Origin of the sequence: Enterobacter sp. JMULE2, assembly GCF_013337145.1 — a bacterium.
Lineage (GTDB): Bacteria > Pseudomonadota > Gammaproteobacteria > Enterobacterales > Enterobacteriaceae > Enterobacter > Enterobacter mori.
In genome coordinates, this window is the sequence record NZ_SGWD01000012.1 from 1 (window position 1) to 115,343 (window position 115,343).

The window sequence follows — 115,343 nt, forward strand, 5'->3', positions numbered from 1 at the left end:
CGTGCTTCAGTTCAGCGATGCACTGCCTGTCGAAGTCAATAAATCCTCCAGAATGCTTTCAACAGAAGAGTTAAAGACTATTCAGACAGCTGGCTTTAAGAGCAACGGTGTCAGATATGTCAAAGATGTGTATATCACAGGTGTGATTATCCCAAAAGCGAGCGTTAATTATACTTTTGACAAGACTGAGTCTTTGGGGAGAGCATATAACGTTCAGTTTTATTCACTGGAGGCAGGAACCGATTTTCATCCCGTAAATCTGGCGACCAATATTGTTATTACTCCTTTGGCACTCTCCGCTGATATTGTTTTCTTCCCAATCTCTCTTCAGTTTCTGCGTTTAATGATGGGACCTCACTGAAGCCGGTTTCTACGGAAATACACATGAAAGATCTAACCCTGAGTTATTACGACGCGGAAATGCGCTACCTCCGTGAAGCCGCGAAAGAATTCGCCCAGACCCATCCGGATCGGGCCGCGATGCTGGATCTGGATAAGGCCGGTACTCCCGATCCGTATGTTGAACGGCTGTTCGAAGGCTTTGCTTTCTCAATGGGACGGCTACGGGAGAAGATCGACGACGACCTGCCTGAACTGACCGAAGGGCTGGTCAGCATGCTCTGGCCACACTACCTGCGTACCATTCCTTCACTCTCGGTGGTGGCCTTCACGCCCGCACTTCAGGCCGTGAAGATGGCAGAAGTGATGCCCGCGGGTCTGGAAGTGTATTCCCGCCCGGTGGGGCCGAAAAACACGGTTTGTCGCTACCGCACCACCCGTGATGTGATGCTCAACCCGCTGAACATCTCAGGGGTGACCATGAGCACCGAGCCTGACGGACGCTCGTTGCTGCGGATGCGCTTTGCCTGCAGCACCCAGGCGGACTGGTCTCATGCTGACCTCAGTCACCTGAGTCTGTACCTCGGTGCAGATGCGCCTGTCAGCAGCCAGCTGCACCTGATGCTGACCAGACGGCAGGCTGCGCTTTATATGCGTCTGCCCGGGCAGACCGACCGTATTCGCCTGGACGGGTACTTCTCGCCGGGAGGATTTGCAGAGGAAGACGGGCTGTGGCCGAAGGGGGATACTGCCTTCAGCGGCTACCAGCTGCTGCTGGAGTACTTCACCTTCCGCGACAAGTTTATGTTCGTCCACCTCAACGGTCTGGACGGGATTACGCCGCCTGCGGGAGCAGAGTACTTCGACATCGAAGTCGTGTTCAGTACGCTGTGGCCATCAGACCTACCGGTCACCAATGACGCGGTTCGTCTGCACTGTGTGCCGGTGATTAACCTGTTCACACTGGAGGCTGACCCGCTCACCATTACCGGGCTTGAGAGTGAGTACCTGCTGCGCCCCAAACGGCTGCAGGACGGACACACCGAGATTTATTCGGTGGATTCGGTGACAGGCTCAAACCGGACCAGTGATGCCGAATACGTCCCGTTCAGCAGCTTCCGCCATAAGGGCGGAATGATGCGCCGTCACGCACCGCCACGGTATTACCACACCCGCGTTAAGCGGGGCGTCACCGGACTGTATGACACCTGGCTTATCCTCGGTGGTCACCAGTGGGAGGATGACAGGCTGTTTGAGCGCGAAGCCGTATCGCTGCAAATCACCGGCACCAACGGTCAGTTACCGCGCCGGGCGCTGCAGAGCACGCTGCTTGACCGCTGTGAGCAGGTGGTGCAGACGCCATTGACGGTGAAAAACCTCTGCAAACCCACGCTGCCGGTTTACCCGCCAGCAGAAGACCGTTTTCACTGGCGGGTACTGAGCCACCTCGGCTCCGGGTTCCTGAACATGATGAGCACCGCCGAAGTGCTGCGCGGCACGCTGGCACTCTATAACTGGCAGGAAGATGAACTGAACACCCGCCGTCTGGAGGCGATTCAGCATGTGGAGCACCACCGCCTGCAGCGTTTTGAGCAGGGCTACCTGCTGCGGGGGCTGGATATCGAAGTGACCCTCGACAGCAACGGCTTCACCGGTGAGGGCGATATTCACCTCTTTGGTGAAATGCTTAACCGGTTCTTTGCGCTGTATGCCGATATGAACCAGTTCAACCAGCTCACACTTATCGTTCAGCCAGAAGGAAAATGCATCCGGTGGAAAGAGAACCACAGTCCGCGTCTGCCCGGCTGATAGCGCAGCTGGAAGACCGGCTGCCGTATATGAATTTTTACCGCTTCTGCCAGCTGCTGGAGCAGAGCCAGCCGGACAACACGGTCACCGGCAGCACCTGGCAGGTACGACATGAACCGGTACGTTTTCGACCGCACCCGGGGATGGGCTTTCCGGCCTCTGAAATCAAAGGAATTGAGCAGCCTGAGCATTCGCATCTGCCGCCAACGGTACGCATCACCTTTATGGGGCTCTACGGTGTGGAGTCCCCGCTGCCGACGCACTATACCGATGACATTACCCGGCGGCGGGAAGGCTATGAGGCCACGGCGGATTTCCTCGATATCTTCAACCACCGGCTGATTGCCCAGTACTACCGTATCTGGCGTAAATACTCATACCCGGCGACCTTTGAAGAGGGGGGGAAGGACAACACCTCGCAGTACCTGCTGGGGCTTGCGGGACTCGGCATTGACGGCTGTGCACAAAACATTGCCACCCCGGCTTCGCGCTTTCTGGCACTGCTGCCGGTCATGTTACTGCCGGGGCGTACCGCAGAAGGCATGGCCTCGCTGGTGCGCCTGCTGGCATCCAACACGCAGGCGAAAATCTGGCACCATGACAAACGCCGTGTGCCGCTGAAGAAGCCACTGACCATGCGCGTCAGCCAGCCCGCCACCCTGACAAACCGACCGGTGATGGGCAGCTATGCCACCGACGTAAACAGCCAGGTGCTGATGCGTCTGACCACCACTGACCCGGCAGAAGTGCAGGGCTGGTTACCGGGCGGGGAGCTTCACACCGACCTGATGGCGCTGCTGCACGTGTATCTCGGGTCTCGCCTGGATTTACGGCTACAGCTGTGTGTCGACCGCAGCCTGCTGCCGGACGCGACCATGAGCACGAAACCCAAAGCAGGCGCGGTGCAGCTGGGCCGCACTGCCGTAATGCGACCGTTGAATGCGGTTACCGCATCACACCCAAAAACAATCACCATTAATCTGGGCCGCTATGAGCGGGTACAGGAAAATATTCACCGCAGGGAGACCGATGAAGATGGCGATTACCGCTGGTAAATTTCCTCTGGCTGCGCTGGCCGCCGGTATCACCCTGATGCTGGCGGGGTGCGGGTTGACTCAAAAAGTGACAGACGGCACCGTTGCTGTGACCAAATCGATATTTTATAAGCAGATAAAGACCCTGCATCTGGATATTCGGGCCCGTGAGGCAGTGAACAGCAATGCAGGCGGCGTGGCACTGTCGACGGTGGTGCGCATCTACCAGCTTAAGGATCGCAAAACGTTTGACAGTACTGACTATCCGTCACTGTTTAAAGATGACAGTCAGGCCATCAGGGCAGACCTGCTGGCGGAGAAAGATGTCCGTCTGCAGCCCGGCGGGGCGGTGATGGTGGATATGCCGATGGAGGAGGGGGCCCGGTATGTGGCGGTGGCCGGGATGTTTATGTCGCCGGACCAGGAGAACAACACCTGGCGGGTGGTGCTGAGCCGTGATGATCTCGATCCGGATAAGGCTCGCGTCATCGATGCGGGCAATAACCGCCTGACCCTGCAGGCGCTGAAAGATGAGTGATTCACCTCGCCCACCACTTTATGAAACGCTCTACGGCAACTTCACCGGCGGCCTCGATCTCCATCAGGTCAGCGAGCAGAACCAGGTCGTTTTGTCCGTGCTCGACAACATGCAGCGCGTTCTCAACTGCCGTGCAGGTACGCTGGCGCATCTGCCGGACTATGGGTTGCCCGATATGACGAAAATCCTGCAGGGCATGCCGGGTACGGCCCATGAGCTGATGGGCACTTTGTCTGCCGTGCTGCTCAGATATGAGCCGCGTCTGAAAAAAATCGCCGTTGTCCTGCTGGAGCAGAACGCCCCCGGTGAACTGCGCTACGCGATTGATGCTGAACTTAAAGGTGTCGGTCTGGTGCGCTACGGCACTGAATTTATGCCCGAAGGTCGCGTCCTGCTGCGACACCTGAAGAGTCAGCAGTATCTGGACTCAGCAACCCGTCTCTGAGGTCAGATAACACATGTCACTAAAATTACAGTTTCTCGATAAATTGCAGACCAGACAGTCTGCACCGGCTTCATCTGTCAGTAAGAGTCAGGCCGATATCGCAGAGTTTCACCTGAGAATGACGCTGCTTCAGGAGCAGATGGACGCGTGGCTCGACGGTACCGGCCTGAAGGTGGGGACCTTCAGCGTCTGCGTTACGGACCTGCTGGCGGAGGTCGGAGCATTTGATATAGACGGCATCGTACTGCGCGTGGACGACCGGGCGGTAAAGTTTACGCCGGTATTTTTGTACGGCCAGAGCGTGGTCGGATGTGTGGACGTGACCCTTCACGCAGAAGGGTGCATCACTTCAGTGGGGCGTTTATTCATGCAGGCAGGTCAGCTTAACGACTGGCGACTGACTCAGCCAGGGGCTCCGGCCCTCCCCGGAGAGCATTTTGACGAAGGCGCATTTTTTGGCCTGATTTTATCGCGGCTGCCATAGCGGACCTGCAGAACCCGCAAACCCGCGCGAAGCCGCTTAACCAGAAAACAACGTCCGTCATTCTGATATGGATATTCAGCCGTGAATAACATGACTCCCCGTAAAATCAAAACCGGTGGCGACCCCAGGGCGCTGCCGGATTATGCCGCCCTGCGCGATGAGCTGAGCAAACTGACGCATCCGGCGCGTCCGGATGTGAACTGGCGATATGCCGAAAAACTCTGCCTCTCACTGTTTGAGCAGAACGGCGTGGAGCTGCAGACGGCAGCCTGGTATACGCTTGCCCGTATGCAACTGGCCGGCCTGTCCGGCCTCAATGAGGGGCTGGCAATACTGGAAGCACTGATAAGCCATCAGTGGGGGACGCTCTGGCCGCAGCCGGTGCATGCCCGCATGGAAATCCTCAGCAGCCTGAGCCTGCGCCTGCAGCAGCGGATGCGCACGCTGGCGCTGAATTACAGCGACCTCAGCCAGCTGTACCGGGCGGAACAGCTGCTTGGCCGTCTGGGTACGGTACTGCAGCGCCTGGAGCTTAAGCATCTGAGCCAGCTGGATGTGCTGCGCACGCTGATGCACAACAGCGCCGTCCGGCTGGAAAACAGCGATGGCACCGGCGCGAACATTCAGCCCGGCATCGTGTTGCCTTCCACTATGATGAATGGTTCGACCGCATCCACGAGGGACCTTGCTGGTGGTCCGGATGACGATTTCAGGGTACCAGACAGTGCAGTGAAGTGGGTATATGTCGCGCAGCCTGAACAGCAGCCGAACGTGGACGTTCTGGCGACAATGCCCGCGCCGGTAAAAAAATGGAAATCCTTCGCGGGCGGGATGTGTACCATGCTGCTGATAAGCTCAGCTGCAGCATTCGTCTGGCAGTCTCTTCACCGTTCCGACCCGCTACAGATTCAGTTTGCCGCCTCCCTGGCACCGTTACCGGCCGTGCTCACGCCTGAGCAACTGGCCATTCTGCAACAGCGGTCATCGTTACCAGCACAGGTAATCGCTCAGACACAGCAGCAGCTGGCCAGGCTGGAAAAATTACCTCCCGACTGGAATATCGCCTATGGCAGAAAACTCGCTGAACAGGCACGGACGCTGTGGCCGGAGCAGGCTAAGCCTCTGGTACAACAGTGGGAACAGCAGCTCAGTAGCGCCTTGCTGCCAGCGGAACAGCTGAACGGCTGGCATCAGGGAATGACAATCCTGCAAAAACTGAGCGACAGGCTGAACGGGCTGGATGAGCAGAAAGGGAAATACATGACGGTCAGCGAGCTCAAATCACAGGTTTTTGCTGCTACGCAGGCATTCGGTAAAACGGTACCGGTTGAAGAACAGCTGCGGCAAATGAGCATTCCGGGTCTTTCACAGACAATCCCGGCCGCGCAAAAGATGCAGACAGAACTGCATCTTAAGCAGTTAATCACGCGGTATTCCGCCGTAACAGAACGCCAGTAACCGTCCTTACGCGTATTTTCGGAGTTTCAATGGATGAGAACGAGCTTCACAGAAATCACTGGTGCGAATGGTCAGCTGCAGACCTCACTTTTCTGGAGGTCAACTACCGTACCATGCCCCTGCCTGAGCTTGCCCGCATTCTGGGGCGAACGCCCGGCTCCGTTCGCCTGATGGCTCATAAACTGGCCTGTCAGGAAAAGGCATCGCCACGATGGACCGCAGAAGAAGACGATATCATTCGTCAGCACTATGCTTCAGGCGCAGGCGCTGCATTCATTGCGACGCTTCTTAAAGACAGAACGTCTTCGGCTGTCTTTACCCGGGCCGATACGCTGGGAGTGACCAGCGGCAGGTACTGGCGTGAGGAGGAGCGTCGAATTCTGAAGGAACACTATCCTGCTATCGGTTCCGGGGTGCTTAATCTGCTGCCAGGCAGAACCCCTGAGGCTATCAAAATAATTGCGGGAAGAATGGGGCTTCGTAAATCAAGCAGCAGCCGCGAGGGGTTTCGTCCGTGGAGCGACGCAGAGTGGAGGCTGCTGGAGGAAAACATTCATCTCAGCATTGCTGAGCAGCAGGCAACACTGTTTCCGGACAGAACAAAACGAGCAGTGGAGAAGGCCCGCGAGCGATTACTCAAAAAAAAACGGGCTCTTTGCCGCGAGCTTAAGGCGTGATGCGTTAGCCAGTTGTCTTTAGTGCCGGATAACGCCAGGCGAACCGTGCTGTCCGCCACAGGCAACGCCTCAACTTTGTGGTGAGCATTTTCCCGTAACGTCGATGCCAGACCATGCCCGCCCGGAGCGGAATACGCAATAACGGCCTGCTGACAGGCATCGTTAATTTAAATCCCACTTTAAGCAATAGCGATATTTCCATTATATCCACCCCGCATCATAAACTCCTGGCGCGGTTCGTAATATTCGAAATTCGTAAGTGAGAAATTAAATAAAAATCGCATAGAAACGCTGCAGGCATATTTATATTTTAATTATGGAGGATCTGGTGCGTCAAGAAATCGTAAGACCATGCCGACATTGTGGGGCGCTTATTTCAACTGATGCCACACGATGTACGCCCTGTAATGTCAGGAAACCCTTTTCCGGACGGCGGGCAGAGCATTTACTGCCGTGGATACTGAGTGCCTTATTACTTGCCGGCTTTGTCGTATTTACCATTTTTTACGGGTGATATATGCGACCTGTATATACAGGATGACGGAACGTCATTGCCTGAGCTTATTTTCAACCAGCACCCGTTTGGGTGAAATTTTAAAATGGAGTAGTAAATGAAAGAACTGAACATTACAGATGAAGTTGATAGGGCCGGTGAGTGGCTTGTAAAAAATCAGGGGTTATTAACCGAATACGCGGTCAATATTATTTCGGCCACCGTCCTGTTAATTACCGGACTGATACTTGCCCGCCTTGTCAGTGCGGCGCTTGACCGTGTGCTATCACGTCGCGGGATTGACGTGACGGTGTCGGGCTTCCTTTCGGTCATGGTTCGCTATGCCATCGTGGTCTTCACGGTTATTGCCGTACTCGGCCGCCTGGGTGTCCAGACCGCGTCTGTCATTGCCGTGATGGGGGCCGCCGGTCTGGCTGTGGGGCTTGCCCTTCAGGGTTCGCTGTCGAACTTCGCCGCCGGCGTGCTGCTGGTGACGCTGCGCCCCCTGCGTACCGGTGAGTTTGTGGATGTGGGCGGCGTGGCCGGCACGGTTGACCGGGTGAATATCTTTTCCACCACCCTGCGTACGCCTGACAACAAAATCATTATCGTGCCGAACGGCAAAATCATCGCCGGGGACATTATCAACTTCTCGCGCGAGCCGCGTCGCAGGGTGGATATCACCGTGTCCGTGGCCTGGTCTGCCGATATTGGAAAGGTGAAGCGCGTGGTGAGTGATGTCGTTACGGCCGATACCCGGATTATCCATGAAAATGGCATCACGGTACGACTGAACGAGATGGCGCCGCCGGCGCTGAACTTTGTGGTGCGCTGCTGGACGGATACCGCCCTTTACTGGGATGTCTGGTTTGACCTGACGGAAGCCATCAAGCGCGGGCTCGACGACAACGGTATTCCTGCACCGCGCCCGCAGATGGATGTCAGCATCAGGAACGCCGGGCAGGAGCCTGCACGATGAGCACGCAAACGCATAACCGCGACCTGCCTCAGTCCGTTCTTGGGGTTCTGCTGCTGCTCACGCTGCTGGTCTGCAGCGTCTGGATTATCCGCCCCTTTATACTGAGTGCCGTCTGGGCGGGGGTGATTGTCACCGCAACCTGGCCTCTCTTTCTCTGGCTGCGTCACAGAATGGGGGGGCGACGTCTGCCTGCCATTCTGGTGATGATGCTGTGCCTCTGTGGTCTGGTGTTACTGCCCATGGTGTATGGGATGACGGCATTATCCGCCGCGGTGAAAGGACTTGTTGCCTGGCTGACTCACCCTGAACCCTCAGCCCTGCCGGCTCCTGATGTTCTTTTGCGTATTCCGGTGGCCGGTCATTACCTGTATGAAAAATGGATGATGCTCGTGCAAAGTGACATCTCCGTTATTGCAGGCGCGCTGAAGCCCTGGCTGATAACCGGTGCAAGGCTTGTTACAGGCCAGCTCGCGGGGATGGGGATGCTGCTGGTAAACAGCATCATGATGCTGGCCGTCTGTCTGCTGCTTTATTTCTTCGGGGAACGTGTTGCACAGGGATTTCGTCGTTTTGCCTTCCGTCTGGCCCGCTCGCGTGGTGAGCACGCCGTTGAACTTGCAGGAAAAACCATCCAGGCGGTGGCGACCGGCGTGGTGCTGACGGCTGTGCTTCAGTCCGTGTTTGCGGGTATCGGCCTGTTTGTCTGCGGCGTGCCGGCGGCCGCCATGCTGGCGATGCTGATTTTTGTCCTGTGCCTGGTCCAGCTCGGGCCGGTGATTGTCATGCTGCCGGCCGTAGCCTGGCTCTTCTGGAGCGGCGAGAACGGTGCAGGCAGTCTGTTGCTGGCCTGGACAGTGGTGGCCGGCGGGATGGATAACATCATCAAACCGCTGCTGATGAACCGGGGCAGCGACACATCGCTGCTCCTGATTATGGCCGGAGTGACCGGCGGCCTGCTGGCGTGGGGGGTTATTGGTCTGTTTATCGGCCCTGTTTTGCTGGCCGTATCCTGGCGTCTGATTGCCGGCTGGGTGAATGAAGAATCGGTTTCACACCATGAATCAAAGGAAATGAAGCAATGAACAAAAAAATAGCGTGTGCGTTTGTGTTACTGGGGGCGCTGTTACATGCCGTATCCGCCGTGGCAATGGATAAAACAGCAACCGGTGCTGTTGTCGGCGCAACCGTCGGCGCTGCTGCCGGGAAGGATGTGAAATCAGCCGTCGGGGGCGCGGTTGTCGGTGCAGGCACCGGAGCAATGACCAAAAGCGGTGACACAGGCAAGGCAGCCCGACAGGGCGGTGCGGCAGGCGCAGCTACCGGTGCAGTCGTGGCGGCCGCAACGGGTAAAAGCGTGGTGAAAGGTGCGGTCACGGGGGCGGGCGCAGGTGGACTGGCCGGCGAGGCCCTGCACTGATAAATGACACAGGGCAGCGAACATACTGCCCTTTCTGCAGATCGCGTGGACTGGCGGCACGACATCTGGCTGCTTAGTAAAAGGGCACGTTAAGGTCGTACAGAAAACGCTCCGGGCTTATGCGCCAACACATCAACCCGTACAGGTAAATTTATGCCCCCTTCACTCGCGGAGGTTATCCATCTGATCCGCAGTCGCGGCGACAGTGCCCCGGGTTTTATTACGACAGAAACCCGGCTTGTTTCAGGGCTGGGATTCTGCAGTGATGACATGGAGGAGCTGCTTCACGAAGCGGAATGGCGTTTTGGCGTCAGATTTCCATCTGATGAAAATGCCCTTAGGAAGCTCTTTTCCCTCCTGCCACATGAATACCTTTTGACTCTGCAGGATAGCCTGCCGCTCTCACCCGCATGGGTGTTGTGCCGGTTGCGGGGCGCGCCTTTGCCTGTGCAGGCAGATATCAGCGTGGGGGATTTTTTCCGGGGACTCACCGCGCTGTGTCTGAAGGGCGGCGAAATGTAGTCTTGTCTGTGGCAAAGCATGGCAACTGACACGGAGCCACAGCAACGAGTTACCGGCGGTGCAAATGCATCCTGAAGAGCGGTACCAAATCGCGAATACCGACGAGGGGAAGATCGTGCCCGACCAGAATGCCATTTTGCAGGTGCACTGATGCGCTGTCGGTTACACCAGTTTCAATCCTGTATTAACCGGTCTGCATTTGCGCACGGCGATCGTTCTCATATATGGCGATTGTGTGCCCCGGTATCAGACGTCAACTAGTTTTGCCGACTGGCGCCAACTACTCTGGCCGCATCCATTGAGCGGGGTTTTACGCCACGTTGGTTACTGCCTTCGCTGTCTTTTTCCTGTAACTTTCTCCCTTCAGTTCGAACATATATCCGTGATGGATCAGCCGGTCGGCTGCTGCCACCGCCATCGTTTCATCCACGAAGATGCTGCCCCACGTGCTGAACGGATGATTGCTGGTGATGACCAGACTGCCACGCTCATAACGATGTGCGATCAGCTCGAACAGCACACCCGTTTCCGCGTTGTCGCGTTTGACATACCCGAGGTCGTCTATCACTATCACCCGGTAGCGATCCAGTTTCAGCAGAAGCTCGTTCAGTTTCAGTTGTGTCCGCGCTTTACGCAGCTCCTGCAGCAGCTCTCCGGCACTGTAGAACCGGGCCCGGTAGCCCAGCCCTATAACGCCATCCACGATCGCCGCTGCCAGATGGCTTTTTCCCAGACCACTGGCACCGAACAGCAGGACGTTTTCTCCGGCATCAACCCAGTCTGTCGTTTCGCAGAGCTGCCGGAACTGAGCGTTATTCAGTTCCGGCACCTGGCTGAAGTCATACTCACCCAGCGTTTTCGCCACCGGCAACCGGGCTTCCTTTTTATAGCGGCGTAGCTTTTCGCTCTCGCGCCACAGGAGTTCTTCATTGCACAGCGTCAGCAGATAGCGTGACGGGGTCCAGCCCTCCGCCAGCGCACGTTTCTCCAGCGCATGCCATTCCGCACTGACGCGGGTCAGACGCAGTTTGCGCAGACTACGCTCAAGGAGGTGGATATTGCTCACTGCAGACCTCCTTTTCCGCGCAGCAACTGCTCATAACTGCTCAGGTTGTGCTGAACCACACTGACCGCCGGTAGTTCCTTTTCCTTTATCCCCAGGAACCGCATCAGGCGGTGCAGATCCAGCTCACCCGGAGTATTCAGCATCTGCTCCATCCCCCGCGCCACGATAGAGATATCGTCATAGCCCGCAGCCAGTTTCAGGGCGTGCACCATCAGACGACCTGCTATCTCAGGCTTCAGATGATTACACAGACGACGCCACAGTCTTCGCCATTCATCGTCCGGCAGGATGTCATTTCTCAGCGTAGCATGGCAGAAGGCTCCGGGCTTTTTCGCCAGGCTGTCGATCACATGCCGGAAGTCGATCCGTCTGGCTCGTCTTTTCCCCTTTTCTGGTCTGACGCGAGGGCAGCTCATAACCTCGTTACTACCGATGTAACAACTCAGACGATCATCCCACACCCGAACCCGTAACAGCTGGCCAACAAGCCGGGAAGGCACGCTGTAGACGACAAGTTTGACGTTAATGGTACTGCTACTACTGACCCTTACCGTCAACTCGTCGTAGTCGGCGCTACGACGCAGCGGCAGTGGCTTCAGGTGGAGGCGCTCCTCCTTTACCAGATCCTGATTGTTACGGTTGTGACGCATAACCTGCTGGGTGATGAAGGCCTGGTATTCTTCCACGGTGCTGAAGTCATTACTGCCCCGCAGCATCAGCGCCTGGTGGATGCGTCTTTTCAGATGTCCGTGGGCGCTTTCAACCGAACCATTTTCGTGGCCACGACCGGCATTATTGTGCACGCCCTGCATACCATAGTGCTGGCAGAGGGCAGCATAGCGCTCAGTCAGCTCGCGGCGCCCGTCTTCACCCTGATGTTTCCATGCTGCCCGCAGACTGTCCGTTTTATGCTCTGTTGGTACACCTCCCAGTTGCCCGAGGGCTTCCTGCAGGCCTTCAGCAAGGGCAGAGAAGCTCTCACCACCCAGCACGACCCGCATCCAGCTCCAGTGGCTCCACTCAAGGCGGAAGTGGTACAGCTTATACGTCAATAACTTGCCATTGATGGTGACAACTATACCTTTGAGCTCGGTAAAGTCCGACAGGCCGCGCAGGCCGGGCTGATGAAGTTGCCGGAACATCACTTCCTGCTCAGCACCATACTGCAGCTTCCACTCGCGGACCCGCCGCTGCATTGTCCTGCGGAGGCTGTTGGGGTACTGACCGGGATATTTATCCTGCAGCATTTCAAGCAGGGTCGTGGGCATCAGGGCGGGCCTTTCCTTCAACAGGGGAACAAGCTCGTTGTCCCAGACGGCCTCAAGCGGATCTTTACGTGTCCGCCAGTGACGATTACCGGTTTTAGACCACTGATCTTTTTCGATCCTGCGACCTGAGCGAACAGAGATACCGGCCTTCATGGCCGAGATATGCTGGGTTACACCTTTTTTACGTTGAGTCATGTAATAACTGACCTGATGAGTATTGAGCGTCACGCCATTTCCTGTGGGATCGTGTACATGATGCTCAGATTACAAAATCGGCCAGAATAATCAGCGCCAACCGGACTGAGTTATTGTCGTCTCATAATCCGACAACGCCACAGCGCCTGTCGGTACTGGCGGCTGGTATAATGGCTGCCCTGGTCGCTGTGGAACATCACATCTGTCGGGCGGCCTCGTAGCTCCCAGGCCATTTGCAACGCTTTGACCGTCAGCGTTGAGTCCGGCGACGTCGACATCGCCCAGCCCACAGGCTTGCGGGAGAACAAGTCCAGCACCACAGCCAGGTAAGCCCAGCATTTACCTGTCCAGATGTAGGTCACGTCGCCACACCAGGTCTGGTTTGGTGCCGTAGCCGCGAACTGACGGTCGAGAAGGTTTGGTATTTCAACGTGCTCGTTACCTCCGCGCTTGTATTTGTGGGCTGGCACCTGACAGCTGGCGATATCCAGCTCTTTCATCAGTTTACCGGCCAGCCAACGGCCCATTTTGACGCCAGAGTCCCTGGTGACGATGGTCGCGATGCTTCTGGCTCCGGCAGAGCCACCGCTGGCGTTCCAGGCCTCCATGACCTGGCTGCGCTTAACCACGCGTTCCCCATCGGGTTCATTCGTGGAGCTCAGCCAGTGCCTGTAGCTGCTGCGGTGTACCTCGAAAATGTGGCACAACGCGCTGACCGGGTATCGCGCCCTCAGCCTGTGGACTACCGTGAACCGTTGAGTGAGTCCGACATTAAGAGCGCCGTAGCCTTTTTTAGGATTTCGTTTTCCATTTCAAGGCGTTGAACTTTCTTCTTCATCTCGCGCAGCTCAATCTGCTCAGGCGTAAGCGGCAACCCGGCGGGAGTTTTACCCTGCCGCTCGAGCCGCAGTTTAGTGACCCAGCGGGTAATGGCCGAATGGCTGACATTAACCGCCTCAGCGGCTTTTAAGTACGTATACCCATGGTCGAGAACCAGCTTTGCCGCTTCGAGCTTAAATTCTGCCGTGAAATGTTTACTCATTAGGTCACCTGTCGTGTTGGTGAGGTGAGCATATCACCTCCGATCAGGTGGCCAGTATCAGTGTGCCACTACATACCCCGGTATTGTGTTATGGAGTTTTCATGTTTTTGCAGCTGATATGGCTTGCGGCGCTGATGTCACTCATGGTGGTTATTCATACGCTCTGGAGTCTGCATATTCTGAGGCTTGTGCCCGGGAAAGTCACCGACACGGTCAGGCTGGTGATGATACTGGTTCGCATCTGTGTTTCGATGCTGATGATCCATTTTACCGAGGCGGCGTGCTTTGCTCTCTTTTATTACTGGCGCTCAGGCTTCAGCGATGTGGCAACCGCCGTGTATTTTTCGCTGGCAAGTTACGCGACGGTGGGCTACGGCGACGTATTGCTGCCTGCACATCTTCGCATAACTGGTGCGGCAGAAGGTCTGGTCGGGGTCTTGCTGGCAGGCTGGACGGTCGCACTCCTTTCCCGGGTACTGGCTACGCTACGGCCCGGGTCAAAATAGTTTTTCCATGAATATTTTCTTATCTGAGTGAGTAACCCATGCGTCTGATTTTACCCGCAGCAGAGACTCTGCTGCTTCCCTTCACCTCAGGACAGATAGCGACCTGCCTGCTGTGTGGCTTTGCCGTGGGGCTTGAACGCCAGCTGCGCGGCAAGCCGATTGGCATCAGAACCTCCACGTTAATTGTCCTCGGGAGCTACTGCTTCCTCGCCATGCCGGGTGCTGTTACTGCGGATGCCGCCGACCGGGCTCGTGTGCTGGGACAGCTGATTACCGGTGTGGGATTTTTAGGGGTCGGCGTCATGATGACGCGCGATGGTATCGTGACGGGTGCAACATCCGCCGCTACGGTCTGGATGATGGCGGCAACGGGCGCAATGACAGGCCTGGGGCTCGATCGGCAGGCGCTCATCATGACCGGACTGGTGGTGGGAATACTGGCGGGCGTCGATTACCTTGAGCGCAAAGTCCTGAGTCTTCAGAAGGGCGTGCACAGGCGACATGAGAAAACGACGCTTCCCCGTCAGGGCAGCTAAATTATCCTTTCACCTGTTCTGGAAAATAGTCTGAATATGCTCTCAACACGCAACACCTTCTGGACTTTCTGCGCCTTACTGCCGTTCTGCTGGTGATAACCTCGCATTATGCCTATATGTTTGATGCCAGCACTCTGATTACCTTTCCGCGCGAATATCTTACGGGCGGGATTGGCAGACTCGGCGTGTCGATTTTTTTTATGATATCCGGTGCGCTGGCATATGTTTCCCTGACGCGCTACAGCCTTTGCGAATACTACGTCAGGCGGACCTGTTCGGTCCTGATACCCTACAACATGGTTTATTTTACAGCAGCCCTCATACTGCTGGTCCTGGGGCTTTACTTCCGCTATCCGGGGAACCCGCTGGAGCAGCTGATGAATGGTGAGAGAAACGTTTTCGCGTTTCTTCCTACCATCCTCGGTATTGACCACTACCTTCATGGTATCTGGGGAGTGGAAACAGCATATCTTACCGGTGAATGGTTTATTGGCTGTATCATTCTGCATTATGCGATTGCACCGCTGGTTTTGCGGATAATACAGCTGGCGCCGTTCCTGACGATGTCTGCAGCGCTGACAGTCAGCGTTATTTGCTACGACAGTACACTTGCTAATCCGTACTGGTCAGCTCAGGTGCGGATATGTGACTTTGCGTTCGGTATGCTGTTTATGCATTTTCTGCCCTGGTTCTTTAAGTGGCGGATCCTGCTTGCTGTGACGGGCATGGTCGTTATTCTTGGCGGATGTGCGGTGTCTGACCTTTCACAGAAAAGTATCCGGGAAATCCTTTTCCCACTTGCGCCACGCAGCCTGTTTTTTTCCGTGGCGTTTCTGTTTATTTTACATGCCTGCTATCCGGTTATTAACCGGGGCTTTATACGTTTCAGGCTTAATAATAACGTATCCGGTCTGGCTTCCAGAGCATACATTATTATGCTTATTCAGCATGTCGTCATTATCTTTATCAGTGCTAACATCAATATGGCTGAACTGAATGCGACCCAGGCGACGTTGTTCTGGTTGCTCGCATTGATAACGACGGAAAGAATTTCGGCTGCACTTAAAACTTATGCAGCAAAGACTGAGAAGTTTATCGTTAAGCATATTCTTAAGAAATATTAAAATGAAAGTTTCAATGCACTCACATTTTTACACGCTGGCTGACAGATACTGATAATGAAGGGAAAACATGACATCAGAAATTAATGGCCTGCATTCCGGCACGATGAACAATATCAGCATGGCCATTCACGAACTGCTTGACTGGATAGATAAGAACATCCATCAGCCGCTGTCGGTAAAGGATATTGTCAGGAGGTCTGGCTACTCAACATTTTATCTGCAGCATATGTTCACATCTGTCACCGGTGAGCCGATTGCCTGTTATATTCGTCGAAGAAAGCTGGGCGCGGCGTCCCGCTTACTGCGTGAAAATGATGCTGGCATATCAGATATCGCCTTCGGACTGGGCTTTGAAGATATCTCAACTTTTTATCGTTGCTTCAGAAGAGAGTTCGGCCTTTCACCCGGTGAATACCGCAAACGCTGGATAAAGCCTTCTGACCTTATCATTTCCCGGGGGAAAGAATTGAGTAACTTATGAGTCGGACGCTGGCCGAAAGAAACATCCTGAATAACCTGTAGTTATTTATCAGTGGCGAACACATTAAAATTCAATTTATTATATTCTTGATACAGCTAAGGAACACGTTTGGGGATTAAAATATGAATGAACGTATATATTTCGATTGTCTTGTTTTAGGTGGCGAGCATGATGGACGGTGTTACAATGGTCCTTTAACTAATTGTCTTGAAGTTAACTCAATATACGTACCCATGGCGAAGTATTGCTCCCCTCATATTCCATCTGAAGTTCTTGTACAAAAAAAGATAAGTTACAAGGTACGCCATTATCATCGTTATGATGGTAAATGTTTTCTGATAGCAACGAATGAAAATCCGGAAGATGATGAAATCGAACAGGCTATAACAAAAATGCAGCCCCGACCCGTTAACTGAGCTATTTGAGATGCTTTATTTTATCCTCGATGCCAGGTGCTAGTATTTTATTGAGCGGCGAGCCTGTGCGGATTGCAAAGATTAGTAGGAGTTAAAGTTGGAAATTAATTAAGAACCTATCCCAGAAAGGATTGTCAGAATGTCGTAACTGATAATTTCTGAAGGTGAAAAGATGACAGGCAGCAAATGGCGGATCAGCGATGAACTTTGGGAAAAAATGGCACCGCTTATCCCTGAGCACAAAACCTGCCATCCACTCGGTACGCACCGGAAACGCGTTGATAACCGCGCTGCCATGGACGCCATATTCTTCGTCCTCAGGACCGGTTGCCAGTGGAACGCCCTGAACGCCACCGGGATATGTTCATCGAGTTCTGCACACCGGCGCTTTCAGGAATGGCGCGATGCCGGAGTCTTCGAGCGCTTCTGGCAGAACGGTTTGCTTGCCTGCGGGCATCTGGACAGCATTGACTGGTCCTGGCTGTCAATGGACGGCTGTATGACCAAATCGTCGCTGTCAGGAACAAAAAACAGGCCGTAACCCCACTGACAGAGGGAAACAAGGCGTAAAGCGCAGCCTTTTGACGGACGCCAGCGGGCTTCCTCTGTCGCTGGTTGTCTCAGCAGCGAACACGCACGACATCAAACTGGTTGCGGATACGCTCGATGCCCTTCAGACGGGTCGTCCGGGGCAAAAACTCAGACTCTGCCTGGACAAAGGTTACGATGCAGGCTGGCTGAAAACATATCTGCAGAGCCGCCGCTACGAGCCGCATGCGTATTACCACTCACAGAGACCGCCCAATAACATTACCGAAGTACGGTTGATAACATTTGGCTGGATCGCTGAATAACATCAATGGAGATCACTTTTGGCTCATTTTGTTATTCGGTGATCTCCATCAATGTTATTGGAGCATCACAGGTGTGTTTATCTGTATCCTTTACCCTCCAGGCGAAGGATACCTATGCCAGCAGTTCCAATCTCTATGAGAAAACTAAAGGAAATACTTAGACTTAAATATGGTGCCGGACTCAGCCATCGTCAGATTGGCCGTAGTCTCGCGATCTCCCCCTCTGTCGTATCCCGGTATGCCAACCGGGCGGCTCAGCTTGGTATAAAGCAGTGGCCGTTGCCTGCAGAATGGGATGATGCAGCTCTAAAGCATGCGTTCCTTCAGACGCAGGTGAAGATGAAGAAGCATTCCTTGCCAGACTGGGCTACGGTGCACAAAGAGCTGCGTAATAAATGCGTGACGCTGCAACTGCTCTGGGAAGAGTATAGTGAGCGCAACCCTGGCGGTTTTTACAGTTATAACCATTACTGCCGGATGTACCGCGAATGGCTGAAAACCACTTCGCCATCGATGCGCCAGGTCCATAAAGCTGGCGAAAAGCTCTTCGTTGACTACTGTGGGCCAACCGTTGACATTACCAACCCTGATACCGGGGAAATAAGAACCGCGCAGATCATCGTGACCGTTCTCGGGGCGTCAAGTTACACATGGGCAGAGGCCACCTGGTCCCAGCAGCTTGAGGACTGGGTTATGAGCCATGTTCGCTGCTTCCAGTGGCTTGGCGGTGTTCCTGAGCTTGTTGTTCCGGATAATCTGAAAAGCGCCACGTCACGGGCGTGTAAGTATGATCCTGACGTCAACCCAACCTACCAGCAGATGCTTGAGCACTACAATGTTGCCGTCATACCCGCGCGGCCGCGTAAACCGAAAGATAAAGCCAAAGCTGAAGTAGGTGTCCAGGTTGTTGAACGCTGGATCATGGCCCGTATCAGGCATGAGACCTTCTACAGTCTGGCATCACTGAATCAGCGGATCCGGGAACTGCTGGAAAGGCTGAATAACAAGGTCATGCAGAAACTGGGATGTTCGCGGGCCGATCTCTTCATCCAGCTTGATAAACCGGAGCTGAAGCCACTTCCTGAGGCCAGTTACAGCTACACCCTGGTGAAAAAAGTCAGAGTCCATGCAGATTACCACGTAGAGATCGACAAACATTATTACTCGGTGCCCTGTTCGTTGCTGGGCTTACAGCTGGAAGCATGGGTCTCGGGTGAGCTGGTCAGGCTGTTCAATCAGGGGCAGGAAGTTGCAGTACATCCCCGCAATCGCAACTACGGCTACAGCACCCGTGAAGAGCATATGCCGGAGGCTCATCGCCAGCACGCCACCTGGACACCGGAGCGACTTCTGGAGTGGGCTGCACGGGTTGGCAGTGAAACCCATGACTACGTCCTTCATATCCTGAACTCACGACCCCATCCGGAACAAAGCTATCGGTTCTGTCTGGGGCTTCTGAACCTGCACAAGAAATACAGCAAAGCCAGACTTAACGCAGCATGTGCCCGTGCGCTAAAAACTCAGGTATGGCGACTTGCGGGAATAAAATCGATCCTGGAAAAAGGCCTTGATAAACAGCCTGTTCCTGAAAACAAACCAGACCTGCTATCAACGCTGGAACATGAAAACGTTCGCGGCAGCAAATATTACCACTGATACGGAAGCCAATAATGAACCATCTTTACGAGCAACTGACGGAACTGAAACTCACCGGCTTCCGCGATGCGCTAAAAAACCAGATCGCTCAACCTGGTGCATACCAGGAACTGGGGTTCGAAGAACGTCTGTCGTTACTGGCATCAGAAGAACTGACCTGTCGCGAAAACAGAAAAGCAGAGCGTCTGGTGAAACAGGCGCGGTTCAGACTCAGCGCCGAGTTATCAAAACTGGATTATCGCAGCAGCAGGGGCCTGGATAAGGCCCTCATCCGTTCACTCGGTCAGGGAAACTGGCTGAGTCTTAAACAAAACCTGTTGCTGACTGGCGCAACAGGCAGTGGCAAAACGTATCTGGCCTGTGCGCTAGGTCATAATGCCTGCCGACAGGGATACAAGGTCTACTACTACCGTCTGAAAGCACTGATGGAGCTGTGCTACCAGGGACATGCAGACGGACGATATAGCAAACTGCTGACAAAACTAAATCACAGCGATCTGCTGCTTCTGGATGACTGGGGGCTGGAGCCTCTGTCGTCAGAACAACGCAGTGATCTACTGGAAATAGTGGATCTGATGTACCAGCGAGGCTCAATCATCGTCGTGAGCCAGTTGCCGGTGGAAAGCTGGTACAAAATGATCGGGGACTCAACGCATGCGGATGCCATCCTGGATCGACTGGTACATGGGAGCATCAAGATAGAACTTAAAGGAGAATCAATGCGAAAAATGCAAACCTCGTTGACCGAAGGAGATCAGTGAAGTTAATTTAAAAATGGTTCTGTGAAAGTGGCTCGAACCGATCTCCATCGATGTTACTCACCGATCTCCTTCACGGTAATATGCAACAGTTTCATAGGGTAAGGTATCGGCAGACTCAACTTCCTACTCATAAACTTGACACCCCATTTGAGCTTCGCTCCTCTTTTAAGGAGGAGCGTGAAAGTTGAAGGACGTACAACCTTAACTGGATTGATAATTAGTTCAATTCATGCACAATTTCCTGCGACCAACTGTTTTCCATGAGCATGCGGAATGAAATACCACCAGATGCCGCTTCCAAAGTAAGTTCTCCCGTATCCACCGCCGTTTTGACGTGTTCGGTCAACAATTCAAATAAGCGACGTTTGTATTCAGTGTCATCATTCCCTTTCAAATGCTCGCCCTTAGTCTCCAGTACTGAGAAACGGTAATTGCCTGAACTAGGCTCTTCGACACACACCAATAAGTCAGGGTAAACTTTCTGCTTCTGCCAGCCCTGAAGACTGTATTCGCGTTGATTGACCGCGATACGATGCCACCAATACACTGATTCTTGTTTATCCAAATACCAAGCAGTTTCTCTCTCCAGGCTGTTAAGCCCATTTTGGTACACTTTTTCAAACAAGCTTCTCTCTAGCTCGGACCCGTCTTTGCGACGAAGCACTTGCTCATGCTCCGTGACGTTTACTTCTAACGTTTGCGCCAGTTCCCAATTAAGTTTGTCATTGTCGGATGCAAGTAATCGAAGAGAAATATCTCCCTTGTCCAACTTGGTCCTGAAGATTTGTTCCGACAATTGAACAACCTGTTGTTTAATATCACGCTTCATTTCCTTGAGCAATTCAAGGCGATTGGTGAACAACGACTCCTCACTGACGCCATTATCACGCAAGATGTCTAAAGTGTGGGTTAATACCCGCATTGCTTGCCACGGATTGGGGATAACATCAGTAAGCTGGCGAACCATATAGGGGATATCCAATCCCACACTGGCATCAAACACTATATTTTCTTGCACTGGGTCAGCTAAATCCAATTCACCTTGGTTATCTTTTGACATTTTGTAGTCGATGCGAGCAATGGTACGTTGTAACTTGTCATTTACTAACTGAAAATTATCGGCATTAAGGTATGATAAAGACTCCCAATCTATACCACCTAAAATGTCTCTCTCGTAGTCGAATAATCGGTAGCCGTCTTCACAACGGTTATCTCGATGTAAAACTCTCGGTAAAAATACTTTAGGTAAAGAGCGGAAACGCTCTCTAAGCAATAAAATTTCTTTATTTACAGCTGTGGCAGGTTTATTAGCTTCAGAGGCTTTGACCTGATTTGCCACATCTCCCATACCTTCTTCTTCTAAACCTTCCTTAACACCCGCAACGGCATTCATTACGTCTTGATCAAAGGTGTAGACATAACATTCATCTAAGCTTGGTTTTTGCGTTAAACGCGCATGCGGCTGGCGCAGTACCCGACCAATCATTTGCGTAATCGCAGTTCTCGCTGTCATTTTAGATAATACTGTCAACACATAAGCGAAGGGGCAATCCCAGCCTTCACGCAATGCATCTTTTGTAATGATGTACTTCACAGGGCACATATCACTGAGCAAATCATCATCACCTAACTCGTCCTTGTCTGACGTTTTCAGGCGGATTTCATTTTCATTTACGCCCAACTTATCCATCAGATACTCACGCGCATCTTCAGCATGAACAAAAGCCGAATCACGCTGATCTTTACCTGTGCGCTCTACACGGATCAGCATGATAGGGCGAATATAACGACCTGTTTCGTTCTGAAACTGCTGAGCATCGCGATCAAGTTCACTCAGCTTAGAGTGTGCGAGCAATAAAGTGTGCTTCCACTCACTTTTATCTTCATTAATTAAGTTGATTGGCAACTTAATCATTTGCTCATCTTTCAGGGCTTGCCCCGATACGTTGACCAATACATTCGAATGGTGTTTGCCGTTTGCGTTAGGGGTAGCAGATAGTTCAAGAATAAACTTCGGATTAAAGCCGCAAAGTGTATCTCTAGCCGTGTCGCTGTATGCCTTATGACCTTCGTCAATGATAATTACTGGACGGACTAACCGTAATACATTGCCTAAACTCTGCTTCACTGATACAGATCCTGGCGCGATGCCTTCCTGCCAGCCATAATCAGAGAGGTCGTTACAGTCTAAATTGCGAATTTGAGTCAGTAATGCTTCATTAGCCGACGTATCATCCTCAATAGGGAAAAAGGTGGTGAATCGACCGCTATCACGAAACATACGGAGTGTTTCTTTAGATTGGCGTGCACTGGATTGCAGCATTAACAGCATTACACAAAGATTTTCGTCAATGTCTCGCTTTGTAAACGCATCGTTCTTTTCGAGCATTTTGACTCGTCCACCAGAAGCACGTTCTAGCATTTGCCGATAAGGATGCTCACGATTGGCTAATTGCTTCCATGTTTGCTTGTATATGGCGTCCGACGGCACCACCCAAAGCACCATGCCCGTTTGCTGCGTAAATAAGTCAGTTTGCAGTCGTTCAATCGCCGCCACACCTAATAAAGTTTTACCACCACCAGTCGGTACTTTAAGGCATACATTAGGGATAGGCTGTTCTAAACCATCGAACCTTGATACATATGGCGCAGGCACAAAATGACCACTTTTATCTTTAAGTAAATCAATTCGGCGTTCCTGTACTAGCTGTTCCCAGGCGTCTTTGGCGTAGTCGTTTATGCGTGCGTCTTTACCCTTCATTTTTTGAAAGGCAACAAAATCTTCCGCTTCTTCTTTACTTTCTGACAGAGTTTTCAGGTAGTAATCAAGCTTGTCCAGAACACCATTTTGATAGTCTTTTAACTCCATGTTATGCCCCCATAATCCGATGGATGGCGTATGGTAACTGACAAAACTCTATACGTTTTTCAGTTAAGTCTTTTTGGCTCATAAACTTAGCGACAGCAAAAACGATAGTGCGTTTTTTCGTCGTGTTATTTTTTTCGATAATCTCAACCTTGTCAGCGTTAAGTGCAGCTTCATTAGAGCGCAGCCATTCACTTTCAGGACGGTAGAATAAGTGAATACGGAAGAGATCTGTTTCACCGATAAAACCATCAGCAGAGGCTTTCGCAACAGTTTCTAAGGATTGTCCTGTGGCAGTATAAAATACATAACGTGCCAATGCGTCAAATGATGGCATTTTTTCGCCAGTCAATAGAGTTTCAATTTGAATGGGCTCGCCCAAGGTACAATAGGTAAAGCTTCCACCAATACCTGGGGCAAATTCATCGATTTTTCGCTCACCGGTAACAGTTAGAACGCCATCTTTCAGATCTTTTTTTATCTTATCGAATTCTTTATTATGCTTCGCTTCAACTTTAGCGATTTTTTCAAGTAACTCGGTATGTTTTTTCTCAAATATTGACCAAGTGATTTTTTCAGTAAGCAGTTCTTTTTTTTGCTTACCTTTAAAAGAATAACCTTTTATGACTCCGCGAACACGAGCTGCTGTAGTGCGATCACAATAATCCTCACACTCGATTAGAATAAACTTGCGATTTCCGCCATCAATTCTATTCATCTCTAGAACCGCATGAGCTGTAGTCCCTGAACCCGCAAAAGAATCTAAAATTACAGCGTCTTTATCTGTTGCTATTTCCAATACCCTCTGAATCAACTGATATGGCTTTGGTGTAAGAAAATCTGTTTCAACATCACCAAATATATCGAGCAAAGTTTTCTTCGCGTCTTGATTACCCTTCACATCTTTATATGTCCACCAGCTGCGAGCTATTACTCCCTTATCTTCATTTGGGTCGTAATAAGCCTTCTTCGTCGGCATTGCATCACCTTTTTTACCGAAATAAATTTCGCCAGCGTCCATCTGCCGTATAAATTCATGTTCAGGCAAAGCCCAATGCCTACCTTTAGCTGGTTTAACTACTCTCCCTGATGGTAATGTAACTTCATAGCGATATTTTTCTCGACGTTCGCTATCTTCCGTACGTACATCCAACGGATATGTTCTCCAGGGCCCATTAGGGTCATTATCTGGATTCTTATAGCGACCGATCTGCTCTTCATTTTTAGCAAGATAATTCCAACCATGATCGACAAACTGCGATGTTTTTGAATAAACTAAAACATAATCATGATCCGTACTGATAACCCTACCATTACTTTTAGGTGTATAGGTTTTTTCCCATGCACAACAAGCAACGAAGTTGTCTTCACCAAATATCTCATCAAAAAGCAAGCGGGCTCTGTGGATCTCATTATCATCCAGAGTCATCCAAATACTGCCTTCATCAGCCAACAACTCTTTCAAAAGAGCCAACCTAGGCCACATCATGCATAACCACTTGTCATGACGCTCTAGATCCTCTTTATCAACAGGATTTGCTGATTTTTTAAGCCACTCTTGCATGAGCGGTGAGCGTACATTGTCGTTATAGCACCAGCCTTCATTACCCGTGTTGTAAGGCGGATCGATAAAGATACAGTCCACCTTACCTGCATGGGTTGGCAGCAAAGCTTTAAGGGCTTCTAGATTGTCACCGTGGATGATCAGGTTGTCATCGAGTGAAGGTGAGTTGCCTTCTAGTGGTAAAGATTTATCCGTTTCTACTTTTAACTCGCGAAAAGGTACGCTCAGATGATGGGAATAAACAAACTGCTTACCTTTAAAATCCAAAGTTGGCATACATATTCCTTAACTTACTAATTCTAATGATTAAATTCTGTTAGTTAGCTTGGTTGGTTTTGTTAGGTTACATCCTATCATAAAGGGATAGTCTTATCGGTAACTCTCCGACCAACTAACCTTATGGCTACAAAAGGAGGCGGATACCTTCAGTGGATCACACCTTTGGTGGTTCAAGAGAAATGAGCCACTGTGTTAAATCCGTTAAAGACTCATCGCCATTGTGTTTCAGGCCGAACAGCAAGTCTTCCTGGCGCGGCTGGCCGAAGACAATCCGGTAGAGTGCCAGTTCTCGCTTGAGCCGCTTAAACTTAATGCTCTCTTTGCTGTACGGCAGCATGGGAACACGGCGCTCGACGCGAGAGGTTCCTTCTTCAAAAATCCAGTAGGGAATCAAATCCGACTGTCCCGCTTTGCGCTGACTTGTCGCAAGTGCGAAGAGCTGTGTCCATGGATCTGCACGTTCTGCCAGCGAATGAAGTGCACTCAAACCATAATGCTCGGCAATATTCTTCCTTACCGCATGGCCCTTATAACGATGTACTCGTCCTTCACGCTGCTCCATATCGACTGGGTTTGATGGAAGATTCCAGTGCATCACTGCATGGCACCAGGTGTGAAAATCGAGTCCCTCTTGCCCGATTGAAGTGGAAGCCAATACAAAGGGGTGAAAAGGGGAGTTAAACGCATCTTTTACCGACTCTGCATGAGCGACGGCCTGATCCGTGTCGTCCCGCAGTTGGCCGTAGCGTAAGGCAAAGCGGCACCGCGTATACAAATCGCTCCAAGTATAATTACCGCCTTTCGTCTTGAGCTCATCAACGTTCAATTGTGTGGTTCGCAGTGAAACCACTGCCTGAATACGGGATGCAATAGCCGCCAGTTGCGCTTCGGCGGGTTCATATTGTAACCCCATTGACTCCAGAAGCGTATGAACATACTCATCCAGCATGGCCTGAATGTTGCCATCGATGCCATAACGCAGCGTCAGCCGCCAGTAAGTGTCATCCCCTGTGCCGCGTAGAAGCGAAATGCTCTCTGCCAGGTTGTAGAGCGAACGAAATCCAGAAGCGATCTGTGCTGCGGCGGACAACATCTCTGCCGAATCGGTTGCCAGGCCAGTGTCGATACGGCTTAGCGCCCGTAGGGCACACGTACCGGGGCTGGCAAGAGCTAAGTCACAGATAACTTCGGCCAAATCGTTAGGGCGTGGGCCGAGGGGGATCTCGCCATTTGCCATCCGGGCAAACAGGTTGATATGTTCCTGGAAGTTTTCGGCGGGCTCATTTTTCGTTGGCCCGTTGTACCAGTAATGTTCGCCATGCCACCAATTTGGCGTTTCGGTTTGGGCATCCAGTAACGCCGGGGCTGCCCAGTACCAGCGTTCGTCCGCACGCGCACCCGGCTCACCGTTACCCAGTGTCTCAAGCAGCGCTTCACATTTCGCCGTTGCAATCGCCCTTACTGCCTTTACACTCAACGGCTCGCCAGCATGCTGGCGAGCAATGTCAAGTGGATCGATATGGCAGGCGAGAGTCGGTGACGGCAACATCCAGGCGATAACGGGCATCCCGTTGAGGCGGCCATCTTTTGATGATTTCGCAAAATTGAGCAGCGGTTTTACTTTTTTCTTGAACTGGCTGTGCAGAATCTTGGGAGCAGCGCCAATCATTCGTCGTTCGGCTTCATAAGAGCAGACAGTGGCAATCGCATTGGGTACTGCACTCCAGGCGGAAAAAACCAACGTTTTGGTTAGGTTGCCTTTGTTGGCATATACCCCGTCTGGTGTCATATAAGGCAGAGAAGGAGGCATCCACAAAAGCTGCCACATGCCTTTATCCAGCGTGTCTTCAAACAGCATCCTCATACGTGGGTTGGCGGCATCAAGCGGCTCGTAGCGCTCCAGTTTTGCCTTCGTCAGCAACTGTGGTTTTGTTGATTTGACGAGTTTACGCAATGCATCTGAAGGCGATTCCAGTGCCTTATCCATACGGGTACGTAATTCGTAATGTTTCAGGAAATTGAAAAGATAAGGCATCGATTTCCAGTATTCTAGGACATCGCGAGCTTGTACTTCCATGGCGACGCTATCAACCGCCGCCGCGTGATAAAGATCGGCGGGCGTAATCATGGCTGGTTGTGAGACTTCCTTCGTCATCGCATCTAACTTTTTTGTCATCGTTACCCGTTCGGTACGGCACATAACCTGTAATAAAGCGTTTTCCAGAGCTTTTTTCGTCTCCTCTGCGTTTACTGAGGCGTGCAAAGCGGTACGGTGATTGAGCAAATGCTGCTGAATATTCTTGATTTGACTGTCATCGTTGTACAAAAACTGCAATGTGCGGATAAAGTCGGCGTAGTGGTTATCCTCTTCGCTTTCTTGATCGAGGGTGAACATTTTATACGGAGTTGCAGAGAGTAAGAGCACGCGTACTCCGGGGTGTTCAAAGAGTGCTTTTGCCAGCAATGCGGCTTCATCATCACCATCGAGTAAGGCTTTAAACCTCTGAAATTCATCAAGGATAACCAGATCAGGCTGCAGCGCGGATAAGCACACTGCGGCCAGTTTGCTTCTGAGTTTGCCGATCAGGGTGTAGCGTAGTTCAGAATCGTGCGTCTCGCTGTCCTCGTCGTCGTCGGCGAAATACTCGCACCCCTCCTTGAGCAGAGCGTACAGTTTGGCATCGTCTAACACCTTGCTACGAAAATCTTTTGCCAGTTCCCTGTCAATGTCGTCGACAGAAAGCTGGTCAACTGTGGAATGCCAGCCAGACCGGCTTGCTGCTGCCTGTAGCAGGTTAAGCATACCCAAGCGTAAACGTTCACGACGCTCGCCTTTTGCCAACGGCAAATCGTACAAAATACGATACAGGATCGCGCGCTCTTCTTTATGACCGCCACGGCTGCGGGTGTGATCGAGGGCGGTGTTTGGCGTCAGGCTGATAAAATTGATTCTGTTTTTGCGCAGAGACCGTACCTGTTTTGGCAGGAATGTCAGGCGCGTTGAGTGCGAAAATTGTTCCTCATTGCTGACATTCAGGCGCTTAATATTCTGCGCCGCAACAGCCGAATTTGAGCAGATATAAATGATGTCGATACTGCCGACTTTATCCTGTAAATGCTCGATGGTTTTGGCGATGATGCCGCGCGCAACCATCGTTTTTCCCAGACCCACTTCATCGGCTACCAGAAAGCGATTTTGCTGTTTATCACCATAAAATTGCTGAAAAACATAATTCACGGTGCGTTGCTGAAAATCTTTCAATCCCGTGAGCGGGGCAATAATACTGGGGTGCTTATCGGCCATTTCGGCCTCCCATGGCTGATTCAAATACGGCCCACAAAGCAAGAAAATCTTGCGGAATCATGTCGCTTTGTCCTTTGCGCATATTGCCAATCAGCGCGGCGATATCTTTTAAGCGTTCAGGCTCACGACTATAGATACGCGTCAGCTCTTCCAGTACAGCAAATTCTTCGCCACTGGCAAGCCCTGTAAAGAAATGGCCATCGCCAAAGGCGTTTTCGGCAAAGAAGGATTGCTGTCCCGCCTCGCCTATCAACATCAACAAATAACGCAGAAAATCCTGTTTCTGCATGCTGCTTTGTAAAATCATTGCGTGGCGATCGGGGGGCAAGGCATCAATCGGCAGATTGAGGACGAATCTGATCGATACATCCGGGTGCGATGTTTTGAGGGAAAACGCTGTAAGCCCGGTAATGGCCGGGACTGAAAACTCACCGAGTGCTCTTTTATTCCCATCGGCCTGGTCCAGCAGGCTACAGACAAGTCCGTCAGCTACCGTCACGGGCCACGCAGTTGCCTGCACGATACCCGGTAGCTCAGGAATTTCACCAACAAGCCACAATGCCCAACTTTGGTTGTTTTCACCGGGGTGACAGTGAAGAGTCAATGCGGCGTCGGCGAGCAACGCACGTGCCTGTTCAGCATGGGACTCGGCTTCTACACGCAGGATATCGGGTTCAAACGGCTGGGCAGGGTCGAAATCTTGCAGATAGCTTTCCATTCCATCGCTGCTCAGAAGGTCATCAATGGTACCCGTGTGCTTTTTCTTACCTTTGAGCGAGACTAAAATTTCGCAGTTCGTTTTCCCCAGTAGCGCTGCGCTGGTGGCATTTGCTGAACCCAGAACCAGCTCACTGTCCCGGCCATTTTCAAACAGATACGCTTTGGCATGCAGGCCGGAAGCGATGATGTCGTCAGGGGTACTCTCATCGGATGCTTGCTCTTCTGCGGCATCGTCAAGGTGAAGCTGACGCGTGAAAAGGCTGCGCGTCTCTTCACTCAAGGTAAGCAGAGTGTCCGGGCGTGAAATCAGCGCATCGGCTTGCTGGCAATGCTTTACGATGTGTTGCAGTGCCTCGTCGGTGCAAAACGGTGAGATAACCACCGCACGATCCGCTTCGGGTGGCTGCCAGTCGTATCCTTCGCCAGGCAGGAAAAAAGCAACCTCATCAAAGCCTGCGGGACATTCCCATTCCACATACAACAGTTCATCTGCAAAGCGCTGCGCCTGCTCCCGGCGATGTTTCGCCATTTTTCCCGTCGCCCGTTTGGGCAGTACGGAGAATAAATGCACCAGCGTTTTATTGGCACTTTGCTTACGTTTTACGGGGTAGCCGTCCAGCTGCAAAGAGAGGTCCCAAGATGAATCGGTGGTTAAATTTCGACTCAGTACGACCAGCCGGTACATCACTTCGTCTGTTTCAGGATTGATAAAACGAATCGCCCAGATTTTTGGGTGAAAGACTCCGCGGCCTTTGGCTTTTGATTCAACAATCATCTCTTCAAGCAGGCCGAATAAGGGGTTGGGCTTGAGCTTTGCTGGGACTTGAATACGCCCTTTTTGGACATACACCGTGATACGTTCGGAATAACGACGAATGGCTTCAAAAATGGATAGCGGATCCTGAGCACGATTGCTGTCAGTCGCTGTGAACGCCAAATAGACCGGCGCCTGCAGTAAAAATACCGGGTCGAGTGAGAAGCTGGTGGCGATGGCTTCGTCAAACACCATGCCGGGCGGAGAGGTTAGTGCCGAAGTATATAAGCTGCGATTATTGGGGTTTAGCATTCTTCTCTCCTGAGACCGTGCGCCAGATCCTTAAGTATTATCTGGACGTTATGCCAGCGGTAGACCAGCCGCAGGGTTCCGGCATATCCACTCCATTGCTCCAGAGCGCGTCTGTTTTTGAAGCGCGAACGTGGGCCTTTGAGGGTCATTTCGCGGGCACGGATTAGAGCACAGGCTTCTTTACTGGTGAGTAATGTCTCAGGGGACTGTCGGATAAGAGCAATCCACTGTTCCACAAAGCGGCGGGTTTTTAGGCTAATGCTATAGCCCGGTTCGGCGGCGAGTTCCCACATACGGCCGAGCGACCAGGTACCGATTTCTTTGCGTGGGAGTGCAGTAAACCAGTTGAGGAAGTTGTCATTGTGTTGAGACAGAAGGTCGTTATCTGAACGCTCTTTGGCGAGCAAATAGTTATAAAGCAGGGCTGCGCCGTGCATCGTATAAGAAAAAAGCCGCGCGTGAGTCAGCAGTTCCTTGAGTTCATCTGGGAACCTCGCGTAATCCGGATGTTCCCATGGTGAACTCACATCTGCTGGTTCGCTATGCAGCGTCAGCCAAGCCAACAGACTGCCTTTGCAGGACAATTGAATACGGTCGCGAAGAAAGCTGGCTTCCTGGCGTGTTAGTGCAAACGTTGCATCATCAGGAAAATTGGGCGGTGGCGCAGGCAGGCTGGAGTGCCAGCTCTGGGCTGGTTTGTACAAGCTGGTGTCGCCCATATCACCACGATTTTCTTCTTTATATTTCTGCTCACTGATTTCCGTGCGTGAGCGATAAAGTTCATCAACACGTCGATGATATTCTTCCTGTGACCACAGGATCTCGCGAATACCCCAGCGACGTAGCCCGGACCAGTAAACGGAACTGGGCAGACGTTTAAGCTTTTCGCGTGAGTTTTTACCAAATGTACCGGCCGAATCTTCTTCGAGCTTGGAGAGGGGGATAATTAAGGCTCTTTCGTCACGGGCGGCCTGGGTACCAAAGTTTGCAGCGGATATGCGTTTATTTTCGAGACGCTGATAGATCCATGGAACAAAAAGCATGTAACGTAAACGGGTTTGAATGGTGCTGGTTCCTGGAAATAGTTGTTCAGCAAAACTATCTCTGATAGTGCCGATACCCAGCTCATCTCGGCTCTCTTTTTGTTGAAAGAGCGCAAGAATATTTAACGTTTTGGCCTGTGCGTTTGCATCATGATCAAGCCAACCTAACGCGGATGCCATACCTATTTCCTTGGTTTAATTTATTATCTGCTGCTTGCTTTTGCATACATTCCAACCGCTCGTTAATCGTCTGTTTTAGGCCGACACAAATATCTCATAGATAATCAATATTCACTCAATGCGTTTTTCCTCGCAAGTGAGATGTCTGGGTTGCATCCCTCGACCAAAGCCCTGATTCAATCAATGAGCTACAAGCCATGGTACGGAAGCCGTGGCCGCAAACCTCAACCTTAGTATCATACCCCACAACCCGTAGCGCACTGTTTACGGTGTTCTCGCTCATGGGTTTGAAGGGTAAATGATCGCCAGTAAATATCAGTTTATGCCCTCCGTTGATCACCTGTATTTCTTTGAGAAGTTCGACAGGCTATCGGTAAGAGGGATAATATACGGTGTGTGAATTTTTGAGCTCTTCAGTGAAATGTTTCCCCCTGGATCGCTTCACGCTAAAGTCCATGCAGCGCGGTAAATATGCCAGAAGGCAATAGAACAAACAAAAAATTAAAGAATGGCGTTCTCCACACCTTCAGGTGCGGAGAACAACCACTAACTGTTTGTCGATGAACTGAGGAGCTTGTCAATATAATCAGCGTACCACTGCATCATTTCCCGTCTGCCATCAAGGTACTGCGCATGGTTATAGGTTCCGCGAATACTGTTTTTGTCCACATGGGCAAGCTGCATCTCAATCCATGCGGTATTAAAGCCCTTCTCATGAAGAATGGTGCTCATGGTGTGGCGAAAACCGTGGCCTGTTGCTCTGCCGTCGTAACCAATGCGTTTGAGCACCATATTGATGCTTGCTTCGCTCATGGGTTTGTTGATGTCGCAACGCCCCGGGAATACCAGACGATACTGGCCTGTAAGTGCGCGAAGTTCCTGCAGAATTTGCGTGACCTGTCTTGACAGAGGCACCAGATGGGGGCGTCCACACTTCATTCTCGATTCCGGTACCGCCCAGATGGCATTGTCTAAATCAAATTCAGACCACTCAGCAGCCCTTAACTCAATGGTTCTTACGCCTGTTAACATCAACAGGCTGGTTGCCATACGGGTAACAGGGCTGCCGTGGTAATCGGCCAGCTTTACGAGCAATTCTGGAAGTTCATGTGCCAGAAGGTGAGGGAAGTGCTTTGTTTTTGGCGCGGTCAGTGTACTGGTTAATTCAGAGGCGGGATTGATGGTGGCGCGGCCTGTTGCAATTGCATAACGGAAGATCTGATTGCAGAACTGTCGGACCTTACGAAGTTTTTCGAGCGAACCGCGTTTTTCAATCAGGCGAAGAACCTGCAGCATTTCCAGAGGAAGAATTTCAGCCACCGGGCGTTTACCCACGTGAGGGAAAATGTCTTTCTCGAGCGCCTCAAGCACGCTCTCTGCATAGCTTTCGGACCATGAAGCCTGCTTGTGTGTATGCCACTCCATAGCAAGCGCCCTGAACGTATTTACGACGGAGATTTTCCGTGAGAGCTTTTCGAGCTGTTTTTTCTCACTGGGATCTCCGCCTTCAGCGATAACCCTGCGTGCGTCGTCACGTTTGAGTCTGGCTTCAGCGAGAGTGATTTCAGGATAGACACCAATCGACAGTTTTTTCTCTTTGCCTGCGATACGGTATTTCATACGCCAGTAGCGTGCACCACTGGTTTTGACCAGCAAGAACAATCCTCGCTCATCACTGAGTTTATAGTCTTTCTCTTTCGGCTTGGCAGTCTCTACCTGCCTGGCTGTGAGTGCCATAAGGGGGCCCCTAAAACTGATTGAACACAGTGAGCCCCCAGGTAAGCCCCCGGCTGATCCTTGATTAAGGGAGAGTCAGGTTGACTTTGGTGGAGTTCAAAGCGTTCTTTAAGGTTGTATATGTTTGATTGTACTTGAGTTTCGAGGAGTTTGGGAGAGTACTGCAGAAGTGAAAGTGGTGCCCGGACTCGGAATCGAACCAAGGACACGGGGATTTTCAATCCCCTGCTCTACCGACTGAGCTATCCGGGCAACGGGGCGCATTAAACCCGATCTGCCCCTTGCCGTCAACGAAAAATGTTGTTTTCGTTACAGACTGCGCAATCTCTCACCATTTCGCCGTACTCTTAAGCGAAAAAGTGCGTCCAGAGCGCGGAGAGCGGCATGGCGAGCAGCAACGCGGGCAGCATGTTCACCACGGCAAACATCTTGATTCCGCAGATACGCAGCCCTGTCGCCAGCAGCAGCAGGCCGCCAACCGCGGTGAAGTCCGCCATCATCGCAGGCGTAGTCAGGGGCAGGATCAGCGTGGCGCAGGTGGCAAGCGCAAGCTGGATCAGCAGCATCGGCACGCAAATCGCGGCAACGGCAATGCCGAGCGTGGTGGCAAAAATAGTGGCCGTAAAGAAATCAAGAAACGCCTTCGCAATCAATATGCTTGGGTCACCCGTCATCCCTTCCTGCATGGAACCGAAAATCCCGGTGCCGCTGGCGCAAAACAGAATAATTATCGCGACATAGTTTTGAATAAACGACTCGTGGGTGCCGTGTTTCGCCTTGCCCGGGCGGGCAATCAGGTTTTTGGCTTTGCCTACCGCATTATTGATGCCTTTTTCCAGGTAGCAAAATTCACCAATGAGCGCGCCGAGCAGGGTCGCGAGCACCATGACGGGCAGGTTGGCGCATTTGATCACCAAAAGGATACCGATGCCTAACGAGGCCAGGCCAAATATGGAGGGCATCGAGGTGCGAATACGTTCCGGCAACCGCTGGCTTAACACTGCGCCGAGTACGCCGCCTAACAATACGGCACCGGCGTTGATAAAGGGTCCAATTACCACCGTTAACTCCTGTTACTTAATCATTGGTATTGCATGATTATGACACGACAACGCTGCATGACGCTTAGCTTTGCAAGGCTAAGTGCATACTGATTCCTTCTTGCGCCTAAAAATAAAAGGTGACATTATTGCGCGAATTTTCTCCTCCCTGTCTCACCGCCCGGTGAGGGTAACTGCGCCTATGAAAACCATGAAAATTGCCGTCAGCCGCGAGCTGGTCTCTACTGTGTCTACTCACCGGGAAATGGTGACGCTGGATAACACTGATTTTACCGATGTGGCGGCAGTGGTCATTACGGTCGCTGAAAGCTGTAGCGGCATCCTTGCGCTGCTGAAACGTACGGGTTTTCAGCTTCCGGTATTTATGTTCTCACAGGAGCCGACGAATGTTCCTGAAGGTGTCACTGCTGTAATAGCAGGAAAAGCGCAGGAGTTCCTGGAACTGGAGTCTGCCGCCTGCCGTTACGAAGAGGATCTGCTGCCACCTTTTTTCGACACCCTGAGCCAGTATGTTGCGATGGGCAACAGCACTTTTGCTTGCCCCGGGCATCAGCACGGCGCGTTTTTCAAAAAGCATCCCGCCGGGCGGCAGTTTTATGACTTCTTCGGTGAGAACGTGTTTCGCGCCGATATGTGCAACGCCGACGTAAAGCTGGGTGATTTGCTGATCCACGAAGGTTCCGCCAAGCACGCGCAAAAGTTCGCGGCAAAAGTCTTCAATGCCGATAAAACCTACTTCGTGCTGAACGGCACCTCAGCCGCGAATAAGGTTGTTACCAACGCGCTGCTGACCCGCGGCGATCTGGTGCTGTTCGACCGTAACAACCATAAATCGAATCATCACGGCGCGCTGATTCAGGCAGGGGCCACGCCGGTCTACCTTGAAGCGGCACGTAACCCATTTGGTTTTATCGGCGGGATTGACGAGCACTGCTTCGACGATGCGTATCTGCGAAATCAGATCCGTGACGTTGCCCCGGACAAGGCCGATGCGCCTCGCCCGTTCCGTCTGGCCATCATTCAACTGGGCACCTACGACGGGACGATCTACAACGCCCGTCAGGTGATCGACAAGATCGGCCACCTTTGCGACTACATCCTCTTTGACTCTGCCTGGGTAGGTTACGAACAATTTATCCCGATGATGGCGGAAACGTCCCCGCTATTGCTGGAACTGAACGAGAACGATCCGGGGATTTTCGTGACCCAGTCGGTGCATAAGCAGCAGGCCGGGTTCTCACAAACGTCGCAGATCCATAAAAAGGATAACCACATTCGCGGTCAGGCACGTTTCTGCCCGCACAAGCGGCTGAACAATGCCTTTATGCTGCATGCCTCAACCAGCCCGTTTTATCCGCTGTTCGCTGCGCTGGACGTGAACGCCAAGATCCACGAAGGTGAAAGCGGACGCAGGCTGTGGGCGGAGTGCGTCGAACTGGGCATTGAAGCGCGCAAGGCGATCGTCGCCAACTGCCATATGATTAAACCCTTTATCCCACCGGTGGTGGCGGGGCGTCCGTGGCAGGATCATGCGACACACACCATCGCCAGCGAGCGTCGCTTCTTCAGCTTTGAGCCAGGCGCGAACTGGCACGGTTTTGACGGCTACGCCCGTGACCAGTATTTTGTTGACCCGTGCAAGCTGCTGCTGACCACGCCGGGTATCGATGCGGAAACCGGTAACTACACCGCGTTTGGTATCCCGGCGACGATTCTGGCGCACTACCTGCGTGAGAACGGCATCGTGCCGGAGAAGTGCGATCTCAACTCGATCCTGTTCCTGCTGACTCCTGCCGAAAGCAGCGAGAAGCTGGCGCAGCTGGTGGCGATGCTGGGACAGTTTGAACAGCACATTGAAGACGATACGCCGCTGGCCGACGTTCTGCCGACCATCTACCAGAAATATCCCGTTCGCTACCGTGATTACACGATCCGCCAGCTGTGCCAGGAGATGCACGATCTCTACGTCAGCTTTAACGTGAAAGATCTGCAAAAGGCGATGTTCCGCCGGGAAAGCTTCCCCGACGTCGTGGTGAACCCTCAGGATGCCAACCAGGAGTACATTCGCGGGAACGTGGAGCTGGTGCGTATTCGTGATGCCGGAGGACGCATTGCCGCTGAGGGCGCGCTGCCGTATCCGCCAGGGGTGCTGTGCGTGGTGCCGGGTGAAGTCTGGGGCGGGGCGGTACAGCGCTATTTTCTGGCGCTGGAGGAGGGCATCAATATGCTGCCGGGCTTCTCGCCGGAGCTGCAGGGTGTGTACAGCGAGAAGGATGCCGACGGGATTAAGCGGTTGTATGGGTATGTTTTAAAGTAGACCCTCTCTCGAACGTAGGCCGGGTAAGCGTTAGCGCCACCCGGCGATGTGCCCGGTGGCGCAAGCTTACCGGGCCTACAATACTGCATCAGGCTTCTGCGCGGCGGTACATCCTCCTCGGATGCCCAATCTTCCCGTACAGCATCTCTACGCTGAGAAACCCCGCCTCCACGCAGTGTTCCAGATAGCGCCGGGTGGTGGTCTTACTCAAACCCGTTTCGCTCACCACTTCATCCACGGAAAAGCAGTGCGTTGCTTTGGCGTTAAAAAGTGTTTGTACCAGCGCCAGCGTATTCTCTTCAATTCCTTTGCTGCCGTTGTCCTGACGGTAATTTTTTGCCTGCAATTGATAGAGGGAATCCACGTTCTGCTGGTCGACAATCTTCCAGACCCGCTGCTGTTCGGCAAACTGCACAAAGCGCTCCAGCGACTGGCTGAGCCGCTTCCAGGACACCGGTTTGAGGATGTAGTCAAACGCGCCGTTGCGGATGGCCTGGCTGCAGGTGTCCATGTCACTGGCGGCAGTGATGAAAATCACTGAGCAGTTGGCGCGGGCCAGCATGGGGTTGCTGATAAGCGTGATGCCCTTGCCGTCCGGCAGGTAGTTATCCAGCAACATCAGCTGAGGCTGCTTGCTCTCAAGCTGCGTCTGCGCGTCAGCCAGTGAAGAGGCAATCCCGACCAGCCTCAAACGCGGATGTTTACCGATCAGCTCCGCATGCAATTGCGCCAGTTCGTTCTCGTCTTCAACAATCAGTACGTCGATAAGTTCATGTTGCATAATCATTATCTTCCAGTTCTTGTGCGGGACGCCGGGCAGCTCCCGTGGCGGGAATAAACAGTGAGAAAATGGCACCGCGCGGCGTGTTATCAGCAACTTCGATGGCGCCGCCCGCCTGCGTGACGTAGCTTTCAATCAGATACAGGCCAATACCGTGATCGCCGCGCGTTTTGGTGGTAATGCCGCGTTCAAATATTTGTTCACGGATCTCCGGTTTGATGCCAATACCCTGGTCGGCGACTTCGATGATGAGTTCCTGCTCGCTCAGTTTTATCAGCACTTCAACCGGCGCATGCGGAAGCGGTGCGCGCTGCGTCGCTTCAATCGCGTTATCCAGCAAGTTCCCGATAATCGAGATGAGTTCCGATTCAAGCAGCGGCAGGAAAGGTTTATCCATCCGGCAGGCGGGGTCGAAACTCAGCTCCACGCCTTTCTCCCGCGCACGCGCGGCCTTGCCTAACAGCAGGCCGCAGAGCGTCGGGGAGCTAAAGCGCGACGAGATAAAGTCCAGCAGCTCCTGTGCGTGCTCTGACTGCGCCTGAATATAGCCAATCGCCTCTTCATAGCGGCCCATGTGCAGCAGGCCGGAAAGGGTGGTCATCCGGTTGAGCTGCTCGTGGCGCATGATGCGCAGGTTATCAACGTAGCGTTTAACCTGGCTGAGCTGGGCGCTGAGCGTGTCGATCTCATTGCGATCGCGGAAGGTGATCACCCAGCCCTGCAGCGAGTTTTCCAGCATGATCCTTACCCGGCTGGCAATGACCGTAAGATCGTTAAAGCGGCAGATTTCATCATGGGTGTCTTTCGCCAGCATCGTATGCGTATTGAAGAACGGAACAGGATCGATCACCTGGCTAATCAGTTGTCCGCGCAGCTCGCGGGCGGGCTGGCTTAAGCCTAATAACGTGCGTGCCGCCTGGTTGATCACTTCGATGCGCAGATCGTCATCGATAGCGATGACCCCTTCATAGATGGATTCCATCATCGCCTTCTGCTGGCGTACCAGCAGGCCAATTTCGCGTGGCTCCAGCGAGAAGATCTGCTTCTTTATACTGCGGGTGAAAAACCAGGAGAAGATAAACAGGGCGATCAGCAGCAGCACGGCGGCAATCAGAATGTTAACCACTTTATTGACGGTGATGGTATCCAGATAGCTGGTGAGATAGCCCACCGAGACAATCCCCACGACGTGCCCCGCATCGTTAAAAATCGGCGCTTTACTGCGAAGTGAAATACCTAAGCCGCCCTTGCGGATAGTGGTCGTGCTTTTACCCTGCAGAACCTCGTCGTTATCGCCGCCGACCAGCGTTTTTCCCACCCGGTCAGCAAACACCGAGTGAAACAGATGCAGCCCTTTATTATCGCCAATCACAATAAAACTGGCGTCGCTGTGGGCCGCTATTTTCTGCATAAAGTCGCTGATGCCGTTGATATCTTTCTGTTCGACTTTTTTTCGCAAAGTAGGAATAAGCGCAATTTCTTCGGCCTGTATTTTTGCACGTGCGCTCATTTCCTGATAAAGCTGCCTTCCAACGTCGACGTAATAATATCCACCCAGTAGCGCAAACAGTACCGAGAAAAAAGCGACCAGCGAAATAAACAGCTTGATCTGAAATGACACTTTCATAACTATCACGCCGGGTATCAACAAGGCAGGCTAATATATCATCTTTTCTCGTGGTGACGCCTGCTTTGCAGAAAACTTGTGATCCCTTGCACAGCAGCGCCTGTAAAAGAGTTATCCGATACGCCAGGCGTCTTAAGGCTAAATTAATAAATGTTATTTATTTGTTCATTTAAGAAAAGAAACCATAAAAACCACGGAAATAAATAAGGTGTAAATCACATTAAATAAAAGAAACCATTAAAACCATAGCTGCCATTAAAACTTCGCTTTTAATATGCCATTCCTCACATAAAGTAAGCCTTTGTGACTCTAAGCTGAATGCACAAAATAACCAAGGGGCTTATTATGAGCACAACTGACGATTCTTTCTCTGTTACCCACGACCCGATTGAAATTCAGCGACCTTCGCTCAAAGAGCGCTGGTGGCATATTATGGATACCTGGAAAATCGGGATTATTCCTCTGCCGCTGTTCGTTCTGGCGGGCGCGCTGATTGCCATTGATTGCCTGGGCGGAAAACTGCCGAGCGATATCGTGGTGATGGTTGCCACGCTGGCCTTCTTCGGCTTTGCCTGCGGCGAGTTTGGCAAACGTCTGCCGATTGTCGGCAAGCTCGGCGCGGCGGCGATCTGCGCTACCTTTATCCCTTCCGCGCTGGTCTATTACGGCCTGCTGCCGGACGTGGTGGTCGAGTCCACCACCAAGTTCTACAAATCCACCAACATTCTCTATCTCTATATCTGCTGCATTATCGTCGGCAGCATCATGAGCATGAACCGCACGGTGCTGATTCAGGGCTTCCTGCGCATCTTCTTCCCGATGCTGTGCGGCGAAATCGTCGGCATGCTGGTGGGGATGGGCGTTGGCCTGGCGCTGGGTCTTGAGCCGTTCCAGATCTTCTTCTTTATCATTCTGCCGATTATGGCGGGCGGCGTCGGGGAAGGGGCAATTCCGCTTTCCATCGGCTATGCCACCCTGCTGCACATGGACCAGGGCGTGGCGCTCGGCCGCGTGCTGCCGATGGTGATGCTCGGCGGTCTGACGGCAATCATTATCTCCGGCTGCCTGAACCAGCTCGGTAAACGCTACCCGCACCTGACCGGTGAAGGCCAACTGATGCCGAACCGCGCGAATGCCGATGCTACCGTCTCTCAGCCTGCGTTTTCCGGCAAAGCGGACGTCACCACTATCGCCTCCGGCGCGCTGCTGGCGGTGCTGCTCTATATGCTGGGCATGCTCGGACACAAGCTGATTGGCCTGCCTGCCCCAGTCGGCATGCTGTTTATGGCGGTGCTGGTGAAGCTCTGCAACGGCGCTTCTCCGCGCCTGCTGGAAGGCTCGCAGGTGGTGTACAAATTCTTCCAGACCTCCGTGACCTACCCAATCCTCTTCGCCGTCGGCGTGGCCATCACTCCGTGGCATGAACTGGTGGCGGCGTTCACCGTCAGCAACCTGCTGGTGATCGTCAGCACCGTTTCCGCACTGGTGGCGACCGGCTTCTTCGTCGGCAAAAAGATTGGCATGCACCCGATTGATGTCGCCATCGTCTCCTGCTGCCAGAGCGGCCAGGGCGGTACCGGCGACGTGGCGATCCTGACCGCAGGCAACCGCATGAGCCTGATGCCGTTCGCCCAGATTGCTACCCGTATTGGCGGGGCGATTAACGTCTCTATCTCACTGCTGATTCTGGGCAACTTCCTCGTTTAAGTTTTCAGGAAAGAACAATGAAACTCGCAAGCTTTTTATACCAGGGAAAACGCAGCTACGGCATCGTCCAGGCCGACGGCGTGATTGATTTAGGCCGCCGTCTCGGCGACCGTTACGGCGACCTCAAGGCGCTGCTGCAGGGCAACGGGCTGGCGCAGGCCACCCGCTATATTAACGACGCGGTGGACGTGCCGCTGAGCGCCATCACCTTCTTACCGGTGATCGTGCAGCCGGAAAAAATCCTCTGCGTCGGCATGAACTACGCCGACAAGCGCAAGGAGTTTGACCAGCATAACCCGGCCCCGACGCTGTTTGTCCGCTTCCCGGATTCACAGACCGGCCACAACGAGCCGGTGCTGAAGCCGCGCCACTCCAGCGAATTCGACTATGAAGGCGAGCTGGCGGTGATCATCGGCAAAGGCGGGGAAAACATCAGCCGCGACGACGCCCTGCGCCACGTGGCGGGCTACAGCTGCTACATGGACGGCTCCGCCCGTGACTGGCAGCACACCTGGTTTACCGCCGGTAAAAACTGGCGTCAGACCGGCGCGTTTGGCCCGTGGATGGCGACGGCGGACGAAATCCCGGATCCGCATCAGCTGGCAATCCGCACCTGGCTGAACGGCCGCATGGTGCAGGAAGACAACACCAGCAGCATGATCCACAAGGTTGCGGAGCTGATCGAGTACATCAGTACCTTTACCCGCTTAAGCCCGGGCGACGTGATCATCACCGGCTCGCCTGGCGGGGTGGGTAAAAAGCGTAACCCGCCGCTGTTTATGAAAGAGGGCGATCGCATTGAGGTGGAGATCGAGCATATCGGTCACCTGAGCAACGTGATTATGGAAGCGCCGGCCGTTGGGCTTGCGGCGGCACACTGAGTAAGGCGGCATGAACAGTCAACCCATCGATTTTCGCCACACCCTCGTGGCGAAGCATCCGGAACGCTTAAGCCAGATCCGTTACCTGCTGGCAGACAGCGGCCTTGGCCTGGACAACGACATCACGCTGTTTGTCGAAGCCTGGTCCGGCTCGCAGCTGGTGGGTTGCGCAGGGCTTGCTGCCAACGTCATCAAATGCGTGGCGGTCAACGAGCAGCTTCGCGGCGAGAACCTCAGCGCGCGGCTGCTGGCAGAGGTGGAAAATGCGGCGCTGGAGCGCGGCCATTTTCACCTCTTCCTCTGCACCCGTCCGTGCAACCGGGAGCGCTTTGCCCGCAGCGGCTTCTGGCCGATTGCCCAAAGCGGGAACAACGCGGTGCTAATGGAGAACACCCCGCAGGGGATTGAACGCTACTGCCGTTCCCTGCGCGCGAAGCGCAAGTGCGGGGAGAACATTGGCGCGATAGTGATGAACGCCAATCCGTTCACCCTCGGCCACCGCCATCTGGTGGAGCAGGCGGCGACGCGGTGCGATGCCCTGCATCTGTTCGTGGTGCGTGAAGACGCCTCGTTCTTCCCGTTCAGCGCGCGCCTCGAGATGGTGCGCGCGGGCGTGGCGCATCTGCCGAACGTGGTGGTGCATGAAGGCTCGCAGTACATCATCTCTCGCGCCACCTTCCCGGCCTACTTCCTGAAGGAGACCGGCAGGGTGCAGCAGGCGTGGAGCGAGATCGACGTGCTGATCTTCCGGGACTTTATTGCTCCGGCGCTGGGCATCACGCACCGCTTTATCGGCTCGGAGCCGTTTTGCGATATCACCCGCCAGTACAACCAGACGCTGCACGACCTGCTGGCCTCGCATATCGACGTGGTGGAAATGCCGCGTATCAAGGCCACCGGCAACGCCATTTCGGCCTCGGAAGTGCGCCGCTTACTGAAGACACAGCAGTTTTCCCGGATCCGGGAGATTGTCCCGGACTCCACCTTCGCGCACCTCGAAGCACATTACCGTGCGAGTGCGGAAGTCGCTTAATTACCAGGAATTTATCATGAATATTGTAAGGGAGGCGCTGGCCGGAACGCAGGAGTCCAGCGACCTGATGGTGAAAATCGCTCCCGCTCACGGCGAGCTGGAGATTGTCATCCACAGTGAAGTGATTAAGCAGTTTGGCGAGCAGATCCGCCAGGTGGTCAACGACACATTGCGCGCCATGAACGTGCACCAGGGATTAATCATTATTGAAGACAAAGGGGCGCTGGACTGTGTGATCCGCGCCCGCCTGCAGAGCGCACTGATGCGTGCCGCCGATGAACAGGCCATCAACTGGGGGGCGCTGAAATGAGCAAACTCCGCCGCAGCATGCTGTTCCTGCCGGGTGCCAACGCCGCCATGCTCTCCACCGCCTTTATCTACCGTCCTGACTCCATCATGTTTGACCTTGAGGACGCCGTCGCCCTGCGCGAGAAAGACACCGCGCGCATGCTGGTGTTCCACGCGCTTCAGCACCCGATGTATCAGGATATCGAAACCGTGGTGCGCATTAACCCGCTCAGTACGCCGTTTGGCCTGCTGGATCTGGAAGCCGCCGTGCGGGCAGGCGTGGATGTGATCCGCCTGCCAAAAACCGACACCCCGGACGATATCTACGAGCTGGAAGGCCACCTCGAGCGTATCGAGCAGGCGTGCGGCCGCAAGGTCGGCTCCACCCGCGTGATGGCGGCGATTGAATCGGCCATTGGCGTCATCAACGCCGTGGCGATTGCCCGCAGCTCTGTGCGCCTAATCGGGATTGCGCTGGCCGCCTTTGACTACGTGATGGACATGCAGACCGAGCGCGGCGACGGCACCGAGCTGTTCTACGCCCGCTGCGCCGTGCTGCACGCCGCCCGCGCGGCGGGCATCGACGCCTTCGACGTGGTGTGGTCAGACGTTAACGACGAGGCCGGATTCCTGCGCGAGGTCGATCTGATCCGCAAGATGGGCTTCAACGGCAAATCGCTGATTAACCCGCGCCAGATTGACCTGCTGCACAACGCCTACGCCCCGACCCAGGAAGAGGTGGATCACGCCAAAAGGGTGATTGAGGCGGCAGAAGAGGGCGAGCGTAACGGCCTGGGCGTGGTGTCGCTCAACGGCAAAATGGTGGATGCACCGATTATTAACCACGCGCAGGTGGTGCTGGAGCGCGCGGCGGCCTCCGGCGTGCGTCGGTAAGGATGAGATGATGAATCAGACAGAACTTCTTCACGTGAATTTTCCCCATCTGCGGGACCTGAAGCCCTTTGATACCGCCCACAGCGCCACGCCGTGGCTGGCGGACAGCGACGCGAAACACAGCCGCAAGCTCTGCGCCTCTGTTGAAGAGGCGGTTAAGCGCTGCGGCCTGCAGGACGGGATGACCATCTCCTTCCACCATGCGTTTCGCGAAGGCGACCGGGTGATCAACACCGTCGTGGCGCTGCTGGCGCGGATGGGCTTCAAAAACCTGACGCTGGCCTCCAGCTCGCTGATGACCTGCAACGACGCGCTGATCGAGCATATTGAAAGCGGCGTTATCACCCGGATTTACACCTCGGGCATGCGCGGCAGGCTGGCGGATGCCATCTCCCACGGGCTGATGGACGAGCCGGTGCAAATTCACTCCCATGGCGGGCGCGTGAAGCTGCTTCAGGACGGCGAGCTGAATATCGACGTGGCGTTTCTCGGCGTGCCGTGCAGCGATGAGTTTGGCAACGCCAACGGGACGCACGGCAAATCCTGCTGCGGCTCGCTGGGCTACGCCATGGTGGACTCGCACTTTGCCCGCAAGGTGGTGCTGCTGACGGAAGAACTGGTGCCGTTCCCCAATATGCCCGCCAGCCTGGTGCAGGACCAGGTGGACTACATCGTGCAGGTGGAGAGCGTGGGCGATCCGGCGAAAATCAGCGTCGGCGCGGCGCGCGTCACCAGCAACCCGCGCGAGCTGATGATCGCCCGCTATGCGGCGGACGTGATTGAGCACTCCGGCTATTTCAAACCGGGCTTCTCGATGCAGACCGGCTCCGGCGCGGCGGCGACCGCCTGTACGCGCTTTATGGAAGAGAAGATGGAGCGCGGCGGCGTGAAGGCGCGCTTTGCGCTCGGCGGCATCACCGGCAGCCTGGTGGATTTGCACGAGAAGGGGCTGATCGAAAAGCTGCTCGACACCCAGTGCTTTGACGGCCAGGCCGCGGCTTCGCTGGCGAGCAACCCGAACCACGTGGAGATCTCCACTAATGTCTACGCCAACCCCGGCAGCAAGGCGGCAAGCTGCGACCAGCTCGACGTGGTGATCCTCAGCGCGCTGGAAATCGACGTCGATTTCAACGTCAACGTGATCACCGGCTCCGATGGGGTGATGCGCGGCGCCTCCGGCGGGCACTGCGACGTGGCCGCCGCGGCGAACCTGACCATTGTGGTCGCGCCGCTACTGCGCAGCCGTATTCCGACGGTCGTGAAGCGGGTTACCACGCGCCTCACGCCGGGCGAAAGCATCGACGTGCTGGTCACCGACCACGGCATTGCGGTCAATCCGGCGCGCCCGGAGATCCGCGAGCGGCTGCTGGAAGCCGGGCTCAACGTTGTGGATATCAGCGCGCTTTACGCGCGGGCGATTTCCCTGACCGGCGTACCGAAACCGATTGAATTTACCGACAAAATCGTCGGGGTGATCCGCTACCGCGACGGCAGCGTGATCGACACCGTACGACAGGTGAAGGAGTAAGTATGACTTCAGCGACACCCGTGCGGGCGGGTGTCAGCCTGGACGAACTGCTGGCGGCGAAAGATCGCCGCGCAGCGCGCCAGGCTGACATGCTTGAGCACTATCAACAACCGGTGATTTCCCTCACGCTGGTCACGCCGGGGGAAATCAAAGACAGCCTGCGCTATCGCAATACCATGGGCGTGGCGCTGCAAATGTGCGACCAGCTGCTGTGGGAGAACCGCTGGCAGGTGCTGGACCGCCAGGTGCTGTGGCTACCGACCGGGCCGGAAGCCCTGTGGTGCGTGGCCCATCCGGCGGCGGAAATCAAAGCGCACTGTGCGGATCTGGAGCAGACGCACCCTCTCGGCAGGCTGTGGGATCTGGACGTGATCTGCCCTCAGCACGGCCACGTCGGGCGTCAGTCGCTGGGGGCGAATCTCAGACGCTGCCTGATCTGCGACGAGCCCGCTCACGCCTGTTCCCGCTCGCGAAAGCATCCTGTTGAGGCGGTGGTTTCCCGCGTGGAGAAGACGATCGATGACTGGTTTGCTCGCGACTAAACAGCGCCCGGTTGACGTGCCCGCGCTTGCCGAAGCGGCGCTGTGGCAGGAGCTGGAGCTGACGCCCAAGCCGGGGCTGGTGGACAAGCTCAATAACGGCTCCCATCGCGATATGGACCACGCGCTGTTCGTCCGCAGCATTGCGGCGATTACGCCTTGGTTTTCGCGCTTTGCTGAGCTGGGTTGCACGCATGCAGATAAACCTGCTGCCGAACAATTAAGGATTATCCGCCCGATGGGGATGGCCTGCGAGCAGGCGATGTACGCCGCGACGAACGGAGTGAACACTCACAAGGGCGGGATTTTTGCCCTGGGTTTACTGTGCTTCGCTGCCGGGCGTGTGAAAAACATCTCCGCAGACAGCCTCTGTTGTGAGGTGAGTAACATCTGCAGCGGGCTGGTATCGCGTGAGCTGGCCGCACGCAGCGGGCAGGCGACGGCGGGCGAGCGGCAGTTTCAGCAGTACGGTTTAACTGGCGCGCGCGGCGAGGCGGAGAGCGGCTTCGCGACAGTGCGTAAGGCTTTGGATTCGTGGAACGGACAGTCGCTTCACGGCCTGCTGTTGCGCCTGATGGCGGTTAATCAGGACAGCAATCTCGTATCGCGCGGCGGCATGGAAGGGTTGCGCTACGTTCAGGGCTACGCGCGGGAATTACTGGCTAACGGCTGGGATCGCGAGGCGTTGCTTAGAATGGATAAGGCATTGATTGAACACAATCTGAGCCCGGGCGGCAGTGCGGATTTGCTGTCGGTGGGGTGGGTGCTCTCTGCAATAAAATAGCCGGGTGGCTAACGCTTACCCGGCCTACTCTCCGTGCTTTTGTAGGCCCGGTAAGGCGAAGCCGCCACCGGGCAAAAGACATCAAGGATCAATGCGCGATCGGCTGCGCACCGTGTGGTTCACGTACGTGCTTGTACTTGAACAGCGCGATAAACGCGAAGAACAGCACCAGCGAGTACGCGGCGAAGATCAGCCACACTGGCTGCCAGTCGGTGATGCCGTTGGTGGTGTACATCTCAACCACTTTACCGCTCACCACGCCGCCCAGAATACAGCCGAAGCCGTTGGTCATCATCAGGAACATGCCCTGCGCGCTGGCGCGGATTTCAGGCTTCACCTCTTTTTCCACAAACACCGAACCGGAGATGTTGAAGAAGTCGAAGGCGCAGCCGTAAACGATCATCGACAGCACCAGCAGCACGGTACCGAACGCGCTTGGGTCACCGTAGGCGAACAGGCCGAAGCGCAGCATCCATGCAGCGATACTGATCAGCATGACGTTTTTGATGCCGTAGCGGCTCAGGAAGAACGGGATGGTCAGGATGAACAGCGTCTCAGAGATCTGAGAGATGGACATCATCACCGACGCGTGCTCGACGATAAAGCTTCCGGCAAACAGCGGGTTGTTATCGAAGCTGTGCAGGAAGGTGTTGCCGAACATGTTGGTGATCTGCAGCTCTGCGCCCAGCAGCATGGAGAAGATAAAGAAGATCGCCATGCGTCTGTTTTTAAACAGCGCGAACGCGTCCAGGCCGAGCATGGCGCTCCAGCTCTGGTTTTTCTGCTGGTTAGAAACTGGAATGTGCGGCAGCGTCAGGGTGAATAGCGCCAGTACCACGGAGAGCGCGGCACCGATATAGAGCTGCATATGGCTCAGCTCAAAGCCCGCGAAGCTCACGCCCCACATCGCCATGATAAAGCCGATGGTGCCCCAGATACGGATTGGCGGGAAGTCGGTCACGATATCCATTCCCGCAGACTTGATGCGGTGGTAGGAGATGGTGTTGATCAGGCCAAGCGTTGGCATATAGGCCAGCGAGTTAAGCAGGATCACCATGAACATCGCCCCCGGCGTGGTCACTTCGGCCGCTATAAACAGCGTCCCCGCACCCACCAGGTGGCAAAGCATGTATAGCCATTTCGCACTTAACCATTTATCCGCCACGATACCGAGCAGTGTTGGCATGAAGACAGCCGCGATACCCAGCGAACTGTATACGGCACCGATAGACGCACCGTCGAACTTGAGCGTCACAAACATATAGGAGCCGAGTGTGGTCAGCCAGCTACCCCACAGGCAGAACTGCAGAAACGACAAAATTTTAAGCTGCAGCTTAAGGTTCATGTTACTTTCCTCACAAGTGAGCGGGAGATATGTTGTTTTGGGAACATTCAGGGTTGTTATTTGATGCAATTCTATCAGTTGGCAACGATATGTTTTGTTACCTCCCGCAAAAAAATGCAATCCACATTAATTTGCAGTTTGGATTGTGATGCAAATAACATTTTCGTATGGGTGTTCACGTTCCCTCTCCCTTTTGGGGAGAGGGTTAGGGTGAGGGGGCGTTTTTTAGCGACGACGATAATTCTTCTGCGCCGTATTCACCTTATACAGATAGCGGCGGGATTCCGCAGACGGGTGGCGGGTGGTGAGGGTTGAGTAGACATCCCCCGGCGCCATGCTGTTGATGATGTTCGCGGCCTGCACCTTATCGCTGGAGAAGACGCGCAGCACGCTGCCCGCACCGCCGTTATAGGCGGTGATCACCGCATAGCGGCGCGACGTTGGGTTATCAATTCCGCCCAGGTACACATTATTCAGCATCGCCAGATAGGCGGTGCCGGTATCGATGTTGCTCTGCGGGTCGAACAGATAGCTGCGGCTCGGCGTGCCGGATTTACCCTGCGAGCGGAAGACGTCTTTACCGGCGCTGTGCTGCACAACCTGCATCAGCCCCAGCGCGTCGGAGCGGCTTACCGCGTACGGGTTGAATGAAGATTCGGTCTGCATAATCGCCAGGATCAGCGACTCATCCACGCCGTACTTACGTGACGCCTGACGCACCATCCCAATGTACTTATGCGCACGCTTGTCGAGGTGGTTCGGCACCAGGTTGATGGTGATGCTGTAGATGATCTTCAGGCCGTTGGAGCGGCTTTTCAGGCGCGTTTGCAGCAGATAATCCGCGAAGTTCGTGGCGCGGCCTTCCCAGCGGATCGGCTGACCGGTTTGATCGACGACCTGGCCGTACAGGAACGGCTCTTTGGAAATGGTAATGTCGTCTGCGTCGGAGTAGAGATCGATAGAGCCCGGATCGTCACCCATCAGCAGGGTTTTGATAATCGCCTGACGCAGACGCGCAGCAGGGTCAGTGCCTGCGATGGTTTCAACCGTGATCGTACCGTCATCAAAGTTGATGTGGCTTCGGGTCTGATAGGCGTCGGTGTACTTAACGTAGTCCTTAGGTCCGGCGATAAGAACTTCGTTAAATCCCCATATGTTTTCGATGTTGTGGGCAAACTGCCCCATCAAAATGTCAAAACCGTTGGTGTCCTTAACCCAGGCTTCGTTGTAATCATCGCCTTTTTTGGAAGAACAAGAGACAAGCAACGGCGCAACAAGAGCTAGCGCTAAAAGTTTTTTCATCATTCCGGGAGTGCGTGTTGTGTTTGCTTAGTCGTTGCTATTGCCCGGCGGCGCTACGCTTGCACGGGCCTACGGTTTTGTAGGCCGGGTAAGCGCAGCGCCACCCGGCAACAGCCGCTCAATATTATTTTTCCGGTGGCGTATAGCCTTCGATGTGCACGTCTTTACCTTCGAACAGGAAGCTCACCATCTCCTGCTCCAGCAGCTTGCGATGTTCCGGGTTCATCATGCTGAGTTTTTTCTCGTTGATCAGCATGGTCTGCTTTTTCTGCCACTGTCCCCAGGCTTCTTTGGAGATTTCATTGTAGATGCGTTTACCCAGGTCGCCCGGATAAAGCTGGAAGTCCTGGCCTTCAGCGTCACGCTGCAGGAAAGTACAAAAAATCGTTCTGGCCATACTCGTTCCTCTTTTTCTTGCCGATGCTAAACCATTGCACCGGCACGTAATTGTTGTAACAGGCGCTCCACGGGAGCCGCCAGCCCGACTGAAGGCGGTTGCGCTAAGTTATACCAGAGAGCGGTGCCTTCATCCATGCACGAGGTGAATGAGGACACGGGAAGCCACATGGGCACAATATCCAGATGGAAATGGCTGAAGGTGTGGCGAAACGCGGTCAGCTGCGTCAGGTTATCGGCGGCTATTCCGCGCTGTTTAAGCCATTCACGCAGCAAATCTTCATTTTCAAACTGTGGGAAGCAGTATAGACCGCCCCACAGACCGCTCGGCGGACGCTGGGCAAGGAACACCTCATCGCCGTGTTGCATCAGCAGCATATAGCCGGTGCGCTCCGGCAGCGTCTGTTTGGGTTTCTTACCGGGATACTGCGCCCACGAATGGTTGGCATACGCCACGCAGAGATTATTCACCGGGCAGAGTTCGCATTTTGGTTTTGAGCGCGTGCAGACCATCGCGCCCAGATCCATCATCGCCTGGTTAAAACGCTCCACCCCTTTCGCCGGGGTGACCGCTTCGCTGATCTCCCAAAGGCGTTTTTCTACGTCTTTCTTACCCGGCCAGCCGTCGACGGCATAGCAGCGTGCCAGCACGCGCTTCACGTTGCCGTCGAGGATCGGGAAATGCTTGCCTAATGAAAGGGAAAGAATCGCGCCTGCGGTGGAGCGCCCGACGCCGGGGAGATCGGCCACCTCGTCAAAGGTTTCCGGGAATTTACCGTTATGGCGCGTCGCGACCTGCTGCGCGGCCTTGTGAAGATTACGCGCGCGGGCGTAATAGCCCAGGCCTGTCCACAGGTGCAGCACTTCGTCTAATGGCGCGTTTGCCAGATCGGTGACCGTCGGGAAGCGCGCCATAAAACGCTCGAAGTAAGGAATGACCGTGGCGACCTGCGTTTGTTGCAACATCACCTCGGAGAGCCATACTTTGTAAGGCGTTTTTTCAATTTGCCAGGGCAGGGTTTTACGCCCGTATTTGTCGTACCAGTCCAGCACCTGGGCTGAAAATTGAGAGGCTTGCATGGTCATCGATTCACATAATCAGGGACGCAGATTGCAGCACAGCGTCAATCTGCTGTAAACCGGATCTTTCCCATGCTTGCATAGAAGCCTTAACTTTGGATAATGCCCGTTTCCCGAACACTCTCACAAGCAGACAACTCTTTTATGAAAAACGACGTCATTTCACCGGAATTTGATGAAAACGGTCGCCCGCTGCGCCGTATTCGCAGCTTTGTCCGCCGTCAGGGCCGCCTGACAAAAGGGCAGCAACACGCGCTGGACAACTACTGGCCGGTGATGGGCGTTGAGTTCACTGAACAGCCTGTCGACTTCGCCGACCTGTTTGGCCGAGAGGCGCCTGTGACCCTGGAGATCGGTTTTGGTATGGGCACCTCGCTGGTGACCATGGCGAAAGCGCGACCAGAGCAGAACTTCCTCGGTATCGAGGTGCACTCGCCGGGCGTCGGTGCATGCCTGGCAACGGCCCACGAAGAGGGCGTTGAGAACCTGCGCGTCATGTGTCACGACGCGGTGGAAGTGCTGCACAAAATGATTCCTGACAATTCTTTGAACATGGTTCAGCTCTTTTTCCCTGACCCGTGGCACAAAGCACGTCATAATAAACGCCGTATCGTTCAGGCACCGTTTGCCGAGCTGCTGAAAAGTAAGTTAAAACTGGGCGGCGTCTTCCACATGGCGACCGACTGGGAACCTTATGCGGAACATATGCTGGAAGTGATGTCCTCGCTGGACGGCTATAAAAACCAGTCTGAAAGCAACGACTATGTACCGCGCCCGGATTCACGTCCGGTGACAAAATTTGAACAGCGTGGCCATCGTCTTGGTCACGGTGTATGGGACTTAATGTTCGAGAGGGTGAAATAATGGCAAAGAATCGTAGCCGTCGTCTGCGTAAAAAGATGCACATCGAAGAATTCCAGGAAGTGGGCTTCTCTGTTGCCTGGCGTTTCCCGGAAGGCACCAGCGTTGAGCAGATCGATCAGGACGTTGACGCGTTCATCAATGACGTGATCGAGCCAAACAAGCTGGCCTTCGACGGTAGCGGCTATCTGGCGTGGGAAGGTCTGATCTGCACCCAGGAAGTCGGTAAATGCACCGAAGAACATCAGGCGCTGGTACGCAAATGGCTTGAAGACCACAAACTGGAAGATGTCCGCATCAGCGAACTTTTCGACGTTTGGTGGGACTAATAAAGCAAGTACAGGGCCAGCATTAGCTGGCCCATTTTGTCTGAGGGAGTGTTAATGATGCGCAAAACGTTGCTGGCGGTTGCTTTACTGGCAATCGGATCCACCGCCCATGCGGAGTATAAATGTAGCGTCACCCCGCGTGACGACGTGGTATTAAGCCCGCAAACCGTGCAGGTCAAAGGCGAGAACGGCAATCTGGTGATTACGCCGGATGGCAACGTGACGTTTAACGGCAAGCCGCAGAACCTGACTGCCGCCCAGCGCGAGCAGGCGAAGGATTACCAGGCCGAGCTGCGTACCGCACTGCCGTGGATTAACGACGGCGCGCTGACGCGCGTTGAGAAAAGCCGCGTGGCGCTGGATAAGATCATCACCAAAGAGGTGGGTGAGAGCAGCAATATGCGCACCCGTCTGACCAAGCTGGACAAGCAGCTGAAAGAACAGATGAACAGGATTATCGAGAACCGTACCGATGGTCTGACGTTCCACTACAAGGCGATTGATCAGGTCCGTGCTGACGGGCAGCAGCTGGTGAATCAGGCGATGGGCGGCATCCTGCAGGACAGCATCAACGAGATGGGGGCGAAAGCCGTGCTGAAAGGCGGCGGTAACCCGCTGCAGGGCGTGCTGGGTAGCCTTGGCGGCTTGCAGACCTCGATTCAGAACGAGTGGAAAAACCAGGAAGATGATTTCCAGCAGTTTGGCAAAGACGTGTGTAAACGCGTGGTGTCGCTGGAAGATAGCCGGAAGGCGCTGGTGGGGACGCTGAAGTAAGATTTGTGCGCACTGGGCCCTCTCCCCATGGGAGAGGGGGTTAGAGTTCCCTCTCCCTGTGGGAGAGGGTTAGGGTGAGGGCATCAGGCATTGCAGTCGTTGAAGAATGATATTTAACACTTCATCTTCGTTAACGCGATATTCATTATTCCAGAACCGTACGACTTCCCACCCGTGCGTATTCAAAAACGCGGTACGACGTGAATCATAGTCCTCTTCACCCTGATGTTGCCCCCCGTCCAGCTCAACGATCAGTTTCGCCTTAAAGCAGGCAAAATCGACGATATACGTACCAATCGGCATCTGGCGGCGAAACTTATACCCATAGAAGCGACGGCCTCTGAGCAAATACCAGAGGCGTAATTCTTCGGGCGTCATTTGTTTGCGGAGTTGTTTTGATTTGTCCATCCCCACACTCTGCCAGCCTTTCCCTCAGCCGGCAGAACGGGGTGCAAAATCCTGAATCAGCCTTCAGGAATCTTCGGCGAGGAACAGCTCAAGAAGGGAGTTTAAGAACAGTTTGCCGTGCTCGGTGATCTGCCAGTATTCCTCACATTCCGTGAGATACCCCTGGGCCAGCGCCTCGTCGATCTGCGGGCGAATCACCGACTCCGGCAGCCCGGTATAACGCGTAAATTCCGCGCGCGGCGCGGCTTCCAGCAGACGGAAGCGGTTCATGAAGAACTCAAACGGCTTATCCGCCGCCTCGACGTCGTGCTGACGCTCCAGGTAGCGGCCTTCCATATATCCACGCGGGTGTCGGGTCTTAGCGGTGCGCAGTATGCGCCCGTCCGGGAAGGTCACCTTGCCGTGCGCGCCGCAGCCAATCCCCAGATAGTCGCCAAAGCGCCAGTAGTTCAGGTTGTGCTGACACTGATAGCCCGGCTTCGCGTAGGCGGAGGTTTCATACTGCTGATAGCCTGCAGCGGTCAGAAGCCTATGGCCCTGCTCGAAGATATCCCACAGCGCGTCGTCATCCGGCAGCACCGGCGGGCGCGAGCCAAACAGTGTGTTTGGCTCGATGGTGAGTTGATACCACGACAGGTGCGGCGGGTTCAGTTCGATCGCCTGGCGCAGGTCGTCCAGCGCCTCTTCCAGCGACTGATCCGGCAGGCCGTGCATCAAATCCAGGTTAAAGCTGCGAAGATTAAGCCCGGTCGCCAGGTGTGCCGCGCGCTTCGCCTCTTCCGGGCCGTGAATGCGGCCCAGACGTTTCAATTTCGGCTCGCTAAAGCTCTGCACGCCGATGGAGATGCGGTTCACCCCCGCACGCTGATAGTCGACAAAACGGTCGGCCTCAACGGTGCCGGGGTTGGCTTCCATCGTAATTTCAGCATCCGCTGCCAGGTTCAGACGCGCGCGCACGCCGTCCAGCAGCGTTTGCATTGCCGGGCCTGAAAGCAGGCTCGGCGTACCGCCACCAATGAAAATGGTCTTAACTTCACGTCCCTGTGCGTAAGCGACATCCGCGTCCAGGTCGGCCAGCAGATGCGCAACGTAGTCATCATGAGGCACTTCACCCTTCAGCGCGTGCGAGTTGAAATCGCAGTACGGGCATTTCTGCACGCACCACGGGATGTGAATATAAAGACTCAGAGGCGGCAAATTAGCCATTACGTAACGCTTCCAGTAACAGTTTCAGTGCGCGTCCTCGGTGGGAAATCGCGCTTTTCTCTTCGCGGGTCAGTTCCGCAGCGGTTTTGCCCTCGGAGGGGACATAGAAAATTGGGTCGTAGCCAAAGCCGCCGTTGCCAGCCGCTTCACGGGTAATCACGCCCGGCCAGCTGCCGTGGCAGACGATCGGCGTCGGGTCTTCCGCGTGACGCATATAGACCAGCACGCAGTGGAACTGCGCGGTGCGCTGTTCGTCCGGTACGTCTTTCAGGGCGACAAGCAGCTTTTCCAGATTCTGCTGGTCGGTGGCGTCCACCCCGGAATAGCGTGCAGAGTAAATTCCCGGCGCACCGCCGAGAAAATCCACGGCCAGGCCGGAGTCATCGGCAATCGCGGGCAGGCCGGTGACCTGTGCGGCGTGGCGCGCTTTCAGGATCGCGTTTTCGATAAACGTCAGGCCCGTCTCTTCGGCGGACTCGACGCCAAGCTCGGTCTGGGCGACCACGTCCAGCCCAAAATCATTTAATAGCGAGGCCAGCTCGCGCACTTTACCGGCGTTACCGGTCGCGAGAACAACTTTCTGCATGGTTTAGTCCTGTTCTGTCAGAGCCGCGACTTCCGTCGGGATTACTTGCGGATTAAGGATTTTTACCTGTTTATGCCGCCCAAGTTCACCTTTTTCAATGATGACCTGGCTTTTGGCGACGCGAAACTGTTTTGCCAGATATTTGGTCAGATGCGCGTTCGCCTGGCCGTCGACCGGCGGGGCGGTGATGGCGACTTTCAACTCGTCGCCATGCAGCCCAACAATACTGTCACGGCTGGCTTTCGGCTGAATATACAACCGCAAAACCAGCCCGTCAGCGCAGGTGCTTACGGCACTCATAGCGCCATCCACAGCCCCGGCAGCAGCATGTTGCCCGTGGACTGTAACAGCTCAGCGATACCCATGTTGACCACATACAGCAGCAGTACCAGGATCATCGGCGAGAAATCAATACCGCCCATCGAAGGCAGCAGGTTGCGAATAGGGCGCAGCAGCGGTTCGGCCAGTTGGATCAGCGCATATTCAACCGGACTACGGCCCTGGCTTACCCAGCTCATTATCGCCATCACCAGCAGCACCCAGAAGATCAGCAACCCGACGGTTTTGACCAGAATCAGGACCGCAGCAATCCAGATAATCGGCTGGAAGGTGATGACCATAAACAGCACGATCGCTTTGATAACGCTCAAAATAAACGCCACCAGCAGAGACGAACTGTCGATAGGACCCATCGCCGGAATAATACGGCGCAGCGGCCCGACAACAGGTTGCGTGATTTTCACAACAAACTGGGAAAACGGATTGTAAAAATCACAGCGGGCCCCACTGCATCCAGACGCGCAGTAAAAGCGCCATCGTATACAGCTCAAGCACCGTTGAGAGCAGGAAAGTCAACGTCTTCATGGCGTTCCTCAGGTTTCCTTATTATTTTAGTAGTCGCGCGCACCGAAAATTGCCGTGCCGATGCGCACCATAGTGCTGCCTGCCGCGATGGCGGCTTCCATATCATCCGACATGCCCAGTGAAAGCGTGTCTACCGTTTCATAGCGCGCTTTAAGCGCCTCAAATGCTACAGCCATTTGCTGTGCCACGGCAAACTGCCTTTCATAACTTGACTCAGGCGCCGGAATTGCCATCAGCCCGCGCAGGGTTAAACGCCGCAGGGCGGCGACTTCCTCTGCCAGTGCATCCAGCTCGCTCAGCGCAATGCCGGACTTGCTGTTTTCATCACTGATGTTGATTTGAATCAGCACGTTAAGCGCGGGCATCTCTGCGGGCCGCTGGTCGTTCAGACGGGTAGCAATGCGCAGTCGGTCAACGGTATGGCACCAGTCGAAATGTTCTGCCACCAGACGGCTTTTGTTCGACTGCAGCGGGCCGATAAAGTGCCACTGCAGATCCGAATTCCCCTGCTCCTGGAAGTAGCGAATTTTATCCACGCCTTCCTGCACGTAGTTTTCGCCAAACGCCCGGTGGCCTGCCGCTATCGCTTCTGCGATGGCGCTCGCAGGCTTAGTTTTGCTGACTGCAAGCAGGGTAATTTCTTCTGAAGCACGGCCGCAACGCGTTGCAGCGGCTGAGATTTTGTCCCGGACCTGTGCCAGGTTATGCGCAATGTCGTTCATTTTCCGAGGAGTAGTCTATGGATGTGGAAGAAATTGTGGCCCTTAGTGTAAAGCATAACGTCTCCGATCTACACCTGTGCAGTGATTCACCGCCGCGCTGGCGCAGATTAGGCCGACTTGAACCGGCCCCGTTTCCAGCCCCCGACGTTGAGGCGCTATTAAAAACCTGGCTCAACGATGAACAGCAGGGCGCGTGGTGGGCAAACGGACAGGTAGACTTTGCCGTCACGCTCACAGGCAATCAGCGTCTTCGCGGCAGTGCGTTTACGCATATGAAGGGGGTGTCGATCGCTTTGCGAATGTTGCCGCTCGCGTGCCCGCAGCTTTCTGCACTGGGTGTGCCCAGGGCTATCCCGGAACTGCTCTCCAGTGACAGCGGGTTGATTCTGGTGACGGGTGCGACCGGTAGCGGAAAATCCACGACGCTCGCGGCGATGGTGGATTTTCTCAACCATCACACTGACGGCCATATTCTGACGCTCGAAGATCCGGTGGAGTTTATGTACCAGAGTGAACGCTGCCTGATACAGCAGCGGGAGATGGGTCAGCACAGTCTCTCCTTTGCCGAGGCGCTGCGCAGTGCGCTGCGCGAAGATCCGGACATTATTCTATTGGGAGAGCTGCGCGACAGCGAAACCATCCGCCTTGCGCTGACGGCGGCCGAAACCGGGCACCTGGTGCTGGCGACGCTGCATACGCGCGGCGCTTCGCAGGCGATTGAACGGCTGGTGGATACCTTCCCGGCGCAGGAGAAAGATCCGGTGCGTAACCAGCTGGCAGGCAGCCTTCGCGCTGTACTGGCGCAAAAACTGCTCCAGGACGTGCAGGGCGGGCGCGTGGCGCTTTATGAACTGCTGGTGAACACCTCGGCGGCGGCGAATCTCATCCGCGAAGGGAAAACGTGGCAATTACCCGGCATCATACAAACGGGTCAGCAGGCGGGAATGCAAAACTTTGAGCAGAGTCTGGCGGAAAGGCGGGCGCAGGGGCGGCTGTAGGCCCCGGCGCTCAGTAACCTTGTTCGAAATAGCTTTCGAGAATGATGACGGCTGAGGCGGAGTCGACGCTGCCTTTGTTCAGCGCCCGGAAACCACCGTGCTCAAACAGGCCTGCGCGCGCTTCGACGGTACTCAGACGTTCATCGTGGAGCTTTACCGACACGCCAAAGCGGCCATGAATTTTGTTGGCGAACTTACGCGCGCGGGCGGTGAGCGGCTGTTCGGTGCCGTCCATGTTCAGCGGCAAGCCCACAATCACGTCGTCCGGCTGCCACTCTTTGAGCAGGCGCTCGATGAGGTTCCAGTCCGGCGTGCCGTCGTTGGCCTTGAGTGCCGTCAACGGGCGCGCCGTGCCTGTGATGCGCTGACCCACGGCGACGCCGATGCTTTTGGTACCAAAATCGAAGGCCAGAAGCGTTCCGCTCATTACGCGTGCCCCGCTACGCCTGGCATGGTCAGAATATCGATGCCAATCAGTTTCGCCGCGTCACGCCAGCGATCGGCGATAGGCGTTTTAAACAGGATGTTCATATCGGCAGGTGCGGTCAGCCACGCGTTATCCAGTATCTCTTGTTCAAGCTGGCCTTTCTCCCACGAGGAGTAGCCCAGCGCGACAAGCACTTCGGAAGGTTGCTCGGCAGTGCCCAGCGTTTCAAGCACGTCGCGAGAGGTCGTGACAACGGTGTTGTCGGAGATACGAATACTGGAAGAGAAGACCGGCGGCGTATGCAGGATAAAACCACGATCTTCCGCGAGCGGGCCACCCAGCATCACCGGTTTATCGAGACGGATCTCCGGGAGACGCGCTTCAGCGGTGATTTTCAGCTTGTCCAGAATTCCTTCAACCTGCAGGTTTTCCAGCGGCTTGTTGATGATAATCCCCATCGCACCGTCTTCGTTGTATTCGCAAATATAAACCACGGCGCGGCGGAAAATCGGATCCTGGAGAGCAGGCATGGCAATAAGAAAGTGATGCTGTAAATTCATTGTCAGAGGTACTGTTTCCTGGTTTAAAAAGCGACAGCGCCCAGTATGGGGATAAACCTGGGCGCTGTCACAGATTATTTCTGTAAACGTTTTTCGATAGCGTCCATCAGCATTCCGGTGATCGAGATCGGGAACTCCGCTTCGATTTCACGGATGCAGGTCGGGCTGGTGACGTTCACTTCGGTCAGGCGATCGCCGATGATATCCAGCCCAACGAAGATCAGGCCTTTGGCCTTCAGCGTCGGGCCGACGCGGCGGGCAATTTCCCAGTCGCTTTCGGTCAGCGGACGGGGTTCACCACGGCCACCAGCGGCCAGATTACCGCGGGTTTCGCCACCCTGAGGAATACGCGCCAGGCAGTAAGGTACCGGTTCGCCATCCACGACCAGCACGCGCTTATCGCCGTCTTTGATAGCCGGAATGTAGTTCTGCGCCATGCAGTAACGCGTGCCCAGCTCGGTGAGGGTTTCGGCAATCACGCCGATGTTTGGGTCGCCCTCTTTCACGCGGAAAATCGACGCGCCGCCCATGCCGTCCAGCGGTTTCATGATGATATCGCCGTGCTTCTGCCAGAACGCTTTCAGCTGCGCCTTGCTGCGGGTCACCAACGTTTCCGGCGTCAGGTCAGAGAACCACGCGGTGTAGAGCTTCTCGTTGCAGTCGCGCAGGCTTTGCGGCTTGTTGACGATCAGCGTGCCTTTCTCTTCAGCACGCTCAAGGATATATGTGCTGTAGATGTATTCGGTGTCGAACGGCGGATCTTTACGCATCAGGATCACGTTGAGGTCGGCCAGGGCAATGTCCTGCTCGGTGCCGAACTCATACCATTTGTCGTAGTTCTGCTCGACGTTAACGATGCGGGTACGTGCGCGTGCTTCACCGTTGATCAGGTAAAGATCGTTCATCTCCATATAGTGGAGTTCATAGCCGCGACGCTGCGCTTCCAGCAGCATGGCGAAGCTGGAATCTTTCTTGATGTTAATGTTTGCGATGGGGTCCATCACGATGCCGAGCTTGATCATGTTCTTCTCCGTTAATGCTTCAACCCAGATCGCCAAACCGTACCTGTAGCGCGGTAATGGCCGTGAGTGCCGTTGTCTCAGTGCGCAGAACGCGAGGTCCCAACAGAATATCAGTAAACTGGTAACGTGCCGTCATCGCAATTTCGTCCGCCGACAGGCCGCCTTCGGGGCCAATCAGCAGGCGTACGCGCTCGACGGGCAATGGCAGCGTATTGATGCTGGCGCTGGCGCGTGGATGAAGATTGAGCTTGAGCCCGCTGTCCTCTTCTGCACACCAGTCTTCCAGGTCCATCGCCGGGCGGATCTCCGGAATACGGTTGCGGCCACTCTGTTCACACGCCGCAATGGCAATTTTCTGCCACTGCTGGATCTTTTTGTTCAGACGTTCCGCATCCAGTTTAACGCCACAGCGCTCAGAAAAAAGTGGCGTAATGAGGCTTACACCCAGTTCAATGGATTTCTGAATGGTGAATTCCATTTTCTCACCGCGCGACATTACCTGGCCCAGATGGATGTGCAGCGGCGATTCCCGGTCATCCACGTCGCCACGCAGCACGTTAACGTGCACGCTTTTTTTATCAGACCGCGTGATTTCCGCGTCGAAAACCTGGTTCGAGCCGTCGAACAGCTGTATTGCCTGACCTGCACCCATGCGCAGCACGCGGCCCACGTGGTTGGCGGCGTCATCAGACAGGGCGATTTCGCGGCCTGCGGTAATCAGTTCAGGATGGTAAATGCGGGGAATGCGCATAGTCAGAAATTCCATGTGTCATGCGATATAAGCGAATTGCCGTAGTGTAGGTTAGCTCTTTTGCGCCTGGCAAGCCCGCTGGACGTAAGGGTTGTGATTCCCCTGGACGTTGGCGATGCGCTCGTCGCGCTGGCATTCCCACTCCGTCACCGGGAACTGCTTGTCCCAGGCGTTGAACAGCTGCGTCTGCTGGCGGGAGAGGTTGAGGTCGTAACGGTCACGCATATAGAAGTAGGTGCGGGCGATGCTGCCGCGCGCGCGGGCAGGGGGCTCGGCGACTTTCTCTTTGAAATCCACCTTCATGCCGCACTGACCGTACTGGCCTTCGCCACCGTTCCACTGGCTGTACATAAAGTTGCCGCGGTCACCGTTCACTTCGCCAACCGCAGGCTGCAGGTTGTGCATATCGCTTTCCATCTGGCGATAAACCGGATCTTTGGAACAGTTTTTACGCCCGCCATCCTGCCAGCACTGCCGCTGGTGGCCAAACTGCCAGGCCGGGACGACATGTTCCCATTCAATGCGGCTGGCGCGGTTTTCATTTTTACGCACCTTATAGCCGCAGGATTCGAGGTCAACGACCCCTTTTTTACCCTGCCAGTTAATTTTACAGCCGCAGTAGAAATCACCCGGAACATCAGCGTTCACCTTCACGCCAGCGGCTTTGGCCTGAGAGAAACTGTTGATACCGTCGGCCAGAGCATGGCCGGAGAGCGCCGTCGCCAGAAGGGCAACCGCGAGAGAAACATTACGGGACATCTTACACTCCGTGTCAAAACGAGCCCGCAACGTAACGAATGTTGTTCCCGTATGCAATCAGTCAGATCAGGAAAGTTCCTGAAAGTTCAGATAATTATTCGGCGACCAGCGGTTCGCCGCATTTTACGCAGCGGTAGGTTGCCTCGCCGCGCACCACGCGGTTATGACGGCGGACGGTGAGCTGGTGCTGCTGGCATCGGCAGCGGTAGGAAAATGTATTGCGGCGCACGGATTCCAGTTCGAACTGATGCGTGCGGCGAGCCGGAACGCCGAGCACGGCTTCCATCATCCACTTCCACTCTTTCCCGTGCGGCGCTACGCGGCCAAAGTGCTTCCACACCAGAAGATGCGCCAGCTCGTGCGGCACCACTTCCTCAATAAACGCCTGCTGGTTTTCCATCATCAGCACCGGGTTCAGGCGGATCTCATACGATTCCAGCCAGGCGGTGCCTGCTGCGGTTCCACGCTGCTGATAAACCAGCTTCGGTTCAGGATAGTTGCGGCCGAGCTTCAGGTTGGCCTGGGCGAGTTTTTCCCGCAGGCTGCGCATAACGGCTTGCTGAATGGCGATGGGGAGACGGGGAGCTTTCATAGGGGCAGAGCATAAAGCGCGAAGCGGGGAGGTGCAAGGGGCACCTCCCGCCAGAGAATTAGTCGTGTGCGCCGATTTCGCGCAGCGGACGACCTTTCATCAGGTTACGTTCAATGTGTTCCAGTGAAACGTGTTTGGTTTCTGGAACCAGCCAGATAGTCAGAACAATAAAGAACAGGTTCAGACCGGCGTAGACCCAGAAGGTGTTGGCATTGCCCAGGGTATTGAGCATGGTCAGGAACGTTGCGCCGACGATCATGTTGGCAATCCAGTTTGTCGCGGTGGAGCAGGTGATACCAAAATCACGCCCTTTCAGCGGCTGGATCTCAGAGCACAGCACCCAAATCAGCGGACCGGCGCTCATTGCAAACCCGACGATAAACATCAGCAGCATTGCCACCGCGAAGTACTGGGCGGTTGGAGAGTGAATGCCCACATGCATCATGGTGCCCAGCACGCCCATGCCGACGGCCATCACCAGGAAGCCCAGCGTCAGGGTAGGCTTACGCCCCCAGCGGTCCACCAGTCCGATGGCGATAAAGGTCGCCAGCACGTTGGTCAGGCCGACAATAACGGTGCCCCACATCTGCTCGGTCGTGTTGGTATAACCCGCCAGCTCAAAGATTTTTGGCGCGTAGTACATGATGACGTTCATCCCGGTGAACTGCTGCATCACCTGCAGAAGCACGCCGAGGAACACCGCGCGGCGGAAGTTGCTGTTCTCTTTAAACAGCGCCCAGCCGGACTGTTTCACCTTCAGGCTTTCGCGGATCTCTTCCAGCTCGTTTTTCGCCTCTGCGCTGGTATCGCGCAGGCGGAGCAGCACGCGTTCAGCATCAACGAAGCGGCGTTTTGCGGCAAACCAGCGCGGGCTGTCCGGCAGGAAGAAGACGCCAATCAGCAGCAGGATGGCCGGTATGATGATTACGCCGAGCATCCAGCGCCATGCGCCGCTGTAGCTAAACGCGGTATCGGAAAGGTAAGCACCCAGAATACCGATGGTGATCATCAGCTGGTACATGGAAATCATGCTGCCGCGGATTTTCTCCGGCGCGATTTCGGAAAGATACAGCGGTGCGGTATAGGAAGCGACGCCGACAGCCAGGCCCAGCAAGACGCGGGAAAGAATGAGCACTTCAACGTTAGGGGCAGCAGCAGAGAAGAGTGAACCGGCAACGAACAGGATCGCGCCGATCATCAGGCTCTTTTTGCGCCCGAGCTTGAAGGAGAGCCAGCCGCTGCCAACGGCACCGACTGCCGCACCGAACATCATGGAGCTGACCACCCATTCCTGGGTATGCGCGGTAATCTGGAACTCGTCTGCGATGAAGGGAAGTGCGCCGGCAATCACGCCGATATCCAGGCCAAAAAGTAATCCTGCCAGGGCGGCGAGGAAGCAGACGAAGAATGTCATCGCCTTGTTGGACGTACGCCCTTGTTTATTATTGTCAGGCATTATGCCCTCCATTTGATTTATCAGTTTTGTCGATGTTAAGGGTAGGTGAGTGACCCGTAAAAATATGTGAGACAAATCACATTGGTGTAATCGGTTACACTAACGTGCAACCGTAAAAATAATTAAAGCTTTGAAAATATAGAGGTAAATGAGGTGATGCGCATCGCGTTTGTTTGAATTTCAGACTTAACTGAAATGAAATGTAACAGCAGAAGAAAGGCGATCATGCAAAGAGATTATTCTGAAAGCGGGATATATTCGGCAGGGTGTAAGCGGTTTCAAATGGTGTGGCTTTGAGCCGCCACCCGACATAAAAAAGGCCAGCACAAAGGCTGGCCTGTTAAACACTGTCAGTCGATTACTTCAGACCGGCAGCCTCACGCAGCAGGGCGGCTTTGTCGGTTTTTTCCCATGGGAAATGTTCGCGACCAAAGTGACCGTATGCCGCGGTTTCTTTGTAGATTGGGTGCAGCAGATCCAGCATCTGAATCAGGCCGTATGGACGCAGGTCGAAGAACTCGCGCACCAGCAGGGTCAGCTGTTCTGAAGGCACTTTCTCAGTACCGAAAGTTTCCACCATGATGGAGGTCGGTTCAGCCACGCCGATTGCGTAGGAAACCTGAATCTCACAGCGGTCAGCCAGGCCAGCAGCAACGATGTTTTTCGCAACATAACGTGCAGCGTACGCGGCAGAACGGTCAACTTTAGACGGGTCTTTACCGGAGAATGCACCGCCGCCGTGACGCGCCATGCCGCCGTAGGTATCCACGATGATTTTACGGCCGGTCAGGCCGCAGTCGCCCATTGGGCCGCCGATAACAAAGCGTCCGGTTGGGTTGATGAAGAATTTGGTTGCAGAGCTCAGCCATTCGGTTGGCAGAACTGGCTTGATGATCTCTTCCATCACGGCTTCCTGCAGCGATTTCTGATCGATATCTTCAGAATGCTGAGTGGAGAGAACTACCGCATCAATGCCAACGATTTTACCGTCGTCATACTGGAAGGTAACCTGGCTTTTCGCATCCGGACGCAGCCATGGCAGGGTGCCGTTTTTACGCACTTCAGCCTGACGCTGCACCAGACGATGTGCGTAGGTAACCGGTGCTGGCATCAGCACGTCGGTTTCGTTAGTTGCGTAGCCGAACATCAGGCCCTGGTCGCCTGCGCCCTGCTCCAGTGGATCGGCACGGTCAACGCCCTGGTTGATGTCCGGGGACTGTTTGCCGATGGCGCTCAGTACCGCGCAAGAGTTGGCATCAAAGCCCATATCAGAATGTACATAGCCGATCTCACGCACCGTGTTACGGGTGATCTCTTCGATATCAACCCATGCGCTGGTGGTGATCTCACCGCCGACCAGAACCATGCCGGTTTTGACATAGGTTTCACACGCTACGCGCGCTTTAGGATCCTGGGCAAGGATCGCATCCAGCACCGCATCGGAGATTTGGTCAGCAATTTTATCAGGATGTCCTTCTGATACGGACTCGGACGTAAACAGGTGTTTTGCCATGTTTTATTTCACCTAAGAGGAATTTGGTTAGCTCGAACTGCTGTGTGGAATAGCCAAAGGAGAGTATTCTACCAAGGCCTGCAGGTTTTTGACACTGGCAGTCTGAGTGTTAATCAGTATAGATGGATTAACATCTGGACGTCCATTTTAGGTCACTTCTTCACCCGATTTCCAGTTTTTTTTGACTTACCTCTCACTGTGTTGAAAACAAAGCTGGAAATATTTCCTGACGGCACTGGCAACCCACGCATTTTTGTTTTGCATTTTCCCCACCTTCTCGGTATAAAACGCGGCACGCGGCTCATACAAAAAAGCGCTCGATGACCTCATCGTGTCGCCACTTCCAGCCGGGTTAAGCAGTGAACATTTAGCTTTGGCTTGTGGTCCGTTTCAGCAGAGGCGGCCGTGGAGGTGATACGAGATAATGAACCATCGTTTTCCGCTAATTCAGCGCAGCCGTTCTGGCGCGCAGTTGATTCCCGCAACCCGCATTTCTAGTCTGCAAACCTGCCGATGTTATACCCATCTCGGCGCTTCTCAGGATCCCAGGGCCGGTTACGCTCTGTGACAACTGAACAAGGGCGCTCTTGTTAATACAAGAGTTTTCTCGTGGTTTCGCCGAACCTTGTCATACAGAGTTCGGATACGTGTTTTACAATGATATGAATAAGAAACCGGTCGCACGGTCTGGATTTCAGCATACTCTGCTGGGAAACGGAGCCGTTTATGGGTTGTTATCGCCGTATAACGCTGCGATAGTAGTCAACTGTTTTACACTTAATACAAAGAGTTGAGGTTCGCTATGTCTGACGACATGTCTTCTTTTTCGCCTTCGTCAGCGGGCGAACAGGGTGTACTACGTTCTATGCAGGAGGTTGCGATGAGCTCCGAGGAAGCCAGCAAGATGCTGCGCACTTACAATATTGCCTGGTGGGGCAATAACTACTACGACGTCAACGAACTGGGCCACATCAGCGTCTGCCCTGATCCGGACGTCCCTGAAGCGCGCGTGGATCTCGCTAAACTGGTAAAAGCCCGTGAAGCTCAGGGCCAGCGTTTGCCTGCACTGTTCTGCTTCCCGCAGATCCTGCAACATCGCCTGCGTTCTATTAACGCCGCGTTCAAACGCGCGCGTGAGTCCTACGGCTATAAAGGCGACTATTTCCTGGTTTACCCGATCAAGGTGAACCAGCACCGCCGCGTGATTGAATCCCTGATCCACTCCGGCGAGCCGCTGGGTCTGGAAGCCGGTTCCAAAGCGGAACTGATGGCCGTTCTGGCGCACGCGGGCATGACCCGTTCGGTGATCGTCTGTAACGGCTATAAAGACCGTGAATACATTCGTCTGGCGCTGATTGGCGAGAAGATGGGCCACAAGGTCTATCTGGTTATCGAGAAGATGACTGAAATCGCTATCGTGCTGGAAGAGGCTGAGCGTCTGAACGTCATTCCACGCCTCGGCGTGCGTGCGCGTTTGGCGTCGCAGGGTTCCGGTAAATGGCAGTCCTCCGGCGGTGAAAAATCCAAGTTCGGCCTCGCGGCGAACCAGGTGCTGCAACTGGTGGAAATTCTGCGCGAGCGCGGTCGTCTGGACAGCATTCAGCTGCTGCACTTCCACCTCGGCTCGCAGATGGCCAACATTCGCGACATCGCCACCGGCGTGCGTGAATCGGCGCGCTTCTACGTTGAGTTGCACAAGCTCGGCGTGAACATTCAGTGCTTCGACGTGGGCGGTGGCCTGGGCGTGGATTACGAAGGTACCCGCTCGCAGTCCGACTGCTCCGTGAACTACGGCCTGAACGAATATGCCAACAATATTATCTGGGCGATTGGCGATGCCTGTGAAGAGAATGGCCTGCCGCACCCGACGGTGATCACCGAATCTGGCCGCGCGGTTACCGCGCACCATACGGTGCTGGTCTCTAACATCATCGGCGTTGAGCGTAGCGAAATCACCGAAGCGACGCCTCCGGCAGACGATGCTCCGCGTTCCCTGCAAAGCATGTGGGAAACCTGGCAGGAGATGCACGAGCCGGGCACGCGCCGTTCCCTGCGCGAATGGCTGCACGACAGCCAGATGGACCTGCACGATATTCACGTGGGCTATTCCTCCGGCACCTTTAGCCTGCAGGAGCGCGCGTGGGCGGAGCAGCTCTATCTGAACATGTGCCATGAAGTGCAGAAGCAACTCGACCCGAGCAACCGCGCACACCGTCCGATTATCGACGAGCTGCAGGAACGTATGGCGGACAAAATGTACGTCAACTTCTCGCTGTTCCAGTCGATGCCGGATGCCTGGGGTATCGACCAGCTGTTCCCGGTTCTGCCGCTGGAAGGGCTGAACCACGCCCCGGAACGTCGTGCGGTGCTGCTGGACATCACCTGTGATTCCGACGGCGCTATCGACCACTACGTTGACGGCGACGGTATCGCAACGACGATGCCAATGCCGGAGTACGACCCGGAGAACCCGCCGATGCTGGGCTTCTTTATGGTCGGCGCGTATCAGGAGATCCTCGGCAACATGCACAACCTGTTCGGTGATACCGAAGCGGTTGACGTGTTCGTCTTCCCTGACGGCAACGTGGAAGTCGAGCTGTCTGACGAAGGGGACACCGTAGCGGACATGCTCGAATACGTTCAGTTGGATCCGAAAAAACTGCTCACCCAGTTCCGCGACCAGGTGAAAAACACCGGTCTGGACGACGCGTTACAGCAGCAGTTCCTGGAAGAGTTTGAAGCAGGTCTGTACGGGTACACCTACCTGGAAGATGAGTAGGTAAACCTCCCTCTCCCTGTTGGAGAGGGGCGGGGTGAGGGCAACAGGCTGCTGCGCCGCTGATGCCCGGTGGCGCTGTGCTTACCGGGCCTACGAATGTAGGCCGGATAAGGCGGAGCCGTCATCCGGCAGAATGCTATACTCACTTGAACCCGTCTGCATTACCGGCGATAATTCGCCCCAATTAGCGATTTACAAATCAATCCCTTCCTCGTCGGGTTTAACGACGCGGAGGGGATTTTTTTTCATCTGTTTTTAATGTATCGACGTTAAAAGAGGTCAGGACATGAGCACTTTAGGTCATCAGTACGATAACTCTCTGGTATCTAACGCGTTTGGTTTTTTACGCCTTCCAATGAACTTCCAGCCGTACGACAGTGACGCTGACTGGGTGATCACCGGCGTACCGTTCGACATGGCAACGTCCGGTCGCGCGGGCGGTCGTCACGGCCCGGCAGCGATCCGTCAGGTTTCTACCAACCTGGCCTGGGAGCACAACCGCTTCCCGTGGAACTTCGATATGCGCGAGCGCCTGAACGTGGTGGACTGCGGTGACCTGGTGTACGCCTTCGGTGACGCGCGTGAGATGAGCGAAAAGCTGCAGGCCCACGCCGAGAAGCTGCTAGCTGCCGGTAAGCGCATGCTCTCCTTCGGCGGCGACCACTTTGTGACCCTGCCGCTGCTGCGCGCTCACGCCAAGCACTTCGGTAAAATGGCGCTGGTGCACTTCGATGCGCATACCGACACCTACGCGAACGGCTGCGAGTTTGACCACGGCACCATGTTCTTCACCGCGCCGAACGAAGGTCTGATCGACCCGAACCACTCCGTGCAGATCGGTATCCGCACCGAGTTCGACAAAGACAACGGCTTCACCGTGCTGGATGCGGGCCAGGTCAACGATCGCGGCGTGGACGATATTCTGGCGCAGGTTAAGCAGATCGTCGGCGATATGCCTGTGTACCTGACTTTCGATATCGACTGCCTGGATCCGGCATTTGCGCCGGGCACTGGTACGCCTGTTATCGGCGGCCTGACCTCTGACCGCGCGATCAAGCTGGTGCGCGGCCTGAAGGATCTGAACATCGTCGGGATGGACGTGGTGGAAGTGGCACCGGCCTATGACCAGTCCGAGATCACCGCGCTGGCCGCGGCGACCCTGGCGCTGGAAATGCTCTACATCCAGGCGGCGAAAAAAGGCGAATAAGCCTTACGCGCTCACTGCTGCTGCGCGACGCATGCGCAGCAGCAGCATTCCTCCGGCGAGCAGGGTAATCACCTGCGAGACGACCAGCACCGAAAAGCCAGAGCTGACCGACCCCACCGATTTCATCACCATCCCCATCAGTAGCGGAATAAACGCCGCGCAGATATTGCCTATCCCATTAATAATGCCGTACGCGCTGCCCACGGCGTCCCGCGCGGCGTGATGCTGGATTACCGCAGGAATAGCCGCTCCCTGAAGTCCCCAGAACACGTTGGCAGACAGCATAAACAGCGCCAGCCATGCGGGCTGATGGCTGAGCATCAGCGCGACCACGGAGAGTGCCGTCAACGTACCGCCCACCACAAACAGTACCGGCGCCTGTTCCGGCCGCATTTTGTCGAGCAGCACGCCGCCCAGAAACTTTGACCCCAGGCTCAGCAGGAAGGGGACCGCCGCAAGCATGCCCGTAGCGTGCAGCGAGAAGTGGTGCTCGTCACGCAGCCATGCGGGCAGCCACGCGCTGCTGCCCCACAGATAGCTCAGCGTGGCGATTTCAACCAGCAGGATCCAGCCCAGCAGCGGCGTCTGCCAGGCCAGTGTGAAGGTGTGAACAAACCCCGGTTTTTTCATCTTCACCGGGCTGTGTGGCGCGGGCAGAAAACGCCAGATGAGCCCGCCGCCCAATACCAGATTCATCACCGCCAGCGCGTAAAACGACCCGGCCCATCCCAGATGCGCCATCAGCCAGGTGACCAGCGGAAAGCCCACGGCCAGCCCGAGCGAGACGCCCAGCGCGGTGACGGCGTTGGGTTTGCCGATCTCTTGCGCGCTAAAGTTATCGCTGATAAAGCGCGTCTTCAGCGAAAAGAGCGGTCCTTCGGCAACACCCAAAATCACGCGGGCAATAAGCATGCCCATTAGCGAACCCAGCAGCGGAGAAATTGCGCAGACCGCGGCCCAAATCGCAATGCTGCTTAATAATCCCTGACGGTAATGGAGTTTGCTTTCGATAACCGGCGTTAATAATAAAGCCGAAAAACCATAACCCAGCAGGAAGCAGGTCATGAGCATGCCTTGTAACATTCTGTTTTCATTTAGCTGAAAATGTTCGGCAAATTCCGGGTTTAAAATCATTACCGAGATATTAACCCGGTCGACGTAGGAAATAATAATCAGTAATAACAGTGCAATTGTACCTTGCCATCTTGCCGTCATCATGCCCGCCTTACGTTTTCATCTATTTATATTTTTATCAAAGTGATTGTCACGGAGCTAAAATGGTTCACTGGTGAAACTCATTGTTTATTAAGGGTAAATAAATTTTTCGTTTCACAGGTGAAACGCCGAAGATGTGACGTTACTTTATTTTTAAGGAACAAAAAGAAAAGAAGTCAATATCTTTTATTGAAATGTCGAGGGCATTAATAAATCGTATTTATCACGCCGCGATAATGAAAATTTCATATCGCTGCATTTTTTCGTGATCCTTTGCACACTTAGTTAATTAATACCTGTTTGATTAACAAATTCGTCACATTGCCGCTTGACGAAACATTCATCGCTTTTATATTGACCGTATTAAATAAGAAACAGAGTTTCATATATGAAACAAAAGCCTGGAGGATCGTGATGAGCTGGATAGGCGTATGTGACGCAGAACAAGTACAGGAAGATTTCCCTTTTAGCGGCAACGTCGATGGTAAAGAGATCGGCGTTTATTTGATTGACGGTGAATATTACGCACTGGAAGACGTATGCCCGCACGCTTATGCCCTGCTGAGCCAGGGATTTGTGGAGGACGGCAAAGTGGAATGCCCGCTGCATGAGGCGGTGTTCGACGTCAAAACTGGCCAGTGCCTGCACGGCCCCGGTGGTCGCAACCTGAACCGCTACCCGGTTCGGGTCTTTGAAAACCAAATTCAGATTACCTTCGTCGAGGAGACCGTGGCATGAGCGACATCCTGAACTACAACCCGGCGCTGCCGGAAAACCGCCAGTTTACCCCGCCTGCAGAGGGCGGCAACGGTGCCATTCATAAGCCGGGTGATTACACCAACCTGATCTGGCAAACCCGCAGCCGCGAGCCGGAAAGCTGGGAGGTGAACCTGATTGCCACGCTGGAAGATCTCTTCGAACAGGGCGTTGAAACTCTACCGGAACTGGTGAACGGGCTGAACGCGGTGCGCATGCACGACCAGCAGGGTGAGCCGTGGCGCGAGGCCAGCTTCCAGGCATTCTTACAGGTTAACGGCTACTGAGGACAACGCGATGACGACGACCGTACAAAACTATCTCGATAAAGGCCTGCGCGGCCTCTGGTATCCGGTACTGGCAAGCTGGGAAGTGCAGTCTGCTCCTGTGGGCATCACCCGCCTGGGCGAGCAGATTGTGGTCTGGCGTAATAAAGACGGCCAGGTGCAGGCGCTGGAAGACCGCTGCCCGCACCGCGGCGCGCGCCTGTCGATGGGCTGGAACCTCGGCGACCGCATTGCCTGCTGGTATCACGGCGTGGAAGTGGCGGGCAACGGCGAAGTGAAGGATGTGCCCGCCGTGGACAAATGCCCGCTGGTCGGCCAGCAGTGCGTGCGCAGCTATAACGTGCAGGAGGCGCACGGCGCCATCTTCCTGTGGTTTGGCGTCACCGCTGACCAGCAGCCGGACGCGCTGACCTTCCCGGATGAACTTGCCGATACGGAGAACTTCAGCAACTTCCTCTGCACCGCCGCGTGGAAGTGCAACTACCAGTACGCGCTGGAAAACGTGATGGACCCGATGCACGGCACCTATCTGCATTCGTCCTCGCACTCAATGGCGGAAGGGGATCGCAAGGCCGACATGGTGCTCCAGCCGACCAAAACCGGCTTTATTTTCGAGAAAAAAGGGCAGAGCGGCGTCAACTTCGACTGGGTTGAGCTCGGCAACAGCGGCACCTGCTGGATGCGCCTCTCTATTCCTTACAAGAAGCGCTTCGGACCGGGCGGCCACTTCTTTATCGTCGGCATGGTGGTGCCGGAAGATAACGACAACTGCCGCGTCTTCTTCTGGCGCATCCGCCGCGTGCAGGGCTGGCAGCGCGATATGTGGCGCTTCATGTACCGCAACCGTCTGGAAAAACTGCACTGGGAAGTGCTGGAGCAGGACCGCGTGGTGCTGGAAAGCCTGGCCCCAAACGCCCGCGACCATGAATACCTGTACCAGCACGACGTCGGCCTCTCCCGCCTGCGCCGCATGATGCAAAAGGCCGCGAAAGAGCAGCTGGCGCTGCGCGAAGAACAGCAGGGAGCCGCCTGATGAACGGGCTGCTGAGCGGCAAGCGCATCGTGGTGACCGGCGCCGCGCGCGGGCTGGGCTATCACTTTGCCAAAGCCTGCGCGGAGCAGGGTGCGGCGGTGGTGATGTGCGACATCCTCGAAGGCGAGCTGGCTGAACGTGCGCACGGGCTGCGCGAGCAGGGCTATGCGATCGAATCGCACGTTATCGATCTGGCCGATCCGCATTCCATCGAGCAGGTCTTTAGCGCGATTGGCGAGCAGGGGCAGATTGACGGGCTGGTGAACAACGCGGCCATGGCGACGGGCGTGGGCGGCAAAAACATGCTCGATTACGATCCTGACCTGTGGGACCGCGTGATGAGCGTGAACGTCAAAGGCACCTGGCTGGTGACGCGAGCCGCCGTGCCGCTGCTTCGCGAAGGGGCGGGCATTGTGAACGTGGCGTCCGACACCGCGCTGTGGGGCGCGCCGCGCCTGATGGCCTACGTCGCCAGCAAGGGCGCGGTGATTGCCATGACCCGCTCAATGGCGCGCGAGCTTGGCGAAAAGCGCATTCGAATCAACGCCATCGCCCCGGGATTAACCCGCGTCGAGGCAACCGAGTATGTTCCGGCCGAGCGGCATCAGCTTTACGAAAACGGTCGCGCATTAACGGGGGCGCAGCAGCCGGAGGATGTCACCGGCAGCGTGGTCTGGTTGCTTAGCGATCTGTCGCGGTTCATCACCGGACAGCTGATCCCGGTCAACGGCGGTTTTGTCTTTAATTGAGGTAGGGTGATGATGGCAAACGATCGGGAAGTGAGGTATCTGGTGCCGGGGCTGGAGCGCGGTTTACAGCTGCTGTTGGCCTTTGGCGAGCAGCATCGCGAACTGACCTTTGCCGAGCTGCACCGGCTGGTGGATATGCCGAAGGCCACCGCCTACCGCGTGGTACAGACGCTGGAGTTCATGGGCTTTCTGGAGCGCAACGCGCGCACCAATACCTTCTCGCTGGGTATGAACGTGCTGCGCCTGGGCTTTGAGTACATCGCCTCGCTTGACGTGGCCCAGGTTGGCCAGCCGGTCATCGAGCGGCTGCGCGACGTGAGCCAGTGCAGCAGCCACCTGGCGATCCGCGACGGGCGCGACATTATCTACATCGCCCGCGTCAGCGCCGCCGGGTCGCGCATCAATCAGGTCAGCATTGGCACCCGTCTTCCGGTGCACTGCACCTCGCTGGGCCGCATGCTGCTGACCGATATTTCCCGCGCCGAGTTTGAACAGCTGTTTCCGCACGAGCGCCTGCCGGGCAACACGCCGGGGCAGCTTCACGACCGCGAAGCCCTGTGGCAGATGGTGCAGCAGGACAAAGCCCGCGGATACGTGATCGGCGAATCCTTCTTCCGCCACGGCATCTCCTCCATCGTCTACCCGGTGTATGACCGAAGCGGACGCGTGGCGGCGGTAGTCAGCATTCTGGTGCCGTCGGAGGAGATCCCGCAGACCGACCGCGAGCGCCTGCAAAACGAGGTTCGCCTCGCGGCGGATAAAATTTCTGGCTTCTTAGGGTATCTGTCACAGGCCAGTTAAATCAGTGAGTTAACGTCAGGCGCTTGACTGCGTCGGGCATGTTTTACGCCCAATTTGGGCCAGATGAGGCAACGAACGATGAGTGTAACCGGAATTGAAAAGCTGGAATTTGGCGTGGAAGACCTGACGCACTGCGCCAAATTTATGCGTGATTTTGGCCTGACGGGCGATGCCAGCGGCCAGCGTTTTACCACCCTGAGCGGCGCGCGCGTGGAGCTTAACCCGATTGACAGCCCCGACCTGCCGCCGGCGTTTGAAGCGGGCAACACCCTGCGCCGCATGACCTGGGCGGTTGCTACCCGGCAGGAGCTAGAGGCGCTGCGCCCAAAGCTTGCGCAGCAGCCCGGCTTTCGCGAAGTGGGTGACGCGCTGGAGTGCCTCGACCCGAACGGCATGACGCTGCGCGTGCAGGTCAGCCAGCAGACCGACGTGGAGCTGAACGTTGAGCCGATCAACCAGTGGGGCGACGTTCGCCGTATCGACACGCCCAGCCCGGTTTACGATCGCGCCCAGCCCATCAACGTGGGGCACGTAGTGTTCTTCGTGGAGGAGTTGGCGGCAGTGGAAAAATTCTACCGCGAGGTGCTCGGCTTCCAGGTCTCTGACCGCTACATCAACCGCGCCGTGTTCCTGCGCTGCGGCGCGCGCGGCGGTCATCACAACCTGTTCCTGCTGCAGCTGCCGAACCGCAGGCGCGGGCTGAACCACGTGGCCTTCACCGTGCGCGACATCCACGAGGTGATCGGCGGCGGTATCGCGATGAATAAAAATGACTGGAGCACCTTTATCGGGCCGGGCCGTCATCCGGTGTCGTCGGCGTACTTCTGGTACGTCAACAGCCCGACCGGCGGCGCGTTTGAGTATTACACCAACGACGATTATCTGACCGAAAACTGGCAGCCGCGCGAGCTGGAGCACTCGCTGGTCTCCTTTACCGAGTGGGCGGTGGAAGGCGGGATCGACCACGACACGCGCCGCCAGCAGAAAAAGCCGGAGGCGGTATGACGTCGCGCATTGTCATTATCGGCGGCGGCCAGGCGGGCGGCTGGGCGGCGAAAACCCTGCGCGACGAGGGCTTTGACGGCGAGATTTGCGTGGTGGCGGAAGAAGAGTGGGATTTCTACGAGCGTCCGCCGCTGTCGAAAGCCTCTCTGCTGGAGCCGGACGCGGCGCTCCCAAGGCTGTTTACCGACGAGGCGCAGCAGGCGCTGAACCTGAGCTGGTACCGCCCGCTGCGTGCGGAGCAGATCGACCGCGAGGCGAAAACGGTGCGTTTAAGCAACGGCGAGATTCTTAGTTACAACATCCTTTTAATTGCCACCGGAGGGCGGGCGCGCCTGCCGGGTGAGGCGTGGGCGGCGCATCCGCAGGTCTATACCCTGCGCCACTGGCAGGACGCGCAGCGCCTGAAAGGTCGGCTAGCGGAAAGCCAAACCCTGGCGATTGTCGGCGGCGGCTGGATCGGCCTGGAAATTGCCGCGTCCGCGCGCAAAAGCGGCGTAGCGGTCACCCTGTTCGAGCAGCAGCCCGCGCTCTGCATGCGCTCGGTGAGCGGCGAGGTATCGCAGCGCTTAGAGGCCCTTCACCGCGAGCAGGGCGTGGATATCCGTACCGGCTGCGGCGCGCTGGAGCTGGAGGACGATAACGGCCTGCCGGTTATCCACTGCGACGGCCAGCGTGAAACCTTTGATGCGGTGGTGGTGGGGATCGGCGTCGATCTCAATCTGGAGCTGGCCCGCGACGCGGGGCTGAAAACCGGGCGCGGGATCGTCGTGGATGCCCAGGGGCGAACGTCGGATCCGTACATTTTTGCCGCCGGCGATGTGGCGCAGCATCATCACTACGGCCTGTGCATTCAGTCCTGGGCCTTCGCCCAAAACCAGGCGGTGGCGACGGCGAAAGCGATGCTCAACCCCGATGCGCCGGGCTACGACGACGCGCCGTGGCTGTGGTCGGATCAATACCAGCACAACATCCAGATCCTCGGCATTCCGCAGCCGGGCAGCAGAACGGTCGTGCGTGAAGAGGCGCTGTACTTCTCACTGGACGACAACGGGCGGCTGACGCAGCTGGTGGTGTTCAACGACGCGCGCACCGTCAAGCTGGCGAAGCGCTGGATGGCAACGGGGCGGGATTTATCAGATGTACCGCTCGGCGACCCGGCTTTTTCACTGATGTCATTGCGATAGCTAACCCGCACCCGTAGGGGGAGACATGACCACATTAGAGACCAACACCGCGCCCGTTGAGGCGAGCGGTGAGGGAACCCGTACGCCTGAAAAAGCGGTGCGCTGGGCCATCCCGCTGTCGCTGCTGGCCTGCGTGCTGCTGGCGTTCTTCGACAAAATCAGCATCGCGGCGCTGTTTTCCGACGGCCATTTCCAGCAGGCGATGGGCATCGATTTCGACACCACGCGCCTCGGCATTTTGATGAGCGCCTTTCTGCTCAGCTACGGCTTTTCGTCGGTGTTTTTAAGCGGGCTGGGCGACAAAATTGCGCCGCTGCGCCTGCTCACCGGAATGATGGCGGTGTGGTGCGTGCTGATGGTGGCGATGGGCTTCACCCATAATTACACGCTGATGATCGTCCTGCGCATTTTGCTGGGCGTGGCAGAAGGGCCGCTGTTCCCGCTGGCCTTCGCCATCGTGCGCCACAACTTCCCGCAGCATCTTCAGGCGCGCGCCACCATGCTCTGGCTGCTGGGCACGCCGGTGGGCGCGGCGATTGGCTTCCCGCTTTCCCTCTGGCTGCTGAACACCTTCGGCTGGCAAAGTACCTTCTTCGTGATGGCGATGCTCACCGTGCCGGTGCTGATCTTTGTGCGCATCGGCCTGCGCGGGATCCGTCTGGATACGAAGCCCGGCACTTCGCAGACGTCTCAGGACGAGCGCCGCGCCGCGCGCCGCGAGCTGTTTGTCAGCCCGCACTTCTGGATCATCTGCATCTTTAACATCGCTTTCCTGACCTACCTGTGGGGCATCAACGGCTGGCTGCCGGGCTACCTGATTAAGGGCAAAGGCATTCACCTGGAGCACGCGGGCTGGCTGTCGTCGATGCCGTTCATCGCCATGCTGGCGGGCGAGGTCATTGGCGCGTGGCTGTCGGACCGGGTCGATAAGCGCGCGGCGGCCTGCTTTATCTCGATGGCGGGGGCTGCGATAGGCCTGGCGGCGGTGATGCACCTCGACACCCCGCTGACCATCATCGCGGCGATGAGCTTCAGCACCTTTATGTGGGGCACCGGCGCACCCAATATTTTCGCCCTGCTGGCGAAGGCCACCCATCCGCGGGTGAGCGCCACGGCGGGCGGCATTTTCAACGGGCTGGGAAACTTTGCGGGCGCGCTGTCGCCAGCGGTGATGGGGGCGTTAATCGCCTTCACCCACAGCATGGATTCCGGGCTGATTTTTCTGGCGGTGATGGCGGCGGTGGGCTGCGTCCTGTTACTGCCGCTGCTGAGACGTTACTGAGGAGAGTGTCATGACTGATTCAACCGTAACCAACACAACAGGCATCAAACCTGACCACCTGACGATGGAAGAGTGGGTCGAGTCGCGCATTGCGCGCTTCGAAGGCCGCAAGTACGACTGGAACGCGCTGAAGTTCCAGGCCGATTTTGACCCGAAGTACCGCCGGGCGCAGATGCGCTATATCGGCACCGGCGCAACGGGCGTCGCGAACGACACCAACACCGTGCAGGCGGACCATTTTACCTTCTCCACCATGGTGCTGCCGTCGAAGTGCGAAGGGCCGCTGCACCTGCACGACGACGTGGAAGAGGTGTTCTTCATGCTTAAAGGGCAGATCACGCTGATGATCCAGGACGGCGACAACTACACCGAAACCGTGCTGCGCGAGCGTGACCTGATCTCCGTTCCGCCGGGCATCTATCGCGGGCTGTTTAACCACGGCGAAGAAGAGGCGCTGATGTGCGTCATGCTGGGGACCAACAAGCCGGAAATCCCGACCTACCCCGCCGATCATCCGCTTTCCAAAGTGAAGCGGAACTAAGGGGGCATGATGACGGGTTTTCGTGAACAGGGAAGCGGCATCCCGCTGATGCTGCTGCACGGTATCAGCTCCGGCGCGGCCTCCTGGCATAAGCAGATGGCGCTGAACGGCTTTCGCGTGCTGGCGTGGGACATGCCCGGCTATGGCGAAAGCCCGATGCTGGCGGTTGAGCGGGCAAACGCGGGGGATTATGCCGACGCGCTGGCGGCGATGCTTGACCGCGCGGGTGTCTGGCAGGCGGTGCTGGTCGGCCATTCGCTCGGCGCACTGGTCGCCAGCGCCTTTGCGGCGAAGTTCCCGGATCGCGTCATCCATCTGGTGCTGGCGGACGCCGCGCAGGGATACGGCAATGCCGCGCCGGAGCAGCGCGAGCAGGTCTGGCGCAGCCGCGAACAGCAGATGGCATTGGGCGGTGAGATCCTCGCCCAGACCCGCGCCGCGAAATTGCTGCGCCCTGGCGCGCGCGCGGAAGATATCGCCACCGTGGCGGCGGGCATGCGCACGCTGCGACCGGAAGGCTACCTTGCCGCCGCGTGGATGCTGGTGCACAACGACATTCACGGCTGGCTTAAGCGCTACCCGGGCAATTTTGAAGTCTGGTGCGGCGAGCAGGACGCCATCACCCAGCCGGAGCTGGTGCAGGGGCTGGCGCTGCGCTACGGCATGCCGTTTATCGCGATCCCGCAGGCCGGACACGCCAGCTATCTCGACAACGACGCGTTTTTTAACCAACAGCTTTTACGCATTAACGAAGAGGTGCGCGATGAATGCACACATTGATGGCCGCGTGGCGGTCGTTACCGGCGGTTCGTCCGGCATTGGCTTTGAAACGCTGCGCCTGCTGCTGGGCGAGGGGGCAAGGGTAGCCTTCTGCGGCCGCGATCCGGACCGGCTCGCCAGCGCCCACGCGGCGCTGCACAACGAATACCCCAACGGGGAGATTTTCTCTTATCGCTGCGACGTGCTGAACGCCGACGAGATTCAGGCCTTCGCGGACGCGGTGCAGGCTCGCTTTGGCGGGGCGGATATGCTGATCAACAACGCCGGGCAGGGCTACGTGGCGCACTTCCACGACACCCCGCGCGAGGCGTGGCTGCACGAGGCCGAGCTGAAGCTGTTCGGGGTGATCAACCCGGTACAGGCGTTTCAGCCGCTGCTGGAGCAGTCCGACATCGCCTCTATCACCTGCGTGAACTCCCTGCTGGCGCTGCAGCCGGAGGAGCACATGATCGCCACTTCCGCCGCCCGCGCCGCGCTGCTGAATATGACGCTCACGCTCTCAAAAGAGCTGGTGGGCAAAGGCATCCGCGTCAATTCCATTCTGCTCGGCATGGTGGAGTCCGGACAGTGGCAGCGCCGCTTTGAGAACCGGGCGGACAAAAGCCAGAGCTGGCTGGAGTGGACGGCGGATATCGCGCGCAAGCGCGGCATTCCGATGGCGCGCCTCGGCAAGCCGCAGGAGCCTGCGCAGGCGCTGCTGTTTCTCGCCTCGCCGCTGGCCTCGTTTACCACCGGCGCAGCGCTGGACGTTTCCGGGGGCTTCTGCCGCCATCTGTAAGGACGCATCATGAAAAAGGTAATGTTAATTGGGTTCGGTGCCATGGCGCAGGCGGTGATTGAACGCCTGCCGAAGGGCGTCGCTATCGGCTGGATCGTGGCGCGCGAGTCTCACCACGCGGCGATCCGCGCGCAGCTTGGCGAGGATGTGGTGGCGCTGGCCTCCCCGATGGAGTGCGCGCATACGCCCGATTTGGTGCTGGAGTGCGCCAGCCAGCAGGCGGTGGCGCAGTATGGCGAAGCGATTTTAAGACGCGGCTGGCATCTGGCAGCGATCTCCACCGGCGCGCTGGCGGACAGCGCGCTGGAGCAGCGGCTGCTTGCGGCGGGAGGCAAACTGACGCTGCTCTCCGGTGCGGTTGCCGGTATCGACGGGCTGGCGGCGGCGAAAGAGGGCGGACTTGAGCGCGTGACTTACCGGTCGCGCAAAAGCCCGGCCAGCTGGCGCGGCAGCTACGCCGAGCAGCTTGTCGATCTCAGTTCTGTTTCTGAAGCAAAGGTCTTCTTCGAGGGCAGCGCCCGCGAGGCGGCGCGTCTGTTTCCGGCCAACGCTAACGTGGCGGCAACCGTGGCGCTCGGCGGGATGGGGATGGATGAGACCCGCGTGCAGCTGATGGTCGACCCGTTAACGAAACGCAATACCCATACGCTGCACGTGGAAGGATTGTTCGGCGAGTTCCATCTTGAGCTGAGCGGGCTGCCGCTGGCTTCTAATCCTAAAACCTCCACCCTGGCGGCACTGAGCGCGGTGCGCGCCTGCCGTGAACTGGCCCTGAGCTGAGGAGTGACGATGGACGATCTGAAGATTTTTATCGGCGGCCAGTGGCGACACGGCAGCGGCAGCCCGATGCAGAGCCACTTCCCGGCTGACGGGTCAATTAACGCTACGCTGAACGCGGCAAGTCTCGACGATCTGCAGGAGGCGATTGAGGCCGGAGAGCGCGCCTGGCGCGATCCGGCGTGGCGCGGCTGCCTGCCGCACGTCCGGGCGAAGATCCTGCATAAGGTTGCCGACCTGATTGAATCTCGCGTGGATGAACTGGCGCAGATGCAGAGCCGCGATAACGGCAAGCCGCTGGCAGAAGCGCGCGGGCTGGTAATGAGCGCGGCGGGAACGGCGCGCTACTTTGCCGCCGCCTGCGAGTTGCTGGAGGGTGAGCTCCCAACGCCGCGCCAGCCCGATTTGCTGACGCTGAGCCGCTACGAGCCGCTCGGCGTGGTGGCGGCCATTACGCCGTGGAACTCGCCAATTGCCAGCGAAATGCAGAAGGTCGCGCCGGCCATTGCTGCCGGTAACGCGGTGATCCTCAAGCCCGCCGAAGCCACGCCGCTGATGGCGCTGGAGCTGGCGCGGATTTTCGAACAGGCCGGGCTGCCCGCCGGGCTGCTGAGCGTGCTGCCGGGCAAAGGTTCGGTGATTGGCGATGCGCTGGCGCGTCACCCTAAAGTGCGAAAAATTTCCTTTACCGGCGGCACCACCACGGGCCGTCATCTGGCGCACGTGGCGGCGGAAAAGCTGATCCCGGCCTCGCTGGAGCTGGGCGGAAAATCCCCGACCATCGTGCTGGAAGATGCAGACCTCGAGCAGGCCGCGCGCGGGATCTGCTACGGCATTTTCAGCTCGGCGGGGCAGGCGTGCATTGCCGGATCGCGGCTGTTCATTCACGAGAGCATTTACGCGCCGCTGATGGCGCGGCTGCTGGAGTTAACTCGCGGGCTGCGCGTCGGGCACCCGTTTACCGACGGCGTCCACGTGGGACCGCTGATCGGCGACGAGCATCGTCAGAGCGTGCAGGCGTACGTTGAGCTGGCGAAGCGCGAGGGGGGCCGCGTGCTGTGCGGCGGGGAGATCCCTGCCGATCCCCATCTTGCAAACGGCAGCTTTTTCCAGCCCACGATTATCGAGGGGCTGAGCAACAGCGCCCGCGCGTGTCAGGAGGAGATCTTCGGTCCGGTGCTGGTGGCGATGCCGTTTCGCGATGAAGCGGCGCTTATTCGCGAAGCGAACGACTCGGTTTATGGCCTGGCAGCGGGGATCTGGACGCGCGATACCGGGCGTGCCCTGCGGTTAAGCGAACAACTGGAAGCGGGAACCGTGTGGATCAACACCTACAAGGTTTTTGCCATTTCGACCCCGTTCGGGGGCTTTAAAGAGAGCGGTCTGGGCCGCGAAAAGGGTATTCAGGGGCTAAAAGCCTGGATGCAGCAAAAGAGCATTTATCTGGCGACGGGTAACAGCGTCAACCACTGGTGCGACTGAGAAAGGGTGAGCAATGAGCGAAATGATAACCGTCGGCGACGCCATCGCCAGAACGCTGGAGCAGTATCAGGTTGAGGCCATTTACGGCGTCATCTCCATTCACAACCTGCCGATTGCTGACGCGGTGGGGCAGCGGGGCAACATCCGCTTCGTGCCCGCGCGCGGCGAAGCGGGTTCCGTCACCATGGCCGATGCCCACGGGCGCTTTTCCGGCCTCGGCGTGGCGCTGACCAGCACCGGCGCGGGGGCGGGTAACGCGGTAGGTGCGCTGGTGGAAGCGATGAACGCCTGCACGCCGCTGCTGCATTTAACCGGGCAGGTAGAGAAAGCCTGGCTGGATGCCGACACCGGGTTTATCCACGAAACCCGCGACCAGCTGACCTTCCTGAAGGCCAGCTCAAAGCGTGCGTACCGCATCAGCAACGCTAACCAGGCGATGGCCATTCTGCATAAAGCCATTCAGGAGGCGCAGACGCCGCCGTGCGGACCGGTCTCTGTGGAAATCCCGATTGATATTCAGGGTGCGAAAATTCCGCTGTCGCTGGTGACGAAACCGGTGAAACCGGCTTCGGTTCCAGCCGTCGATCCCATGACGGTTGATGCGCTGTGGACGCAGCTTAAGCTGGCAAAACAGCCGCTGCTGTGGCTGGGCGGCGGGGCGCTGGGAAGCGCTGACGCGGTGAAAAAGCTGGCGGATGCGGGCATCACCGTGATTTCCAGCACCCACGCGCGCGGCGTGCTGCCGGACGGCCATCGCGCCAGCCTGCGGGCGTTCCACAACTCGCCGTCGGTGGAGGGGCTTATCGCGCAGTGCGATTTTACGCTGGTCGCCGGTTCACGCCTGCGCAGCAACGAAACCCGTTCCTGGACGCTTGAGCTGCCGCATCCGCGCGTGCAGATTGATATCGACCCGGCGGCGGCAAGCCGTAACTACCTGATGGACAACACGCTGGTAGCCGACTGTTCCGCGTTGCTTAGCGCGCTGGCCGATAAGGCCCAGGGCCGTGAGTGGGGCAGCGTGCAGTGGGATGCGCAGGTGCAGCAGGCGGTTGAGCAAGCCGAACAGGGGTTGCGCGAGCAGTGCGGCGCCTACGCGAAGCTCAACGACGCCATCGAGAAAGCGCTGCCGAAAGATGGCCTGCTGGTGCGCGATATCACCGTGTCTGGCAGCCTGTGGGGCAGCCGTCTGTTTCGCGCCAACGGACCTCTGATGAACATTCACTCTCTGGCCGGGGCAATTGGCATGGGGCTGCCGATGGCGATCGGCACTGCAATCGCCAACCCGCAGCGTAAGGTGGTGGGGCTGGTGGGCGACGGCGGCCTGAGCCTGAATTTAGGCGAGCTGGCGACGCTGGCGCAGGAAAAAGCCAACGTGACGCTGCTGATCATGAACGACGGCGGTTACGGCGTGATGCGCGGTATTCAGGACAAGTATTTCGGCGGACGTCAGTACTATAACGAACTGCATACGCCGGACTTTACCCTGCTGGCGCAGGCGATTGGCCTTCAGGCGTGGAGCGTTGAGCGGGCAGAGGATTTTGATGCGGTGATGACGGAGGCGCTGGCGATGCCGGGGCCGTCGGTAGTGGAAGTACGAATGGGGCAGATTGGCGCCCTGAAGTTTGCCGGGCCGCCGCAGAAGACGCTTTACTAGCTGTGCAGTGCGGTCTGAAGCCCTCACCCCAGCCCTCTCCCACAGGGAGAGGGTGACGGAGTTCCCTCTCCCTGTGGGAGAGGGTTAGGGTGAGGGGGGAAATCAGAACACGTTAAACGGGTATTCCACGTAAGCGCGGATCTCATCCCCGCCCACGTTGTACTCGCTGGCGTTGCTGGAGACGCGCAGTACGGAGTAGCGCAGGCGCAGCGTCAGGTCTTTTGCCGGGCCATCCTGTACCTTGTACTGGATCTGGTTAAACCACTCGTGCTCTTTGCCGTTGCTGGTTTCAGACGTTTTAATGTTGTCGCCACGCACGTAAGCGGTGGTCCAGCTCAGGCCAGGCAGGCCGAGGCCGCCGAAGTCCAGACCGTAAGAGGCCTGCCATGAGCGCTCGTCTTCACCGTTGAAATCAGACCAGTAGGAGTTCGCCAGCCAGATGGTGTTGCCGCCGTCCCCCACGCCGCCCTGGTCGCGATAGCCGCCGTAGTTGTAGCCGGTGCTGCCGCTGCTCTGCTGGTACGCCACCTTGAAGGTATGAATATCCCAGATGTAGCTTGCCGCCAGGCTCCAGATGGTGTTGCTGCGGCCCGTGTCGAGGCTGTCCGCGTAGCGCTGATCCAGTCGCGAATTGTAGCCGTTGAAATCAAGCACCAGCTGCTGTCCGGTGCTGAACGGCTGTTTGAAGTTCATGCCCAGATACTGCTTATTCATCACCTCTTCATTATGAGAGGCGTACAGCGCGCCGCTGAACTGGTCGTTGAACTGGTAGCTTGCGCCGCCGAAGGTCAGGCTCTTCAGCCCGCTGTCGTGGCGGTCATCGCTTTTACGCTGCTCGTCGGTGAAGTAACCGGCGTTCACTTCCAGACCGTCGATCTCTTTCGAAGTCAGCAGGGTGCCGGTGTAGCTTTCAAACAGCAGGCGGGAGCTGTCGGATGTAATGATTGGCAGCTCAGGACGCTGGTTCCCGTAGCTCAGCACGGTATTGGAGATGCGCATTTTGGCCGTCGCGCCAAACTTTGCCAGATCGGATTTTGCCCGGCCGTCGTCTTCCTGCTTGAAGAAGTCGATGCCGCCCGCGCCGCTCTTGCCGCGGCCACCGTCCAGACGCACGCCATACTGGGCGATACCGTCCACGCCGAAGCCCACCAGCCCTTCGGTATAGCCGGATGCAAATGTGGCAATGATGCCCTGGCCCCATTCGGCTTTATCCTGCTGGCCCTGATGGTAATCGCGGCTGATATAGGCATTACGTAAAAACAGATCCAGATGGCTGTCGTCAATAAAACCCTGGCCGTCGGATTGCTGGCTTGCAGCGACAGGTAATGCGGAAAATAAACTTAACGCAACTAATGATAATTCTTTTTTCACGGAGGGAACGTCTCTGTCTGGATATATTAATTTGAATGATTGCGTGGTTGATAATTACCGGAAATATTAACGATTGCAATAAATATGTGACCAGACGTTTCAGGGGCTAAATGCAGATGTGGCGGGGCTTTCTGGCGAGTTACCGATACGTGCTTTTAAATTAGCAATTGATGCGAAATAAAAGGGAGGCAAATATGCCTCCCGGTAAAATTATTTAATTCCGTCTGCGGCCATACGGTCGCGAATATGTTGTGCACGTTCTTCCGAGGCCGGGTGATCGTCAAACATGGAGCTTTGGCGACCCGCTTCCAGCTTGGCCAGTTTTTCGAAGCTGGTGGCTAAACCTGATGGATTAATCCCGCGTTTGCGCAACAGATCGTAGGAGTAATCATCCGCTTCGGACTCCTGACGCTGGGAGAACTGGGAGTTAACCAGCTTTTCACCGACGTCGCCAAGCTGTGACTGCGACAGGCTGCCAACAATACCGCCCGCAGAGGCCGCCGCCGCACGAATGGCGTTGGTGCCTAACGCAACCTGCATCCCTTTCTTCACGTGGCCGAGCGCAACGTGGCCCATTTCGTGGCCGATAACCGCTTCCACTTCGTTGTCGGTCATCATGTCCATCAGCCCGCTATAGACGCGAATACAGCCGTTCGCCATCGCGAAGGCGTTTACGTCTTTCGCCACGTAAACCTTGTAGTTCACCGGTTGGCCGTTGATGTTGTCGCCCAGCGCGGATGCAATCTTATTCAGACGCTGCGTGTAGGTACTGTTAGCCGGGGCAAGCGTGGCTTTTCCGTCCATATCTTTACACGCCTGATCGCTCAGCGCTTTTACCTGCGCGTCGCTCAGGGAATAGGCCTGAAAGGCTTCTGCGCCTGATGTCATCAGACCGTTAGAATCCATATTCTGACAGCCGCTCAGCAGGAGCGTCGTACCCAGGGTCAGCACTATTGCACGCATTTTCATGAGATTGCTTCCGTACTCGTTAATCTGAATAAAATCCGAAAAGTGCACCGTCAGCGAAGCCGGTGTCGGGCTAAGTATAAGGAATATAACCAGGGGCGGGCGAGGAGATTGCGCAACATGCGAGCATGATCCAGAGATTTCTTAACGAGCAAAAGAATGCTCCATGTACATGACTTGCGGCTTGGGTTACATTGTTGGCACTTTTTTCCGGCGTAGCCCAAAACGCGCTGTCGTCAAGGGCATGGCCTTTAACAGTCCGATCTGGAGTTAAAATGTCCTCACGTAAAGAGCTTGCTAATGCTATTCGTGCGCTGAGCATGGATGCAGTACAGAAAGCCAAATCTGGCCACCCAGGGGCTCCTATGGGTATGGCTGATATCGCCGAAGTCCTGTGGCGTGACTTCCTGAACCACAACCCGCAGAACCCGTCATGGGCTGACCGCGACCGCTTCGTGCTGTCCAACGGCCACGGCTCTATGCTGATCTATAGCCTGCTGCACCTCACCGGCTACGATCTGCCAATCGAAGAGCTGAAAAACTTCCGTCAGTTGCACTCCAAAACGCCAGGTCACCCGGAAGTGGGTTATACCGCGGGCGTAGAAACCACCACCGGCCCGCTGGGTCAGGGTATTGCTAACGCAGTCGGTATGGCGATTGCTGAGAAGACGCTGGCGGCGCAGTTCAACCGTCCTGGTCACGACATCGTTGACCACTTCACCTACGCGTTCATGGGCGACGGCTGCATGATGGAAGGCATTTCTCACGAAGTGTGCTCCCTGGCAGGTACCCTGAAGCTGGGCAAACTGGTTGCGTTCTATGACGACAACGGTATCTCCATCGACGGTCACGTTGAAGGCTGGTTCACTGATGACACCGCAGCACGCTTCGAAGCCTACGGCTGGCACGTTGTGCGTGGCGTTGATGGCCACGATGCTGACTCGATTAAACGTGCAGTAGAAGAAGCGCGCGCTGTGACGGACAAACCGTCCCTGCTGATGTGCAAAACCATCATCGGCTTCGGTTCGCCGAACAAAGCGGGTACTCACGACTCCCACGGTGCACCGCTGGGTGACGCGGAAATTGCACTGACCCGTGAAGCTCTGGGCTGGAAACACCCTGCATTCGAAATCCCATCTGAGATCTACGCTCAGTGGGATGCAAAAGAAGTGGGCCAGGCGAAAGAAGCGGCCTGGAACGAGAAGTTCGCTGCCTATGCGAAAGCGTTCCCACAGGAAGCGGCTGAATTCACCCGTCGTATGAAAGGTGACATGCCGTCTGACTTCGACGCGAAAGCGAACGAATTCATTGCTAAGCTGCAGGCGAACCCGTCTAAAATCGCGAGCCGTAAAGCGTCTCAGAATGCGATTGAAGCGTTCGGTCCTCTGCTGCCTGAATTCCTGGGCGGCTCCGCTGACCTGGCGCCTTCTAACCTGACTATCTGGTCCGGTTCTAAAGCGATCAACGAAGACACTGCCGGTAACTACATCCATTACGGTGTACGTGAATTCGGTATGACTGCGATTGCCAACGGTATCTCCCTGCACGGTGGTTTCCTGCCGTACACCTCTACCTTCCTGATGTTCGTTGAATATGCACGTAACGCCGTGCGTATGGCTGCGCTGATGAAACAGCGTCAGGTGATGGTCTACACCCACGACTCCATCGGTCTGGGCGAAGATGGTCCAACTCACCAGCCGGTAGAGCAGGTGGCTTCCCTGCGCGTGACGCCGAACATGAGCACATGGCGTCCATGTGACCAGGTTGAATCCGCGGTGGCGTGGAAATACGGCGTTGAGCGTCAGGACGGTCCAACCGCGCTGATCCTCTCCCGTCAGAACCTGGCACAGCAGGAGCGTACGCCTGAGCAACTGGCGAACATCGCTCGCGGTGGTTACGTGCTGAAAGATTGCGCGGGCCAGCCTGAGCTGATCTTCATCGCCACCGGTTCTGAAGTTGAACTGGCTGTTGCAGCCTGGGAAAAACTGACTGCAGAAGGCGTGAAAGCCCGCGTGGTTTCCATGCCGTCTACCGATGCGTTCGACAAGCAGGATGCTGCATACCGTGAATCTGTGCTGCCTAAAGCGGTTTCCGCTCGCGTCGCTGTGGAAGCGGGTATCGCTGACTACTGGTTCAAATACGTTGGCCTGAACGGCGCTATCGTCGGTATGACCACTTTCGGTGAATCTGCTCCGGCAGAGCTGCTGTTCGAAGAGTTCGGCTTCACCGTTGAGAACGTTGTCGCTAAGGCGAAAGAACTGCTGTAATTGCTGTTTTGCCCGGTGGCGCTGCGCTTACCGGGCCTACAAATGGCACGAAAGTAGGCCGGGTAAGCGCTAGCGCGTCACCCGGCTTTTTTGTCGGCACTATTCCATCAAAAATGTGATGCAAGTCATATAGCCCGCTTATTCATCTGGACAGAGATTCCTTTTATTCCCCAATTCGCTTATTCTTGCTGAAGCGTTTCAGTCGATTAAATGTTCGACAATTGACCAATCAATCGCAGTTTGTGACAGCAAGGATTCCCCTTCGGGCGTCGCTGGATTACTCTTTCAGCCACCTCAAACCCAGGGATAGCTTTGCAGGAGATCTATGACCGTACGCGTAGCGATTAATGGCTTCGGTCGCATCGGGCGCAACGTGGTTCGTGCTTTATATGAATCCGGGCGTCGTGCGGAAATAACCGTGGTAGCAATCAACGAACTGGCGGATGCTGCGGGCATGGCGCATTTGTTGAAATATGACACCAGCCACGGACGCTTTGCCTGGGATGTTCGCCAGGAAAGAGATCAGCTGTTTGTCGGCGACGATGCCATCCGCGTACTGCATGAGAGCAGCATCGACGGGCTACCGTGGCGTGAACTGGGTGTGGATATCGTGCTTGACTGTACCGGCGTTTACGGCAGCCGCGAACATGGCGAAGCACATCTGGCCGCAGGCGCAAAAAAAGTCCTGTTTTCTCACCCCGGCAGTAACGACCTCGACGCGACCGTCGTGTTTGGCGTTAACCAGCATGAGCTGCAGGCTGAACACCGCATTGTTTCCAACGCCTCCTGTACCACCAACTGCATTATTCCGGTCATCAAACTGTTAGACGATGCGTATGGCATTGAATCCGGCACCGTGACCACGATTCACTCCGCCATGCACGATCAGCAGGTTATCGACGCCTACCATCCGGATTTACGACGCACTCGCGCAGCGAGCCAGTCAATCATCCCGGTGGATACGAAACTGGCGGCAGGGATCACCCGAATTTTCCCGCAGTTTAACGACCGTTTCGAAGCGATTGCCGTGCGCGTTCCGACGATTAACGTGACCGCAATCGACCTCAGCGTGACGGTGAAAAAACCGGTAAAAGCCTGTGAAGTCAACCTGTTGCTGCAAAAAGCGGCACAGGGTGCATTTCATGGTATAGTTGACTATACGGAATTACCGTTGGTCTCAGTAGATTTTAACCACGACCCGCACAGCGCTATCGTCGATGGCACACAAACGCGCGTCAGTGGGGCACACCTTATCAAGACGCTGGTCTGGTGTGATAACGAATGGGGCTTTGCTAACCGAATGCTCGACACCACGTTAGCAATGGCCGCTCAAGGTTTCAGGTAAGACGCATCGTGCGTCTGCAAAACTTTAAGAATCAACGAGAGGATTCACCATGTCTGTAATTAAGATGACCGATCTGGATCTGGCTGGTAAACGCGTTTTCATCCGTGCCGATCTGAACGTACCGGTTAAAGATGGCAAAGTGACCAGCGACGCGCGTATCCGTGCATCTCTGCCAACCATCGAACTGGCTCTGAAGCAGGGCGCTAAAGTGATGGTCACTTCCCACCTGGGTCGTCCAACTGAAGGCGAGTACAACGAAGAGTTCTCTCTGCTGCCGGTTGTTAATTACCTGAAAGACAAACTGTCCAGCCCGGTTCGCCTGGTGAAAGATTACCTGGACGGCGTTGAAGTGGCTGCCGGTGAACTGGTTGTTCTGGAAAACGTTCGCTTCAACAAAGGCGAAAAGAAAGACGACGAAGCACTGTCTAAAAAATACGCTGCACTGTGCGACGTGTTTGTAATGGATGCCTTCGGTACGGCTCACCGCGCGCAGGCGTCAACCCACGGTATCGGTAAATTCGCGGACGTAGCCTGTGCCGGTCCTCTGCTGGCTGACGAACTGGAAGCGCTGGGTAAAGCACTGAAAGAACCAGCTCGTCCAATGGTGGCTATCGTTGGTGGTTCTAAAGTTTCTACCAAACTGACCGTTCTGGATTCCCTGTCTAAAATCGCTGACCAGCTGATCGTTGGCGGTGGTATCGCGAACACTTTCGTTGCCGCTCAGGGCCACAACGTGGGTAAATCCCTGTACGAAGCAGACCTGGTTGACGAAGCCAAACGCCTGCTGACCACCTGTGACATCCCGGTTCCAACTGACGTTCGCGTAGCGACCGAGTTCTCCGAAACCGCGACCGCGACCCTGAAATCTGTTAACGACATCAAAGATGAAGAGCAGATTCTGGACCTGGGCGACGTTTCTGCACAGAAACTGGCTGAAATCCTGAAAAACGCAAAAACTATCCTGTGGAACGGTCCTGTTGGCGTGTTCGAATTCCCGAACTTCCGCAAAGGTACTGAGATCGTTGCTAACGCAATCGCAGACAGCGAAGCGTTCTCTATCGCAGGCGGTGGTGACACCCTGGCAGCAATCGACCTGTTCGGTATCGCTGACAAGATCTCCTACATCTCCACTGGTGGCGGCGCATTCCTCGAATTCGTGGAAGGCAAAGTACTGCCAGCAGTAGCAATGCTCGAAGAGCGCGCTAAGAAGTAAGCCATTCAAGGGCAGGGAAACCTGCCCAATTTTCAGCGCGCTTATAAGAGCACGCACCTTTTCTAACGGCCGAAGATACAGGACTAAGCAACATGTCTAAAATTTTTGATTTCGTAAAACCTGGCGTTATCACTGGTGATGACGTACAGAAAGTGTTCCAGGTAGCTAAAGAAAACAACTTCGCTCTGCCAGCAGTTAACTGCGTGGGTACCGACTCCATCAACGCCGTACTGGAAACTGCAGCCAAAGTTAAAGCTCCAGTTATCGTTCAGTTCTCTAACGGTGGCGCAGCGTTCATCGCAGGTAAAGGCGTGAAAACTGATGTTCCTCAGGGTGCTGCAATCCTGGGTGCTATCTCTGGTGCGCACCACGTACACCAGATGGCTGAACACTACGGTGTTCCAGTAATCCTGCACACTGACCACTGCGCGAAGAAACTGCTGCCGTGGATCGACGGTCTGCTGGACGCGGGTGAAAAACACTTCGCGGCAACCGGTAAGCCACTGTTCTCTTCTCACATGATCGACCTGTCTGAAGAGTCACTGCACGAAAACATCGAAATCTGCTCCAAATACCTGGCGCGTATGTCCAAAATGGACATGACCCTGGAAATCGAACTGGGTTGCACCGGTGGCGAAGAAGACGGCGTGGACAACAGCCACATGGACGCTTCTGCACTGTACACCCAGCCAGAAGACGTTGATTACGCATACACCGAGCTGAGCAAAATCAGCCCACGCTTCACCATTGCAGCGTCCTTCGGTAACGTACACGGCGTTTACAAACCAGGTAACGTGGTTCTGACCCCAACCATCCTGCGTGATTCTCAGGAATACGTTTCCAAGAAACACAACCTGCCGCACAACAGCCTGAACTTCGTCTTCCACGGCGGTTCCGGTTCTTCTGCTCAGGAAATCAAAGACTCCGTAAGCTACGGCGTAGTGAAAATGAACATCGATACCGACACCCAGTGGGCAACATGGGACGGTATCCTGCAGTACTACAAAACCAACGAAGCTTACCTGCAGGGTCAGCTGGGCAACCCGAAAGGCGAAGACCAGCCGAACAAGAAATACTACGATCCACGCGTATGGCTGCGCGCTGCACAGACGTCCATGGTGACCCGTCTGGAGCAGGCATTCAAAGAACTGAACGCGATCGACGTTCTGTAATTTGAGCTGCTAACAGCATCAGAAGGCCCGCAAATGCGGGCCTTTTTTTTCGCGTTTTCAATATGCTGCAACATCTGCTTTTGTGATCTGTTTGGCAATATTTGCGCTTTTTGTTTACCCTTTACTGACCTGCCTGTCTCCATGGGGGATGGATTTTGTGTTTTGGTTTAACAAAAGGAAGAATAAATGGAACAACTCGATGTTGTAGACAGCATCAATCACGCCGGTAACTGGCTGGTGCGTAACCAGGCACTGCTGCTGAGCTATGCCGTGAACATCGTCGCGGCGATTGCCATTATCATCGTCGGGATGATCGTGGCGCGTATCGTATCGAACGCGGTCAACCGCGTGATGCTGGCCCGTCACATTGACGCCACGGTGGCTGATTTCCTCTCCGCACTGGTGCGTTATGGCATCATCGCCTTTACGCTGATTGCGGCGCTGGGTCGTGTGGGCGTGCAGACGGCATCCGTCATCGCGGTGCTCGGTGCGGCTGGTCTGGCTATTGGTCTGGCGCTGCAGGGCTCACTTTCAAACCTGGCGGCAGGCGTTCTGCTGGTCACTTTCCGTCCGTTCCGCTCGGGTGAATACGTTGACCTTGGCGGCATTGCCGGGACCGTGCTGCAGGTGCAGATTTTCTCAACCACCCTGCGTACCGTCGATGGCCGCATCGTGGTCGTGCCGAACGGGAAAATCATCGCGGGCAACATTATTAACTTTTCCCGTGAACCGGTGCGTCGTAACGAACTGATTATCAGCGTGGCGTACGACTCCGACATCGATCAGGTGAAGTCGCTGATTAGCAACATCATTGCTTCAGACGATCGCATTCTGAAAGACAAAGAGCAGACGGTTCGCCTGAACGAGCTGGGCGCATCCTCAATTAACTTCGTGGTGCGTATCTGGAGCAAGAGCAGCGATCTGCAAAACGTGTACTGGGACGTGCTGGAACGCATTAAGCGCGAGTTTGACGCCAACGGCATCAGCTTCCCGTACCCGCAGATGGACGTAAACGTCAAAAAAGTAAAAGAAGCCGAATAACGTCTCCCGTAGGCCCGGTAAGCGCTAGCGCCACCGGGCTTTTATTTTTATAAGTACTGCTAATACCCAATTAATATTATCAATTTCCTCTAATGGCATTCTCACAGTATAGTCTGCTCCAAAGACAATTCTGAGAGATTTACGTCATGTTATCCTATTACTTTCAAGGGCTTGCCTTAGGTGCGGCCATGATCCTCCCCCTTGGTCCGCAAAATGCGTTTGTGATGAACCAGGGCATCCGCCGCCAGTATCATCTGATGATCGCGTTGCTGTGTGCTGTCAGTGACTTGCTGCTGATTTGCGCCGGGATTTTTGGTGGCAGCGCGCTATTGATGCAGTCTCCATGGCTGCTGGCGCTGGTGACCTGGGGCGGCGTGGCGTTCCTGCTGTGGTACGGATTCGGTGCGCTGAAAACGGCGATGAGCAGCAACCTTGAGCTGGCGAGTGCCGAAGTGATGAAGCAGGGCCGCTGGAAAATTATCGTCACCATGCTGGCGGTGACCTGGCTCAACCCGCATGTTTATCTGGATACTTTCGTGGTGTTGGGTAGCCTGGGTGGACAACTGGATGTTGAGCCGAAGCGCTGGTTTGCGCTCGGTACGGTCAGCGCCTCCTTCCTCTGGTTCTTCGGACTCGCCATTCTGGCGGCATGGTTGGCCCCGCGTTTGCGCACCGCTAAAGCTCAGCGCATCATCAATACGCTGGTCGGTCTGGTGATGTGGTTTATTGCTTTCCAGCTGGCAAAAGAGGGCATTCATCATGTACAGGGATTGTTCAACTAAGCGTTTGTCTTATGGACATCTGAACAAGACCCGCTAAGCTTGCTGGCATGCGCCCTGATGTGGGGGCACTCTTCGCAACATGGAGGAATGACAGTGAAGTTTAAAGTGATGGCCCTGGCGGCATTAGTGAGTTTAGGTGCGGTGTCGGTGCAGGCAAATGAATTGCCAAATGGCCCGCACATCGTCACTTCAGGCACCGCAAGCGTGGACGCGGTACCGGATGTTGCAACCCTGGCAATTGAAGTGAACGTGGCCGCGAAAGATGCCGCCTCCGCTAAAAAGCAGGCTGACGATCGTGTTGCGCAATATCTCTCTTTCCTCGAGCAGAATGGCGTAGGTAAAAAGGATATCAGTTCCGCTAACCTGCGTACCCAACCGGATTACGACTACCAGAACGGGAAAAGCATTCTCAAAGGCTACCGTGCCGTACGTACCGTGGAAGTGACCGTGCGTCAGCTTGATAAGCTGAACTCGCTGCTTGATGGCGCGTTAAAAGCGGGACTGAATGAAATTCGTTCCGTCTCGTTGGGCGTTGCGCAACCGGAGAAATACAAAGACGAAGCGCGTAAAGCCGCGATTAATGATGCAATCCATCAGGCGGAGCAGCTGGCTTCTGGCTTTAAGAGCAAGCTCGGCCCGGTTTACAGCGTGCGTTACCACGTCTCTAACTACCAGCCAAGCCCGATGGTACGCATGATGAAGGCTGATGCAGCCCCGGTTTCTGCTCAGGAAACCTATGAGCAGCCAACCATTCAGTTCGACGATCAGGTGGATGTGGTGTTCCAGCTGGAGCCAACTCAAACTCAGCAAACTGAGGCGGCTAAGGCGCAGTAATTTGCCCTCACCCTAACCCTCTCCCACAGGGAGAGGGAATTCAAGCGATTAGTCCTGTCTCAACACCTTGTGCCCGAACGCCAGCAGCGCGTCGGTGACGTTGCGCATCATACGGCTTTCCGGCGCAAAGCGGTGCCAGTAGAGCATCCGGCGCTGATACAGCCCCGGTGTCAGGTCAATCAGCTCACCGCTTTTCAACTCTCTCTCAATCTGCAGGTGCGGGATCATGCAGCAGGTGGTGCCCTGACGCGCAAGCTGCACAAAGGCTTCGGACGAGTTCACGATATGGCACGGCACGCTGCCCGGCGGGAGGTCGAAGTTTTGCTGCAGGAACGCCTGGTGCATATCATCCAGATGGTCGAACGCCACGGCAGGGGCTTTTAGCAGCGCGGCGCGGGTGACGCCATTCGGGAAGTAGCGCTCGGCAAAGGCTTTTGAGCCAACAAACAGGTAGTCCAGCGCACCTAGCTGATCGACAAGACAGCTTGGCAGTGCCTGAGGCTGGATACTGACCGCTCCAACCACTTCACCACGACGCAGGCGCTCCTGAGTACGGGTTTCATCTTCTACCTGTAAATTCAGTCGAATAGGGGAGTCGGCCAGGACTGGCGCAAGGGCAGGCAGCAGCCAGGTTGCCAGACTGTCGGCGTTCACCGCCAGCGACAGCAGCAGCGGCGTGGAACCCGTTTGTTCGTCACCCAGCCACTCATCTTCCAGCAGTTCAACCTGACGCAGCAGCGCGAGGAGCTTTTGCCCTTGCTCCGTTGGACGCGGCGGAACGGTACGCACCAGCAGGGGTTGCCCGAACATGTTTTCAAGCTGTTTGATACGCTGTGATACGGCGGACTGGGTAATGCACAACTTCTGCGCCGCGCGCTCAAAACCGCGTTCACGAATAACCGCATCAAGTGCCTGTAGTGTTCTGTAGTCCGGACGTTTCATTGCTCTGGCTTACTCCTTAATTTTGCTTAATCTGCACTATGACACAATTTTCCCTTCGTGGCAGACGAAATCCATCCGACGTGTTCTATAATGCGCCCTGAGTTTTCACACCACAGGCAAAACGATCATGACGCAGGATGAACTGAAAAAAGCAGTAGGATGGGCCGCTCTCCAGTACGTACAGCCGGGTACCATTGTCGGTGTTGGTACGGGATCAACGGCGGCACACTTTATCGATGCCCTGGGCACGATGAAGGGGCAGATCGAGGGCGCGGTTTCCAGCTCCGATGCTTCCACGGAAAAGCTGAAAAGCCTCGGCATTACCGTTTTCGATCTCAACGACGTGGATCGTCTGGGCATTTACGTTGATGGCGCGGATGAGATCAACGGCCATATGCAGATGATCAAGGGCGGTGGCGCGGCGCTGACGCGTGAAAAGATCATCGCTTCTGTAGCGGACAAGTTCATCTGTATCGCGGACGCCTCCAAGCAGGTCGACATCCTGGGGAACTTCCCGCTGCCGGTTGAAGTGATCCCGATGGCCCGTAGCGCGGTTGCCCGTCAACTGGTGAAGCTGGGCGGTCGTCCGGAATATCGTCAGGGCGTAGTCACCGATAACGGTAACGTGATCCTCGACGTTCACGGTCTGGAAATCCTCGACGCAGTAGCACTGGAAAATGCCATCAACGCTATCCCAGGCGTAGTGACCGTAGGGTTATTTGCCAACCGTGGCGCGGATGTGGCGCTGATCGGCACGGCTGACGGCGTGAAAACCATCGTAAAATGATCTGACGGGGGGAGTCCTCCCCCCGCTAAAAAATTTTTGAAAAGCTAAATTCGGTGACTTGTATCACGTTTTTGAACCTCTTTTGCCGATCCTGCCACGTTTGTAAATTTCCATAGCATTTTCCTCTGACATTTTGCCCTGGATGACTTTTCTTCAGAGTGCCGACGCAAACGTTCATATTGCTGCAATAGTTTTTTTTGATATGTTGGCTACAGCGGATTCATATCCAGCACAACATCAGTTCAGACAAAAACAGGGTCGGGTAAATGGCAAAGGTATCACTGGAGAAAGACAAGATTAAATTCCTGCTGGTCGAGGGCGTGCATCAAAAAGCAATCGATAGCCTTCGTGCGGCAGGTTACACCAACATCGAATTTCACAAAGGCGCGCTCGATACCGAAGAGCTGAAAGCGTCCATCCGTGATGCCCACTTCATTGGCCTACGATCCCGTACTCATCTGACTGAAGACGTTATTGCCGCGGCGGAAAAGCTGGTGGCTATCGGCTGCTTCTGCATCGGTACCAACCAGGTTGACCTGAATGCTGCCGCCAAACGCGGTATTCCCGTGTTTAACGCCCCGTTCTCCAACACCCGTTCCGTGGCGGAGCTGGTGATTGGCGAACTGCTGCTGCTGCTGCGCGGCATTCCTGAAGCGAACGCCAAGGCGCACCGCGGCGTGTGGAACAAACTGGCGTCCGGGTCTTTCGAAGCGCGTGGTAAAAAACTGGGGATTATCGGCTACGGCCACATCGGTACGCAGCTCGGTATTCTGGCGGAATCCCTGGGTATGCACGTGTTCTTCTACGATATCGAAAGCAAGCTGCCGCTGGGCAATGCGACCCAGGTGCAACACCTGTCTGACCTGCTGAACATGAGCGACGTGGTGAGCCTGCACGTGCCGGAAAATGCCTCCACCAAAAACATGATGGGCGCGGAAGAGCTGGCGCTGATGAAGCCCGGCTCACTGCTGATCAACGCCGCGCGCGGCACGGTTGTTGATATCCCGGCACTGGCGGATGCGCTGAAGCGTAAGCATCTGGCGGGTGCGGCCATCGACGTGTTCCCGACGGAGCCAGCGACCAACAGCGATCCGTTTACCTCTCCGCTGTGCGAGTTCGACAACGTGATCCTGACGCCACACATCGGCGGTTCTACTCAGGAAGCGCAGGAGAATATCGGCCTGGAAGTGGCGGGTAAGCTGAGCAAATACTCCGACAACGGGTCTACGCTCTCTGCCGTGAACTTCCCGGAAGTGTCTCTGCCGCTGCACGGTGGTCGTCGTCTGCTGCACATCCACGAAAACCGTCCAGGCGTGCTGACTGCCATCAACCAGATCTTTGCCGAGCAGGGCGTTAACATTGCCGCGCAGTATCTGCAGACCAACTCGCAGATGGGCTATGTGGTTATTGATATCGAAGCGGATGACGATGTGGCCGAGAAAGCGCTGCAGAGCATGAAGGCGATTCAGGGAACGATTCGCGCGCGTCTGCTGTACTAATTGTGCGGTTTGTGGTGTCGGGTGGCGGCTGCGCCTTACCCGACCTACGTTGAGGTTTTGTAGGCCGGGTAAGCGTAAGCTCCACCCGGCTTTATTCTACCAGGTCCAGGTTTTACTGGGCGTTACCACCGCCGGTAACGGCACATCCCATTTCTCCGCCGGCAACGCCTCCACGCCCTGACAATCATGCGCGTAACCCACCGGCTGCAACCCGTACTGCTGCCAGTTTTGCAGCGTGCGGTCGTAAAAACCGCCGCCCATCCCTAAACGCTGGCCTTGTTCATCAAACGCCACCAGCGGCGCGATCAGCACGTCCAGCTCAGAGAGCGGCAGCACGTCGCGGACATCGAGTTTCGGCTCGGTGATTTTCAGGCGATTCACCACCAGCTCGCTGTGCGGGTGGTAGTGCAGAAACAGCAGATTACCGTCGCTAAACGGATGCAGCACCGGCAGATACACCTTCTTCCCTGCGCGCCAGAGCTGTTCTATCAACGGCTGGGTATCCAGCTCTCCGTCAAATGACAAAAACAGCGCAACGGTGTGCGCCATCACGACAGGGGGATACCCCATCATACGGGCGGCGGCCTGCTGGGCAAAATGCGCTTGCTGATCGGGGGTTAACGCACGGCGGCGCTGACGAATTAACTGACGGATATCCTGGCGTGAAGCAGAAACTTCAGGGAATTGAGTCATGGTAGTCGGTAGAAGAAAAGAGAGGGAATCTCCGAGATGCCGCCGCAGGCTGTAACCCTTGAACCCTTGGTTCAAGGTGAATGTGTCGTCATAGTTTTAAGGCTTCTCGGACGGACCGAGCATGCTCACCAACCATGGAGCGCCACATTCTTGTGGTATGAAATATCGGCTCAGGGGACTGGCCCGCTTGCGAACATCTCAGAGAAATTTTGTCTTCACAGTTACTCTACCATAGTCAACTGAGAAGTGTTATTCAAACTTTGGTCCCGGTCTTTCGGGATTGCGACCTTGATCAAGCAATGCCTGTTCTATGGTCTGCTGGAGCATTTTAATGCGCTGCTCCATGCTTGCCGCGTAGTCGCGGGTCTTCGCTTTTTCCTGAGTCAGTTCATAGCTGATGTTCAACGCGGCGATGAAAACCAGCTGCTCAGTATTTGTGACTCTAGTGCGTTCTTTTAGATCTTGCAACCGCTGATTCAAATCGTCCGCAGCCTGATTCAAAGCATCCCTTTGTTCAGGTGGACAATTCACTCGCAGTGAACGGCCAAAAATCTGGAGATCGACGGGTTGTGCAGACATGCCACCTTCCTGCTGATTGACTGCGCTGCCTTCGCTTACTGCCCCGGGGGCTGCGAAGGGGCGACACTATAGCTACCCTGATGTGAAGATACAAGCCCTTTTCTGGTATCACCAGGGTCCAAAGTGGTAGCATATCATGAATATCCCCCAATGATGACGAATGCGCATGTCTATACAGAACGAAATGCCTGGTTACAAGGATTTAAACCAGTTACTGAACCAGCAGGGAGTGGGTTTAACCCCTGCCGAAATGCACGGTCTGATCAGTGGCATGCTGTGCGGTGGAAACAGCGACAGCTCCTGGCAGCCGCTGATCCACGACCTCACGAACGAAGGGCTGGCGTTTGGTCACGAACTGGCAGAAGCGCTGCGTAAAATGCATGCAACGACCAGTGATTCGCTGGAAGACGATGGCTTCCTTTTTCAGCTTTTTCTGCCTGATGGGGACGACGTCAGCGTCTTCGATCGCGCGGATGCGCTTGCGGGTTGGGTAAACCATTATCTGCTGGGCCTGGGCGTGTCTCAGCCGAAGCTCGATAAAGTGACCGGCGAAGCGGGTGAAGCGATCGACGATCTGCGTAATATTGCACAGCTCGGCTACGATGAGGACGAAGACCAGGAAGAGCTGGAAATGTCCCTCGAAGAGATCATTGAGTACGTGCGCGTGGCGGCGCTGCTGTGCCACGACACCTTTACGCGTTCACAGCCGACCGCGCCGGAAGTCCGCAAGCCAACCTTACATTAAGAAAAATAACGCACAGGAGGGTGTCATGGTTATCTCGAATCAAGAGTATTTGCGCCGTCGTCAGGCGCTGTTAGCCAGCATGCAGCCGGGAAGCGCTGCCCTGATTTTTGCCGCGCCCGAAGTGACGCGCAGTGCCGACAGCGAATACCCCTATCGCCAGAACAGCGATTTTTGGTACTTCACCGGGTTTAACGAGCCGGAAGCGGTACTGGTGCTGATCAAGAGCAATGACACCCACAACCACAGCGTGATTTTCAACCGCGTGCGCGATCTGACGGCCGAAATCTGGTTTGGCCGCCGCTTAGGGCAAGAAGCCGCCCCGGCGAAGCTGGGCGTTGACCGCGCGCTGGCCTTTAGCGAAATCAACCAGCAGCTTTACCAACTGCTCAACGGTCTGGACGTGCTGTATCACGCCCAGGGCGAATATGCGTATGCGGATGAGATTGTCTTCACCGCGCTGGATAAGCTGCGTAAAGGTTCGCGGCAGAACCTGTCAGCCCCCGCCACGCTCACAGACTGGCGCCCGGTCGTGCATGAGATGCGCCTGTTTAAGTCTGAGGAAGAGCTAAACGTACTGCGCCGCGCGGGCGAAATCAGCGCCCTGGCCCACACTCGCGCCATGGAAAAGTGCCGTCCCGGCATGTTCGAATACCAGCTTGAGGGCGAAATTCACCACGAATTTAACCGCCACGGCGCGCGCTTCCCGTCCTACAACACCATCGTTGGCGGCGGGGAAAACGGCTGCATTCTGCACTACACCGAGAACGAAAGCGCGCTGCGCGACGGCGATCTGGTGCTGATTGACGCCGGGTGTGAGTATCTGGGCTACGCAGGCGACATCACCCGAACCTTCCCGGTGAACGGTAAATTCTCGCCTGCTCAGCGCGAAATTTACGACATCGTGCTCGAATCCCTGGAAACGGCGCTCAGGTTATATTGTCCGGGAACCTCCATTCAGGATGTCACCGGTGAAGTGGTGCGGATCATGATTACGGGTCTGGTGAAACTCGGCATTCTGAAGGGCGACGTCGACACGCTGATTACCGAGAATGCTCACCGTCCGTACTTTATGCACGGCCTGAGCCACTGGCTGGGTCTGGATGTTCATGACGTGGGCGCATACGGTCCTGAACGTTCACGCGTGCTGGAGCCAGGCATGGTGTTAACCGTTGAGCCGGGGCTGTACATCGCGCCGGATGCTGACGTGCCGGAACAATACCGCGGGATCGGCATTCGCATCGAAGACGACATCGTGATCACCGAAAACGGCAATGAAAACCTGACCGCAACCGTCGTGAAGAACGCCGATGATATTGAGGCGCTGATGGCAGCGGCACGCGCATGAGCGTGATCATCGTGGGCGGCGGGATGACCGGTGCCACGCTGGCGCTGGCAATTTCGCATCTGACGAAAGGCCAGCTCCCGGTCCATCTTGTGGAAGCCGTTGCCCCGCAGGCGACGAACCACCCCGGTTTTGACTCGCGCGCCATTGCCCTGGCGCAGGGCACCTGTCAGCAGCTTTCACGCATTGGTATCTGGCAGGCGATTGCCGACTGCGCCACGGCGATTAACACCGTGCACGTCAGCGATCGCGGCCATGCCGGGTTTGTGACGCTGGATGCGCAGGATTACCGTATTGAAGCGCTTGGGCAGGTTGTAGAGCTGCATGATGTTGGCCTGCGCCTGTTCCGTTTGTTACAGGATGCGCCAGGCGTAACGCTGCACTGTCCGGCACGCGTGGCCAGCTTTAGCCGCAGCGAAGACGCGGTCAGCGTGACGCTGGAAAACGGGTCCGTTCTTGACGGCCAGCTTCTGGTGGCGGCGGACGGCTCGCGTTCGGCGCTCGGCACGCAGTGCGGCGTAGAGTGGCGGCAGCAGCCTTACGGGCAGGTCGCGGTTATTGCGAACGTCGCGACCGCAGCAGAACACAACGGCCGGGCGTTTGAGCGCTTCACGCAGCACGGTCCGCTGGCGATGCTGCCGATGTCGGATGGGCGCTGTTCGCTTGTCTGGTGTCATCCGCAGGATAAAGCTGAAGAGGTTCAGGCCTGGTCCGACGAACGTTTTTGTTCCGAGCTGCAGAAAGCCTTTGGCTGGCGACTCGGGCGTATTACCCATGCGGGGAAACGTGCGGTCTATCCGCTGTCGTTAACCACCGCATCGCAGTCTGTTTCTCACCGCGTGGCGCTGGTCGGCAACGCCGCGCAGACATTACATCCGATTGCCGGACAAGGATTTAACCTTGGGCTGCGTGATGTCATGAGCCTGGCGGAATCGCTGGCGCTGGCATGGGGTGAGCAAAAAGATTGTGGCGCTTATTCGGTACTAAGCCATTACCAGAAGCGACGCCAGGCCGATAAAGAGGCGACAATCGGCGTTACCGATGGTTTAGTCCATCTCTTTGCCAATCGCTGGGCACCGCTGGTTGCAGGCCGCAACCTCGGGCTGATGGCGATGGAACTGTTCATTCCGGCACGTGACGTGCTGGCGCAGCGGACCCTGGGTTGGGTCGCGCGTTAAGGAGTTATCACCGTGCAAAATGTTGATGTCGCCATTGTTGGCGGCGGTATGGTCGGGCTGGCGCTGGCCTGCGGTTTACAGGGCAGCGGCCTTCGCGTGGCCGTGCTGGAGCAGAAAGCGCCGCAGCCCGTCGCGCAGGATGCTCCGCCGGAACTCCGCGTCTCGGCGATCAATGCCGCCAGTGAGAAATTGCTGACGCACCTTGGCGTCTGGGCAGATATTGTGGCGCAGCGCGCCAGCTGCTATCACGGCATGGAAGTGTGGGATAAAGACAGCTTTGGTCATATTGCTTTTGACGATGAAAGCATGGGCTATAGCCATCTGGGTCATATCATCGAAAACGCGGTGATCCACCACGCGCTGTGGCAGAAAGCGCAGCAGTGCAGCGACGTAACGCTGGTTGCGCCCGCGCAGATCCAGCAGGTGGCATGGGGTGAAAACGAGGCGTTTATCACCTTACAAAGCGGCGACATGCTGACCGCGCGTCTGGTGGTCGGTGCCGACGGTGCGAACTCCTGGCTGCGCAACAAAGCCGATATCCCGCTGACCTTCTGGGATTACCGCCATCATGCGATGGTGGCAACGATCCGCACCGAAGAGCCGCATGGCGGCGTGGCGCGGCAGATTTTCCACAACGACGGCATTCTGGCGTTCCTGCCGCTGAGCGAGCCGCACCTGTGCTCTATCGTCTGGTCACTGGTGCCGGAAAAAGCGCAACTGATGCAGGAGGCGATGCCGGATGCCTTTAACCAGGCGCTGTGCATGGCGTTTGATAACCGCCTTGGCTTGTGCACGCTTGAAAGCGAGCGTCAGGTGTTCCCGTTAACCGGCCGCTACGCGCGTCAGTTTGCGGCGCACCGTCTGGCGCTGGTGGGCGATGCGGCCCATACCATTCATCCGCTGGCCGGGCAGGGCGTTAATCTTGGCTTTATGGACGCGGCGGAGCTGGTAGAAGAACTGCGTCGCCTGCATCGCGAAGGGAAAGATATCGGCCAGCATCTCTACCTGCGTCGCTACGAGCGCAGCCGCAAGCACAGTGCGGCGATGATGTTGGCGGGCATGCAGGGTTTCCGCGAGCTGTTTGCCGGGGCAAATCCGGCGAAGAAACTGCTGCGCGATATCGGTCTTAAACTGGCCGATACGCTTCCTGGCGTCAAACCTCAACTTCTCCGTCAGGCGATGGGTCTTAACGATCTCCCTGACTGGCTGCGCTAACTTAGATCCCCGTCACACTTTATTTTCCCGGCCTCTGCGCCGGGGAAATTCCCTCGTTTGAAATAATCTAATTCCACCTCATTTTTCGCATTAGATTAACTAATGTCGCGTTTTTTCCGGTGCGGAAATTCGGCCCGTTTTTCCGCACGAAATATCACCATGTGCTAAATCCTGTTAGATCATTGTTAATTTTGTGCGGGGTTAATCGCATTTTTCCAGTGAATAACTCTGTAGGCTTTTCAGCGTTTTTTGGTCATAAGCTAATGTGATGGCCCGTTTTACCTTATGGTTAACCGCCGGTTTCGGTGGTAAGTTCAGGTAAAAGAGAACGTTTGCGTCGGCATTCGGGAACGAGGCCGATACCGGGTTTCACGGTGAATTTTTCAACGAGGACAAGATGGCTCAACAGACTCCTTTGTACGAACAACACGTGTTATGCGGCGCCCGCATGGTGGACTTCCACGGCTGGATGATGCCGCTGCACTACGGCTCGCAGATTGATGAGCACCACGCGGTGCGCACCGATGCCGGTATGTTCGACGTGTCACACATGACGATTGTCGATCTGCGCGGTAGCCGCACCCGGGAGTTCTTGCGTTATCTGCTGGCAAACGACGTCGCTAAACTGAAGACGCCGGGCAAAGCGCTCTACAGCGGCATGCTGAATGCCTCGGGCGGCGTGATTGATGACCTTATCGTCTATTACTTCACTGAAGATTTCTTCCGCCTCGTTGTAAACTCCGCCACCCGCGAAAAAGACCTCTCCTGGATCACCCAACACGCCGAACCTTATGCCATCGATATCACCGTCCGTGACGACTTGTCGCTGATCGCCGTGCAGGGGCCGAACGCGCAGGCGAAAGCCGCGTCTCTGTTTACCGACGAACAGCGCAAAGCAACCGAAGGCATGAAGCCGTTCTTCGGCGTGCAGGCGGGTGATTTGTTTATCGCCACCACCGGCTACACCGGTGAAGCGGGCTACGAAATTGCGATGCCAAACGAGAAGGCCGCTGATTTCTGGCGCGCGCTGGTGGAAGCGGGCGTGAAGCCTGCGGGTCTGGGCGCGCGCGATACGCTGCGTCTGGAAGCGGGGATGAACCTCTACGGTCAGGAGATGGACGAAGGCGTCTCTCCACTGGCCGCCAACATGGGCTGGACCATCGCGTGGGAACCGGCTGACCGTGACTTTATTGGCCGTGAAGCGCTGGAGATGCAGCGCGAGAAGGGCACTGAACAGCTGGTTGGCCTGGTGATGACGGAAAAAGGTGTGCTGCGCGGCGAACTGCCGGTGCGCTTCACCGATGCCGACGGCAATCATCGCGAAGGCGTGATCACCAGCGGGTCCTTCTCCCCAACGCTGGGCTACAGTATTGCACTGGCACGCGTGCCGGCGGGTATTGGCGAAACGGCGGTGGTGCAAATCCGCAATCGCGAAATGCCGGTCAACGTAACCAAACCGATTTTTGTTCGCGCCGGTAAGCCGGTCGCCTAATCATTTTTATCAGGAGAACTTCAATGAGCAATGTGCCAGCAGAACTGAAATACAGCAAAGAACACGAGTGGCTGCGTAAAGAGGCGGACGGCACTTACACCGTAGGGATCACCGAGCACGCGCAAGAGCTGCTGGGCGACATGGTGTTTGTTGACCTGCCTGACGTGGGCACGACCGTTAGCGCGGGCGACGACTGCGCCGTAGCGGAGTCCGTAAAAGCGGCTTCTGACATCTACGCCCCTGTGAGCGGTGAAATCGTTGCCGTTAACGACGCGCTGAGCGATTCGCCAGAGCTGGTGAACAGCGAGCCGTATGAAGGCGGCTGGATCTTCAAGATCAAAGCCAGCGACGAATCTCAGGTTGCCGCGCTGCTGGATGCGACCGCGTACGAAGCACTGTTAGAAGACGAGTAATCAGTAATCCCCCTCTCCCTTTGGGAGAGGACAGGGGTGAGGGTGCCAATCTTCCCCTCACCCTAACCCTCTCCCACGGGGAGAGGGAACTTAAATTCACTGCACGTTTCAGGAACCATCGCTCATGACACAGACTTTAAGCCAGCTTGAAAACCGTGGCGCCTTCATTGAACGTCACATTGGGCCGGATGCTCAGCAACAGCAGGAGATGCTGAAGACAGTTGGCGCGGATTCATTAAACGCACTGATCGGCCAGATTGTGCCAAAAGACATCCAGCTTGCCACGCCGCCTCAGGTGGGGGAAGCCACCACGGAATTCGCCGCGCTGGCGGAGCTGAAGGCTATTGCAGGCCTGAACAAGCGCTATAAGTCTTACATTGGCATGGGCTACACCAACGTGCAGTTGCCGCCGGTTATCCTGCGCAACATGCTGGAAAATCCGGGCTGGTACACCGCTTACACCCCTTATCAGCCAGAAGTGTCTCAGGGCCGTCTGGAAGCGCTGCTGAACTTCCAGCAGGTAACGCTGGATCTGACCGGGATGGATATCGCCTCCGCTTCGCTGCTGGATGAAGCGACCGCCGCCGCCGAAGCAATGGCGATGGCAAAACGCGTCAGCAAGCTGAAAAATGCCAACCGCTTCTTCGTGGCGGCGGACGTGCATCCGCAAACGCTGGACGTGGTGCGCACCCGTGCGGAAACCTTCGGCTTTGACGTGATTGTCGACGACGCTGACAAAGTGCTGGATCACCAGGACGTCTTCGGCGTGCTGCTGCAGCAGGTAGGCACCACCGGCGAAGTTCACGACTACGGCGCGCTGATTGCCGAGCTGAAGTCCCGCAAAGTGGTTGTCAGCGTTGCCGCCGATTTTATGGCGCTGGTGCTGCTGACGGCACCGGGCAAACAGGGTGCGGATATTGTCTTCGGTTCAGCGCAACGCTTCGGCGTGCCGATGGGCTACGGCGGCCCGCACGCGGCGTTCTTCGGCGCGAAAGATGAATTCAAACGCTCCATGCCTGGCCGTATTATCGGCGTCTCAAAAGATGCTGCCGGTAACACCGCGCTGCGCATGGCGATGCAGACTCGCGAGCAGCACATCCGCCGCGAGAAAGCGAACTCCAACATCTGTACCTCCCAGGTGCTGCTGGCCAACATCGCCAGCCTGTACGCCGTGTTCCACGGCCCGGCTGGCCTGAAGCGTATTGCCAGCCGCATTCATCGCCTGGCCGATATTCTGGCCTGCGGTCTGCAGCAGAAAGGCCTTAAGCTGCGCCACGCTCACTACTTCGACACCCTGTGCGTGGACGTGGCGGACAAAGCGGCCGTGCTGGCGCGCGCGGATGCAGCAGAGATCAACCTGCGCAGCGACATTCACAACGCCGTCGGCATTACGCTGGATGAAAGCACCACCCGTGACGATATCCTGAACCTGTTCAGCGTGTTGCTGGGTGACGCGCACGGTCTGGACGTTGATACGCTGGACAAAGACGTGGCGCTCGACAGCCGCTCCATTCAGGAAAGCATGCTGCGCAATGACGCGATCCTGACGCACCCGGTCTTTAATCGCTACCACAGCGAAACCGAGATGATGCGCTACATGCACTCTCTGGAGCGCAAGGATCTGGCTCTGAACCAGGCGATGATCCCGCTGGGATCTTGCACCATGAAGCTGAACGCCGCGGCAGAGATGATCCCTATCACCTGGCCGGAGTTTTCCGAGCTGCACCCGTTCTGCCCGCCAGAGCAGGCGGAAGGTTATCACATGATGATCAACCAGCTTTCCGACTGGCTGGTGAAGCTGACCGGTTATGACGCGCTCTGCATGCAGCCGAACTCCGGCGCGCAGGGCGAGTACGCGGGCCTGCTGGCGATCCGTCACTATCACGAAAGCCGCAACGAAGGTCACCGCGATATCTGCCTTATCCCAAGCTCCGCGCACGGTACCAACCCGGCCTCTGCCCAGATGGCGGGCATGGAGGTGGTGGTTGTAGCGTGCGATAAGAACGGCAACATCGATCTGGCTGACCTGCGTGCGAAATCCGAGCAGGCGGGTGACAAGCTCTCATGCATCATGGTGACCTACCCGTCCACTCACGGCGTGTACGAAGAGACCATCCGTGAAGTGTGCGAAGTGGTGCACCAGTTCGGCGGTCAGGTTTACCTCGACGGCGCGAACATGAACGCTCAGGTGGGCATTACCTCTCCGGGCTTTATCGGCGCGGACGTGTCGCACCTGAACCTGCACAAAACCTTCTGCATCCCGCACGGCGGTGGCGGCCCGGGCATGGGCCCAATCGGTGTGAAAGCGCATCTGGCACCGTTTGTGCCGGGCCACAGCGTGGTGCAGATTGAAGGCATGCTGACCCGTCAGGGCGCGGTCTCTGCGGCACCGTTCGGCAGCGCCTCTATCCTGCCAATCAGCTGGATGTATATCCGCATGATGGGCGCGGAAGGGCTGAAGCAGGCGAGCCAGGTGGCGATCCTGAATGCCAACTACATTGCGACTCGTCTGAAGTCCGCCTTCCCGGTGCTCTACACCGGCCGCGACGGTCGCGTGGCGCACGAGTGCATCCTTGATATTCGTCCGCTGAAAGAGCAGACCGGCATTAGCGAACTGGATATCGCCAAGCGTCTGATCGACTACGGCTTCCATGCGCCAACCATGTCGTTCCCGGTGGCGGGTACGCTGATGGTTGAGCCAACGGAGTCCGAAAGCAAAGCCGAGCTGGACCGCTTTATCGACGCGATGCTGGCGATCCGCATGGAGATCGACCGCGTGCAGGACGGTGAGTGGACGCTGGAAGATAACCCGCTGGTCAACGCACCGCACACCCAGCACGAGATGGTCGCAGAGTGGAACCACGGTTATTCCCGCGAGCTGGCGGTCTTCCCGGCAGGCGTGGCAAACAAATACTGGCCGACCGTGAAGCGTCTCGATGACGTCTACGGCGACCGTAACCTGTTCTGCTCCTGCGTGCCGATGAGCGAATACCAGTAATCGTGCTGATGTAGTAACGTAGGCCGGGTAAGGCGAAGCCGCCACCCGGCTTTTTTTTATCTGGAGGTTGTGAATGGCAATTGCACTCGTCACCGGCGCGAGCCGGGGCATTGGGAAAGCCACTGCGCTGCAGCTGGCACGCGAAGGCTACACCGTGGCGGTGAATTTTCACCATAACATCAAGGCCGCGACGGACGTGATCAATCAGATTGTTGAGGCAGGCGGTAAAGCGTTTGCCGTGCGCGCGGATATCAGTGATGAAGCGCAGGTTATGGCGATGTTTGACAGTATCGATCGTGAAGGTGAGCCGCTGACGGCGCTGGTGAACAACGCGGGTATTCTGTTTGAGCAGTCGACCATCGAAAGCCTCTCAGCCGAGCGCATTAACCGCGTGCTGGCCACCAACGTCACGGGTTATTTTCTCTGCTGTCGCGAGGCGGTAAAGCGTATGTCGCACAAACATGGTGGTAAAGGAGGCGCGATAGTGAACGTCTCTTCCGCCGCCTCGCGTCTGGGCGCACCGGGGGAATATGTGGATTACGCCGCCTCCAAAGGGGCGGTGGACTCGCTGACGACGGGATTATCGCTGGAGGTGGCAGCGCAGGGCATTCGCGTTAACTGCGTACGCCCCGGGCTGATCTATACCGATATCCACGCCTCCGGCGGCGAGCCGGGGCGCGTGGATCGGGTGAAATCCATGCTGCCCATGCAGCGCGGCGGCCAGCCGGAGGAAGTCGCTCAGGCCATTACCTGGCTGCTGAGCGACAACGCCTCCTACGTGACCGGCAGCTTCCTGGAGCTGGCGGGCGGAAAGTAACAACTACGACGCAAGCCACAGCCGCAGCCGCATGCCCCAGCTGCTGGTCCAGCCGGTGGTGATCGACTTCACCTCTCCGTGAGAGATCACCACCAGCGTGGGCGTGACCTGCACGTCCCACTGGCGAGACAGGCTTCCGCTGGCGTCGTTGACCGTCGGCAGCGTCATTTTCTTCTTCGCCAGCCATCTCTCTAGCGTGTCGTTATCACCGGAGCGCAGTGCAACCGACATCACGTTGCCGCCCTCTGCGGCAAGTGCCGATACGGATGGCGTGGTGTAGCGGCATACGCCACACCAGGTAGCCCAGACGTACACCAGCAGCGGACGTTCCTCACTCATGGCGATAAGGTCGACGGGCTTACCGTCGAGCGTTTGCAGCGCGGCTGAGGCGAAATTCTGCGGCAGCGCGGGCTGGCGGAAATAATCTACTGCCAGGCTCACGGCAACGCCGATCAGCAGCCACATTGCGAGTTCGCGCACCAGGCGCGGGAGCTTACTGGCCACGGGCTTGCGTCAGCTGTTCTTTCACCAGCGCCTCCAGATCCTCATAAGGAATGGCTCCCGCGACCATCTGGTCGCCAATGATGGTCGCAGGGGTACCCTGAATATTCAGCACCTGCGACAGGATGAGGTTCATTTTCAGAGAGTCCATGGTTTTATCCTCCGTCTTAATGCTGTCTGTCCCGGTCTTTGTCTGAGCCGCCGCGATGCTGGCATCGTCGTGATACCCTTTTTTCATCATCAACCGCTGGTGCAGCGCCCAGAATTTATCAGGCTGTTGCTGCCAAACCGAAAGCGCCGCTTTTGCCGCATTCACCGAGCTTTGGCCCTTGAACGGTAACAGCTTAACGATGAGCTGCACGTCCGGGTTGTCATGCACGATTTTCTCCAGCATAGGGTCGAACTGCTTGCAGTAAGGGCAGTTGTAGTCAGTGAAAGAGACAATAATCAGCTTTGGCGCTTTCGCGCCGGTACGCGGGCTATTGGGGTCGTTGAACAGCAGTTTAGCCAGCTGGTCACTGGACGCGTCATCCGACGGCGCGGCGACGCTGAACGTGGATAAAGACAGCATAAGCAAAGCAATAAAGGCTCTCATGTTATTTTCCTTTCGCATCGGACAGGGTGGTAAGCACCGCGTCGCGGCTTAATAACGCAGGTAGCACGTGGCCCTGCGGTAACCCCGGTCCGTAAATCTGGTTAAACGGCACGGCGGCGCTGCCGCGCGTGGTTAAGAACTGGCTAATGCTGGCGGAAGGACGGCTCCAGTCTCCGCGCAGGGCGACAATATCCGGTGCGGAAAGCGCATCCTGCACGTCGTCGCGCAGCAGAACGTTGTATTTATTGGCTTTACAGGTCACGCACCAGTCGGCGGTCACGTCAACAAACACCCGCTTGTTGTCAGCCAGCGCGCGGGCAATCGCCTCTTCACTCAGCGGCTGCCAGTTCACCCGATCGCGACGGCCGTTCTCCCCGCCGGGGGCGGTCATGAACGCCGCTGCGGCGGCAACGACCAGGGCAAAGGCACCGGCACGCAGCGCGGTTTGCCAGCGGTAGCGCCAGGCAGTAACCAGCAGCAGGATAAGGATCAGCGTCACACCCAGCGTGATGACGGGCAGCGTGCCGATATGCACCACCAGCAGGCTCAGCAGCCACAGGGACGAGCCGAGCATCATCACTCCCAATACCACTCGCACCACGTTCATCCAGCGCCCCGGACGCGGCAGCCTCTGTGCCAGCCCCGGCCAGGCCGCCACCATTAGCCAGGGAAGGCTCATACCGACACCCATCGCAAAGAAGATACCCCACAGCAGCGGGAGCGGTGCCGCCAGCGCAACCGACACGGCAGTACCCAGGAACGGTGCGGTGCAGGGCGTTGCCAGCAGAGTGGCAAACGCGCCTTGCCAGAAATGGCCCGCGAGCCCGTTGCCGCCGCGCGTGGCGAGGAAGGTGCTGGCCGAGGAGGGGAGGCGGATCTCAAACAATCCCAGCAGGCTGGCACTGAACAGCACCATCACCAGCGCCATCGCAGCGATAAACCACGGGTTCTGGAACTGGATCCCCCAGCCGAGCGCCTGATTACCTAAACGCAGGACCGTCATCATGAGCGCCAGCGCAAGGAACGAAATGACGATCCCGCCTACCGAGGCAAGAAACTGCCTGCGTATCTGGCCGCGCGCCTGACGTTCGGTTTGCATCAGCGTACCGAGCTTCATGGCCAGAACGGGCAGCACGCAGGGCATGACGTTCAGGATCAGGCCGCCAGCCAGCGCCATCAGCAGGACCCAGCCTAACGAGAACGCTGGCGTGAGGGTGCCTTTCCCGATATTCAGACTGGACGCCTGCGCCTGGCCGCTATCCGCGAGAACGACTGACAGCGTTTTGCCGCTGATGTCAGGAGCCGCGTCGCCCCAGCTGTCCGTCACCGGGATGGTGGCGACAAGCGACCCGCTGCGCACGGAAAAGGTTGGCTTGCCGAAATCAACATCGTCCATGCTGTCGATAAACAGCGAGGGCTGCTGCCAGCCTGCGTCGCGTTGTGCCGTTACGGTCAGCTTGCCGGAGGTGTAGCTGGCGCTAATCGCTGACGTCAATCCGCTACTGAGCGGTAGCGTGCCCATCGCCCGACTGTAATCGTAATCAAAGTCGCCGCCCGCGCTGGTCGTCAGATCCAGTGAGAACGGGGAGTCGGTGAGAATACAGACGTTGCTGCAGGTAGACAGCGTCAGCACGCCGCTCAGAGTTTTTGGCGACTCGCCACGCACCGTAATGGGAAAACTCACGTCGCCGTGATAACCCTGCGTGGTGATGCCAGCAACGTCGAAACGCTCGGGCGTAGGCCAGCGCCAGGTGGCATCAACCGGTTGATGCCAGAGAATGGCAGGGGCAACGCCCCCTTCTCCCGGCGAGCGCCAGTAGGTTTTCCACCCTTTTTCAAGGGCGACATCCAGCAGCAGGCGGGTATCGCCATTTTTGTCAGGCTGCGCGCGCAGCCTGACGCTGGCGTGCTGATTATCGGCGGCACGCAGCCAGCCGCTGTCGGCGGCCTGGCTGAGGGGCAGCCATAGCCAAAGCAGGCAGACCAGCAGTCGCCTGAATACAGTAAACATAAATTTTCTCCGTAAATGATGAATTAACCTGATGTGTCAGGCGAATGCTCATTCACGGAAGACGCAGAGTCTTAGATGTACCCGTAATCGGGGCGGAGAGATAACGCGGGGAGGCCACAGCCGCTCGCGGCGTGGCGGATTAGCGGCCAGCAGCGCAAGAAGCAGGGTGACGGCAAAGAGAGCACCTTCAAACAGTATTGGCGGAACGGCCATCAGCGATTTCGCGCTGAGTTCACAGGGCGTCACCGGTGCGTCGATGCTCTCCTGCCCCTGCTGGACAGGCTGGCTTACGGCGGTGACGTTCATGACAAGCGCGTGCATCCCGGCCATCCGCTGGGCGGTGCATATCAGCACCACCAGACAGGCCAGGGCAACAAGCAGGATAGCGTTGCGTTGTCGTTTGATCATCTTTGCCTCAAATATTCACGAGGCTTATCTTATAGGGCGCAGGTTTTTTGGCAACGCTTAAGCTGTAAAGAAGTGTCTGGGAGATAAGAGGTTTGCCCTCTCCTGAGCAGAAGAGGGCGGTGCATTAGAGGGTTTCGCCGTTGCTGGCAATCACGGTTTTATACCATTCGAAGCTCTTCTTACGGGAACGGGACATGTCACCGGTGCCGTCGTCGTGCTTGTTCACGTAGATAAAGCCATAGCGCTTGCTGTACTGACCGGTGGTGAAGGAGACGCAGTCGATGCAGCCCCACGGGGTGTAGCCCATCAGATCCACGCCGTCGTACGTCACGGCCTTCATCATCTCTTCCACGTGGGCGCGCAGGTAGTCGATGCGGTAGTCATCGTTGATGCTGCCGTCTTCTTCCACTTTGTCGTAGGCGCCGAAACCGTTTTCCACGATAAACAGCGGCTTCTGATAGCGCTCGTACAGTTCGCACAGCGCATAGCGCAGGCCCACCGGGTCAATCTGCCAGCCCCAGTCGGAGGCTTTGACGTGCGGATTCGGCACGCTGCCTTCGAAGCCGGAAATCGCATCGCCGGTGCCGCCTTCCGCTTTGACCGCGTTGGTCATGTAATAGCTGAAGCCCAGGTAGTCGCACGTCCCATCACGCAGGATCTGCTCGTCCCCCGCTTCCATTTTGATGGAGAAACCGCGGCGCTCCCACTCGTTCAGCACGTAGGACGGGTAATAGCCGCGCAGCTGGACGTCGGTAAAGACGTAGCGCTCGCGCATGGATTCCTGGGCGAACATCACGTCTTCTGGTTTACAGGAGAACGGATAGAGGGCCACCATCGCCAGCATGCAGCCGACTTTCATCTCCGGGTTGATACGACGGGCAGCTTTCACCGCCAGCGCGCTGGCCACGAACTGGTGGTGCAGCACCTGGTACATGGTCTCTTCCGGATTGTCGTGTTCGGTATAGACCACGCCGGAGCAGCAGTAGCCGAACAGCGGCGCACGCCAGTTACGCTGGTTGTTAATTTCGTTGAAGGTCATCCAGTATTTGACCTTATTTTTGTAGCGCTCAAACACGACTTCGGAGAAGCGCACAAAGAAATCGACCACTTTGCGGTTGGTCCAGCCGCCGTACTCCTGCACCAGGTGCAGCGGCATTTCGAAGTGGGAGAGGGTGATGACCGGCTCGATGTTGTACTTCAGCAGCTCGTCGAACATGTCGTCGTAGAACTTCAGTCCCTCTTCGTTTGGCTGCGTTTCATCACCCTTCGGGAAAATGCGTGTCCAGGCGATGGAGGTGCGGAAGCACTTGAAGCCCATCTCGGCAAACAGCTTGATGTCTTCTTTGTAGTGGCCGTGGAAATCTACCGCGTCGTGGTTTGGGTAGTATTTACCCGGCACCACCTCCTGGGTGATTTCACGCGGTACACCGTGCGCACCGCCGGTCAGGACGTCGCAAATGCTTGGCCCTTTGCCGCCTTTATTCCAGCCGCCTTCAACCTGGTGAGCCGCAACCGCGCCGCCCCATAAAAAATCTTTCGGTAAGGTCAGTTTTTTCATCTTTGCTATTTCTCAATTCAGGACTCATTGAAATCGAGTCTAGCAAAGCGAAATTAAATGTCACGATATAACAATTTGTGCGCAATGTGATTTGTTACATCAAAAAAACAGGGTGTTTTATTCTGCTAATTTCTTCGCCAGCTTACGCCCAAGCGATTCCAGAATATAGATGACGGGAATTTGGGTGGTAATATCGTACACGCCTGCAATACGCGTTTGAGGCACATGCCAGGAGAGGTTAAAGTCCGCCAGCTTTGCCAGGCGTGAGTGTTCGTGACTGGTGATAGAGAGCACCTTGCAATGGTGCAGGCTGAACTGGCTGGCAAAGCGCAGGATCTCCTCGGTTTCACCCGAGACGGAGAGCACGATAGCCAACGCATTTTTTGCCATATCATTGGTGACGGGAAAATAAGGATCGTCGATATGGTTGCTGAATTTTCCGATATTTGAAAAAAAACGTGCGCCATATTTTGCCAGTGAACCGGATGTGCCCGCTCCGACAAATATAATGCGTTCTGAAGATAAATAATATCTACAGCGTCATCTAATAACGCATCAAACTCTTCATTGTTGACGCTTTTAAAGAAGCTGATAATTTCACTGGCACCAAAATTGGCCTGCTGCGGTTCATTTTGCTCTAAATAGAGCTTAAAGCGCACGCGAAATTCAGAGTAGCCGTCGCAGTTTAGCTTGCGGCAAAAGCGCAGGATAGTGGTGGTGGAGACGCCAGCCGCGTCCGCCAGTTCGCGGATGGTCATGTACATCACTTTGTCACGGTTCTTAATGACGTAGTTGTAGACCATCATCTCAAGATTGTTGAGACTGGCAACGGCGGAATGGGTGAACATACTCACAATGGCTAAACTCGCTGTCGGACACTATTCATAATCATACCATGTCGATGAAGGGCGAGAGACGGTTTTATCTCCTTGATTACTCAGGTGTTAATAAAATAATTTACATCTGTGTGGCGGATTATTTTTACATTATTTTGATTTGTAAGGATAAATCTTGAATGTGGATTTATTTTAGCTAACAGGTGTTCACTGGAATCATTCTCAGTTAGCATAGTCAGGCGATGAATAATCATCTTTTGTATTCCCGGAGTTAAGTATGGTAAGCAGACCAATAATCGCACAGGGATATTCGCTGGCTGAGGAAGTAGCCAACAGCATAAGCCACGGCATAGGCCTGGTTTTTGGGATTGTCGGTCTAGTATTACTGCTGGTGCAGGCGGTGGACACCAACGCCAGCGCGATGGCTATTACCAGCTACAGCTTGTATGGCGGGAGTATGATCCTGCTCTTCCTGGCCTCAACGCTGTATCACGCTATTCCCCATCAACGGGCTAAGATCTGGCTCAAAAAATTTGACCACTGCGCTATCTATCTTCTTATTGCAGGCACCTACACGCCGTTTTTGCTGGTGGGATTAAACTCGCCGCTGTCGCGTGGCCTGATGATTGTAATCTGGAGCCTGGCGCTGCTGGGGATCCTGTTTAAGCTGACCATTGCACACCGTTTTAAGGTGCTGTCGCTGGTGACCTATCTGACTATGGGCTGGCTGTCGCTGATTGTGGTATATCAACTGGCGATTAAGCTGGCGGTTGGGGGCGTAACGCTTCTGGCGGTGGGCGGTGTGGTCTACTCGCTGGGCGTGATTTTCTACGTCTGCAAGCGCATTCCGTATAACCACGCTATCTGGCACGGCTTCGTGCTGGGTGGCAGCGTGTGCCATTTCCTGGCGATTTATTTGTATGTGGGGCAGGTGTAGTTTGTTGTCGGGTGGCGGCTTCGCCTTACCCGACCTACGGGATCAGTAGGCCCGGTAAGCGCAGCGCCACCGGGCGATACAGCATCACTCTTCCAGTGAATACGGCAGCGGTTCAATGCTCAACGTATTGGCATCGTCGCGCACGCGGAATACGCTGTCGGCTTCCATATCGTTATTCATGACGACCTGCACCAGCAGACGACCATCATCCAGCTGAACGGCGGCGAGTACCGTGCCGGTACGGCG

General features: G+C 56.0%; 105 protein-coding genes, 1 tRNA gene, 1 other RNA gene and 6 pseudogenes (1 of these 113 running past the window's edge). 67 read left to right on the plus strand and 46 right to left on the minus strand.

Features of this window, described 5'->3' with window-relative positions; translation table 11 throughout:
• The 12 genes and pseudogenes from EXW94_RS11045 to EXW94_RS11100 form a co-directional block, all read left to right on the plus strand.
• Nucleotides 1–361 (plus strand): annotated as a pseudogene (locus tag EXW94_RS11045) (hypothetical protein); the annotation flags it as partial.
• 23 nt (nt 362–384) lie between these two features.
• Nucleotides 385–2,148, plus strand: a complete 1,764-nt coding sequence (tssF, locus tag EXW94_RS11050; RefSeq protein ID WP_174340103.1) for a type VI secretion system baseplate subunit TssF — start codon at nt 385–387, stop codon at nt 2,146–2,148.
• The gene (tssG, locus tag EXW94_RS11055) at nt 2,103–3,203 is read left to right on the plus strand and encodes a type VI secretion system baseplate subunit TssG (protein WP_174340104.1); all 1,101 of its coding nucleotides are present in this window, start codon (nt 2,103–2,105) and stop codon (nt 3,201–3,203) included. Before tssF ends, tssG begins: the two co-directional genes overlap by 46 nt.
• Nucleotides 3,184–3,720, plus strand: a complete 537-nt coding sequence (tssJ, locus tag EXW94_RS11060) for a type VI secretion system lipoprotein TssJ (RefSeq protein ID WP_174340205.1) — start codon at nt 3,184–3,186, stop codon at nt 3,718–3,720. Before tssG ends, tssJ begins: the two co-directional genes overlap by 20 nt.
• Nucleotides 3,713–4,165, plus strand: a complete 453-nt coding sequence (gene tssE / locus EXW94_RS11065; protein WP_174340105.1) for a type VI secretion system baseplate subunit TssE — start codon at nt 3,713–3,715, stop codon at nt 4,163–4,165. Before tssJ ends, tssE begins: the two co-directional genes overlap by 8 nt.
• Before the next feature lie 13 nt (nt 4,166–4,178).
• Nucleotides 4,179–4,649, plus strand: coding sequence for a hypothetical protein (locus EXW94_RS11070; protein ID WP_174340106.1), 471 nt, complete (start codon nt 4,179–4,181; stop codon nt 4,647–4,649).
• An 81-nt stretch (nt 4,650–4,730) separates the two neighbouring features.
• Entirely contained in the window at nt 4,731–6,107 is a 1,377-nt protein-coding gene (locus tag EXW94_RS11075) for a VasL domain-containing protein (RefSeq protein WP_174340107.1), read from the plus strand.
• Between the two features lie 29 nt (nt 6,108–6,136).
• A complete protein-coding gene (locus EXW94_RS11080; protein WP_174340108.1) occupies nt 6,137–6,784 on the plus strand; it encodes a hypothetical protein in 648 nt (215 codons plus the stop codon).
• A gap of 611 nt (nt 6,785–7,395) precedes the next feature.
• The gene (gene mscS / locus EXW94_RS11085) at nt 7,396–8,256 is read left to right on the plus strand and encodes a small-conductance mechanosensitive channel MscS (RefSeq protein ID WP_174340109.1); all 861 of its coding nucleotides are present in this window, start codon (nt 7,396–7,398) and stop codon (nt 8,254–8,256) included.
• On the plus strand, nt 8,253–9,338 hold the full coding sequence (ydiK, locus tag EXW94_RS11090; protein WP_174340110.1) for an AI-2E family transporter YdiK: 1,086 nt from the start codon (nt 8,253–8,255) through the stop codon (nt 9,336–9,338). Before mscS ends, ydiK begins: the two co-directional genes overlap by 4 nt.
• Nucleotides 9,335–9,673, plus strand: coding sequence for a glycine zipper family protein (locus tag EXW94_RS11095; protein ID WP_174340111.1), 339 nt, complete (start codon nt 9,335–9,337; stop codon nt 9,671–9,673). Before ydiK ends, EXW94_RS11095 begins: the two co-directional genes overlap by 4 nt.
• A 153-nt stretch (nt 9,674–9,826) precedes the next feature.
• Nucleotides 9,827–10,195 (plus strand): hypothetical protein, encoded by a 369-nt coding sequence (locus EXW94_RS11100; protein WP_174340112.1) that lies wholly within the window; start codon nt 9,827–9,829, stop codon nt 10,193–10,195.
• 310 nt (nt 10,196–10,505) lie between these two features.
• Here EXW94_RS11100 and istB (EXW94_RS11105) read toward each other — a convergent pair whose 3' ends face one another.
• The 3 genes and pseudogenes from istB (EXW94_RS11105) to EXW94_RS11115 form a co-directional block, all read right to left on the minus strand.
• On the minus strand, nt 10,506–11,261 hold the full coding sequence (istB, locus tag EXW94_RS11105) for an IS21-like element ISEc10 family helper ATPase IstB (RefSeq protein WP_174340113.1): 756 nt from the start codon (nt 11,259–11,261) through the stop codon (nt 10,506–10,508).
• Nucleotides 11,258–12,757 (minus strand): IS21 family transposase, encoded by a 1,500-nt coding sequence (gene istA, locus EXW94_RS11110; RefSeq protein ID WP_174340114.1) that lies wholly within the window; start codon nt 12,755–12,757, stop codon nt 11,258–11,260. Before istA (EXW94_RS11110) ends, istB (EXW94_RS11105) begins: the two co-directional genes overlap by 4 nt.
• 92 nt (nt 12,758–12,849) lie before the next feature.
• A pseudogene (locus EXW94_RS11115) lies at nt 12,850–13,766 on the minus strand (IS3 family transposase); the annotation flags it as partial.
• Between the two features lie 101 nt (nt 13,767–13,867).
• Here EXW94_RS11115 and EXW94_RS11125 point away from each other — a divergent pair.
• From EXW94_RS11125 to istB (EXW94_RS11155), 7 genes and pseudogenes are all read left to right on the plus strand, one after another.
• On the plus strand, nt 13,868–14,272 hold the full coding sequence (locus tag EXW94_RS11125; RefSeq protein WP_254797830.1) for an ion channel: 405 nt from the start codon (nt 13,868–13,870) through the stop codon (nt 14,270–14,272).
• 38 nt (nt 14,273–14,310) lie between these two features.
• The gene (locus EXW94_RS11130; RefSeq protein WP_174340116.1) at nt 14,311–14,808 is read left to right on the plus strand and encodes an MgtC/SapB family protein; all 498 of its coding nucleotides are present in this window, start codon (nt 14,311–14,313) and stop codon (nt 14,806–14,808) included.
• Between the two features lie 116 nt (nt 14,809–14,924).
• Nucleotides 14,925–15,932 carry an acyltransferase family protein gene (locus tag EXW94_RS11135; RefSeq protein WP_375336644.1) on the plus strand — a complete coding sequence of 336 codons (1,008 nt, stop codon included), beginning with the start codon at nt 14,925–14,927 and terminating at the stop codon, nt 15,930–15,932.
• 67 nt (nt 15,933–15,999) lie between these two features.
• Entirely contained in the window at nt 16,000–16,413 is a 414-nt protein-coding gene (locus tag EXW94_RS11140) for a helix-turn-helix domain-containing protein (protein WP_174340117.1), read from the plus strand.
• A gap of 588 nt (nt 16,414–17,001) precedes the next feature.
• Nucleotides 17,002–17,605 (plus strand): annotated as a pseudogene (locus tag EXW94_RS11145) (IS5 family transposase); the annotation flags it as partial.
• Between the two features lie 192 nt (nt 17,606–17,797).
• Nucleotides 17,798–19,339, plus strand: coding sequence for an IS21 family transposase (gene istA, locus EXW94_RS11150; RefSeq protein WP_174340118.1), 1,542 nt, complete (start codon nt 17,798–17,800; stop codon nt 19,337–19,339).
• A gap of 14 nt (nt 19,340–19,353) precedes the next feature.
• The gene (gene istB, locus EXW94_RS11155) at nt 19,354–20,100 is read left to right on the plus strand and encodes an IS21-like element helper ATPase IstB (RefSeq protein WP_064575338.1); all 747 of its coding nucleotides are present in this window, start codon (nt 19,354–19,356) and stop codon (nt 20,098–20,100) included.
• 217 nt (nt 20,101–20,317) lie between these two features.
• Here the strand turns inward: istB (EXW94_RS11155) and EXW94_RS11160 are convergent, their stop codons facing one another.
• From EXW94_RS11160 to EXW94_RS11195, 9 genes and pseudogenes are all read right to left on the minus strand, one after another.
• The gene (locus EXW94_RS11160; RefSeq protein WP_050862883.1) at nt 20,318–22,969 is read right to left on the minus strand and encodes a DEAD/DEAH box helicase; all 2,652 of its coding nucleotides are present in this window, start codon (nt 22,967–22,969) and stop codon (nt 20,318–20,320) included.
• 1 nt (nt 22,970) lies between these two features.
• Nucleotides 22,971–24,806 (minus strand): site-specific DNA-methyltransferase, encoded by a 1,836-nt coding sequence (locus tag EXW94_RS11165; RefSeq protein ID WP_174340119.1) that lies wholly within the window; start codon nt 24,804–24,806, stop codon nt 22,971–22,973.
• A 157-nt stretch (nt 24,807–24,963) separates the two neighbouring features.
• Nucleotides 24,964–28,113, minus strand: a complete 3,150-nt coding sequence (locus EXW94_RS11170) for a helicase-related protein (RefSeq protein WP_174340120.1) — start codon at nt 28,111–28,113, stop codon at nt 24,964–24,966.
• The gene (locus tag EXW94_RS11175; protein ID WP_174340121.1) at nt 28,103–29,899 is read right to left on the minus strand and encodes a phospholipase D family protein; all 1,797 of its coding nucleotides are present in this window, start codon (nt 29,897–29,899) and stop codon (nt 28,103–28,105) included. Before EXW94_RS11175 ends, EXW94_RS11170 begins: the two co-directional genes overlap by 11 nt.
• A complete protein-coding gene (locus tag EXW94_RS11180; protein ID WP_174340122.1) occupies nt 29,893–31,122 on the minus strand; it encodes a DUF6361 family protein in 1,230 nt (409 codons plus the stop codon). The genes EXW94_RS11175 and EXW94_RS11180 overlap by 7 nt, the downstream gene beginning before the upstream one ends.
• Nucleotides 31,123–31,258: 136 nt before the next feature.
• Nucleotides 31,259–31,542 (minus strand): annotated as a pseudogene (locus EXW94_RS28205) (tyrosine-type recombinase/integrase); the annotation flags it as partial.
• A 126-nt stretch (nt 31,543–31,668) separates the two neighbouring features.
• On the minus strand, nt 31,669–32,859 hold the full coding sequence (locus tag EXW94_RS11185; protein WP_174340123.1) for an integrase arm-type DNA-binding domain-containing protein: 1,191 nt from the start codon (nt 32,857–32,859) through the stop codon (nt 31,669–31,671).
• A 176-nt stretch (nt 32,860–33,035) separates the two neighbouring features.
• Nucleotides 33,036–33,111: transfer RNA gene (locus EXW94_RS11190), tRNA-Phe, on the minus strand.
• 95 nt (nt 33,112–33,206) lie between these two features.
• Entirely contained in the window at nt 33,207–33,920 is a 714-nt protein-coding gene (locus EXW94_RS11195; protein WP_108416254.1) for a DUF554 domain-containing protein, read from the minus strand.
• Nucleotides 33,921–34,101: 181 nt separating this feature from the next.
• Between EXW94_RS11195 and EXW94_RS11200 the strand changes: the two genes are divergently transcribed.
• Entirely contained in the window at nt 34,102–36,237 is a 2,136-nt protein-coding gene (locus EXW94_RS11200; RefSeq protein WP_174340124.1) for an ornithine decarboxylase, read from the plus strand.
• Between the two features lie 88 nt (nt 36,238–36,325).
• Here EXW94_RS11200 and EXW94_RS11205 read toward each other — a convergent pair whose 3' ends face one another.
• Nucleotides 36,326–37,018, minus strand: a complete 693-nt coding sequence (locus EXW94_RS11205; protein ID WP_108416530.1) for a response regulator — start codon at nt 37,016–37,018, stop codon at nt 36,326–36,328.
• Nucleotides 37,008–38,645 carry a sensor histidine kinase gene (locus tag EXW94_RS11210; RefSeq protein ID WP_174340125.1) on the minus strand — a complete coding sequence of 546 codons (1,638 nt, stop codon included), beginning with the start codon at nt 38,643–38,645 and terminating at the stop codon, nt 37,008–37,010. Before EXW94_RS11210 ends, EXW94_RS11205 begins: the two co-directional genes overlap by 11 nt.
• A 345-nt stretch (nt 38,646–38,990) precedes the next feature.
• Between EXW94_RS11210 and EXW94_RS11215 the strand changes: the two genes are divergently transcribed.
• From EXW94_RS11215 to citG, 8 genes are read left to right on the plus strand one after another with little or no spacing between them, the layout of a single operon-like run.
• A complete protein-coding gene (locus tag EXW94_RS11215) occupies nt 38,991–40,352 on the plus strand; it encodes a 2-hydroxycarboxylate transporter family protein (protein ID WP_023333366.1) in 1,362 nt (453 codons plus the stop codon).
• 17 nt (nt 40,353–40,369) lie between these two features.
• Entirely contained in the window at nt 40,370–41,233 is an 864-nt protein-coding gene (locus EXW94_RS11220; RefSeq protein WP_108416258.1) for a fumarylacetoacetate hydrolase family protein, read from the plus strand.
• Nucleotides 41,234–41,243: 10 nt separating this feature from the next.
• On the plus strand, nt 41,244–42,266 hold the full coding sequence (citC, locus tag EXW94_RS11225; RefSeq protein ID WP_174340126.1) for a [citrate (pro-3S)-lyase] ligase: 1,023 nt from the start codon (nt 41,244–41,246) through the stop codon (nt 42,264–42,266).
• A 16-nt stretch (nt 42,267–42,282) separates the two neighbouring features.
• Nucleotides 42,283–42,576: a citrate lyase acyl carrier protein gene (gene citD / locus EXW94_RS11230; protein WP_010435508.1), complete on the plus strand. Its 294-nt coding sequence runs from the start codon at nt 42,283–42,285 to the stop codon at nt 42,574–42,576.
• Nucleotides 42,573–43,448, plus strand: a complete 876-nt coding sequence (gene citE, locus EXW94_RS11235; RefSeq protein WP_174340127.1) for a citrate (pro-3S)-lyase subunit beta — start codon at nt 42,573–42,575, stop codon at nt 43,446–43,448. The genes citD and citE overlap by 4 nt, the downstream gene beginning before the upstream one ends.
• Before the next feature lie 10 nt (nt 43,449–43,458).
• A complete protein-coding gene (gene citF / locus EXW94_RS11240) occupies nt 43,459–44,976 on the plus strand; it encodes a citrate lyase subunit alpha (RefSeq protein WP_174340128.1) in 1,518 nt (505 codons plus the stop codon).
• A gap of 2 nt (nt 44,977–44,978) precedes the next feature.
• The gene (gene citX, locus EXW94_RS11245) at nt 44,979–45,518 is read left to right on the plus strand and encodes a citrate lyase holo-[acyl-carrier protein] synthase (RefSeq protein WP_174340129.1); all 540 of its coding nucleotides are present in this window, start codon (nt 44,979–44,981) and stop codon (nt 45,516–45,518) included.
• The gene (gene citG, locus EXW94_RS11250; RefSeq protein WP_174340130.1) at nt 45,496–46,299 is read left to right on the plus strand and encodes a triphosphoribosyl-dephospho-CoA synthase CitG; all 804 of its coding nucleotides are present in this window, start codon (nt 45,496–45,498) and stop codon (nt 46,297–46,299) included. Before citX ends, citG begins: the two co-directional genes overlap by 23 nt.
• A gap of 88 nt (nt 46,300–46,387) precedes the next feature.
• Here citG and EXW94_RS11255 read toward each other — a convergent pair whose 3' ends face one another.
• The 4 genes from EXW94_RS11255 to mutY form a co-directional block, all read right to left on the minus strand.
• The gene (locus EXW94_RS11255; RefSeq protein WP_174340131.1) at nt 46,388–47,644 is read right to left on the minus strand and encodes a nucleoside permease; all 1,257 of its coding nucleotides are present in this window, start codon (nt 47,642–47,644) and stop codon (nt 46,388–46,390) included.
• A 225-nt stretch (nt 47,645–47,869) separates the two neighbouring features.
• Nucleotides 47,870–48,946, minus strand: a complete 1,077-nt coding sequence (gene mltC / locus EXW94_RS11260) for a membrane-bound lytic murein transglycosylase MltC (protein ID WP_108416264.1) — start codon at nt 48,944–48,946, stop codon at nt 47,870–47,872.
• A gap of 124 nt (nt 48,947–49,070) precedes the next feature.
• Nucleotides 49,071–49,343, minus strand: a complete 273-nt coding sequence (locus EXW94_RS11265) for an oxidative damage protection protein (protein ID WP_023309138.1) — start codon at nt 49,341–49,343, stop codon at nt 49,071–49,073.
• 26 nt (nt 49,344–49,369) lie between these two features.
• Nucleotides 49,370–50,422 (minus strand): A/G-specific adenine glycosylase, encoded by a 1,053-nt coding sequence (mutY, locus tag EXW94_RS11270; protein WP_174340132.1) that lies wholly within the window; start codon nt 50,420–50,422, stop codon nt 49,370–49,372.
• 144 nt (nt 50,423–50,566) lie between these two features.
• Here mutY and trmB point away from each other — a divergent pair, with 144 nt between their 5' ends.
• The 3 genes from trmB to EXW94_RS11285 are packed head-to-tail and all read left to right on the plus strand — an operon-like array spanning nt 50,567 to nt 52,386.
• Nucleotides 50,567–51,286 (plus strand): tRNA (guanosine(46)-N7)-methyltransferase TrmB, encoded by a 720-nt coding sequence (trmB, locus tag EXW94_RS11275; protein WP_089599965.1) that lies wholly within the window; start codon nt 50,567–50,569, stop codon nt 51,284–51,286.
• Nucleotides 51,286–51,612, plus strand: a complete 327-nt coding sequence (locus tag EXW94_RS11280) for a YggL family protein (protein ID WP_010435485.1) — start codon at nt 51,286–51,288, stop codon at nt 51,610–51,612. Before trmB ends, EXW94_RS11280 begins: the two co-directional genes overlap by 1 nt.
• A 54-nt stretch (nt 51,613–51,666) precedes the next feature.
• Nucleotides 51,667–52,386 carry a DUF2884 domain-containing protein gene (locus EXW94_RS11285; protein ID WP_174340133.1) on the plus strand — a complete coding sequence of 240 codons (720 nt, stop codon included), beginning with the start codon at nt 51,667–51,669 and terminating at the stop codon, nt 52,384–52,386.
• A 69-nt stretch (nt 52,387–52,455) separates the two neighbouring features.
• Here the strand turns inward: EXW94_RS11285 and EXW94_RS11290 are convergent, their stop codons facing one another.
• From EXW94_RS11290 to EXW94_RS11315, 6 genes and pseudogenes are all read right to left on the minus strand, one after another.
• Nucleotides 52,456–52,794 carry an endonuclease domain-containing protein gene (locus EXW94_RS11290; RefSeq protein WP_174340134.1) on the minus strand — a complete coding sequence of 113 codons (339 nt, stop codon included), beginning with the start codon at nt 52,792–52,794 and terminating at the stop codon, nt 52,456–52,458.
• 63 nt (nt 52,795–52,857) lie between these two features.
• Entirely contained in the window at nt 52,858–54,000 is a 1,143-nt protein-coding gene (gene hemW, locus EXW94_RS11295) for a radical SAM family heme chaperone HemW (RefSeq protein WP_174340135.1), read from the minus strand.
• Nucleotides 53,993–54,586 (minus strand): XTP/dITP diphosphatase, encoded by a 594-nt coding sequence (locus EXW94_RS11300; RefSeq protein ID WP_174340136.1) that lies wholly within the window; start codon nt 54,584–54,586, stop codon nt 53,993–53,995. The genes hemW and EXW94_RS11300 overlap by 8 nt, the downstream gene beginning before the upstream one ends.
• 3 nt (nt 54,587–54,589) lie before the next feature.
• The gene (gene yggU / locus EXW94_RS11305; RefSeq protein ID WP_010435470.1) at nt 54,590–54,886 is read right to left on the minus strand and encodes a DUF167 family protein YggU; all 297 of its coding nucleotides are present in this window, start codon (nt 54,884–54,886) and stop codon (nt 54,590–54,592) included.
• Nucleotides 54,883–55,450 (minus strand): annotated as a pseudogene (locus EXW94_RS11310) (YggT family protein). The gene yggU and the pseudogene EXW94_RS11310 overlap by 4 nt, the downstream one beginning before the upstream one ends.
• Nucleotides 55,451–55,476: 26 nt before the next feature.
• On the minus strand, nt 55,477–56,172 hold the full coding sequence (locus EXW94_RS11315) for a YggS family pyridoxal phosphate-dependent enzyme (RefSeq protein ID WP_174340137.1): 696 nt from the start codon (nt 56,170–56,172) through the stop codon (nt 55,477–55,479).
• A 17-nt stretch (nt 56,173–56,189) separates the two neighbouring features.
• On the opposite strand from EXW94_RS11315, the gene EXW94_RS11320 reads away from it, so the two are divergent.
• On the plus strand, nt 56,190–57,170 hold the full coding sequence (locus EXW94_RS11320) for a type IV pilus twitching motility protein PilT (protein WP_174340138.1): 981 nt from the start codon (nt 56,190–56,192) through the stop codon (nt 57,168–57,170).
• Between the two features lie 10 nt (nt 57,171–57,180).
• On the opposite strand, the gene ruvX is transcribed toward EXW94_RS11320, so the two are convergent.
• The 8 genes from ruvX to metK all read right to left on the minus strand — a co-directional run bounded on the left by ruvX (nt 57,181) and on the right by metK (nt 64,250).
• Nucleotides 57,181–57,597, minus strand: coding sequence for a Holliday junction resolvase RuvX (ruvX, locus tag EXW94_RS11325; RefSeq protein WP_006811925.1), 417 nt, complete (start codon nt 57,595–57,597; stop codon nt 57,181–57,183).
• Complete coding sequence (locus EXW94_RS11330; RefSeq protein ID WP_010435456.1) at nt 57,597–58,157, minus strand: YqgE/AlgH family protein; 561 nt, start codon at nt 58,155–58,157, stop codon at nt 57,597–57,599. Before EXW94_RS11330 ends, ruvX begins: the two co-directional genes overlap by 1 nt.
• A 74-nt stretch (nt 58,158–58,231) precedes the next feature.
• Nucleotides 58,232–59,179 (minus strand): glutathione synthase, encoded by a 948-nt coding sequence (gene gshB, locus EXW94_RS11335; protein WP_010435454.1) that lies wholly within the window; start codon nt 59,177–59,179, stop codon nt 58,232–58,234.
• Between the two features lie 19 nt (nt 59,180–59,198).
• Entirely contained in the window at nt 59,199–59,930 is a 732-nt protein-coding gene (rsmE, locus tag EXW94_RS11340) for a 16S rRNA (uracil(1498)-N(3))-methyltransferase (protein ID WP_108416272.1), read from the minus strand.
• 51 nt (nt 59,931–59,981) lie between these two features.
• Nucleotides 59,982–60,689, minus strand: coding sequence for a deoxyribonuclease I (endA, locus tag EXW94_RS11345; RefSeq protein ID WP_174340139.1), 708 nt, complete (start codon nt 60,687–60,689; stop codon nt 59,982–59,984).
• A gap of 94 nt (nt 60,690–60,783) precedes the next feature.
• A complete protein-coding gene (locus EXW94_RS11350) occupies nt 60,784–61,281 on the minus strand; it encodes a SprT family zinc-dependent metalloprotease (RefSeq protein ID WP_010435446.1) in 498 nt (165 codons plus the stop codon).
• A 58-nt stretch (nt 61,282–61,339) separates the two neighbouring features.
• Nucleotides 61,340–62,737, minus strand: a complete 1,398-nt coding sequence (gene galP / locus EXW94_RS11355; RefSeq protein WP_089599979.1) for a galactose/proton symporter — start codon at nt 62,735–62,737, stop codon at nt 61,340–61,342.
• Nucleotides 62,738–63,095: 358 nt separating this feature from the next.
• Nucleotides 63,096–64,250, minus strand: coding sequence for a methionine adenosyltransferase (metK, locus tag EXW94_RS11360; protein ID WP_010435443.1), 1,155 nt, complete (start codon nt 64,248–64,250; stop codon nt 63,096–63,098).
• A 662-nt stretch (nt 64,251–64,912) separates the two neighbouring features.
• Here metK and yqgB point away from each other — a divergent pair.
• The 3 genes from yqgB (at nt 64,913) to speB (ending at nt 68,236) form a co-directional block, all read left to right on the plus strand.
• Entirely contained in the window at nt 64,913–65,044 is a 132-nt protein-coding gene (gene yqgB, locus EXW94_RS11375; protein WP_127312443.1) for an acid stress response protein YqgB, read from the plus strand.
• Nucleotides 65,045–65,052: 8 nt separating this feature from the next.
• Nucleotides 65,053–67,029, plus strand: coding sequence for a biosynthetic arginine decarboxylase (gene speA, locus EXW94_RS11380; RefSeq protein WP_120158664.1), 1,977 nt, complete (start codon nt 65,053–65,055; stop codon nt 67,027–67,029).
• Nucleotides 67,030–67,315: 286 nt separating this feature from the next.
• On the plus strand, nt 67,316–68,236 hold the full coding sequence (speB, locus tag EXW94_RS11385) for an agmatinase (RefSeq protein WP_008499737.1): 921 nt from the start codon (nt 67,316–67,318) through the stop codon (nt 68,234–68,236).
• 3 nt (nt 68,237–68,239) lie between these two features.
• Here speB and EXW94_RS11390 read toward each other — a convergent pair whose 3' ends face one another.
• Nucleotides 68,240–69,451, minus strand: coding sequence for an MFS transporter (locus tag EXW94_RS11390; protein ID WP_174340209.1), 1,212 nt, complete (start codon nt 69,449–69,451; stop codon nt 68,240–68,242).
• Between the two features lie 414 nt (nt 69,452–69,865).
• Between EXW94_RS11390 and EXW94_RS11395 the strand changes: the two genes are divergently transcribed.
• The 14 genes from EXW94_RS11395 to EXW94_RS11460 all read left to right on the plus strand — a co-directional run bounded on the left by EXW94_RS11395 (nt 69,866) and on the right by EXW94_RS11460 (nt 82,560).
• Nucleotides 69,866–70,189, plus strand: a complete 324-nt coding sequence (locus EXW94_RS11395; protein ID WP_003860044.1) for a non-heme iron oxygenase ferredoxin subunit — start codon at nt 69,866–69,868, stop codon at nt 70,187–70,189.
• The gene (locus EXW94_RS11400; protein WP_174340140.1) at nt 70,186–70,494 is read left to right on the plus strand and encodes a recombinase-like helix-turn-helix domain-containing protein; all 309 of its coding nucleotides are present in this window, start codon (nt 70,186–70,188) and stop codon (nt 70,492–70,494) included. Before EXW94_RS11395 ends, EXW94_RS11400 begins: the two co-directional genes overlap by 4 nt.
• Nucleotides 70,495–70,504: 10 nt before the next feature.
• Nucleotides 70,505–71,527: an aromatic ring-hydroxylating dioxygenase subunit alpha gene (locus EXW94_RS11405; RefSeq protein ID WP_032640649.1), complete on the plus strand. Its 1,023-nt coding sequence runs from the start codon at nt 70,505–70,507 to the stop codon at nt 71,525–71,527.
• Nucleotides 71,527–72,276 carry an SDR family oxidoreductase gene (locus EXW94_RS11410; protein ID WP_174340141.1) on the plus strand — a complete coding sequence of 250 codons (750 nt, stop codon included), beginning with the start codon at nt 71,527–71,529 and terminating at the stop codon, nt 72,274–72,276. Before EXW94_RS11405 ends, EXW94_RS11410 begins: the two co-directional genes overlap by 1 nt.
• A 12-nt stretch (nt 72,277–72,288) precedes the next feature.
• The gene (locus EXW94_RS11415) at nt 72,289–73,077 is read left to right on the plus strand and encodes an IclR family transcriptional regulator (RefSeq protein ID WP_174340210.1); all 789 of its coding nucleotides are present in this window, start codon (nt 72,289–72,291) and stop codon (nt 73,075–73,077) included.
• Nucleotides 73,078–73,155: 78 nt separating this feature from the next.
• On the plus strand, nt 73,156–74,082 hold the full coding sequence (locus EXW94_RS11420; RefSeq protein WP_108416277.1) for a VOC family protein: 927 nt from the start codon (nt 73,156–73,158) through the stop codon (nt 74,080–74,082).
• Nucleotides 74,079–75,266, plus strand: a complete 1,188-nt coding sequence (locus EXW94_RS11425) for an NAD(P)/FAD-dependent oxidoreductase (RefSeq protein WP_174340142.1) — start codon at nt 74,079–74,081, stop codon at nt 75,264–75,266. Before EXW94_RS11420 ends, EXW94_RS11425 begins: the two co-directional genes overlap by 4 nt.
• A gap of 25 nt (nt 75,267–75,291) precedes the next feature.
• Entirely contained in the window at nt 75,292–76,548 is a 1,257-nt protein-coding gene (locus EXW94_RS11430) for an MFS transporter (protein ID WP_174340143.1), read from the plus strand.
• 10 nt (nt 76,549–76,558) lie between these two features.
• Complete coding sequence (locus EXW94_RS11435; RefSeq protein ID WP_010435408.1) at nt 76,559–77,089, plus strand: cupin domain-containing protein; 531 nt, start codon at nt 76,559–76,561, stop codon at nt 77,087–77,089.
• Nucleotides 77,090–77,098: 9 nt separating this feature from the next.
• The gene (locus tag EXW94_RS11440; protein ID WP_174340144.1) at nt 77,099–77,869 is read left to right on the plus strand and encodes an alpha/beta fold hydrolase; all 771 of its coding nucleotides are present in this window, start codon (nt 77,099–77,101) and stop codon (nt 77,867–77,869) included.
• Nucleotides 77,853–78,647, plus strand: a complete 795-nt coding sequence (locus EXW94_RS11445) for an SDR family oxidoreductase (RefSeq protein ID WP_174340145.1) — start codon at nt 77,853–77,855, stop codon at nt 78,645–78,647. Before EXW94_RS11440 ends, EXW94_RS11445 begins: the two co-directional genes overlap by 17 nt.
• A gap of 9 nt (nt 78,648–78,656) precedes the next feature.
• The gene (locus EXW94_RS11450) at nt 78,657–79,427 is read left to right on the plus strand and encodes an aspartate dehydrogenase (RefSeq protein ID WP_174340146.1); all 771 of its coding nucleotides are present in this window, start codon (nt 78,657–78,659) and stop codon (nt 79,425–79,427) included.
• Nucleotides 79,428–79,436: 9 nt separating this feature from the next.
• A complete protein-coding gene (locus tag EXW94_RS11455) occupies nt 79,437–80,906 on the plus strand; it encodes an aldehyde dehydrogenase (RefSeq protein ID WP_174340147.1) in 1,470 nt (489 codons plus the stop codon).
• A gap of 13 nt (nt 80,907–80,919) precedes the next feature.
• Nucleotides 80,920–82,560 carry a thiamine pyrophosphate-binding protein gene (locus tag EXW94_RS11460; RefSeq protein ID WP_174340148.1) on the plus strand — a complete coding sequence of 547 codons (1,641 nt, stop codon included), beginning with the start codon at nt 80,920–80,922 and terminating at the stop codon, nt 82,558–82,560.
• A 102-nt stretch (nt 82,561–82,662) separates the two neighbouring features.
• Here the strand turns inward: EXW94_RS11460 and EXW94_RS11465 are convergent, their stop codons facing one another.
• Nucleotides 82,663–83,931: an OprD family outer membrane porin gene (locus EXW94_RS11465; RefSeq protein ID WP_174340149.1), complete on the minus strand. Its 1,269-nt coding sequence runs from the start codon at nt 83,929–83,931 to the stop codon at nt 82,663–82,665.
• Between the two features lie 210 nt (nt 83,932–84,141).
• Nucleotides 84,142–84,900, minus strand: coding sequence for a M48 family metallopeptidase (locus EXW94_RS11470; protein WP_174340150.1), 759 nt, complete (start codon nt 84,898–84,900; stop codon nt 84,142–84,144).
• 272 nt (nt 84,901–85,172) lie between these two features.
• Between EXW94_RS11470 and tkt the strand changes: the two genes are divergently transcribed.
• From tkt to EXW94_RS11505, 7 genes are all read left to right on the plus strand, one after another.
• A complete protein-coding gene (gene tkt / locus EXW94_RS11475) occupies nt 85,173–87,164 on the plus strand; it encodes a transketolase (RefSeq protein ID WP_010435385.1) in 1,992 nt (663 codons plus the stop codon).
• Nucleotides 87,165–87,489: 325 nt separating this feature from the next.
• Nucleotides 87,490–88,509: an erythrose-4-phosphate dehydrogenase gene (gene epd, locus EXW94_RS11480; protein ID WP_108416286.1), complete on the plus strand. Its 1,020-nt coding sequence runs from the start codon at nt 87,490–87,492 to the stop codon at nt 88,507–88,509.
• 49 nt (nt 88,510–88,558) lie between these two features.
• The gene (pgk, locus tag EXW94_RS11485) at nt 88,559–89,722 is read left to right on the plus strand and encodes a phosphoglycerate kinase (protein ID WP_010435381.1); all 1,164 of its coding nucleotides are present in this window, start codon (nt 88,559–88,561) and stop codon (nt 89,720–89,722) included.
• Nucleotides 89,723–89,814: 92 nt separating this feature from the next.
• On the plus strand, nt 89,815–90,894 hold the full coding sequence (gene fbaA, locus EXW94_RS11490; protein WP_010435379.1) for a class II fructose-bisphosphate aldolase: 1,080 nt from the start codon (nt 89,815–89,817) through the stop codon (nt 90,892–90,894).
• 186 nt (nt 90,895–91,080) lie between these two features.
• Complete coding sequence (locus EXW94_RS11495; RefSeq protein WP_010435377.1) at nt 91,081–91,935, plus strand: small-conductance mechanosensitive channel MscS; 855 nt, start codon at nt 91,081–91,083, stop codon at nt 91,933–91,935.
• Between the two features lie 146 nt (nt 91,936–92,081).
• Nucleotides 92,082–92,717: an arginine exporter ArgO gene (argO, locus tag EXW94_RS11500; protein ID WP_003860085.1), complete on the plus strand. Its 636-nt coding sequence runs from the start codon at nt 92,082–92,084 to the stop codon at nt 92,715–92,717.
• Nucleotides 92,718–92,810: 93 nt separating this feature from the next.
• Entirely contained in the window at nt 92,811–93,551 is a 741-nt protein-coding gene (locus EXW94_RS11505) for an oxidative stress defense protein (RefSeq protein ID WP_089600007.1), read from the plus strand.
• Between the two features lie 48 nt (nt 93,552–93,599).
• Here the strand turns inward: EXW94_RS11505 and argP are convergent, their stop codons facing one another.
• The gene (gene argP / locus EXW94_RS11510; RefSeq protein ID WP_006178395.1) at nt 93,600–94,493 is read right to left on the minus strand and encodes a DNA-binding transcriptional regulator ArgP; all 894 of its coding nucleotides are present in this window, start codon (nt 94,491–94,493) and stop codon (nt 93,600–93,602) included.
• Between the two features lie 127 nt (nt 94,494–94,620).
• Here argP and rpiA point away from each other — a divergent pair, with 127 nt between their 5' ends.
• A complete protein-coding gene (gene rpiA / locus EXW94_RS11515; protein WP_108416289.1) occupies nt 94,621–95,280 on the plus strand; it encodes a ribose-5-phosphate isomerase RpiA in 660 nt (219 codons plus the stop codon).
• Nucleotides 95,281–95,546: 266 nt separating this feature from the next.
• Nucleotides 95,547–96,779 (plus strand): phosphoglycerate dehydrogenase, encoded by a 1,233-nt coding sequence (serA, locus tag EXW94_RS11520; RefSeq protein WP_010435363.1) that lies wholly within the window; start codon nt 95,547–95,549, stop codon nt 96,777–96,779.
• Between the two features lie 96 nt (nt 96,780–96,875).
• Here the strand turns inward: serA and EXW94_RS11525 are convergent, their stop codons facing one another.
• From EXW94_RS11525 to zapA, 3 genes are all read right to left on the minus strand, one after another.
• Entirely contained in the window at nt 96,876–97,472 is a 597-nt protein-coding gene (locus tag EXW94_RS11525; protein WP_174340151.1) for a 5-formyltetrahydrofolate cyclo-ligase, read from the minus strand.
• Nucleotides 97,473–97,496: 24 nt separating this feature from the next.
• Nucleotides 97,497–97,680: non-coding RNA, 6S RNA (ssrS, locus tag EXW94_RS11530), on the minus strand.
• Nucleotides 97,681–97,721: 41 nt separating this feature from the next.
• On the minus strand, nt 97,722–98,051 hold the full coding sequence (zapA, locus tag EXW94_RS11535) for a cell division protein ZapA (RefSeq protein ID WP_006811891.1): 330 nt from the start codon (nt 98,049–98,051) through the stop codon (nt 97,722–97,724).
• Between the two features lie 166 nt (nt 98,052–98,217).
• On the opposite strand from zapA, the gene EXW94_RS11540 reads away from it, so the two are divergent.
• From EXW94_RS11540 to EXW94_RS11575, 8 genes are all read left to right on the plus strand, one after another.
• Nucleotides 98,218–98,796 (plus strand): YecA family protein, encoded by a 579-nt coding sequence (locus tag EXW94_RS11540; protein WP_010435353.1) that lies wholly within the window; start codon nt 98,218–98,220, stop codon nt 98,794–98,796.
• 31 nt (nt 98,797–98,827) lie between these two features.
• Nucleotides 98,828–100,141, plus strand: coding sequence for a Xaa-Pro aminopeptidase (gene pepP, locus EXW94_RS11545; protein ID WP_174340211.1), 1,314 nt, complete (start codon nt 98,828–98,830; stop codon nt 100,139–100,141).
• Nucleotides 100,138–101,316 (plus strand): 2-octaprenyl-6-methoxyphenyl hydroxylase, encoded by a 1,179-nt coding sequence (gene ubiH / locus EXW94_RS11550; RefSeq protein WP_174340152.1) that lies wholly within the window; start codon nt 100,138–100,140, stop codon nt 101,314–101,316. The genes pepP and ubiH overlap by 4 nt, the downstream gene beginning before the upstream one ends.
• Before the next feature lie 12 nt (nt 101,317–101,328).
• Entirely contained in the window at nt 101,329–102,531 is a 1,203-nt protein-coding gene (gene ubiI, locus EXW94_RS11555) for an FAD-dependent 2-octaprenylphenol hydroxylase (RefSeq protein WP_174340153.1), read from the plus strand.
• Nucleotides 102,532–102,928: 397 nt separating this feature from the next.
• Complete coding sequence (gene gcvT, locus EXW94_RS11560) at nt 102,929–104,023, plus strand: glycine cleavage system aminomethyltransferase GcvT (RefSeq protein WP_174340154.1); 1,095 nt, start codon at nt 102,929–102,931, stop codon at nt 104,021–104,023.
• A gap of 23 nt (nt 104,024–104,046) precedes the next feature.
• On the plus strand, nt 104,047–104,436 hold the full coding sequence (gene gcvH / locus EXW94_RS11565; RefSeq protein WP_008499718.1) for a glycine cleavage system protein GcvH: 390 nt from the start codon (nt 104,047–104,049) through the stop codon (nt 104,434–104,436).
• Nucleotides 104,437–104,560: 124 nt separating this feature from the next.
• Nucleotides 104,561–107,434 carry an aminomethyl-transferring glycine dehydrogenase gene (gcvP, locus tag EXW94_RS11570; RefSeq protein ID WP_174340155.1) on the plus strand — a complete coding sequence of 958 codons (2,874 nt, stop codon included), beginning with the start codon at nt 104,561–104,563 and terminating at the stop codon, nt 107,432–107,434.
• Nucleotides 107,435–107,507: 73 nt separating this feature from the next.
• The gene (locus EXW94_RS11575; protein WP_174340156.1) at nt 107,508–108,251 is read left to right on the plus strand and encodes an SDR family oxidoreductase; all 744 of its coding nucleotides are present in this window, start codon (nt 107,508–107,510) and stop codon (nt 108,249–108,251) included.
• 3 nt (nt 108,252–108,254) lie between these two features.
• On the opposite strand, the gene EXW94_RS11580 is transcribed toward EXW94_RS11575, so the two are convergent.
• The 6 genes and pseudogenes from EXW94_RS11580 to EXW94_RS11605 form a co-directional block, all read right to left on the minus strand.
• Nucleotides 108,255–108,755 (minus strand): protein disulfide oxidoreductase, encoded by a 501-nt coding sequence (locus EXW94_RS11580; protein ID WP_148400607.1) that lies wholly within the window; start codon nt 108,753–108,755, stop codon nt 108,255–108,257.
• The gene (locus EXW94_RS11585) at nt 108,745–109,347 is read right to left on the minus strand and encodes a DsbA family protein (protein ID WP_148400608.1); all 603 of its coding nucleotides are present in this window, start codon (nt 109,345–109,347) and stop codon (nt 108,745–108,747) included. Before EXW94_RS11585 ends, EXW94_RS11580 begins: the two co-directional genes overlap by 11 nt.
• Before the next feature lies 1 nt (nt 109,348).
• On the minus strand, nt 109,349–111,358 hold the full coding sequence (locus EXW94_RS11590) for a protein-disulfide reductase DsbD (protein ID WP_174340157.1): 2,010 nt from the start codon (nt 111,356–111,358) through the stop codon (nt 109,349–109,351).
• Between the two features lie 48 nt (nt 111,359–111,406).
• Nucleotides 111,407–111,766 (minus strand): hypothetical protein, encoded by a 360-nt coding sequence (locus EXW94_RS11595; protein WP_010435334.1) that lies wholly within the window; start codon nt 111,764–111,766, stop codon nt 111,407–111,409.
• 124 nt (nt 111,767–111,890) lie between these two features.
• A complete protein-coding gene (bglA, locus tag EXW94_RS11600) occupies nt 111,891–113,324 on the minus strand; it encodes a 6-phospho-beta-glucosidase BglA (RefSeq protein WP_120158687.1) in 1,434 nt (477 codons plus the stop codon).
• Between the two features lie 117 nt (nt 113,325–113,441).
• Nucleotides 113,442–114,172 (minus strand): annotated as a pseudogene (locus EXW94_RS11605) (MurR/RpiR family transcriptional regulator).
• Nucleotides 114,173–114,437: 265 nt separating this feature from the next.
• On the opposite strand from EXW94_RS11605, the gene EXW94_RS11610 reads away from it, so the two are divergent.
• The gene (locus EXW94_RS11610; RefSeq protein ID WP_174340158.1) at nt 114,438–115,097 is read left to right on the plus strand and encodes a hemolysin III family protein; all 660 of its coding nucleotides are present in this window, start codon (nt 114,438–114,440) and stop codon (nt 115,095–115,097) included.
• An 84-nt stretch (nt 115,098–115,181) separates the two neighbouring features.
• On the opposite strand, the gene ygfZ is transcribed toward EXW94_RS11610, so the two are convergent.
• Nucleotides 115,182–115,343, minus strand: partial view of a tRNA-modifying protein YgfZ gene (gene ygfZ / locus EXW94_RS11615; protein ID WP_174340159.1) — the 3' end only. The gene runs 819 nt beyond the window's last position; the window shows 162 of its 981 coding nt (coding positions 820–981); its start codon lies off the right edge, out of view; the stop codon is at nt 115,182–115,184.

Excerpts from the sequence above, each read along its gene's own strand:
- EXW94_RS11280 (WP_010435485.1), top strand. The coding sequence starts at position 51,286 with ATGGCAAAGAATCGTAGCCGTCGTCTGCGTAAAAAGATGCACATCGAA.
- EXW94_RS11255 (WP_174340131.1), bottom strand. The coding sequence starts at position 47,644 with ATGAACCTTAAGCTGCAGCTTAAAATTTTGTCGTTTCTGCAGTTCTGC.
- mltC (WP_108416264.1), bottom strand. The coding sequence starts at position 48,946 with ATGAAAAAACTTTTAGCGCTAGCTCTTGTTGCGCCGTTGCTTGTCTCT.
- EXW94_RS11185 (WP_174340123.1), bottom strand. The coding sequence starts at position 32,859 with ATGGCACTCACAGCCAGGCAGGTAGAGACTGCCAAGCCGAAAGAGAAA.
- fbaA (WP_010435379.1), top strand. The coding sequence starts at position 89,815 with ATGTCTAAAATTTTTGATTTCGTAAAACCTGGCGTTATCACTGGTGAT.
- yggU (WP_010435470.1), bottom strand. The coding sequence starts at position 54,886 with ATGAGTGCCGTAAGCACCTGCGCTGACGGGCTGGTTTTGCGGTTGTAT.
- rpiA (WP_108416289.1), top strand. The coding sequence starts at position 94,621 with ATGACGCAGGATGAACTGAAAAAAGCAGTAGGATGGGCCGCTCTCCAG.
- EXW94_RS11080 (WP_174340108.1), top strand. The coding sequence starts at position 6,137 with ATGGATGAGAACGAGCTTCACAGAAATCACTGGTGCGAATGGTCAGCT.
- EXW94_RS11445 (WP_174340145.1), top strand. The coding sequence starts at position 77,853 with ATGAATGCACACATTGATGGCCGCGTGGCGGTCGTTACCGGCGGTTCG.
- EXW94_RS11435 (WP_010435408.1), top strand. The coding sequence starts at position 76,559 with ATGACTGATTCAACCGTAACCAACACAACAGGCATCAAACCTGACCAC.
- pgk (WP_010435381.1), top strand. The coding sequence starts at position 88,559 with ATGTCTGTAATTAAGATGACCGATCTGGATCTGGCTGGTAAACGCGTT.
- trmB (WP_089599965.1), top strand. The coding sequence starts at position 50,567 with ATGAAAAACGACGTCATTTCACCGGAATTTGATGAAAACGGTCGCCCG.
- mutY (WP_174340132.1), bottom strand. The coding sequence starts at position 50,422 with ATGCAAGCCTCTCAATTTTCAGCCCAGGTGCTGGACTGGTACGACAAA.
- serA (WP_010435363.1), top strand. The coding sequence starts at position 95,547 with ATGGCAAAGGTATCACTGGAGAAAGACAAGATTAAATTCCTGCTGGTC.
- ruvX (WP_006811925.1), bottom strand. The coding sequence starts at position 57,597 with ATGAGCGGAACGCTTCTGGCCTTCGATTTTGGTACCAAAAGCATCGGC.
- EXW94_RS11585 (WP_148400608.1), bottom strand. The coding sequence starts at position 109,347 with ATGAGAGCCTTTATTGCTTTGCTTATGCTGTCTTTATCCACGTTCAGC.
- tssJ (WP_174340205.1), top strand. The coding sequence starts at position 3,184 with ATGGCGATTACCGCTGGTAAATTTCCTCTGGCTGCGCTGGCCGCCGGT.
- endA (WP_174340139.1), bottom strand. The coding sequence starts at position 60,689 with ATGTCCCGTAATGTTTCTCTCGCGGTTGCCCTTCTGGCGACGGCGCTC.
- EXW94_RS11140 (WP_174340117.1), top strand. The coding sequence starts at position 16,000 with ATGACATCAGAAATTAATGGCCTGCATTCCGGCACGATGAACAATATC.
- EXW94_RS11415 (WP_174340210.1), top strand. The coding sequence starts at position 72,289 with ATGGCAAACGATCGGGAAGTGAGGTATCTGGTGCCGGGGCTGGAGCGC.
- metK (WP_010435443.1), bottom strand. The coding sequence starts at position 64,250 with ATGGCAAAACACCTGTTTACGTCCGAGTCCGTATCAGAAGGACATCCT.
- EXW94_RS11395 (WP_003860044.1), top strand. The coding sequence starts at position 69,866 with ATGAGCTGGATAGGCGTATGTGACGCAGAACAAGTACAGGAAGATTTC.
- EXW94_RS11420 (WP_108416277.1), top strand. The coding sequence starts at position 73,156 with ATGAGTGTAACCGGAATTGAAAAGCTGGAATTTGGCGTGGAAGACCTG.
- EXW94_RS11160 (WP_050862883.1), bottom strand. The coding sequence starts at position 22,969 with ATGGAGTTAAAAGACTATCAAAATGGTGTTCTGGACAAGCTTGATTAC.
- argO (WP_003860085.1), top strand. The coding sequence starts at position 92,082 with ATGTTATCCTATTACTTTCAAGGGCTTGCCTTAGGTGCGGCCATGATC.
- EXW94_RS11425 (WP_174340142.1), top strand. The coding sequence starts at position 74,079 with ATGACGTCGCGCATTGTCATTATCGGCGGCGGCCAGGCGGGCGGCTGG.
- citD (WP_010435508.1), top strand. The coding sequence starts at position 42,283 with ATGAATATTGTAAGGGAGGCGCTGGCCGGAACGCAGGAGTCCAGCGAC.
- ubiH (WP_174340152.1), top strand. The coding sequence starts at position 100,138 with ATGAGCGTGATCATCGTGGGCGGCGGGATGACCGGTGCCACGCTGGCG.
- EXW94_RS11495 (WP_010435377.1), top strand. The coding sequence starts at position 91,081 with ATGGAACAACTCGATGTTGTAGACAGCATCAATCACGCCGGTAACTGG.
- EXW94_RS11210 (WP_174340125.1), bottom strand. The coding sequence starts at position 38,645 with ATGAAAGTGTCATTTCAGATCAAGCTGTTTATTTCGCTGGTCGCTTTT.
- EXW94_RS11575 (WP_174340156.1), top strand. The coding sequence starts at position 107,508 with ATGGCAATTGCACTCGTCACCGGCGCGAGCCGGGGCATTGGGAAAGCC.
- EXW94_RS11590 (WP_174340157.1), bottom strand. The coding sequence starts at position 111,358 with ATGTTTACTGTATTCAGGCGACTGCTGGTCTGCCTGCTTTGGCTATGG.
- EXW94_RS11175 (WP_174340121.1), bottom strand. The coding sequence starts at position 29,899 with ATGCTAAACCCCAATAATCGCAGCTTATATACTTCGGCACTAACCTCT.
- EXW94_RS11320 (WP_174340138.1), top strand. The coding sequence starts at position 56,190 with ATGGATGTGGAAGAAATTGTGGCCCTTAGTGTAAAGCATAACGTCTCC.
- EXW94_RS11350 (WP_010435446.1), bottom strand. The coding sequence starts at position 61,281 with ATGAAAGCTCCCCGTCTCCCCATCGCCATTCAGCAAGCCGTTATGCGC.
- istA (WP_174340118.1), top strand. The coding sequence starts at position 17,798 with ATGCCAGCAGTTCCAATCTCTATGAGAAAACTAAAGGAAATACTTAGA.
- bglA (WP_120158687.1), bottom strand. The coding sequence starts at position 113,324 with ATGAAAAAACTGACCTTACCGAAAGATTTTTTATGGGGCGGCGCGGTT.
- EXW94_RS11205 (WP_108416530.1), bottom strand. The coding sequence starts at position 37,018 with ATGCAACATGAACTTATCGACGTACTGATTGTTGAAGACGAGAACGAA.
- mscS (WP_174340109.1), top strand. The coding sequence starts at position 7,396 with ATGAAAGAACTGAACATTACAGATGAAGTTGATAGGGCCGGTGAGTGG.
- gcvT (WP_174340154.1), top strand. The coding sequence starts at position 102,929 with ATGGCTCAACAGACTCCTTTGTACGAACAACACGTGTTATGCGGCGCC.
- epd (WP_108416286.1), top strand. The coding sequence starts at position 87,490 with ATGACCGTACGCGTAGCGATTAATGGCTTCGGTCGCATCGGGCGCAAC.
- EXW94_RS11265 (WP_023309138.1), bottom strand. The coding sequence starts at position 49,343 with ATGGCCAGAACGATTTTTTGTACTTTCCTGCAGCGTGACGCTGAAGGC.
- EXW94_RS11610 (WP_174340158.1), top strand. The coding sequence starts at position 114,438 with ATGGTAAGCAGACCAATAATCGCACAGGGATATTCGCTGGCTGAGGAA.
- EXW94_RS11525 (WP_174340151.1), bottom strand. The coding sequence starts at position 97,472 with ATGACTCAATTCCCTGAAGTTTCTGCTTCACGCCAGGATATCCGTCAG.
- argP (WP_006178395.1), bottom strand. The coding sequence starts at position 94,493 with ATGAAACGTCCGGACTACAGAACACTACAGGCACTTGATGCGGTTATT.
- EXW94_RS11330 (WP_010435456.1), bottom strand. The coding sequence starts at position 58,157 with ATGAATTTACAGCATCACTTTCTTATTGCCATGCCTGCTCTCCAGGAT.
- speB (WP_008499737.1), top strand. The coding sequence starts at position 67,316 with ATGAGCACTTTAGGTCATCAGTACGATAACTCTCTGGTATCTAACGCG.
- EXW94_RS11200 (WP_174340124.1), top strand. The coding sequence starts at position 34,102 with ATGAAAACCATGAAAATTGCCGTCAGCCGCGAGCTGGTCTCTACTGTG.
- istB (WP_064575338.1), top strand. The coding sequence starts at position 19,354 with ATGAACCATCTTTACGAGCAACTGACGGAACTGAAACTCACCGGCTTC.
- EXW94_RS11220 (WP_108416258.1), top strand. The coding sequence starts at position 40,370 with ATGAAACTCGCAAGCTTTTTATACCAGGGAAAACGCAGCTACGGCATC.
- zapA (WP_006811891.1), bottom strand. The coding sequence starts at position 98,051 with ATGTCTGCACAACCCGTCGATCTCCAGATTTTTGGCCGTTCACTGCGA.
- EXW94_RS11440 (WP_174340144.1), top strand. The coding sequence starts at position 77,099 with ATGACGGGTTTTCGTGAACAGGGAAGCGGCATCCCGCTGATGCTGCTG.
- yqgB (WP_127312443.1), top strand. The coding sequence starts at position 64,913 with ATGAATAAGAAACCGGTCGCACGGTCTGGATTTCAGCATACTCTGCTG.
- ydiK (WP_174340110.1), top strand. The coding sequence starts at position 8,253 with ATGAGCACGCAAACGCATAACCGCGACCTGCCTCAGTCCGTTCTTGGG.
- EXW94_RS11390 (WP_174340209.1), bottom strand. The coding sequence starts at position 69,451 with ATGACGGCAAGATGGCAAGGTACAATTGCACTGTTATTACTGATTATT.
- citX (WP_174340129.1), top strand. The coding sequence starts at position 44,979 with ATGACTTCAGCGACACCCGTGCGGGCGGGTGTCAGCCTGGACGAACTG.
- EXW94_RS11165 (WP_174340119.1), bottom strand. The coding sequence starts at position 24,806 with ATGCCAACTTTGGATTTTAAAGGTAAGCAGTTTGTTTATTCCCATCAT.
- EXW94_RS11595 (WP_010435334.1), bottom strand. The coding sequence starts at position 111,766 with ATGATCAAACGACAACGCAACGCTATCCTGCTTGTTGCCCTGGCCTGT.
- tssF (WP_174340103.1), top strand. The coding sequence starts at position 385 with ATGAAAGATCTAACCCTGAGTTATTACGACGCGGAAATGCGCTACCTC.
- EXW94_RS11125 (WP_254797830.1), top strand. The coding sequence starts at position 13,868 with ATGTTTTTGCAGCTGATATGGCTTGCGGCGCTGATGTCACTCATGGTG.
- EXW94_RS11285 (WP_174340133.1), top strand. The coding sequence starts at position 51,667 with ATGATGCGCAAAACGTTGCTGGCGGTTGCTTTACTGGCAATCGGATCC.
- EXW94_RS11430 (WP_174340143.1), top strand. The coding sequence starts at position 75,292 with ATGACCACATTAGAGACCAACACCGCGCCCGTTGAGGCGAGCGGTGAG.
- citG (WP_174340130.1), top strand. The coding sequence starts at position 45,496 with ATGACTGGTTTGCTCGCGACTAAACAGCGCCCGGTTGACGTGCCCGCG.
- gshB (WP_010435454.1), bottom strand. The coding sequence starts at position 59,179 with ATGATCAAGCTCGGCATCGTGATGGACCCCATCGCAAACATTAACATC.
- speA (WP_120158664.1), top strand. The coding sequence starts at position 65,053 with ATGTCTGACGACATGTCTTCTTTTTCGCCTTCGTCAGCGGGCGAACAG.
- EXW94_RS11455 (WP_174340147.1), top strand. The coding sequence starts at position 79,437 with ATGGACGATCTGAAGATTTTTATCGGCGGCCAGTGGCGACACGGCAGC.
- EXW94_RS11180 (WP_174340122.1), bottom strand. The coding sequence starts at position 31,122 with ATGGCATCCGCGTTAGGTTGGCTTGATCATGATGCAAACGCACAGGCC.
- tssG (WP_174340104.1), top strand. The coding sequence starts at position 2,103 with ATGCATCCGGTGGAAAGAGAACCACAGTCCGCGTCTGCCCGGCTGATA.
- EXW94_RS11135 (WP_375336644.1), top strand. The coding sequence starts at position 14,925 with ATGTTTGATGCCAGCACTCTGATTACCTTTCCGCGCGAATATCTTACG.
- EXW94_RS11100 (WP_174340112.1), top strand. The coding sequence starts at position 9,827 with ATGCCCCCTTCACTCGCGGAGGTTATCCATCTGATCCGCAGTCGCGGC.
- EXW94_RS11315 (WP_174340137.1), bottom strand. The coding sequence starts at position 56,172 with ATGAACGACATTGCGCATAACCTGGCACAGGTCCGGGACAAAATCTCA.
- EXW94_RS11095 (WP_174340111.1), top strand. The coding sequence starts at position 9,335 with ATGAACAAAAAAATAGCGTGTGCGTTTGTGTTACTGGGGGCGCTGTTA.
- gcvH (WP_008499718.1), top strand. The coding sequence starts at position 104,047 with ATGAGCAATGTGCCAGCAGAACTGAAATACAGCAAAGAACACGAGTGG.
- hemW (WP_174340135.1), bottom strand. The coding sequence starts at position 54,000 with ATGGCTAATTTGCCGCCTCTGAGTCTTTATATTCACATCCCGTGGTGC.
- EXW94_RS11170 (WP_174340120.1), bottom strand. The coding sequence starts at position 28,113 with ATGGCCGATAAGCACCCCAGTATTATTGCCCCGCTCACGGGATTGAAA.
- EXW94_RS11400 (WP_174340140.1), top strand. The coding sequence starts at position 70,186 with ATGAGCGACATCCTGAACTACAACCCGGCGCTGCCGGAAAACCGCCAG.
- rsmE (WP_108416272.1), bottom strand. The coding sequence starts at position 59,930 with ATGCGCATTCCCCGCATTTACCATCCTGAACTGATTACCGCAGGCCGC.
- EXW94_RS11460 (WP_174340148.1), top strand. The coding sequence starts at position 80,920 with ATGAGCGAAATGATAACCGTCGGCGACGCCATCGCCAGAACGCTGGAG.
- tssE (WP_174340105.1), top strand. The coding sequence starts at position 3,713 with ATGAGTGATTCACCTCGCCCACCACTTTATGAAACGCTCTACGGCAAC.
- citC (WP_174340126.1), top strand. The coding sequence starts at position 41,244 with ATGAACAGTCAACCCATCGATTTTCGCCACACCCTCGTGGCGAAGCAT.
- EXW94_RS11470 (WP_174340150.1), bottom strand. The coding sequence starts at position 84,900 with ATGAAAATGCGTGCAATAGTGCTGACCCTGGGTACGACGCTCCTGCTG.
- citF (WP_174340128.1), top strand. The coding sequence starts at position 43,459 with ATGAATCAGACAGAACTTCTTCACGTGAATTTTCCCCATCTGCGGGAC.
- galP (WP_089599979.1), bottom strand. The coding sequence starts at position 62,737 with ATGCCTGACAATAATAAACAAGGGCGTACGTCCAACAAGGCGATGACA.
- EXW94_RS11405 (WP_032640649.1), top strand. The coding sequence starts at position 70,505 with ATGACGACGACCGTACAAAACTATCTCGATAAAGGCCTGCGCGGCCTC.
- EXW94_RS11540 (WP_010435353.1), top strand. The coding sequence starts at position 98,218 with ATGTCTATACAGAACGAAATGCCTGGTTACAAGGATTTAAACCAGTTA.
- EXW94_RS11130 (WP_174340116.1), top strand. The coding sequence starts at position 14,311 with ATGCGTCTGATTTTACCCGCAGCAGAGACTCTGCTGCTTCCCTTCACC.
- EXW94_RS11450 (WP_174340146.1), top strand. The coding sequence starts at position 78,657 with ATGAAAAAGGTAATGTTAATTGGGTTCGGTGCCATGGCGCAGGCGGTG.
- citE (WP_174340127.1), top strand. The coding sequence starts at position 42,573 with ATGAGCAAACTCCGCCGCAGCATGCTGTTCCTGCCGGGTGCCAACGCC.
- EXW94_RS11215 (WP_023333366.1), top strand. The coding sequence starts at position 38,991 with ATGAGCACAACTGACGATTCTTTCTCTGTTACCCACGACCCGATTGAA.
- EXW94_RS11410 (WP_174340141.1), top strand. The coding sequence starts at position 71,527 with ATGAACGGGCTGCTGAGCGGCAAGCGCATCGTGGTGACCGGCGCCGCG.
- EXW94_RS11300 (WP_174340136.1), bottom strand. The coding sequence starts at position 54,586 with ATGCAGAAAGTTGTTCTCGCGACCGGTAACGCCGGTAAAGTGCGCGAG.
- gcvP (WP_174340155.1), top strand. The coding sequence starts at position 104,561 with ATGACACAGACTTTAAGCCAGCTTGAAAACCGTGGCGCCTTCATTGAA.
- tkt (WP_010435385.1), top strand. The coding sequence starts at position 85,173 with ATGTCCTCACGTAAAGAGCTTGCTAATGCTATTCGTGCGCTGAGCATG.
- EXW94_RS11290 (WP_174340134.1), bottom strand. The coding sequence starts at position 52,794 with ATGGACAAATCAAAACAACTCCGCAAACAAATGACGCCCGAAGAATTA.
- EXW94_RS11070 (WP_174340106.1), top strand. The coding sequence starts at position 4,179 with ATGTCACTAAAATTACAGTTTCTCGATAAATTGCAGACCAGACAGTCT.